This window comes from Anabaena azotica FACHB-119 (assembly GCF_014697625.1).
GTDB lineage: Bacteria > Cyanobacteriota > Cyanobacteriia > Cyanobacteriales > Nostocaceae > Trichormus > Trichormus azoticus_A.
In genome coordinates this window covers 57,672-173,014 of sequence record NZ_JACJSG010000005.1, presented here as the reverse complement: position 1 = coordinate 173,014, position 115,343 = coordinate 57,672, and the positions used below count along the sequence as shown (strand labels likewise).

Below are 115,343 nucleotides of genomic sequence, written 5' to 3'. Positions count from 1 at the left end.
TCATCTAGGAAAACAAAACGTGTAGGCACCATGTAATCTGGTAGTTGTTCTGCGGCAAAGCGTTGCAGATGCTTTTCTGTCACAAACTTTCCGGCCTTGGGAACGATATATGCAACAAGCATCGATACGCCATAATTTTCCGGCAGATTACTAGTTTCTATTCTTTTAGTTCTAATTGCCTTGACTGCGTTTGTCTGTACGCTAGGATGCTGGGCAAGTATCATTTCAATTGCTTCTATTTCTATACGCTTGCCCCGAATTTTGATCTGATTATCATATCTACCAACATAGTGTAACAGTCCAGGTTCATGCGGATCTTCGTAAACAATATCACCCGTTTTGTATATTTTGCCCTCACCAAAAGGGTTGTCTACAAAACGAGTATTTGTAAGCTCAGGTTTATCTAAATAGCCTTGGCTTACCCCCATACCACCTACATACAACTCGCCTTTTTCACCAGGATGGCAAAGCTGAAGTTCTTCATCTAGAACGTACAGTTCTACATTTGGCAGCGCATAACCAATAGGGAGACTGATATCCTGTGGCTGAAATTCGTATATTGTGCAACAAACTGTTACTTCTGTTGGCCCATAGGCATTGAAAAAGCGGGTTTGGGGTGATACCCAGGCTTTGGCAAGGGATATGGGACAAGCTTCACCACCTACAACTACCGTTTGTAAATCAGCTAACTGATGGCGAAAAGATGTTAACGTTGCTAGTACAGAAGGGGGTAAAGTTACCCAATTAACTCTGTGTTTAGTGAGAAAGTTTGCTAAAACTTGCCCTGGAAGCATCTGTTCTCTTGCACCCAGTATCAATGTTCCGCCACCACATAATGCTGTGAATATTTCCCACACTGCTGCATCAAAACTAATGGAGGCAAACTGAAGTAAACGTAAGCCCGGTTTGATATTAAAAGTATGACAACTAGTCTGAGCCAGATTTCGTAAACCTCGATGGGTAAGCATTACACCCTTTGGTACACCTGTAGAGCCAGAGGTATAGATAATGTAAGCCAGTTGCTCAGGCTCTACTACTGGAGGTAATGCAGAGTCTGTAGTTACACTTTGCCAGACAGTGGGGCTGTCTACAAAACACATATGTCCATCACAACCACTCTGTCGCATCGCTGGCTCAATATCAAAAGCAAACTTTTGTTGTGTCAGAATTGTGGTTAATTTAGCATCAGTAATCATGTAACTGAGTCGCTGGCTGGGTAAGTCTGGATCAAGTGGCACAAAAGCTGCTCCTGCTTTTAAAATGGCATAGATAGCAATAATCATTTCAAAAGAAGGTTCTATACATAGTCCCACTAAACTGTTAGATTTGAGCCAACCCTGTGCGGTTAAGTACTGAAATAACTGTTCTGCACGCTGCTGTAATTCACCGTAAGTAAACTGCTGGTCTTCTATAACTACTGCTAGCTCATTATGATATTTTTGACAAACAATATCGATTAAAGAAACAACTGTTTGAGGCTTTTGTAAATCTTGAACGTTCATGTAATGACAGATGGGAATTTGATTACTAAAATGTGAAGTTACAGGTAGAAAAGTAGCAATGAGAACAATCAAATTTCTGGCAGAAGCTACAGAATACTGCACAGCAATGCAAAGCCATCTCTTTTTCACCAAAGGCATTTACCCAATGCAGAGTAGGTTCAAAAGAGAATAAAAAGAGGATTGACAAATTAGTTATTTCCTAATTTGCATAGAAAATTAATTACATAAGTCATTAAGTTTTTTTATGAAACTAGTTAATGATTTTTGCAGATTTTTTTTAACTATCTAGATATCAATCAAAATCTTTAACTTTTTTAAACAACTATCATAAACACTTATGTAGAAATGTTTAAGTATTGTTCAAAAGAAACTTCCCTGTTATTTCTCACTCAACAAATGTTTGAGTTAAGGCTTCATAATCTGTTTAATTTAACGAAATATTTTTTAATAAAAAAAATATTTTAATTCTTAAATTCACAGTAATATTACTTAATTAGTCTAATAATAGTAAACATCATTCAATAATGATGTTAATTGCTGTACTTTAAATTATAGCGTTTTTCAATCTAGTGAGGTGAATTTTTAAAACTACTTGTTTTGATATAAAAGGTTTGGCGTTGCAGAATAGAAATATGAATTAGCCGGGCTACGTCCCACTTCTCTAAGAGACGCTACGCGAACGCTAACATACAAAGACGCAAAGGTGCGAAGAATTAAGAAGGATATTTTTGGCTTTTCATACTCTGATTGAGCAACGCCAACAAACTAACTGTAGGGTGCGTCAGCCCCCATAATTTCGTATACATTCTGTGGATGTTCCACATCTGACGCACCCTACCCCAACTGCCAGTTGCGTAAGTCCTGACCAATTAAAGCAACCATATGGTGAATAATTAGCCGGACTTGATCTAACTACGTTTCCAACAACCTTTTAGAGCAACTTGTCAGGGGTAATAGGTAAATCACGGATGCGTTTACCTGTAGCATGATAAATAGCGTTAGCGATCGCAGATGAAACTCCTGTAATTCCCACTTCACCTACACCACGCGCCCCGCCTGGGTTGAAGTTAATATCGGGTTCACCGACGAAGGTTACTTGAATGCGGGGGATGTCTGCATGGGCAGGATAGTGATAGGTAGCTAAGTCGTAAACTACAGGGTAGCCGATATTGGGATCAAAATGGCATTCTTCCATGAGAGCTTGACCAATTCCCATAATTACGCCACCACGTACCTGAGAAGCGGCTGTTTTGGCATTGATGACTTTGCCAATGTCCATTACCGATACCCAGCGTGTTACCTGTAGTCGTCCAATTTCTTCATCTATGCTGACTTCACAAAAATGTGCGCCCCAAGATTGAAAAGCCCACTTCTTGGCTTCATCACCAGGTGCAGAGGAAGCTGTAGCTTCAAATGCTGCTCTCCCAGACTGACGCAGATTAGCCAAAGCTTCTGTTGCTGTCTTCGCTTGAGCATTGTTGAGGACTTGGGTACAGGCTGACATCACAGCCGGGACAAGGGATGCTGTCATTTGGGAACCACCAGCTAAACCACCATCAGGTAATAAGGAGTCGCCCAGTTCTACCTTTACCCGTTCCACTGGTAAACCGAGAACTTCGGCGGCTGTAGCAGCCACCACAGTGTAAGCACCAGTCCCCATGTCATTCCCAGAGGTGAGGATGTGGGCTGTACCGTCTGGTAATAGTCGGGCTTTAACTGTGGCTCTACCTCTCATTCCAGGGAAGGTAGCCGCCGCCATCCCCCAACCTATGAGTTTACCGTCACGGGTGAGCGATCGCACTTGTTTTGGTCTATCTTGCCAACCAAATTGTTCAGCACCTACTCGCAAACAGTCAGCAAAATGCTTGGCTGAAAATGGCAAGTTTTTGCGTTGATGTTCCTTTGTTTCATTTTTGAGCCGCAATTCCACAGGATCAAGCTTCAGTTGCCAAGCTAATTCATCCATTGCCGACTCTAACGCCCACATACCGGGATTTTCCCCAGGCGCACGCATAAAGGTGGGTGTACCGACATTCAGCACTGCCAGTTCTTGCTGGAGTCGCATATTTGGTACAGCATACATAACTGGGGTGATACCAGTACAAGGTTCGGTAAACTCATCTACAGGGGAAGTAGCGGATTTCGCTTCATGGTCAATCACTATTAGTTTGCCATCAGCAGTTGCGCCTAAACGCAGAATTTGTTCAGTTTCCGAGCGATGTCCACTGTTGGCTGTCATTTGCCGCCGACTCAGGACAACTTTTAGTGGACGTTTGATTTGCCGCGCTACCGCTACTGCTAAAATACCGTGAGGCCAGGGGAAAGCTTTGCAACCAAAGGCTCCACCAAGGAAGGGCGTAACTACCCTTACTCGCTCTGAGGGTAGGCCAAACAGTTCTGCATAGGTGCGCCCAGTCCCCATTACCCATTGACTAGGCTCATATATTGTGACTGAGTCGTTATCTGGCCAATGGGCAATAATAGCGTGGGGTTCCATCGGCGTGTGCAGTTCCGTGGAAGTCTTGTAGCTAGCTTCAATTTTGGCTGAAGCACTAGCGAAGCCTGCGATATTGCCTTGCTCAAACTTAAATTCTTCGCCAAATGCTGGTGGTGCTTCTTGATAGGTGGCTTTTTTAGCATCTACCAATGGTTTTTGGACTGTATATTCCACCTTCACCAAATGGGCGGCATCACGGGCTTGCTCGAAGGTATCTGCTACTACCAAGCCAATAATTTGTCCGCCATAGTGAACTTTGTTATCTGACAACGGCAACCGCGCCTCATAGATTTTTGAGGTGACAAAGTTGTTGCTGGGCTTAAATATCTTGGGCGAGTTTTTGTGAGTAAATACGGCAATTACCCCTGATGTCTTTTCTGCGGCACTGGTATCTATACTTTTAATTTGACCATTGGCAATAGTGGCAGTAATTAGATAACCATGAACCAAACCGGGAATTTGATGTTCTGCGGCGTAGGTGGCTGTGCCTGTCACCTTGGCTAGACCATCTTTGCGGTTAACACCAGTTCCAATGACTTTATTCATACTACCCCGCCTCCTTTGGCAGAAACCGTGAGTGCGCGACGAATTGCCCGTTTGGCTAATTCTACTTTGTATCCGTTGTGGCTTTGAGGTTTGGCTGGCTGCAAAGCGATTTCTGCCGCCTGTTGGAAGGTGTTAGCGTTAGCTGGTTTGCCAATTAAAAATTTTTCGGCTTCTGTTGGTCGCCAAGGCTTGTGGGCAACGCCACCCATCGCTAAACGGACATTTTCAATCCGTTCACCTGCCAACTCCAGCGCCGCCGCTACGGAAACTAATGCAAAGGCATAAGAAGTGCGATCGCGTAACTTCAAATAAACTCCCGATTTGGCAAAGGGTACTGGCGGTAAAATCACAGAGGTAATTAACTCCCCTGGCTCTAAATTGGTATCTCGTTGCGGTGTGTTTCCAGGTAGCCGATGAAACTCTGTAAATGGAATTTGCCTTTGTCCTTTGGAACCTGCAACTTCAACCACTGCATCCAAAGCAGCCAGAGCAACATTCATATCAGAAGGGTTAACTGCTATACACTGGTCGCTAGCTCCCAAGATGGCGTGCATCCGATTGATGCCCGTGGCGGCTGGGCAACCTTGCCCTGGTTGTCGTTTATTACAAGCAAAGGCAGTATCGTAATAGTAGGGGCAACGGGTACGTTGTAATAAATTACCGCCGACAGTGGCAACATTACGAATTTGTTGTGATGCGCCCGCAAGGATGGCACGGGCTAATATGGGGTAATCTCGGCGGATATCGACATTATCTGCCACTGCTGTATTGCTGACTAATGCTCCTATACGTAAACCACCGTTAGACAGCCGCTCAATGCGCTTCATCTCTAGGCGAGAAATATCGATCAGTTGCGATGGCTCATCTAAAAAAACTTTCAAGCGGTCTACCAGATTTGTGCCACCTGCGATAAATATGGCATCGTCATCTGCTGTAGCCTTCTGTATAGCTTCTTTGACGGAGGTGGCGCGGGTGTAGGTAAAGTTTCTCATGCCCTTGTCTCCTCTGGTTCGCTGAATATCAAATTGGCAAGCGGCGAGGGTGGGTTTTGTCCTGCTACCTGCTGCACTGCGGCAACAATACCGTTGTATGCACTGCATCGGCAAAGATTGCCACTCAGTCGTTCTTTGATTTCCGCTTCTGAGAGTTCAGCCAGTTGTGGCGGACGAGTTAAATCTGGGGTGACAACACTAGCGCAGCCGCGTTTGATTTCATCAAGTAAGGCCACTGAGGCACAAATTTGTCCAGGTGTACAATAACCACATTGAAAACCATCGTTTTCGATAAAGGCCGCCTGTACTGGATGCAGAGTATCGCCCTTTGCTAACCCTTCTATGGTGACAATTTCTTTTCCTTCCTGCATCACAGCTAAGGCTAGGCAAGAATAAACACGCTCACCATCAATTAATACTGTACAAGCTCCACATTGTCCATGATCGCATCCTTTTTTGCTGCCTACCAATCCCAGGCGATCGCGCAACGCATCTAGGAGTGTCACACGCGGCTCAATTGTCAGACTTTGCTGTTTACCATTTACATTCAATGTGACTTGCATATTGTCTTTAGCCATCTGAGAGCTGTCTTGTGCATTGCTGGTCTGATTGAGTAATGAAGGCGCTGCTATGGCTGTACCTGCTGCGGTTAGTGCTTGTCCTAAAAACCCCCGCCGCGATGTTTTTCCCCTGCCTTTTCTATCATGTTCCATATGTTATCCCCCTGGAGTAACAGGGCTTTAATTGTAGAAATGCGAAAATTTGATTCCTTTTTATCTTGCGGATTAGGTTACACAATAGATTTTAACTAAATAAATTTTTATTTCTTGGTAAGAATTTTAATTTTTATTACTTACATAAAAAGTCCGATAAAAATATTTATTTTATTACTAAAGCAGCTTGTTATTTTCTAATAAATGTGCATATTATAATATTGACTATGATAAACAAAATCAATATTGTTTGATCTGGAGAAAATATTTTTAACTGTCCCAATAATTTCGTACACATTCAATGATTTTCCACATCTGACGCACCCTACCCAACTGCCAGTTGTGTAAGTCCTGACCTAGTTAAAAGCTGCTGAATTGAAAAATCTGGCGATAAAATATTTCGGGAATTGTGCAATAACTATATGAACGAGTTACAGCAGATTTTACAAGCATTTACATATAGCCAAAAGTCGGGACAGCGTACTGCTTTAGCAACTGTAGTACAAACAAGTGGCTCAGTCTATCGCCGAAGAGGGGCGCGGATGCTACTGCTGGAAGATGGACAGATGATTAGTGCCATTAGCGGTGGCTGTTTAGAAGGCGATGTGTTTGAACGGGCGCAGTCGCTCATGTTTGATGGCGGTGAACCGATGGTAGTAAGATATGACACTACATCGGGTGAAGACATTGTGTTTGGTTTTGGTTTGGGATGTAATGGAGTGGTCGATGTTTTGATTGAATCGCTCAACAATGAAGCGCCTGCGGGTCAGATGTCTTTCATTGAGGATTGTTTGCAGTCTGGGCAAGTAGGAGCGATCGCCACTGTTTTTCGAGTAGAGGGAGTGTCAGATGTGACAATTGGCTCTCGATTGATGTTGAAATGGGATGGCAAGGTAATTAATGGGATTACCAACGCTGGCATTGCTCAAAAGCTAGAAAAAGACACTCGTGATATACTCCAAGAAAAACAAACTCGCGTACAAACTTATACCTTAAATAAAGGTCGAGTTGATGTATTGATTGAAGTAATTCAGCCATTAGTACCACTGCTAGTATTTGGCTCAGGGTATGACGTGATTCCTGTGGTGCAGTTGGCGAAACATCTGGGTTGGCACATTACCGTCATTGACGACCGACCAGGGTATCTCACGAGCGATCGCTTCCCCCAAGCTGACCAAATCCTCTGGTGTGAATCCGACCATCCCCAATCATACCAACATTTGCTGACACCGCAAACTGTAGCAGTTGTCATGACACATCGTTATCTGAGCGACCTAGCATTTCTCAAAACTCTGATTCCTTCGCCAGTGCGTTACCTGGGAGTATTAGGCCCAAAACGGCGGATGCAGAAATTATGGGATGATCTGTCCGCAGAAAATATCATTCCCACATCTGCACAAGCACAACGAATTTATAACCCTGTAGGACTAGATATCGCTGCGGAAACACCTCCAGAAATTGCCCTATCCATCGTGGCAGAAATTCAAGCTGTGATTGGCGGACGTAGAGGTAACTTTTTACGCGATCGCCCAGGCTCAATCCATTCTCCCCAAGAGCAACCATGTCTAACATTGGCATTATAATTCTCGCAGCAGGCGCATCCAAACGCCTTGGACAACCCAAACAGCTCTTAACTTACCAAGGTAAATCACTAATTCAACAGATCACCAAGGTAGCAATTGATTCACAGTGCCGACCCATCGTCGTCGTCTTAGGTGCTGGGGCGGAAATGATTGAGCCTCATCTGATAAATTTAGATATCCACATCGTTTACAACCAACATTGGTCAACAGGTATGGCTAGTTCCATTCGGTGTGGACTAAATGCGATTGGGGCGATCGCACCTGACATAGAAGCAATCATACTCATGTTGTGTGACCAACCTTTTGTGTCTCTCAACCTGATCAATCAACTGATTGGAGAATATCAAACCACACAATCTCCTATAGTCGCCTCAGAATACGGTGGTATCCAGGGAGTTCCCGCCCTATTTCACAAAACGTTATTTTCAGAACTAGCAACCCTCCAGGGTGATATCGGTGCGAGAAAAACCATTCGTCAGCATTCTTCCAGATGTTCCAGCATTCCATTTTCTCAAGGAGTTATTGATATAGATACCCTTGAGGATTATGAACAACTTCCAGAACATGGGAATGCGATCGCTAAGTGCAAATAATGTCCCCAATGACTCAAGGTTTTTGTGTGATGAATTATTCATTAAATATTTAAATAACTTAATAATAGTAAAAATACTGATGTAAGTAAAAAAATTCCGTATTTAAATTAACTTGAATGTTCCCTCGTCTGAAACCACACCATTGGAGCCATACCACACACACTTTGTGCTAGTTCCTGGCTCAGATTGGGGTGATGAGTCACCTTGGTTGGCTCAAATCGCTAGTGTACTGGCAAGTGAAGCGCCATCGGTAGCAGTGCTAGTCAATGGTGGGGAGATTGCTAAAAAGAATGTATCAGAGAACTTCAAAGCTAAACGGCCAGTACTGGCTATGGCTGGCAGTGGGCGATTAGCTGATACATTAGCCACCGCATTGCGTGGGGAAAAATTTGATGATCTGGCTAGAGAATTAGTAGCTATTGGGCTATTGCAGGCAATTGACCTCAAAGAGAGTTTTGAGGGACTGACTCAATTGATTAATGAAATGTTTTCTGCCCAAAACTGAACTTATCGGAATTTATCTAAAAATCACAAGGAGTTTGATATGTCTTATATTGACAAAGCGAACAAGAAAACTGGGCCTTATAAACTTCTAGCTCTTGATGGGGGTGGTATCCGTGGGCTGATTACTCTTCAAGTGTTAGCGAAAATTGAAGAGACATTGCGCCAACAGTTGGGACGTGATGAGAACTTTGTTTTAGCAGATTACTTTGATTACATCGCAGGTACAAGTACAGGTGCAATCATTGCCACTGCCCTTTCCAAGGGAATGTCTGTAGCCGAGATTCAAGAATTCTATGACAAGACTGGTAAGGATATGTTTGACACTCGTTTTGATATCCTCACCTTTCTAAATTTCCTCTCTTATAGGTACAATGATACAAACCTTGCAACACAACTCAAGGAAGTATTTGGAGAAAACACAAGATTCGGTAGCCAAGAGCTGAAAACTCTCTTGATGCTTGTCATGCGTAATGCGAACACAGACTCGCCCTGGCCCCTCTCCAATAACCCTAAAGCTAAATTCAACCAAGGGAAAGACTCTAACTTAGACCTTCCCCTGTGGCAGCTTGTTCGAGCCAGTACTGCCGCGCCAACATTCTTTCCCCCAGAGACAATTAAAATAGGTAAGAAAGAGTTTGTCTTCGTCGATGGCGGTGTGACCCCCTACAATAACCCAGCCTTCCAACTCTTCCTCATGGCCACTCTTGAACCCTACCAATTGATGTGGCCCGCAGGTGAGGACAATATGCTTTTAGTGTCTGTCGGTACTGGCATAACTCCTAACATCAATGAAGTAAAAGCCAAGGAGATGTGGACATTGTATAACGCTCAAAATCTTCCGCTTGCACTGATGCTTGCTAGTCAGTACCAACAGGATTTTCTGTGTCGTATTTTCGGCAAGTGTTTGTTAGGCGATATCATTGACACGGAAGTAGGCGATCTACTACAAACAAAAGGGCCTCTAGAATCAAAGCTGTTCACCTACTTGCGCTATGACGTGGAATTGACTCGTAAAGGATTGAATAAGTTAGGCTTGGATGATATCAAAGTAGAAAATGTCCAAAAAATGGATTCAGTGGAACATACAAAAGATTTAAAACGGATAGGACAAGCGATCGCCAAAACAGTACAACCAGAGCATTTTAGTAATTTCCTAGACTCACCAACTCCTGTGGCCACAGTAAGTTAAGGAGTTCCATAAAAATAAATCCCCAAGTTCCTGCTTGTGCATGGGCGTAGCCTTTACATCGTTCCCTTGTGAATTTGTTGGCGTAGTCGAATACTCGTTTTCATCAGTCAGCCCAATTTTTGTGTGTAAGACCTCGGCGGTGATTCAGTTTAATCAGACGGGGATTTATTTACTAATCAGTGCTTAACCGAGCTTGTAATATTTCTGCACTCACAAAACTTACGTAACTGCAAATTCATTTTCTGGAGAATACATCCTACTGTATGTGGCAGTTGCGTAAGTCCTAACTAATTAACCAGGGCTAGCAACTAATGACTGAATTTTTCGATGCTTTCATATCTTACGGACGAGCTGATAGTAAAGCCTTAGCCACAAAACTTCAATCTCGCTTAGATGAACATGGATTAAAAGTTTGGTTTGACTTTAATGATATTCCCCTTGGTGTAGATTTCCAGAATCAAATTGATGATGGAATTGAAAAAGCAAATCACTTTGTGTTTATCATTGCGCCACATTCGGTAAATTCAGAATACTGTCGTAAAGAAATTGAGTTAGCCATTAAGCGCAATAAGCGCATTATCCCAGTGCTACACGTGATGCAAATTAGTCGGGAAACTTGGCAGCAAAGAAACCCGAATGGCACAGAAGATGATTGGCAAGCTTATAAAGCCAAAGGGTTGCATGAAAGCTACCAGAATATGCACCCGAAAATTCGCGCTTTAAACTGGGTGTATTTTGAAGAAGATAAAAATGATTTTGAAAAATCCTTAGCAGATTTAATTAAATTACTCGAATCTCACGCTGATTATGTCCAGCCGCATACAAAATTTTTAGCCAAAGCGTTGGAGTGGGAGAGAAATCAAAAGCAAACAAGCTACCTGTTAGTTGGGGAAGAAATACAGCAGTCTCAAACTTGGCTGCAAAGACGTTTTAAAGATGAACAACCGCCTTGTATTCCCACCGATTTACATTGCGAATACATCACTGAAAGTATTAAGAATGCAAATAACTTGATGACTCAGGTGTTCTTATCCTATTCGGATAAGGATAGAGAGATAATGGAGAAAATTCGCAATAGTTTGCGGCGAGAGAACATTACGGTTTGGACGAATACGACAGATATTAAAACCGGGGAAGAATTTAAGGAAGCGATTAACCGTGGGATTGAACAAGCGGATAATGTAGTTTATCTGCTTTCCCCTGATGCAGTCAACTCTACTTACTGTCAGCAAGAATTAGACTATGCTTTGTCGTTGAACAAGCGAATTATCCCCTTACTAGTGCGAGAAACTGGGCCAGCGCAGGTTCCGCCAGCACTGCGAGATTTGCAATATATAGACCTCACAGACAACGTAAAAGAAGAAGATTACCACCTCGACCAAAGTCAACTTTTAAGGATTTTGCATGAGGATGCAGCTTATTACAACGAGCATAAAATTCTCTTAACTAAAGCCTTGAACTGGCAGCGACAGCAAAATAATCCTAGCATTTTGTTGCGGGGGTATAACTTGCGGAGTGCGGAAACTTGGTTAAAGGTAGCGCAGAAAAGAACAGAGCATCCACCCACAGCTTTACAAGAAGAATATATTAATGAAAGTTTACAGCAACCGCCATTAGAATCGCTGGATGTATTTATTTCCTATTCCCGTGCTGACGCAGACTTGGCGAGAAAGCTGAATGATGCTTTACAGACACAAGGGAAAACGACATGGTTTGACCAGGAAAGTATTGCATCGGGGAGTGATTTTCAAGAAGAGATTTGTCGGGGGATTAAAACCTGTGATAATTTTTTGTTTATTATCTCACCGCGATCGGTTAATTCGCCTTACTGTAAAGATGAAGTAGCTTATGCTAGTTCCTTAAATAAACGCTTTGTCACTTTGTTGCATCAGCAGGTAGATACAGCAGTTTTACATCCAGATTTAGCTAAGGTGCAGTGGATTGATTTTAATCAGAATGACAGAGATTTTAATGCTAACTTTAATCAATTAATTAGAACCCTGGATACTGACAGAGAACACGTCCACAGTCATAGCAAATGGTTGCAGAGGGCGTTGGAGTGGGAGCAAAATAATAGAAATGATGACTTATTGTTACGAGGTAGTGAATTTTTAATTGCTCAAAGTTGGTTGGAGAAAACTGAACAACAAAACAAAAAGCCAGCCGCGACTTCCTTGCACAAGGAGTTTATCGAGGTAAGTAAAAAGGCGATCGCAGCAGCAAAGGAAGAAGAACAAAAGCGACAAGCCGAAATGCTGCGTTTGCAGTCAGAGAGAGCGCAGGAAGCTGAAGCAAGACTAGCAGAACAGAAAAAAAGTGCTAAACGGCAAAAGTTCTTTCTTGTTAGTATTAGTATGGCATTGGTAGCTGCTGTTGCCTTTTGGTTGTCAGATCAAAGAGCAAAGACAGAGGCAGAAAATGCTCAAAAAGAGCAACTTAATTCTGTAAGTAAATTTTCCTTGTCACTGTCGAATCAAAAGTTCAAGTTTGATGCCATGCTTGAAGCTATTAAAGCAGGGAGCAAACTACAATATTTTGGAAAAAATACAATCTCCTCCGAAACTCAAAGCCTAATTTTAACAGCGTTGCAGGCGGCAGTTTACGGAAATGCCTTCAGAGAGCAAAATCGCTTAACAAAACATAATGGTACAGTTTTTAGTGTTAGTTTTAGCCCTGATAATCAGATGATTGCTACAGCAAGTGGAGATGGGAAGATCAAACTTTGGAGTCTTCATGGTAAGAACATCCTTACTATAAATTTGGGCGAAAATAGCAATGTCTACAGCGTCAGTTTTAGTCCTGATGGGAATACTATTGCCTCTGGTGACGGGGACAATAACGTTAAACTGTGGAACAAGGAAGGAAAGTTTCTCAAAACCCTCCCAGGTCATAATGCTGTAGTCAGGAGCGTAGTTTGGAGTCCCGATGGCAATATAATTGCCTCTGCCAGTGATGATAGCACTGTGAAACTGTGGAACAAACAAGGGCAGCCCATCCGAACACTCAAAGGTCATACAAACGCAGTTACGAGTGTCAGCTTCAGCCCCGACAGTCAGACAATAGCCACGGCTAGCAGGGATGGGAAAATTATTCTCTGGACGCTTGATGGTAAACAATCTAATATTTTTCAATCATTGAACTGTTGCCAAAAAAGTCACTCTCCTGTTAACAGTGTCAGTTTTAGTCCTGATGGGAATATGATTGTTTCGGGTCATGAGGACAGTACTGTTAAACTGTGGAGCAAGGAGAGTAAGTCTCCCCAAACCCTGATAGGTCATAATTCTAGAGTCAGGAGCGTAGTTTGGAGTCCCGACGGCAATATGATTGCCTCTGGCAGTGATGACAGTACTGTTAAACTGTGGAATAAGAATGGTCAGCTTATTAACACCCTTAGTGGTCATCAGGCTTCAATTAGGAGTGTCAACTTTAGCCATGACGGTGAGACTATTGCCACTACCAGTGAGGACAATACCGTTAGACTGTGGAGAAAAGCAGGTAAGAAACTGCAAATTATTCCAGGGAATGAAGCGGTGTGGAGTATGGCTTGGAGTCCCGATGGAAAAACGATCGCCTTTGGTGGTCAAGATAACACTGTCAAACTCTGTGATCAATCGAGGAAATGTACTGTTATCCTCAAGCATAATAATGCAGTCTCTAGCATCAGTTTTAGTCCTGATGGCAATACCATTGCTTCTGCCAGTAGAGACAGTACCATCCAACTCTGGTACAAAGATGGTAAACCACCCAAGACCCTTGAGGGACATAAAGGTACAGTGTGGAGTGTAGCTTGGAGTCCTGATGGCAATATCCTGGCTTCTGGTGGTCAAGATCAGACTGTCAAACTCTGGTACAAGGATGGTAAACCACCCAAGACCCTTGAGGGACATAAAGGTACAGTGTGGAGTGTAGCTTGGAGTGCCGATGGCAATATCCTGGCCTCTGGTAGTCAAGATCAGACTGTCAAACTCTGGAACAAGGATGGTCAACTACTCAATAACCTTACGGGACATAGTGGTGATGTTGCTAGCGTTAGTTTCAGCGCAGACGGTAAAATGCTTGCTTCTGGTAGTAATGATAATACTGTTAAGCTATGGAGTAAAGAGGACAACTTCCAAAAACCCAAAACCCTCAATGGACATAAAAGTGAGGTTTTCAGCATCTCTTTTAGCCCTGACGGAAATATTATTGCTTCTGCTAGTAAAGACAATACCATCCAACTCTGGAACAAAGATGGGCAGCAACTCCAAACCTTGTTTGCACATAATAACTGGGTGAGTAGCGTTGGGTTCAGTCCTGACGGCAGTACTTTGGCATCTGCTAGTTATGACACAAAAGTGATTCTGTGGAATTTAGCAGATTTACAGCTAGAAAAGCTCATGCAGGATGCTTGCAATCAATTGGGGGATTATTTGGAGTATAACGCCCCAGAAAAGGAAAAAGACCTCTGTAAGCCCCAAGACAAAAACACGTCTAAGTAGCACATATGGAGATTTTGAGTATTTTGACTGATTGACAAACAGTAAATTATTCTTATCGCACTTCTATGACAAATTACAACAGATAAATCCTGTAGAGACGTTGCAGGCAACGTCTCTACAACAACCAATAAATTGCATCTATAATATCAAGCTCGGCTAATTACTTATAAGATGGTTGTTTTGGTGGGTAATAGGTAATAGCTAATAGGTAATTGTTTTGAGCCATTACCGATTACCGATTACCGATTACCGATTACCAGCCCCCAAGATATGATAAGTATTTAAGCGAACTTGATATAACTAGCCATTTGTCTAGGTGACATTCTCCCCATTTTTCTGATGCTAGCTCTGCTGTGAAAACGGCAAGATATGAACATCAAAGAAAATTGGTGGAGAAAATTTATGTCTTCATTGTTAGCGTTGTCTAATAGTTTAGCCGACACAGTAGAACAGGCTGGTGGTGCTGTGGTGGCGATAAATGCTGGTACAAGGGTTTCCCCTAGTGGGATTCATTGGCGAAATGGCATTATTGTTACCTCTGACGAGTCGCTTGGGCGTTACGAGGAAATTTCTATCACTGTATCCCCAGGGCAAAGCTTACCTGTTACTTTCCTTGGTCATGATGCTAGTACAGATATAGCTGTCTTCCAGTTACAAGATGCCCAAATTCCCGTAGCCAAGATTGGCGATGCAGCTACGCTGAAAGTTGGTCATTTAGTCTTGGGTGTGGCTAGGAGTGGCGAAGGCGATATCCGGGCGGCGCTGGGGGCTGTGAGTGTGGTGAGTGGGGCTTGGCGGAGTATGAGCGGTGGTAATATCGACCAATTCATCCGTCCAGATATGACACTTTACCCTGGTTTTGCTGGTGGGGCGCTGGTAGATGCGGCTGGTTATGTGGTGGGGATGAACACTTCAGGACGGCGGGGGACGGCTTTGACTATTCCCGCAGCTACAGTAAATCGTGTGATTGACCAATTGCTGGCGAAAGGGAGAATTTCCCGTGGCTACTTGGGGGTGGGAATGCAGCCTGTGCGTTTACCTGAGAATCTCAAATCTGACTTGAATTTAACTGCAAATACTGGGGTAATTATTGTCAATATTGAAGCGGCTAGCCCGGCTGATCAGGCTGGTTTGCTACTAGGGGATGTGTTGGTGAAATTTGACGGTGTGGCGGTGACTGATACGGGTGATGTACTGGCATTACTTAATAATAGCGATCGCATCAACAAACCAGTCACCTTACAAGTTATCCGGGGTGGGGCGTTGCAGGAGTTAGATGTTGTTGTTGGTGAAAGCCAGGTGGTGGAAGAAGGCAGGAGGCAGGAGGCTAGAGGCAGAAGGCATGAGGGAGGTGGTAGAAGGCACAGGAGATAAGGGAGTGGGGGAGTGGGGGAGTGCTCTTAAGGGCAGGTTTTTCATAAAGTAATCAGTGAGGACTATAAGATTCAGGAAATTATCAGACTTTCATCTACCCCTACACCCCTACACCCTTATACCCTTACACCCTAAAATCAGTGTTTTTGGGTCGAAGTGTAAAAAACCTGCCCTTGAAAGCTTCCCCTTTCCCCTTTCCCCAGTCCCCTATCCCATTCCCCCAACAACTGGGTGAAAGTAAAAGGCACATCCTAGCACTGCGTAGGCGGCTAAGAGTAATGTTCCTTCTAACCAATTGGATTTACCATCAGAACTAATACTATTGGCAATTAGCACTGATACTACTACCGCCACTAATTCAAAGGGCTGGAAGTCTAAGTCCATTGGCTGACCAAGTATCCAGCCTGCAATGACTAGCACTGGGGCGACAAATAGGGCAATTTGCAGACTCGAACCCACGGCTACGGAAACGGAGAGATCCATTTTATCTTTCATGGCGACGGTGACGGCTGTGGCGTGTTCGGCGGCGTTACCGATGATGGGAACTAGTATCACCCCGGTAAATAGTGCTGTTAAACCTAGCTGTGAGGTGGCGACTTCCAGCGCATCGACTAATAATTCTGACTCTACCGCTACCAACAGAGTAGAAACTAACAACACAATAGACCAGAACATTACATTTGGTTTTTCATGAGACTCATTTTCTTCTGTTTCTGCTATGCCTACATCATATAAGTAGGCATGGGTTTTCATGGAAAATAGCAGTGTGAGGGCATAAACTAAAATTAAGATGATCGCCACTGCTAGAGATAGGTATTGTAGGGTTGATTCCCCGATGCCTTGGGCGGTGTAGTTCATCGCTGTGGGTAATAAAATGGCTATGACTGCTAAATTCATGGCCGAAGCGTTGACTCTAGCCACAATGGGCTGAAAGGTCTGTTCTTTATGGCGTAGTCCACCCAACAGCATGGCTAGACCCATCACCAGCAATAAGTTACCAATAATCGAGCCGGTGATACTGGCTTTGACAACATTCACTAGTCCAGCGTTGAGGGCGACTAAGGCGATAATTAATTCTGTGGCGTTACCAAAGGTTGCATTTAACAACCCTCCCAAGGTCGGGCCGACGACTACAGCAATTTCTTCTGTGGCTGTACCCATCCAAGCCGCTAAGGGCAGAATTGCCAAGCCTGCGGTGATGAAAACAGTCAAATCTCCCCATTCTAAATAGTGTGCGGCAATGGAAACGGGGATAAATAGCAATAGGATGAGAAAAACAATATTTTTGCCTGACATTTGTGATTTTATTTGAGCGATCGCTTACAGTTTTACTTGATCAATTCAGAATATACACATAGTAGATATTCAGAACTTTAGGATACTCTCAACTGTGTACAAACTTTCCCCGGAATTATACTGTTCGTGCTTGGGGATGATATTTGTAAACTATGGTTGCTATCTATTAAGCTTTGGCAATTTTTTGTTACGAAACTATAATATTGTTGTGCAATCTTACACCCAAAAATAGGTTTAATATATTAAAAGACAATTAAGTTTTTGGCATTGCCGAATTAAGGGATAATTCTTAGGGCGTGGCATCCTACCTGTTGGGGAAATACAACAAGCAAGATGCCTATTCCATCAAGCCAAGACAATCATCCTGCACTTTGGCAACGTCAAGCAAAAAACCCTTAGCTGAGGCGTGGTTCTATGGCAAATAATTTCCTGGCCTATAAGGGACTGATAAAACGTAAGTTATCTCGCTTTTAGTTGTTAACTGACAACTGTTAACTGTCAACTGTTAACTGACAACTGACAACTGACAACTGATAACGCAGATTTATTACCATAGTGAGACAGTTTTCTCAAAGTTTGAGCTGTATGCTATATCTATAGTTCTCCTCTATACCGGATTTTGCCCACAAACTATTGTAGTAGGGTTTGAATCGAGTATTTCCGGGATACGTATAAGTTTTTTGAGTTGGAATAAATATACATGACACCCGCACAACAACCAGTCAGCTCTGGTTCAATATCTACATCATCTATAACTACCCAAGATACTCACCACAGCGATCCCAATAATCAAGCTACTGGTGTGTATGTGACGGTGCATGGTCACTTTTACCAGCCACCAAGAGAAAACCCTTATCTAGACGCAATTGAACGCCAAAAGAGCGCCACACCTTTTCATGATTGGAATGAGCGCATTCATTGGGAATGTTACCGTCCCAATGCTTTCGCCAGAGTACTAAATGACCAGGGCGAAGTGGTGGGGATCGTCAATAATTACGAATATATGAGCTTTAACATCGGCCCAACGCTGATGTCCTGGCTAGAGCGCTACGATGTGGAGGTTTATCAACGGATTTTGGAGGCGGACGCAAAAAGCTGTCAACGTCTGCAAGGTCATGGGAATGCGATCGCGCAAGTATATAACCATATCATCATGCCCTTGGCAAATGAAAGGGATAAACGCACGCAAATTCACTGGGGTAAAGAAGACTTCAAAAGCCGCTTTGGCCGTGATCCCCAGGGGATGTGGTTGGCAGAAACTGCTGTGGACTATGCAACTTTAGAAGCGTTAGTTGCAGAAGGTATTCGCTTCATTATCTTAGCGCCATCCCAAGCGCAGAGATGTCGTCCTTTCCCCACAGCAAATGATCCCCGACCAGAATGGCTTGAGGTTGGTGGGAGTCAGATTGATCCCACTCGTCCCTATCGTTGCTATCTGCGTCGAGGTATGGGGAATAGTGATATTCCCTGTCCATATATTGATATCTTCTTTTATGACGGCCCCATTTCACGGGATATGGGTTTTAGTGATGTGGTTTATAATTCTCATCATTTTGCCGGACGCATTGGTGCAGCTGTGCGCGGGGATCATCGTCCCGCACAACTGATATCTGTAGCTACCGATGGGGAAACCTTTGGACACCACAAAAAAGGCACAGAAAAAACTCTCGCCTATGCTTTTACTCAAGAGTTTCCTCACCAAGGTTGGACGGTAACAAACTTTGCCCATTATCTCAGCTTGAATCCTCCCACTTGGGAAGTAGAATTAAAACCTGTGACAGCTTGGAGTTGCGCCCACGGTGTAGATAGATGGCAAGATGACTGTGGTTGTGGTGGCGAAGGTGGTGTTTGGCATCAAAAATGGCGGCGACCTTTGCGGAATGCTTTAAACTGGCTGCGGGATCAGTTAGTTGAGGTGTTCGAGGAATATGGAAATCAGTTATTCCGTGATCCCTGGCAAGCAAGGGACGAGTATATTCAAGTAATGCGCGATCGCTCCCCTGATAATATTAGCCGTTTCCTTGAGCGCCATCAAACCCACAAACTCACAGCCGCCGAACAAGTAGATGCTTTGCGTTTGTTAGAAATGCAGCGTCACGCTTTATTTATGTACACCAGTTGCGGTTGGTTTTTTGAAGAACTATCTCGCCCCGAAGGGACGCAAATTTTACGCTACGCCGCCCGTGCTTTGGAACTGGCGGGAGATGTCGCGGGTGTGCAGCTAGAAAAAGGCTTTCTCAAACGTCTAGGTTCAGCCCCCAGTAATGTAGACTTGTTTAAACATGGTGGCGAAGTTTATCGCCAACTGGTACAAACTGCTCAGATTAGTTTTAAACAAGTAGCCGCCCATTATGCTATTACCTCCCTGTTTAATCATCACAAACAGGTAGAAACAAGGCACACAACCCTTCTAGAACAGAAAAAACTTTCTCATCCCCATCAAAAACGGGTATATTGTTACACTGTCAATGAGATAGATTACCAAATGCAACGCATGGGGGCTTTAACCTTAGCGGTAGGTAATTTACAACTGGTGTCGGATATTACCTGGGAAAGCGAAAATTTAGTATTTGCTGTCCTGCATCTAGGCGGTTGGGATTTTCACTGCTGCATTCAACTATTTACCGGACGACGTGACTACAGTCAATTGAAAGAGAAGCTGTTTACCTCACTGCAACAAGCTAGCGCCGCCCAAACTATTTTGGCGATGACTCAAGTGTTTGGGACTGAAGCTTTCAATTTGCAAAATATGTTCGCGGAAGAACGTCATCGGATCATGCGGTTATTAAGTCAAGAAACTCTGACAAGACTAGACCAACTATATACTCAGGCATACCGCGATAATTATGGTGTGTTAATGGCGTTTCACCGTGATGAACTCGCCGCGCCCCAAGAATTGCAAGTGGCGGCGGAAATTGCTTTGGGGTATCGTTGTATGACAACATTGCGATCGCTAGAGCAAGATATTACAGAACCTCAAACCTGTTGGAATCACATAGTAGAATTAGAAGCGATCGCCACTGAAGCTAAACATCTGCGTTGTCGATTAAATATTCCTGAAGGCAAGCAGATACTAGAACAGTTAATTCTCCGCTTACTTTGGAGATTACTCCACGATGCCAACGGCAGTTTTAGCACAGATATACAATGTTTAGAACGGCTAATTAATGTTAGTTATCAGTTAAATATTGGTATTTCTCTACACCAATCTCAAGAACTGTACTTTAGTTGTTTACAAACACAAATAGTACCTCTGTGCTTGACTACCATTGCTAATCAAGAAGATGCTAGTCAATGTGTACAATTGCTCAAATTAGGGCAGAAATTAGCAGTTGATGTCAGTGCGATTTTGAGTCAGTTGAAGTAGGTATTAGGGGATGGGTGCTGAATACAAATTTTACCACCCAGCCCTAATAGTAATGCAAAAAATATTTGCAACACATAGATTAGGAAAAAATTGAACGCAGATAAACGCAGATAAACGCAGATGTGTAGGGGCGCACAGCTGTGCGCCCCCACAGAGAATGGATGTGTTGCCAAAATTTTTTTGAATTGGTATGAGATATTAGATTGTTAGTTAATGCCACATTTTAACCTTGCCACGCCACTAGTTAATGTGGCAAATATTTCGCCAATTGTTCTAGTAAAAGAGATTGGGCAGAGTGCAGAAAAAAGTGATCACCTGGTAAAATATGTAAATTAAAATCAGCATTTGTATGTTCTTGCCATGCTTGTAGTAAATCACAATCGACTCTTGCATCTTGTAAGCCACCAAAAACAGTGATGGGACAATCTAGCAGTGGTTCAGGATGATAAATATAAGTTTCTAAAACTGCAAAATCTGCCCTTAATACTGGTACAAATAATTCCATGAGTTCGGCATTTTCTAATACTGCGGGTGGTGTACCGTTAAAATGGCGTATCTCTTCGATAAAATTAGGTTCTGGTAGGTTGTGAATTGGTGGTTTTGGGTCAGAAATATGAGGGGGGCGACGACCTGATATAAATAGATGAACTGGGCTAATATCATACTTTTTGCGGAGTAGACGCGCTAACTCAAAGCTGACTAAGCCGCCCATACTGTGACCGAAGAATGCGAATGGCTGATCTAAATATGGATGGATAACTGTGGCGATAAGCGAGCTTAAGCCTTCGGCTATCGCATCCACAAGCTGCTCCATTCTACTATATGGCGGTAACATTATTTGCTTTCCTCTCCCTGGAAGTTCGACAGCACAAACTTCTACAGATGTGGGTAGAGAGTCAGGCCAAGTGCGGTAAATGAAAGAACTACCACCCGCATAAGGAAAGCAAAACAAACGCAAATGTGCTTGTGGGTTAGGACGGGGGCGAATTACCCAATTATAGCTTGATATATTTGTCTTCATCACCGTAAGTTATATCATGTTCGCTTAAACACTTATCATATCGTGAGGGTTGGTAATTGGTAATTGGTAATTGGTAATGGTAGAAAACAATTACCTATTCGCTATTACCCATTACCGACTAAACCAACCATATTATAAGTATTCATCCGAACTTGATATTAGCGCTGCTGTTCCCTAAATACAATTATTGTAGAGAAGTTTAACCTCTCTACAATATTAATTGAGAACTTAAGTAGAACGGACTAAATAAATCAAGTTTGTAGTAAGGACTTTAGTCCTTTTTTGAGGACTAAAGTCCTTACTACGAACCAAATTGTGATAACTTTACATTACTCAACATAGTTTGATTTGTTTTCGACCGCTTATTTATAATTAATTTTTACTAGATAATTCCTCCATTCTCTTTCTCAAACTTAGGGGTCTCATATCAGTCCAAACTTCTTTGATGTATTCTAGACATTCTGATTTGAGTCCGCTTTTACCTGCATCTCTCCAACCAAGGGCATTTTCCTTATCAACAGGCCAAAGAGAATATTGTTCCTCATGATTAACTACAACTTTATACATTGTTGTATCTTCTGAAGTTGTTTGCATCTTTTTTATCTCCTATTAGTGAACTAAAATTTCAAACAGAAGCACGGGGTGGTAAAAATTCTCCCATCCTTAGTTCGACTAAACTATCTTTAACAGCCTGAATGATGTAATTAATATCTTCATCTGTGTGCGCTGTGGATAAAAAACCTGTTACCCCTAAAAGGTGAACGCCTTTATCAAGCAGATGATATTTTAATAAGCTCATAACTACAGAAGCAGTAGAATTGTCTTCAGCAGATTCTAAAGATGCAGAACCAAAGATTGAGCCAAAGTTCGCCATTCTTAATGGTAGCCCTTCTACTGTAAAATAATCATTCAACTTACTAATAAATTGTGTTGTACGTTCATTCAATTTTTGATGCAGTGATGGGCCTTCACTTTGCAAATATTGCAACACTGATTTTGCCGCAGTCATTGCTAATGGATGCTTACAAAAAGTACCAGCAAAAAATGTTTTTTGTGTTTGAGGATAAGAATCATCGCCATAATTCCACATCCCCCCATCAATGGCATCCATATATTTACTTTTACCAGCAATTACACCAATAGGCATTCCACCACCAACAATTTTTCCATAGGTGGCTATATCTGCTTGCACACCAAAATAGGCTTGTGCGCCACCAGAATGAATGCGAAAGCCTGTCACCATTTCATCAAAAATTAAAGCAATTTCATTTGCTTGTGTTAATTCGCGTAACTGGTGCAGAAATTCCTTTGGCTGTAAAGCAGGTCTACTGGTTTGTACAGGAACTACTAAAACGGCTGCTAATTCTTGCTGATGAGTTTTGATGATTTCTAAAGATTCAGGATTGCCATAATCTAACACCAAAACATCTTTAACAAAATCTGGCAATACTCCAGGTGCTAAGGGTAGAGCATAGTGATTATCTTCTGCCTTATTTGCTTTAACTAAAGTGCCGTCAAAATGTCCATGATAAGAACGTGAAAATATCACAATTTTGTTACGTCCTGTAATTGCTCTAGCAATACGAAGAGCCGTCATTACAGCTTCTGTACCTGTATTGCTAAAGCAAACTCGCTCCATTCCTGTCAGTTGAGAAAATAACTCAGCTACTTCACCAACCAAATCTGATTGCAGACCAAGTTGAATTCCTTTATCAAGTTGACTAATTAAAGCTTCTTTAATAAAAGATGGGTTATGTCCAAAAAGATTGATACCCAAGCCCATGACCACATCTACATATTCATTATCATCTACATCCCATATTTTAGAACCTGATGAGCGATTAGCAACAATAGGATAATACATTTCTTTCAAGAGTAAATCAAACTCTCCTAAGTTTTTATCATCAGCTAAAAAGGGGCGAGAAGTTTGAGAAATCTGCTTTGATGTTTTTGTATGATAGCTGTAGCGGTTGATAAAATCGTGTAAATACTTTTGTTGGTTGGTAGTAAGTCCTGCCGTAGCTAGCAGTTTAGTTAAATTATCTGAATGTTGAGGTAATGTAACTTGTTGTGTGTTCATGTAATTCCTACTTTTGATTTAATAATTGTTGATTGCCAAGGTTTTAATGTTCTTCAATTTGCCACCTGATTATCCAAAAATCCCAGGTTCATTAAATGGGAAAAATAAACATTGAGTAACTGACTGTCTACAGGAGGACAAGTAATCGAAGTACCTACTAAGCCATTGATGACATTTTGGTTATCAAACTGTAAAAATCCTGAATGAGAATTTTCTTCTTGAGTTTGTTTTACTGGGAAAAATGGTACTAATGAAGATAAAGGATGCTCTAATGAGCCTTGAGTAATTTTGAGTAATTTCTCTCGCCACAGGTCATAAGAAACTTGCTCAATTGCATAATTTAAGGAGCGAATATGCTCAATAAGTGTATTTGAGTGGAGAGTTTGAGAATGTACTAAGTGGAAAGTTTGACCAAGAGATTTTTCTTGCTGGGATAGATGAACTATGGCTTTGCTGACATAATCTACAGGAACTATATTATTCCTAATGTTTATATCTGGCGCAGTTCCTAATTGCACACAACCTATGATCAATTTGTACAGAAAGTCATGGCGATTAAAAACACCAGTTTGGCTATGTCCAGATATGCGAGAGGGTCTGTAAATAGAGATAGGAATGCCTCTTTGTGCCGCAGTTTGGACTAATTTTTCAGCTATCCATTTAGTTTGACTATATCCATTGCTGGGAAAGTCATTTTCGTTCAGACTATCCTGTTCTCTAACTAACTTAACTCCAGATTCAACTTTGGAAGCTACAACACCAGAGCTAGAAATAAAATGTACTGGTTTGGTTTTGATTTTACTAGCTAGTCTCAGGATTTCTTGTGTACCCAGTACGTTTGCAGGTTTCAAAATTGAGTAAGGATAAATATGATTTACCCAAGCACCATTATGGTAAATAATATCAATAGTAATGGCTAATTTTTCAAACTCTGCTTCATTCAGTCCCAGTAATGGTTGAGATAAATCTCCAATTATCGGGGTAATTCTCTGACTAAAACTCTCATCCCAGATTAAATAAGATTCTAGCGTTTTTTGCAGTTTTTCCTTAGCTACTTTTAAATTAGTAGCCCGGACTAAACAATAAATATGTGTTTGATGTTGCAACAGTTCAAACAGTAAAAAAGCGCCTAAGAAGCCAGTTGATCCTGTTAATAAGATAGAAGTTGATGCAGTTTCATGTTTTCGCCAAAAAGTTGAAGGGTAAATTGTCGAATCAAGAATAGTTTCTTGAGCCAAGTTGATAATATTTGTTTGATTTAAATCATTGAATTCGGTGAGCGATCGCGCTAAAATTTCATCATCGACTTGTTCGGCTAGTTTTTGGGTAACAATGACACACAACTCAGCTACTGTAGGATTTACAAAAACCTCTTGTATGAGTAACTCCACACCCAAAGCATCCCGCATCCGCGATATTAATTGAGTCACCAGCAAGGAATGTCCACCCAAGGTAAAAAAGTTATGATGTATCCCAACTTTTTCCACCCTCAGCACTTGTGACCAAATTTCTGCTATTTGTGCTTCTAGGGAATTACGAGGTGCAACATAGAATTGCTCTATTTCTGCGTTAATTTTCTCTGGTGCAGGTAAGGCTTTACGGTCTACTTTTCCATTGGCGGTTAACGGGAAGTTTTGCAAGGGTATAAAAGCAGAAGGTATCATGTAATCTGGGAGTTTTTGTTGCAAGAAATGCCGTAAATCTTCTACTGATAAAGACTCTGGTTGTACTACCAAATAAGCTATTAAACGTTGGTCGCCAGCAACATCTTCCCTTACTGTTACTACTACATCTTTCACCTTTGGGTGTAGACAAAGTAAAGATTCAATTTCGCCTAATTCGATGCGGAAACCCCGCAGTTTTACTTGGTCATCTAAGCGTCCTAAAAATTCTAAAGTTCCATCTACACGAAAGCGCACTTGGTCGCCTGTTCTATAAAGACGCGCTCCAGGTTCATCATTAAAGGGGTGAGGAATAAACTTTTGAGCAGTTAATTCTGGTTGCTTGAGGTAGCCTCTTGCTAATCCCGCACCGCCAATATATAACTCACCTATCACACCTTTTGGTACTGGTTGTAAGTATTGGTCTAAAACATAAAGTTGGGTGTTAGCAATGGGATGACCGATAGGAATTGAGCTTGAATAATTATGGTTTTGCGGTACTTGATAAATGCAGCAACCTACCACAGTTTCCGTAGGGCCATATTCATTTATGAGTACAGTATCAGGGGCGTATTTTTGCCAGAAGTTAATATGTTGTGTAGTGAGGTTTTCCCCACCGATAATAAAAGCGTTTGTTCTACCTGCGGCTTCTTGGGGTGTTAATTGTTGACTGAGTAATTCTAAATGAGCCGGGGTGATTTTTACGAGGCTAAGATTACTTCTAGCTTTGATAGTTGGCGCTAGAGTTTCTATACCCTGATGTTCTGGAAGCAGTTCTACTTGGCTACCTACAAGTAAAGGGGAAAATAAACTAGTAATGGTTAGGTCAAAGCTTAAAGAAGAATGAACTAATGTACCTGAACCTTGCTCAACTTTATATGCTTGTGTACACCAGTTGAGATAATTAACTAACCCAGAATGCTCAATTAAAGTTCCCTTGGGTTTACCAGTAGAACCAGAGGTGTAAATTACATAGGCTAAATTATCAGCATTAGTTGGGCTAATGAGATTTACTTGTGGTTGTTGGTTGATAACTTCACTATCAGTATCTAGGCAAATAGTTGTGATATTATCTGCTGGGAAACTTGCGGCTAAACTGGCTTGAGTTAGCAACAATGACATTTGTGTATCTGCTAATATATATGCTTTGCGTTCTGTTGGGTAATTAGGGTCAATGGGTACATAGGCTGCACCAGCTTTGAGAATACCTAATATGCCAATGACCATTAATAAGGAACGCTCTACACAAATACCTATTAATTGTTCTGAACCTACGCCTAAATTTTGCAAGTAATGTGCTAGTTGATTCGCACGTTTATTTAACTCTTGATATGTGAGTTTTTGTTCTGCAAAAACAACAGCAATATTATCTGGTGTTTGCTGACATTGGGCTTCAAACCAATGATGAATACATTGATAGGGTAATGCTGAAGTTTGAGTATTGTTGAAGTCTATTAAAAGTTGTTTTCTCTGTGCGGTTGGGAAAATGTTTAACTGGGAAATGTTGGCTTGGGGGTTTTCAATAGCACTTTCTAACAAGCAGACAAATTGATTAGCTAGATTTTCAATATCTGCTATGGCAAATAAGTTACTATCATAGTGAAATTCTGCCTTTAACTCACCATCAACAGTCTGTACTGCTGCGAGTTTCACTTTAAAGCGATCGCTACAGACGTAATGCTGGTAAAGTGTGAATGTAACTTCCCCAGCTTTGTGGGGTTGAGGCGCGGCTGTAAACTCGAAGCAGAAAGGGAAGAAGGCTGTTGAACCATCTTGTTGACTCGCGTCCCAACTAAAGCTTTCTTGCCAATCAGACATTTCTGTGGTAATATGATTGACTTTTGCTATTATATCAGTGAAGCGATCGCCATCTTTTAAAGAGCAAGCCAAAGATAGATATTTAGCAAATAATCCTAAACTAGTTTTTAATTCTTCATAGTTGCGTCCATCGAAACCAGTCCCAATAATTAAATCGGCATTTCCTGTTAGCCGCCACAGTAAAATTAGCCAGCAAGTTAAGAGAAAGTTTGCAGTAGAGGTTTGATACTTTTGACTAAGTTCGTTAACTTTATTTGCTAATTGCTGATTTATTAAGGTGTAAAAAATCTTTGGGTGAAATTTATCTAGTTGTTCTTTTGGCTGTTCATTAATTAGTTTGTAACTTCCACACCTGGATATGTCTATTTGTCGCCAATATCTTCTTCCTATATCACTTTCTTCATCTGCTAATAATTCATTTAGCCAAGCAGCAATATCAGCATATTGTAAAGGTTCGTCTAAGATATCTTTATTTTGCGAACAGGCAAGATAACAATTACTAATTTCTGCGACTAAATTATTTAAAGATAGCGTATCTGCACAAAGCGCTGGAATCTTAATAAATAAAACGTTAACATTGTTATTAATAGTGAATAGTTTTGTGGAAAATAAATCTTCTTCAGCTTGATGATGTTGTGTCTCTACAATGAATAGTTCATCTATTAATTGAGATAACCTATTATTACTAATGATGGTTTCTTCTAAAAACAAAAACTTACTAGCCTCTATAATTTGCACAGGAATTTTAATTCCTTGGGGGCGATAAAACTTGGTACGGAGAATTTCGTTTCTATCAACAACCTTCTGCAACGCATCTTTGAGTACGTTAACTTGCAAATTTCCTGTAATTAAAACTGCACAACAAGCAAGATAAACAGAATTCTCTTGTTGTAATAACCAAAGACGCTTTTGTTGCGGTGAAAGTTGAAAACCTTGGACTTGAGCTAACATCTGATTAATTATCCTATTTCTGTATAACTTGTAATTTCGCCCATAGCTACAAATAGCTTTCTCTCACCCACAAATGGGTTTCTGGCGTGGGCGGCTAAAATATTATCTAGTAGTAAGAAGTCTCCTTTTTGCCAAGGAAAGACGACCTCTAATTCTTGGTAGACTCCGCAAATTTCTTCCATGACAGAATCTTCAATAGGAGTACCATCACCGTAATAACAGTTTCTTGGTAAATCTTCTGATTTGAAAGATGTAAATAGTGATTCTCTTGTAATGGTATCTAAGCAGGCTGGATGCCAATGTTGGGCTTGATTAAACCAGGATAATTCCCCTGTTTGCGGATGTTTGATAACGGCTGGGCGGATAGAAAAAGTCCGCAGACGATTTCCTGATTTCCAGGCAAATTTTATCCCATTTTGTTGACATTTATGTTCAACTTCTGTTTGATTTTCAGTTTGAAATACTGTTTGCCAATCAAGTCCTAAACCATCGCCATAGTTGCGAACATACATTACTTGCTTTTCAATAAAGATATCACGAATTTTAGGGTTTATTAATTGAAAAACTTTCCGACTATCCACAATTGGTGTTTCTCCTCCCTGCTGTGCTGGCTGACGACAACCAAACATAATTTTTAAGGGAAAGCGATGATTAAAAGAGTTTTCGTTATGCCATAATAACTTGCGATCGCCTGGATAAAAAACCGGAGTGTAAACATTCCCACTCACACTCTCACGGGGATGTTCTCCATTTTCATTGAAAAGTTCCCCGCAAACAGCTAGACCAAATTTTTCAAATTCTGGTGCTGTAATAATATTGAATCCTCGAAATAGAATAGCTCCATGTTGGTGTAGCTTATCTTGGATAAATTCTCTTTTATTATTAGCCCACTCGGCAATATCAATACTATCTATAGATGGCTTAATTACCAGAGGTAAAGTTTCGCCATTGATTAAACTAGTTAATTCTATTAATTCATTTACTGGAAAATCTACTGCTTTGCGTCTGGCTTTAATTTCTAACTTTTTCATTTTGCTTCCTCTGTCACAATTGGCGTATCAACTAATTGCCGTTTAACGGTTTTTAATTTACTTTTAAATTCTGCTTTGCGGGTTTGCTTTTGGATGATTTCTTGTGCATTATCACTTTTAATAAGAATTTCAATTATTTGGCTTAATTTTGCTGTTGGCTCTACTGCAACATGATTTAACAGAATTTCAAAATGTCTAACCATTCGCGCTATGGTACTAGGATAAAATAAATTCGTGTTATACTCTAACGCTGCAACTATTCCCTGTTCTGTTTCCACTATTTCCCAAAGTATATCAAGTTGAGTATTCTTTTTTTCAAACTGCAAAGGTTTAATAGTCAGTCCTGAAAGATGTAAATAGGAACTTGGTGTATTTTCGAGAATTAACTTTACCTGAAATAAAGGCGGACGAGCCATATCTCGGACTGGGTTTAAAACATCTACAAGCTTATCAAAAGGTAAATCTTGGTGAGCATAGGCATCTAAAGTTACTTCACGGACTCGTTCAAGTAACTCATAAAAAGAAGGGTTTCCTGAAAAATTATTGCGGATAACAAGTTGATTAACAAAAAAACCAATTAATCCTCTAATTTCTGGTTGATTACGGTTAGCAATATCAGTACCTATAACTATATCTTCTTGCCCTGTATACCAGTAAAGTAACGTCCCAAATGCTGCAAGTAAAATCATGAATAGCGTTATACCTCCGCCTTGGTAGGAAGCTTTCAGTTGTTCAGATAAAGATTTAGGTAGAACCAAACATTGCCTAGCCCCACTGTAAGTTTGTCTTGTTGGGCGAGGCATATCTGTAGGCAATTCAAGTATTGGTAATTGACCGCCGAGTTGTTGTTGCCAATAACTCAGCAAATTGTCTAATTTTTTTCCTTGCAAGCATTGACGTTGCCAAACGGCAAAGTCTGCATACTGAATTGGTAATTGCGGCAGTTGTGAGGCATAGTTGTGAGAAAAGCTGTCATAAAGGGTGGTAATCTCGTTAATTAACACACCTATAGACCAAGCATCAGCAGCAATATGGTGTATTGATAACAATAAAATATGCTCTGTTGCGCTCAGTTGTAATAAAGTAACTCGTAGCAAGTAATCTTTAGTTAAATCAAATGATTTTTGAGCTTCTTCATTTGCTAAACGCAAAACTTCGCTTTCTCTGTTGTCTTCAGAAAGGGCTTGTAAATTAACTATGGGTATTTTAAATACTGGAGGCGGTGCAATTACCTGAAATGGTTGTCCATCGACTACAGTAAAATTAGTTCGCAAAACTTCGTGCCGTTTCACAACTTCTTGAAAACTTTGTTCTAGTGCTGCTACATTTAGCTTACCTGTCAAACGCATAAATTGACAGATGTTAAATGATGGGTTTCCAGGCTGTAACTGATCGAGAAACCATATCCTTTGTTGTGCAAAAGAAACAGGAAATGTATTAGATTCTCGACCTTGATGAATTATTGGTATATAGGAATTAACTTCATTGTTTTTGTTGCTTAGTTTTTGCAATAGAAGCTGCCGTTTTTCGGGAGAAAGAGCAGCGATACGTTTAGCCAGGTCAGTCATTTTTACAAATTAAAATATTTTGATTAAAGTAGGGTGGGCATTGCCCACCAAAACCATAATACGGTGGGCAATGCCCACCCTACATTAATAATCATGCCAAGTATTTTTTGCCCTGTATTTCGTATAGTTTGAGCATCAGATAACCTCATTGCCAAGCCATCATTGCTTGCACTTCTTCTTCGGAAAGTTGTTCAATTTCAGCTAAGGCTTTTGCTAACTCCTCTTGTTCTGCTTGTGCGGCAAGTTTGTGTGCAATAAACTCAGCTAACTGAGCAATAGTAGGTGAGTTAAAAAATTGTTTGTATGGCAATTCAATCTGAAAGTTTTTACATAATTGAGCAACAAGCTGAGTGGCAAATAAAGAATCTCCCCCTAATTCAAAAAAGTTATCATGAATGCCTACGCGCTCAATAGCTAGAAGTTGTTGCCAAATTTCTGCTAGAGTAATTTCTAATTCGTTGGTTGGGGCAACATAAGCATTACCTAAATTAGGGCGGGGATGAGTTGTTCTAACTTGGTTAAGTTGGGCTAATTTTGCTTCTATTGATGCAGATTTATGAGATTTATTAGGCTGAAGCAGAGTTTGTAAATCTTGGGTAGATACAATTATTTGCGGAAAGTTACTACTAGATAATATTCGGTTAAATGCTTCGATACCTTCCTCCCAATTCATCCCTGCTGTTAATTCTTCCCCTGTGATATCTTTGTGCCTTTGCTCAACGGCAACTGCCATTCCTAAGCTGTTCCATCTATCCCAGTTAATAGATGTGATTAAATTACGATTTTGGGCAGATTGATAGTGAGCAAAGGCATCTAAAAAGGCATTTTCGGCAGTATAATCTACCATTCCTGATGTACCGATAAAGGAAGAAAGTGAAGAACAAAGTACAAAGAAATCAAGGTTTGTATCTTGGAAAATAGTATTTAATACTCTTGTTCCTTGGACTTTTGCTGCTAAAGCAGCAGAGGCTATTTCTGTTGTTTTGAGTTGCATCATACCTCCACCTAAAACTGCGGCGGCGTGAATTACTCCATTAATTTGACCAAATTGCAAATCTGCTTTTTTTATTACTGCTAACATTTGTTGATAATTAGCAACGTCAGCACTAACTATCATAATTTCTGCGCCAAATGCTTGGAGATTTTGCAATTTTTGGATTTTTTGGCTGATGACATCTTGTGCATCATGGGTTGATAGCCATTGCGTCCATTCCTCTGGTTGAGGAAAAGGCGATCGCCCTAGTAAAATAAGTCTAGCTTGTACAGTTTTCGCTAGATATTCGGCTAAAGCTAAACCAACACCACCCAATCCCCCGGTAATTAAATATACTCCTTTTGTTCTTAAACGCTGATTTCCCTGAATTGGGGTATCTATTTTCACAGCCTCAAAATCCTGTACCCAGCGTTGATTTCCTCGGTAAGCTATTAGTTGTTCGGGTGATAAACTAGAAGTTTCTGTTAGTAATTGCTTAATTAGTTGCTGTTCTTGCCAACTATTGGCTGTGGGAAGAACTACATCAATGCTGCTACAGGTGAGGTTGGGGTACTCTTGGGGAATGACTTTACAAGGGCCAATTACTAGTGCTTTTTCTGGACATAGTTTTTCCGAACCTGTGACTATTTGCAGATGGTTGGAGATGATGTGAATATGCAGCGCATCTTTTTGATAAAATTCAGCGATCGCTTGAGTGAGAAATAGTAAGCTGTAAAAGCCCAAGGACTCATACTGTTGTGGCGCTAACTCCTCTGCATACTCTGGTGTGACAGTCCATAAATGGATAATATTGGTGGGAGTTTTACCCAATGTACGGAGTTGTTGACACAAAAGCTTGTAGTCTTGTGGTTGTTCGGGGTTAATTGTATAGAGGCGATCGCTTTGACATTTGTATGCTTCCCCAACTTTGACAGCAATTACATCTCCACCTTCTAATATCAATTGCTTAACTATTTTGTCACCCAAACCGCAATCATCCATAAATACTAAGCAGCATTTTGCTTGAGTTTTATTGCTCTGGTTTGGTACATATTGAGGTAAGGAAACACGCTGCCAAGTAGGAAGATAAAACCAGTCAGTAATGTGAGGCTTTTTAGCTAATGAAACTGTATCTGCTTCAGTTTGTTTGCTATCAATATAGTTACTAAATGCTGGAGGTGCTGCATCAGTGGTACTAGCTTGTGCAATGAAAATTTCTTCTTTGAATACTTCAGTTTCAGAAACTACCTCAACTTCTACAAATCCTTGAGATTTTAATGCTTCCCGCCACTGATTTTGAGATAAGAATGGGTTGCCATAACTGCGTGATACATCCTCTAAAGGATTCATCAATAAACCATCTGTAATATCAAAATTTAGTTGAGGTTCCGTGATTTCCCATAGCAGTAATAAACCACCGGGAGCTAACAGCGATCGCACATGATTAAGGGTTTGGTTAATGTTACCAGTAACGTGCAAAACATTCACAGCAATTACCACATCAAAGCTGTGGAGAGTATACCCTTGTTCAGTTACAGGTTTTTCGATATCCAGAAACCGATATTCTACAAATGGGTAAGCACTAAACTTTTCTTTGGCTCGATTGAGTAATAAACCACCAACATCAGTAAAAGTGTAACTTGTTCTTTCTCCAGGTAAAACAGGTAATAAAGCTGTTGTGGCAATTCCTTGTCCACCGCCAATTTCTAAAATTCTCAGGTTGACATTTGCTGGTAATAACTTGACTATCTGTGCCACACTTGCCCGCATAATACCTTTTAAATATGTATCCAAAGGCAATTCTGTTTTTGTGGTTTCTGCTCTTTTTTTGCCTGCGGCGAAATACAATTCTAAAGGTTCTATTTGCCCTCGCAGTACAGATAGCAAATTGGCTCCACATTCCTCAACAATATCTATTACTTGTGGTGTGTTTGCCCACTTTAATCTGGCTATTTCTAAAAGATGATTGAGCGCATCAGTAGACAATGGTTGCAAGTTGCTATACAGTCCTTGCTCTTGCTGTAAATAACCATGTTCTACTAATACATCTAACCAGCGATGCAATAACTGTTGATAGCGCGGAATGATTCGACTTTGCTCATACAATTGCTCAAAAGAATACTTGTTTGAAGCATCTTGAAAAATATCTAAATTTCTCAACGCCAAGTTGATATAAGCAAGGCATAAATTATCTAAACAATCTTTATTAGTGAGATAAGTTTCCTGATTAAGTGGTTGTATTTGAGCGCAAGCCGGGATTTGTCCAGGTGCAACTAGAGATTGCCAAATTTCAGCAGTGGTGATTGATGAAAATTGTTTTTCTAATTGTGCTTTAAATCTCTGTTGTTGCGGTTCTACCCAATAACGCTGACGCTCAAAAGGATAGGTAGGTAAAGGGATATGATAGGGTTTTTCATAGGCATAAAAACTCGCCCAATCAACTTTTATTCCTTGCAACCACAGACGACCCAAACTATTAAATATAAATGCTACATCTGATTTTTGTTCTTGGGGATGGCGCAGCGAGGTGACTGTGACTACCTCTGGTAGTTGATGTTTAACAAATGTACTTAAAGTTCTACCCGGCCCTACTTCCAAAAATATGCGTTCTGGTTGCTGAATTAACTCAGCTATTCCTGCACTAAAGCGCACTGTTTGAGTGATATGTTTTGCCCAATAGTTGGGGTCTGTGGCTGCTGCTACACTCATCCATGTACCGCTAACATTGGAGATAAAAGGAATTTGGGGAGGATGCAGGGGAATTTGTCGTAACAACTGATTAAATGGCTCAACAACTGTATCCATCATCGGGGAATGGAAAGCGTGAGAATTGTGCAACCTGCGATAATTTATACCTTGCTGTTGTAACTGCTGTTCTAATTTGGCGATCGCATTTATCGTACCCGAAACTACACAACTTGATGGTGCATTACTCGCAGCTAGAGCCAATTCTGCCCCCAACAAGGGTAAAATCTCTGACTCCGCCATTTGTACGGAAAGCATCGCACCTGGGGGTAATTGCTGCATCAAACGTCCGCGAATTGCAACTAACTTTAAAGCATCTTCTAAACTAAAAACTCCTGCCAAAGTTGCCGCTACATATTCCCCAATACTATGACCAATCATAGCTTCTGGATGCACTCCCCAACTCATCCATAATTTGGCTAAAGCGTAGGCAATTACAAATAGTGCAGGCTGGGTAATATATGTCTGACTTAAATATTTGTTTGCTGTTTCTATCTGCGCGGTATCGGGGTAAATTACATCACGCAAATCAATATTTAAATGCGGTTTGAGCAGTTCCGCACAGTAGTCAAATTGTTCTCTAAAGTATGGTTCATTTTCATAAAGTCCTTGACCCATATTCACATATTGAGAACCTTGTCCAGGGAACATAAATACCACTAGATGATGGCAGGGTTTTTGATAATGGGTAAACAATTCTGGACTATTTGGAGATGTTAAAATGGTGATGGCGTGATTGTTATTTTGACATACAAAAATCCGCCGATGGTCAAAAGCTTTGCGACCAACTGCCAAAGTATAAGCCACATCAGCCAAATTTAAATCCTGGTTTTGTTGAAGATATTTTGTTAAATTAGCTGTAACATTTTCTAAGGCTGTAGCAGTTTTAGCAGAAAGTACCAACAACTGATACCCTCTCCCCTGCTCCTTGTTCCCCTCCCTGGAGGGGCTAGGGGTGGGTTGCTCCCTCTGCTCTAGAACAGGAGCTTCTTCTAAAATTACATGGGCATTTGTGCCGCCAATGCCAAAGGAACTCACCCCAGCACGGCGAGGAGTGCCGTTAGTTTGCCAGTCAGTCAGTTGAGTATTGACGTAAAAGGGGCTATTGGCAAAGTCTATCTGCGGGTTTGCTGTTTGATAGTGGAGGCTGGGAGGAATCTTTTTATACTTGAGTGCCAGGACAGTTTTAATTAAACCTGCTACGCCAGCCGCCGCATCCAAATGTCCGGTGTTGGTTTTTAAAGAACCTATGGCGCAAAAGCCAGTTTTCTCCGTATTTTGGCGAAAAGCTTGGGTTAAAGCCGCAATTTCTATCGGGTCGCCTAAAGATGTGCCTGTACCGTGGGCTTCAATATAGGTGATAGTTTCCGGTGCAACTTCAGCCACAGCTTGAGCCGTACTAATGACTTTTGCTTGACTATCAATACTGGGTGCGGTGTAACTAACTTTTTGTGAGCCATCGTTATTGATAGCGGAACCTTTAATTACTGCATAGATGGTATCTTGATCTGCGATCGCATCTTCTAATCTTTTTAACAATACAATGCCCAAGCCTTCACCACCAACGGTTCCCTGTGCTTGAACATCAAAGGCGCGGCAATGTCCATCAGGAGAGCCGATGCTGCCCTCTTTATAAAGATAGCCATTTTTTCGCCAAGCGCTAATAGAAACGCCACCAGCTAAAGCCATATCACATTCTCCATTGAGGAGACTTTGACAAGCTAAATGAACTGCAACTAATGAAGTTGAGCAAGCAGTTTGAATGGTATAACTTGGGCCTTGTAAATTTAGTTTGTAAGAAACACGAGTGCTTAAATAATCTTTATCGCCACCAATTGCTATTTGATGACCATCAACAGAATTGCGAATACTTTCATTTGTATAAACATTAAATAAATAACCACTCAAGCCACTACCAGCATAAACACCAATTGCACCAGCATAATTTTCACAGTTATAACCAGCATTTTCTAATGCTTCCCAAGCACATTCTAAAAATAGTCGATGTTGTGGGTCTGTAATTTCTGCTTCTTTGGGAGTGAAACCAAAAAATGAGGCATCAAATAATTCTGCATCTGCCAATACACCCCTAGCTTTAACATAGTTAGGGTGATTAACTAAAGCTGGGTCTACCCCTGAAGCTAAAAGTTCTTCGTTTGTAAAAAAAGTAATTGACTCAACACCTGTTTGTAAATTGTGCCAAAATTCTTCTATATTTTTAGCACCTGGAAACCGTCCTGATAAACCAATAATTGCTATTTCTGAACCAGTTTGCTGAAATTCGGCTGTAGGATACATTTTTATATATTTCCTTAAATACTTCTAATAGATTTCATTTTTTGGAGACGATTTCTTTGTTGTTGTTTAGCGGTTGTAATTTTTTCAACTTGCTTGTTTGTATTTTGAGTAGATGTAATTTTGTTTTGTAATTGATGAAGATAACCAGCTAAGGAATTGATGGTGGGATATCTAAACAAATCAAGCATTGATAAGTCAACTGCAAATATTTCCCGCAATTCACTATGAACCCTAAGCAGCAGTAAAGAATGACCACCGAGTTCAAAAAAGTTATCGTGAATGCCAACTTTGTCTATTTTTAAAGCTTTTTGCCAAATATTAGCAATCTTCTGTTCTACTTGAGTTTGAGGAATTACATAATTAGCTGCTAATTCTGGACGCAATTTTTCTGGTTTAGGTAACGCAAGCCTATCTATTTTGCCGTTGGGTGTGAGAGGTAAAGCTTCCAAAAAGACAAATGCAGAGGGTATCATGTATTCTGGCAATTGTTCTTGTAAAAAGCTTCGCAGTTGAGTAACTGTTAATGCTGAGTTTGACTGACAACTGACATATCCTACTAATCTTTTATCACCTTCATCTTCCCACACTTTTACAACTGCTTCATTGATGTGGGGATGTTGGTTTAATTTTGCTTCTATTTCGCCTAATTCAATCCGAAAACCGCGAATTTTGACTTGATAATCAACCCGTCCTATAATTTCAATTTCGCCATTAGGTAAATAACGAGCTAAGTCACCTGTTTTATAAAGACGTGTTTCTGGTTGTTGGCTAAAAGGATGAGGAATGAATTTTTCTGCTGTTAATTGCGGTTGGTTGAGATATCCTCTAGCAACACCTAAACCACCTATATATAGTTCCCCAGGGATACCAATAGGAGTAGGTTGGAGATAAGAATCTAATATATAAACTTGGGTGTTATGAATTGCTTTCCCAATGGGAACGGATGATAATTCGGCTTTGTTTTGGTGATGAGATAAATTGCTAATGGTTGCTACTATAGTTGTTTCAGTGGGGCCATAGGAATTGATTAATTCAACTTTTTTACTAACATATTTATTCCAAATTGCTAGATATTTTGGTAATGCCTTTTCCCCACCAATAATTACTAAACGTATAGTTTCCGGTAGTTGTAAACCCTGCTCTAATAATTCACCCATAATTTGATGCCAAAAGGCTGTGGGTAAATCCAACACAGTTATTTCCCATTTTTGACATTGTTGAAAAAAAGCTGGTATGGAACTCAACATTGTATCATTACGCAGCAATAAAGTAGCCCCTTGAACTAAACATGGGAAGATTTCTTCTGCGGCTGCATCAAAGCAAATAGAGGCAAATTGCAGAATGCGATCGCCCGAATTTATTTGATAGTTTTGACAAGCTGAAATAGTATAATTAACTAAAGAAATATGCTGTATTAAAACGCCTTTAGGTTTACCTGTAGAACCGGAAGTATAAATCACATAAGCCAAGTTTGTATCTGTAGCTTTCGTATTTAAATTCTTCTGACTTTCTTGAGCAATTAACTGCCAATCTGCATCTAAGCAAATAGTTTGAGCTTGATTTGCAGGTAGCCATTCTTTTAATCGCTGTTGAGTTAATAAAAGTGCTAATTTAGCATCTTCTAACATGAAAGCTAGACGCTCTTGGGGATAAGCAGGATCAAGTGGTACATAAGCACCACCAGCTTTCAAAATAGCTAATATGCCCACAATCATTTCTAAAGAACGCTCTACACAAATCCCCACTAAAACCTCTGGTTCTACACCCATTTTTTGCAGGTAATGTGCGAGTTGATTGGCTTTTTGATTGAGTTGTTGATAGGTTAAATATTCATTCTCAAATACCACAGCAACAGCATCAGGTGTTTTCTCTACCTGCGCTGCAAATAACTGATGAATACATAAGTTTTGAGTATAATCAAATTGAGTATTATTCCATTCTAATAATTGATTTTTTTCTGCTACTGTTAATAGTGGTAATTCTGCAATTTCTTGGTCTGGGTTAGCAACAATACCCGCTAATAAAGTTTGCCAATGACCCTGCATTCGGGTAATAGTTTCAGCTTCAAAAAGGTCTGTATTATACTCAAAGTGACCTATTAATCCTGCTTCGCTTTCTACCATTGTGAGGCTGAGGTCAAACTTGGAGGTATCGTTGTGAAACTGCAAAGTTTCCCAAGTCAAACCCGGTAATTCTAAAGTTTGGTTTGGTGTATTCTGAAGCTGAAACATTACCTGAAACAAGGGAGTATGGCTGAGGCTGCGTTGCGGTTGCAACTTTTCCACTAATTGTTCAAAGGGTAAATCTTGATGAGCGTAAGCGTCTAAAGCAACCTGACGCACTCGCCTTAATAATTCGCGGAAAGTTGGTCTATCATCTAGGTGAGTACGTAACACTATGGTATTGACAAAAAAGCCAATTAATTTTTCTATTTCTTCCTGGTTACGACCTGCTATAGTTGTGCCAATTAAGATATCTGTTTGTTGGGTATAACGATAAAGTAAAACTTTAAAAGCAGTCAATAAAGTAATAAATAAAGTAGCTTCTTCTTGTTGGGAAATTTCTTTCAACGCCTGGGTTAATGGCGATATTTTAAAAGATAACTTGGAACCGCGATTACTCATTATAGGCGATCGCGGATGGTCTAGAGGTAATTCTAATAAAGCGGGAGCATTGGCTAATTGTTCTTTCCAGTAAGATATCTGCTTTTCTAAAACTTCTCCTGTGAGGTATTGTTTTTGCCAGATAGCGAAGTCTGCATACTGAATTTGTAGTTCTGTCAGGGGAGAGGGTTGATTTTGAGAAAAGGCTTGGTAGAGGGGGATGAGTTCTTGCAGGAGGATGGCAAATGACCAGCGATCGCAGATAATATGGTGCATGGTCAGCAGCAATACATATTCTGTTTCCTCCAGTTGCAGCAGTTTCACTCGTATCAGTGGCGCTTTACCTAAATCAAATGGTTGGGAGGCTTCTTCAATGGCTAGGCTGTATACTGAATTTTCTCGTTCGCTAGAATTGAGAGATTGAAGGTTGATTATTGGTAGATTTAAGTTTAAGTTTGGGGTGATAATTTGGACGGGTTGTTCATTAACTGTAGTAAAACTTGTTCTGAGAGATTCGTGTCTGCTGATAATTTCATTTAAACTTTTCTGTAATGCAGGGATATCAAGCATACCCCGCAAGCGTAATGCTATTGGCTCATTATATAAGGGCTGATTTGGATCTAATTGTTCTAAAAACCATAGTCTTTCTTGGGCGAAAGATAAGGGTATTAAATCTGACTGTTGACGGCGAGGTATAGTATTGATTTGTAATTTACCTTGCATCAATTTGGCTAATAAGGCTTTTTTTGCTGCTGATAAATTAGTTTTTCTTTGTAGTAGTGAATCAGATTCAAGCATATTGCTACTCTCAGCAAGTTAAAGTAAGTAGGGTGGGCATTGCCCACCACCTGTCTTGTTAATAGAATATGAGGATGAGTTATGAAACTCCCAAAAGGCGTTGTGCTTCTTCTTCGGATAAATTTTCTATTTTTTCTAAAATTAGTTGTTCGACTTTCTCCGCTAGGTTGATAATTGTGGAAGAATCAGAAAATAAGCTATTTAAAGGTATTTCTACTGAAAATGTTTTTCGCAACTGGGAAATGATTTGAGTCGCTAATAGGGAATGTCCACCTAAATCGAAGAAGTTATCATCGATTCCTACCTGTTCTAAACCTAAAATTTGTTGCCATACTTCAGCAATAGTTTTTTCTATGTTACTGCAAGGGGCTATGTAAGGATTGCTGAGGTTAGGGCGGGGATGGAATTGTTGAGATAAATTGCTTTTGCTTAATTGTTTTTCTAATTTATCTAATTGCGTGGCTAAGTTTAGTTTAGCATGACTTTGTTTAATCTGTTCATCAATATTTTGTTTGCTAACTACTACTTGAGGTAGGCGACTATGCAAAATTCTGCTAAATATTTCTACACCCTCTTGTGGTGATATGGCTTGATTTAGATGCTCTTGACGGTGGTTTTTTAGTTCTTTGGGAATGGTTGTATTAACTAACATTCCTACTTCTTGCCAACCACACCAATTTATCGCTATGGTTAAAGGTTTTTGTTGACAAGCTTTACTTTGGGCAAACCCATCTAAGAAAGCGTTGGCTGCACAATAATCTACTTGTCCTAACCCCCCAAGAATTGATGTTAATGATGAGCAAAGTACAAACAAATCTAATCCTTCATCACAGAAAACTTTGTCAATTATTAAAGTACCTTGAACTTTAGGTGCTAATACCCTTGCGGCTATTTCCGGTGTTTTGAGTTGAATAATTCCACCACCAGGAACACCTGCGGCGTGAATTACACCGTTAATTTCTCCAAATTTTGCTAATACTTGTTGCTTCACAGACTGCATTTGTTCTAGGTTGATGACATCAGCAGTTAACACTAGAACTTCAGCGCCAATTTTTTCTAAATGATGCAATTTTTTAATGCTTTGACTAATAGTATTTTGGTCATCATGGGTGATTAACCATTGTTCCCATTCATCACGGCTGGGGAATTGCGATCGCCCAATTAAAACCAGTTTCGCCTGCACTGTCTCGGCTAAGTATTCTGCTATTGTTAAACCGATACCTCCCAACCCGCCAGTAATTAGATAGACTCCCCCTTGGCGTAGTGGTGAGTTCGCTAAATCGGCTGTCTCTAACTGAGTTTTTTCAAAAGTTTGTATCCAGCGATGCTGACCGCGATAAGCTACAGTTAAATCCTGAGAATTATTGGTCATCTCAGCTAAAAGTTTCTCTATCAGTTGTTTATTTACCTGTTGAGAAATTACAATATCAATGTGACGGCAGGTAATATTAGAAAACTCCTGACTAATTACTTTACAAGCACCTAATAAAGTTGATTTTTCTGGAACTAAATTCTCTTCTCCAGTCACATTGTGCAGATTATTAGTAATAACCATAATTTGCACTTCATCATTTATCGGCTCTTGTCCTAATGCTTGGGCGAGGAAAATTAAACTCCAAAAACTATCAACATTTGTCGAGATGCCCCAACAATGTACAATCATTTTTGGAACTTTATTCAGCAAGCATAGCTCTTGCATTAAAGCATCATAATCAGCCTTGTTTTGAGGATGAATACTATAAACCCCATCCCGCAACTGAGAAAACTTATCTCCTGCTTGTACAATAATCACATCTTGCCCTTGTTGTAATTCTTGAACAAGTGCTTCTCCTACCCCCAAGCTATCAACAAATACTAAGCATGGCTGCATTATCTGTTGGTTAATAGATGCTTTGATAGGGATTGTTTGTTTCCATACAGGAACATAAAACCAATCATTAATATCTTGAGAAATTAGATTAACTTTTGTTTGTGGTTCTATCCAAAATCTTTGGCGTTCAAATGGATATGTAGGTAGAGGAATACGGTAACGAAGCTGAGATTGATAAAACTCTGACCAGTTGATTTCAACTCCAGCTTGCCAAAGTTTACCAAGGGTGTTGAGTAAAACGGCTATATCTGATAGTTGCTCTTGGGGATGACGCAGAGAAGTTAATATAGTTTGTGATACTTCTAGCTGTTTTACTAAGTTACTTAATACCTTTCCTGTCCCAACTTCTAAGAAAATTTGCTCTGATTTTTTCCCTAACTCAGCAATACCCTCAGCAAAATAAACTGTTTGTCGCAAATGCTTTCCCCAATAGTCAGAATCAGTTGCTTGGGCGGTAGTAATCCATGTACCTGTAACATTAGAAATAAAGGGAATTTGGGGAGCTTTTAAACTAATTTTGCTGACATATTCTTGAAATTCCTCAATGATGGGGTTCATCATTTGGGAATGGAAAGCGTGGGATGTGTGCAAATTACGACACTCTACACCTTTAGCTAAAAGTTGTTGCTGTATTGCATTTATGGCTGCATGAGTTCCCGAAACCACGCATAAATTAGGGGCATTATTGGCAGCTAAAGCTAAATTTTCGGTTAATAATGGTTTAATTTCTGCTGCTGGCAAAAAAACAGCTAACATTGCTCCTGATGGTAGTTGCTGCATCAATTTTCCCCGCATTGCTATCACTGCTAAAGCATCTTCGAGGCTGAAAACACCAGCAAGACAAGCTGCTACATATTCCCCAATACTATGACCAATCATTGCTTGTGGGTTAACTCCCCAAGCCATCCACAATTTAGCTAGTGCATATTCAATGACAAATAATGCAGGTTGGGTAATAGCAGTTTGAGTTATTTGTTCTGTTGTGGTGGAATAGATTATTTCGCGTAAATCTAACTCTAAATAGGCTTTGAGTAGTTCACAACAATTATCAATTTGTTCCCGGAAAATAGCTTCTGTTTCATATAATTCCCGACCCATGTTGACATATTGAGAACCTTGACCAGGAAACATGAAAACTACAGCAGGCTGTTCGCTTACGAGAGATGATGTCAATTTTTCTGTGTCTAAAACTTTAACTGCATCTTCAATATTTTGACATACTACTACATGACGATGCTCAAAACTCCGGCGACCGATGCTGAGGGTATATGCAACATCAGCCAAGTTAGTATCGGGATGCTGCTGTAAATAATTAGCTAAATTTTTGGTGGCAATTTCTAGGGCAGAATTTGTTTTAGCTGAAAGTGGTAACAACTGATATTTTCTACCCTGCTCCTTGTTCCCCTCCAGGGAGGGGTTAGGGGTGGGTTGCTCCCCCTGTTCAATAACTGGCGCTTCTTCAAGAATGACATGAGCATTTGTTCCGCCAATACCAAAAGAACTGACTCCGGCGCGGCGTGGTTGTTGTGGTGAATGCCATTCCTTTAGTTGATTATTGACATAAAAAGGACTATTGGCGAAGTCAATTTGGGTGTTAGGTGAAAGGAAATTTAAACTAGGGGGAATTTGCTGATGTTTTAATGCCAAAACTGTTTTAATTAAACCTGCAACACCAGCCGCCGCGTCTAAATGTCCAATATTAGTTTTAACTGAACCTATGGCACAGAAATTCTTTTTTTGTGTATTGAATGAGAAAGATTTGTTTAAGGCGGAAATTTCAATTGGGTCGCCTAAAATAGTGCCTGTACCGTGAGTTTCTACATAGCTAATTGTTTGAGGATGCAGTCCTGATACTGCTAATGCTTCGGCGATGACTTTGGCTTGTCCATCAATACTTGGTGCGGTATAACCTACTTTGAGAGAACCATCGTTATTGACAGCCGTACCTTTAATGACAGCATGAATGCGATCGCCATCTGTGATAGCATCTTGTAAACGCTTACATACTACAATACCCACACCATTACCGTTGACAGTACCTCTAGCTTGAGCATCAAAGGCGCGACAATGACCATCGGGTGATAAAATTCCCCCTTCTTGATAAAGGTAGCCTGTTTTTTGATTTGCAGAGATAGAAACGCCACCAGCTAAGGCGATATCACATTCATGGTTGAGTAAACTTTGACAAGCTAAATGAATACCAACTAAGGAACTAGAACAGCCTGTTTGGACATTAATAGCTGAACCTTTCAAGTTTAATTTATAAGCTACTCTTGTGGCTAAGTTATCTCCACGATTGTTATGCCGAACTTGATCAATTCCGATTAAATTTATTAGTTCAGAGTTGCTAAGAATATTATATAAAAAATATGTATTGACGCTACAACTAGCGTAGATACTAATTTGTCCGGGATATTGTTCTGTATCATAGCCTGCGTTTTCTAGCGCTTCCCAAGCAACTTCTAAAAAGATACGTTGCTGGATATCCATAATTTCTGCTTCTCTGGGGGAGTAGTCAAAGAAGGAAGCAGCGAATAATTCTACATCTTCTAATACAAATCCTGCTTTGATATAGTTGGGATTATTGAGTAATTTTGTATCTACACCTTGGGCTTGTAATTCAACATCTGTAAACTGGGTTAAAGCTTCTACTCCATTGCGGAGATTTTGCCAATAAGTATCGAGGTTGTTGGCTTGGGGAAATCTCCCAGACATACCAATAATAGCGATATCAGTTTCACAGATTTGATGATTATTCATGGGCTTGGGGAGGTTTTTTTTAAACGCAGAGGGAGGAGGGGTTTTATATTTTGTTTTTACGGTTTGGGCGGGCGTTGCGGCGGTTTGCGGCTCTTTGTTGTGTTTCTAATAATGTGGATGTTTGTGGTTGGGCTTTGGTTAAATATTGGGCTAGGGAAGCGATGGTTGGATATTCAAATAAATGAGTAATGGCAATATCAACTGGGAAGATATCTCGCAGTTTGGCATGGAGTTGGACTAGGAGTAAGGAATGTCCACCGATGTCGAAAAAGTTATCATTGATGCCGACTTTTTCTAGTTGGAGGAGTTGTTGCCAAATTTTGGCGATCGCTTGTTCTATTTCTGTCTTTGCTGGTTCATAGTTGGCTGTTAATTCGCTAGATAAACTTTCGATTTCTGGTAATGCTTGACGGTCTATTTTACCGTTGGTTGTTAAGGGTAATTTTTTCAGGATGCCAAACGCTGAGGGCAGCATATAATCTGGAAGGTTTTGTTTCAAGAAACTCCGCAGTTCGTTAATATTTATTGCTGCTTTTGGTTGAGGAACAATATAAGCTAATAGGCGTTGGTTATATTCTGATTGTTGCAGGGTAACTACAGCTTGTTGTATGGCTGGATATTGAGTTAGGGTGAGTTCAATTTCTTCTAATTCAATACGGAATCCCCGAACTTTTACTTGGTTGTCAACTCTACCCAGAAATTCTATATTACCATCTTCTAAATAACGCACGCGATCGCCTGTTTTATACAGACGCAATTCTTCTCCGAGTAAGGAGTAAGAAATAAACCGTTGTGCTGTTAATTCTGGTTGGTTTAAATAACCGCGAGTTAACCCTGCACCACTTATATAAAGTTCACCTGCTACACCTAAAGGTACTAGTTGTAATTGCTCATCTAAAATATAAACTTGATTATTCGCAAGTGGACGACCTAAAGGAACTGTCTCAGAAATTAAATCATCTGCTTGATTTTGCACTGCATAAGTTAAAACGCCAACGGTGGTTTCTGTAGGGCCATAATGATTAAATATTTGACAGTTTGGTGCTTGTTGTTGAATTTGGGAAATTAATTTCCAACTAGCAGCTTCACCACCCAAAATTAAGCATTGGTGGGGGAGAATAGATGCTGCGGCTGGAGTTGCTGCTAGGAGTGCGGCGAGGTGAGAAGGGACAATTTTTAAACAGTCGATGGGGTGTTGGCGACAATATTCAGCCAACTCTAGCGCATTCCCTACCCGCGCCGAGGAGATGATATGTAAACAGCCGCCTCGACAGAGGGAAGGGAAAATCATTGTGTTTCCCAAGTCTGCACTTAAGCTAGAGACGGTGGCGTAGTTGGCAGTTGTAGGTAAGTCGAGTTGATGAGCGATCGCACTGATATAATTGCACAGTTGGCGGTGTTCTGTCGCCACCCCTTTAGGTTTACCTGTAGAACCGGAAGTAAAGATGACATAAACCAGATTTTCTGGTGTTACTTCGGTGTGAGGATTTTCATCACTTTCATTGGCGATAGTTTCCCAATCTTGATCAATAGTAATTACTTTGGTTTTTGCAAAACGGTTAACTAATGATTGTTGAGTAATTATTAATGATATTTGCGCTGCTTGTAAACGTAAATTGAGAGCTGCTGTTGGTATAGGCTCAAGTGGTAAATATGCTCCACCTGCTTTGAGTATACCTAATAAGCCAATAATCATTTCTAAGGAACGCTCTACACACAACCCAACTACAAAGTCTGGTTGTACTCCTTGCTTTTGGAGATAGTTTGCTAGTTGGTTGGCTTTACGGTTTAATTCGCCATAGGTAATTTGTTGATTTTCACAGACAAGAGCAATTTTATGGGGATTTTTTTCTGCTTGCTCTGCGAATAATTCATGAACACATTTATAGTATGAATCATCAATTTTACTTTGATTAAACTCAACTAATAGTTGTTGACGTTCGTCAGCACTGATGATTTCTAACTGACTAATAAGTGTTTCAGGATTATCAATAATATTTATCAATAACGTTTGAAAATTTTTTGCCAGTCTTTGGATTGTTTCTTTAGAGAAATAATTAAGATCATAGTAAAACTCGGCGACTAAACTATCATGACGTTGTAAACAAGTGAGTTTTACCTTAAAAGGTTCAATAATACTGTAGATGTTCTGTACAGTGAATGTTACTCCTGTGTTGTCAGATGCAGTTTCCGAGATATTTGTAAATTCAAAACCAATAGGGAAAGCGAGAAAACCATCCTGTTCTACCGCTTCAGGAATAAAATAATCTTGCCATTCAGCAGCATTTTCTAACGTTTGTGCTACTGCTGCTAATACTTCTAGAAAATTTAGGTTAGGTGTAAATTTAGTTTTAATTGGTAGCCAAGTTGCTAATAAGCCAAGTACATTATATAGCTCGTCATAGTCGCGGCGATCGCTTGCTGTACCAATGACAATTTCTGCTTCCCATGTGAGTCGCCAAATTAGTATTTTCCAACAGGCTAATAAGATAACATCAGGCGTTTTATCGTATTTTTGAGCCAAGTAGCAAATCTGAGCAAATAATTCTTGATTAATCACCAATTGACAACTATCAGTTATAAATTGCTCACTCTTGCTTTGTCGTTCATTAGGTAATCTTAATGCTGATAATGAGTTGATTTTTTGTTGCTGCCAATATTTTTGAGCTTCTTCTACATCTTCATCCTCAAGTAATTGATTCTGCCATTCAGAAAATTGTACAAACTGTACATATTCACCCCTAAATTCCTTACCTTGACAGCATTGAGAGTAAGCTTGAATAATTTGATTAACTAAGTTTTTGATAGTGATATTATCTGCACATAATGCAGGCAGAGAAATAATTAAAATATGCTGATTATCTAACAGCTTGATTAAATATAAACGCAGTGGTAATGTTTGAGATTCCTGTCTTATTTGCCAAAATAATTCTTGAATTTTTGTAGAGATATCTTCCTGAGAAGAATCACTTAAATTTAGATATTCCCAATTTAAGTAACCCTTATCTGCAACTACCATAATCGGAGTTTTTACTCCAGGTGGGCGATAAAAACTCGTTCTGAGGATGTCGTGATAATTGACAATTTGCTCAATAGCTTTTTGTAGTATCTCTGGTTGGAGATTTCCTGTAATTAAAATACTAGCTTGCGTGTAGAAAGTGGAACTATTTTGTTGTAAACTCCACAGTCTTTTTTGTTGAGGTGCAAGTTGAAAGCCGCTAATAGTTTTAGTTTGCATATGGAGGTTTTTAAACGCAGAGAAGACACAGAGGGTTAGTTTTTAACAGTGAACAGTGAACAATTATCATTTAAATACTTTGGTGAAACACCATACCAATTGGTGGAAGGCGTATTTAGGCGCTTCTTTATTCCCCACCATACCCCGTCAAGGCTGATAACTGATAACTGATAACTGATTTAAGGGGTTTTGATATCTTTACTATTAATCATTTCTGCCATTGCAACTACGATTTTACGCTGTCCAATGTATGGATTTCTGCCGTGAGCAGCTAGCATATTATCTAACATGATGATATCGCCTTTTTGCCAAGGTAAGCTAATTTGCGATCGCTGATATACTGCATTAATTTCGGCAATTTCTGCTTCGGTAATGGGTGTACCGTCACCAAAATAAACATTACGAGGTAATTTTGATTCACCAAATATTGATAGCAGTGATTCTCTAACGTCTGTATCTAGGTAAGATACATGATGTAATTGGATTTGGTTAAAAAATACAGGTTCGCCAGTTTTGGGATGTACTGCTAAAGCTGGGCGAATTTGTCGAGTTACTAAACCATTATCATCATACCATTCAAAGTCCATTCCTGCTTGACGACAGTAATTTTCTACCTCCTTTTTATCTGTGGTTTGAAAAAAGTTTTGCCAACTCACATCTAAACCTTCAGCAAAATTTCTCACATACATTAATTGTTTCGTAGCTAGTTTTTCTCGTAATTGAGGACTGAGCAATTGATAAGCTTTACGACAGTCAACAATTGGGGTTTCTCCACCTTCCACCGCAGGTTGAACGCAGTAAAACCAAATCTTTAAGGGGAAACAATGTAAATGAGAGCTTTCATTATGAAAAAGAATAGCTTTATCTGCTGGGTAAGGAGTGGAACCGTAAACTTTTCCACCTTCACCTGTGCGGGGTAAGTCGCCATATTCAGCAAATAAATTAGGACTAATTGTTTGAGCAAAGTTCTCAAACTCTGAAACTGATTTTACCTGAAAACCTCTAAATAAAATCGCTCCATGTTTGAATAACTCAGTCTCTAAATAATCTCGATTATTCTCAGCCCAAGATATTAAATCAACTTCCTTACTATTAGGCTGAATTACAAGAGGAAATTTTTGTCCCGCTTGCAAATAATCTGTTTTAATTAATTGCTCTACTGACAAACTCACTGCTTTTGGTGCAACGCTCATAAACTTTTGTCTTTTGGCTGCTTTCCGCTCCTGTTGCTGCATAGTTTGTTGTACCTTTTCTGCTTCTGTAAGCATTTCCAATGTATTGATACGGCTTTGAGGTTGGCTAACAATGCTCTTGATTAATGTTTGCCAGTGTTTTGTTAAGCCAGTGATAGTATCTGGGGTAAATAAATCGGCATTATATTGCCATTTACCTGCTATACCTTCCTCGGTTTCTGTGAGGAATAGGGCTAAATCGAATCTAGCTGTTTTGTTCTCTACTTCTAGTAATTTTAAGGAAAGTCCTGGTAATTCTAAAGCAGAATTTGGTGTATTTTGCAGGACAAATAATACCTGAAATAATGGAACATTGTTAGTTACCTGACGCTCAGGTTGTAACTCTCTCACTAACTCATCAAAAGGTAAATCTTGATGAGCATAAGCTGCTAATGTTTGAGTACGAACACGTTGCAATAACTCTAAGAAAGTGGGATTTCTACTTAAATCATTGCGGAGAACTAATAAGTTAACAAAAAATCCTATTAATTGTTCAATTTCTGCTTGATTGCGGTTAGCAACATCAGTACCAACAACAATATCATCTTGATGGCTGTAGCGTTGCAGTAAGATGTTGAAACTCGCCAGCAGTGTCATAAATAAGGTAACACCAGCTTGCCGTGATAACTGTTGTAATTGCTGTGATATTGTGGCAGGTATCACAAAACTATAACTAGCACCCCGGTTAGTTTTCACCTCTGCACGGGGACGAGTTGTAGGTAGTTGCAGAACAGGTAAATTGGCTAATTGCTGCTTCCAATATGTGAGTAAAACTTCTCTTCTTTCACCTTGTAATTGTTGACGTTGCCAAACTGCAAAATCTGCATACTGAATAGGTAAGGCTGCTAAGGGAGAAGGTCTTCCAGCAGAAAATGCTGTGTAAAGTGCTGCTATCTCCTTAATTAATATACCTTGTGACCAACCATCAAAAACGATATGGTGAATAGTAAATAGTAAGATATGTTCTTGTTCGCCTAGTTGCAAAAGTGTACATCTGAGCAAAGGTGCTTGGGTAAAATCAAAGGCAAGTTGAAACTCTTTAATACAAAAATGTTGTATTTCTGTTTCTTGTTCAGCTTTTGCTAATTCTTGCAAGTTAACTACAGGTATTTTTATCTGCACATCGGGACTAATTACCTGTAAAGGTTGCCCATCTATAGAAGTAAAGCTAGTACGTAATACTTCATGACGGCGGATAATTTCGTTTATGCTTTGCTCTAACAATCCTACATTTAACTCACCCAAAAGGCGAACTTTTGCAGGCATATTATAAATACAACTGTCAGGGTTTAGCTGTTCTAATAACCATAATCTTGCTTGGGCAAAAGATAAAGGTAAATTCCCATAACGGGGAACGGATGTAATTGCATAAACACCCTGAAGATTGGCTTTTTGAATATCCTTAGCTAGTTCTGCAATAGTCGGAAATTCAAATAAACGCTGAAGTGATGTATCCACACCAAAAGTTTTACGAATACGAGAAATAACTTGGGTTGCTAATAAAGAATGTCCACCTAATTCAAAGAAATTGTCATAAATACCAACTTGGGAAACACCCAAAACTTGAGTCCAAATTCCTGCTAAAACTTCTTCGACTGGATGACGGGGAGCAACAAAAGTAATTGCTAATTCCGAGTTATTATTTTCTGGTGCAGGTAAGGCGCGGCGGTTTACCTTACCGTTAGGAGTTAAAGGTAAAGAATCTAAGATGACAAATGCACTGGGTATCATATACTCAGGTAGCTTGCGCCGTAAATACTGACGTAGTTCATCACTAGCAACATTTTCAGCAACTAAATAAGCAACTAAACGTTGTCCTGATACATCTTCTCGCGCCATCACTACACATTGACGGACGAGGGGATGTTGTTCTAACACCGCTTCAATTTCGCCCAATTCAATGCGAAAACCTCGCAGTTTAATTTGATAATCAATGCGTCCTAAATATTCAATTTCTCCATTAGGAAGATAACGGGCTAAGTCACCAGTTTTGTAGAATAATGTGGTTGAATTAAATGGGTTAGGAATGAATTTTTCTTTAGTTAATTCTGGCTGATTAAAATAACCCCTAGCTAAACCTACGCCGCCAATATAAATTTCTCCAGCAACGCCTACAGGGAGAGGTTGTAAATTTTTATCTAAGATATAAATTTGCGTATTAGCTATAGGTCTGCCAATAGAAACTTTAGTTTCATGCTGATCTACTTGATGAATAGTAGACCAAATAGTGGTTTCTGTAGGGCCGTATAAATTCCAGACAATACCCGCCCTTTGATTTAACTGTGAAGCTAAATTTTCGGGTAAGACTTCACCACCACAGAGAATTTTTAATTGGGAATTTCCTTCCCAGCCTGCATCTAATAACATTCGCCAAGTTGCAGGGGTTGCTTGCATAACTGTGACAGCAGAATTGTTTAGTTGTTGTAATAATTCTGTGCCGTTTGTCGCAACTTCCCGACTGACTAAAATTAATTTAGCTCCGGTTGTTAATGGCAGGAAGATTTCTAAAACCGCAATATCAAAAGATAAAGTAGTTACTGATAGCAGTTTGTCTGTATTTTTTAACTGCAATTTTTGCTGCATGGCAGTGAGGAAATTTACTACACTGCCATGAGTAATTTGTACACCTTTAGGTTTGCCTGTAGAACCAGAAGTATAAATTATGTAACTTAAATTGCTTGAGTTAATATTAATTTCAACTGAATTTTGTTGATGCGTGGTGATGTTTTGCCAATCACTATCTAAACAAATAGCTTGAGCATGATATCGAAGAGTTTTTAATAAATTTTGTTGAGTTAATAATATTGAGATTTGGGAGTCTTCCAGCATCAACGCCAAACGTTCTGAAGGGAAACTAGGATTTAATGGGATGTATGCGCCACCAGCTTTAAGAGTTGCTAACAGAGCGATAATCATTTCTAAGCTTCGCTCAACACATATCCCTACTAATACCTCTGGTTTTACTCCCAGTTTTTGCAAATAATGGGCTAGTTGATTTGCTTTGGTGTTCAGTTCCCGATAGGTTAATTGCTGATGCTCAAATATCACAGCAACAGCATCAGGTGTTTTCTCAACCTGCGCTTCAAATAGCTGATGAATACATTTGTCTTGTGGATAATCAACTTGTGTATTATTCCATTCTTCTAATAACTGATAACGCTCGGTAGCTGTTAGTAATGGCAATTCAGCTAAACGTTGTTGAGGATTTGCCACCATACCTAATAGTAAGGTTTGCAAATGCCCTAACATCCGAGCGATCGCATCTTTGTTAAAGCGGCGGCGATCGTAAAAAATTTCCACCGATAATTCTGTATCTACCTGTATTGAAACATTAAGTGGATAATGAGGATGAATAAAACTATTAATATTATAAATCTGGAAATTATCTATGGGTTGTAAGGATGAATTAATCGGGTAATTCTGAAAGTTCAATATAGTTTCAAATAAAGCCTGTCCAGCCTTTATTTCACTCCATTTTTGAATCTCAATTAATGGAGTATATTCATATTTACGCACCTCATTTTGTTGTATTTGTAATTGCTTGAGCCAAGGTATAAGCAATTCTTGAGGATTAATTTTAACTCTTACTGGCAAAGTGTTGATAAACACTCCGACCATTGATTCTACACCTGCTAATGTGGCGGGACGACCAGATACAACGCCCCCAAACACAATATCATCCTCACCACTATAACGGCTCAGAAGCATCGCCCATGCTCCCTGAACTATGGTATTTATTGTTAATTGTTGTTGCCGAGCTAAAGACTGCAACGCGGCTGTTTCTGTATTTGATAAGCGCAGTATTTGTGTAGTATAATTTTTGCTTTCACCAACTTGGTTGCTAAAATTTTGGTCTATCCCCAAAGAAGTGACTGTGTTAAACCCTTGGAGATATTTTTTCCAAAAACTCTCTGATTTTGATAAATCTTGCTTTTGTAGCCAAGCTATATAGTTTCGATAAGGATGAGGTTTTTGTAACCGTATATTTTTACCTTGGTTTAATGCTTGATAACAAGCAAATAATTCCTGAAGTAGTAAGGAAGAAGACCAACCATCTAAGATTAAGTGATGATGCGTCCAAATAAATTTATATTGTTCTTCCGCTAACTGGAGTAACGTTAAACGCATCAGTGGCGCTTGAGAAATTTCAAAACCTTTTTCTCTTTCTCCCAATAAATAAGTTTCTATATGCTCTTGCTGTTCAATAAATTCTAATTGAGATAAATCTTGTTGCTGCCAAGGGAGTTGCACTTGTTTATGCACTACCTGCACAGGTTCTTTAATCCCTTCCCAAATAAAGGATGTTCGTAAAATTGAATATCTAGCAATTAATTGTTGCCATGCTTGTTGAAATAAGGCAATATTTAATCCCTGTATATCACAACTTAACTGTTCAACATACACACCTGACTTTGGGGCATAAAGTGTGTGGAAAAGTATGCCCTGCTGCATCGGTGATAGTGGATAAAATTCTTCGATACTTTTCATGCTTTTACAAATCTGTACCTTTTGTTGATGCTTGTCAGAGAATTGTTGAACTTATTTTTTATAATTTTGTTGGGTCATCAATAACCGGAAATTCTAGTTTTAAATCCGCCATTGACTTTATACCTATTTCTTGCAGAAATTCAGGTCTTAAAATATTATTTTCCACCACGTTACCTTGGGCTGTATTATCGCCTTTATAGATAAACACTTGGTTGCGGTAAAAATGTATTCCCACAATATGTTTATCAAAATAATTAGGAGTGTAACCCGGATGAATAAATTCTTGGTGGCTCAAGCAATCAACTAACCTTTTAAAGAAATTCATCATAGTTCTTTGGTCATATAAATCTAGGCTTCCACCATATTCAGCCCAGTGAGGAGCAACGTCATCGCTGCAAAATTTTGACCAATTCTCGTAACTCGGTATATAAGATGTGTGAGTATCTTCCACGACATAAATACCACCATCATTCAATTCGGGAAACAATATTTTAAAGGTTTTAATTACATGGTCATTACGATGGCTACCATCATCAATAATAATGTCAAATTTACCAGTTTCAGCCACAACTTTTTTCAGGAAAGCTGCGTCATCTTGGCTACCTTGAAAAATTTTAATGCGGTCTTCTGCCAAAGCACTTTTATCTACAATATCTATCCCATAAATCATACTATGAGGGAAATATTGCTTCCACATTTTCAAGGAATCGCCACCGGAGTAGGGGTCATCATAGCCCCCTATACCAATTTCTAAAATCTTTAATTTTTTATGTTTTAGTGGGGCAAAATGCTCTTGGTAACACTGACCGAATAAATGAGAATTCCATTTACTGCCATAAAGAGGCAGTAATTTTTTTAAATCATTCCTGTAGAGAAAGGACAGGACTTGATGCTGCAATTTTTGCAAAAAATGGGTTGAATCTTTCGTGAGTAACATGATGACCGTTTCTCAATTATAGGGTTTGTAAGTCCTGAATTATTTAACTCGTCACTTGATTAATAGCTGCCAAAATATTGTCAATATCGTCTTGGTTCCATTGACTAGATTGAAATTCGGCAAAGTCTGAAGGTGTGTAGTTTGGTACTGTAAAAGATTGAGTGCCAGTAAGTAGAGAAAGTAAAGCAGTTTTAAAGTCTTGAGCTAAATTGGCAATTGTTTCTTGACGATGGATATTTTGGCTATAAATCCAATCAATTTGGAGTTGTCCTTGAACTATCAAGGCATTAATTTCTATGAGATGGCTGCGCTGTGCGCGTAAACTACGAGACAAACCACTAGATTTTGGTGCTTTGAATAAAGAAGACGGAGGTAAAGTTTGCTCGTAATTGCCAAGGTAGAGGAAAAGTACCTCTGCTTGTTGTAGCGATCGCAATTTTTCCGTAATAATTTCATCACCACTCAAGTAACGTAAAACCCCATACCCCAAACCCTGATTTGGGAAACTGCGGAGTTGTTCTTTCACCTGCTTTAAAATTTCCCCAGTTTCTTCAGTCTCCCTAATCTCTAAAAGCATAGGAGCAATATTAGTAAACCAGCCTACTGTACGGGATAAATCAATATCATCAAAAATTACATCTCTGCCATTTCCCTCTAAGTCAACCAGTAGCGAACTTGTTCCCGTCCACTTACTAAATGCTTGTGCTAAGGCTGCAAGTAACATATCATCTGTTTGCACTCGATAAGTTGCAGCAATTTCTTCCTGTAATGCTTGCGTTTCTTCACCACTCAAAGTAATAGAAATAGTCTCAGCAGAGGCTACAGTATTAACACCATCTGCATAATCTACTGGCAAAGGTGATACCCAGTCACGTTGATCTGCTAACCAATAAACCTGTTCTCTTTGTAACTCAATTGATTGAGCGTATTGAGTTAACCGCAAAGCCCACTGTTTGAATGAAGTTGTCTTTGGCGGTAACTTAATAACTTTTTCTTGGCTAAGTTGTTGGTATGCAGTCTCCAAATCTTCCAGCAAAATTCGCCAAGAACCAACATCAATCACCAAATGGTGAACTGCTAACAGTATGCGGCTAGGTTTATGCGCTCCCAAATCAAAGAATACAACCCGCACAATGGGGCCAGAAATCAGATTTAGACTAGCTTGTATCTCTGTAGCAGATGTTGCAAACGCCTGTTCTTGCTCTTGTGGTGATAGTCCTGATAAATCTACCTGCTCAAATGGTACAACTTCATCAGGAATACTATTTATCTGCTGCCAAACTGATGCTTCTGCGCGAAAACGTAGACGCAAAGCATCATGATGAATCAGTAAATGTTTAACCGTCTCTTGCAATAAAATTGGGTCAAGAGATTGTTGCACCTCAAGCACTACTGTTTGATTCCAATGGTGTGAATCAACTAAATTCTGCTCAAAAAACCAGTGTTGAATCGGTGTTAATGGCACTTCTCCTGTTACTAATCCCTGTTCGCTGAAAACTGTTTGCGTTCTGCTGGCTATTTCTGCTAATTGGGCAATAGTTGGGTATTCAAACAAATGCTGATTAGTAAATCGCAGTCCTGCTTTGTTGGCTCTAGCAGTAATCTGAATACTTAGGAGAGAATCACCGCCTAATTCTAAGAAGTTATCTTCAATTCCTACTTGTTCAATTCCTAATATTTCTTGCCAGATGTGAGCAATAGTTTCCTCTATTTCGTTTCGAGGAGCAACATAACTATTTTGCAAGTATGGTCTAGAGTGTAGTGCTGGTGAATCTGTTTGAGCAACAACTGCTGAAGGCTTGATCCACTGTTCAATTCTGGCTTGTAAGTCAGTCGTGGAAACAACTATTTGGTTGACTTTATTTAAGGATAATACTCGTTTAAATACCTCAATTCCTTCATGATTGCTCATAAAAAATTGGGTAGAAATTTCTGGTTTTGTTGCCAATTCTGTCACCAATTGACTAGTTAACCAGTTATCCCAATTTACACTTATCCAAGGTGTAGAACTTGTTTGATTATGTTGATAAACAAAGGCATCAGTGAAGTGATGGGCTGCTGGATAGGCTGCCATTCCTAATGCTCCTAAAACAGATGATAAGGAAGATATCAAAATACAGAAATCAAGCTCTATTCCTTGTAATGCTGCTTCTAAAATATACAGTCCATAACCGTTAGCTCTGAGTTGTTGTTCACATTCGCTTCTAGTGATTTCTTGAACTGTTTTAAACAGTTTAATTCCAGCAGCATGAATCACGCCATGTATCTGACCAAAACGGTCTACAGCCTGAGTAATCGCTGCTTGCATTTGACCTGCGTTAGCTACATCAGCACTGAGAGTTAAAATCTCTGCACCTAGTTGTTCTAATTCCTGTAATTTTCGGATTTTACTGCTGAATTTATCTTCTGCATCTTGTGTTGCTAACCAATCTTTCCATTCATCTTTCCTGGGGAAAGCTGAAGAACTAATTAGTATTAGTTTTGCTTTCATTGTTTGCGCTAAATATTCAGCAATTTCTAAACCAATACCACCCAAGCCACCAGTAATTAGATACACTCCTTCATGCCGCAACTTGGGGGCGTTGTTATCTAGCCGTAGTGGTTGATAAGATAGTACCCAACGATGATGTCCACGATAGGCGATCGCATTCTCACCACCGTAGGCGATCGCACTCCGCCCAGCGTAGCTGATCGCACTTTCAAATTCATGAGTATTTAACTCTGCTAGAAGTTGGTCTAACAGTTGGCTTTCTGCAACAGTCCCAGCCGCAGGAAGCACAATATCAATACTGCGACAGGTAATATTTCCATACTCTTGGGGAATGGTTTTACACATTCCTAAAATAGTTGCTTTCTCTGGACTTAACTTTTCTAAACCTGTCACATCGTAGATATCGTTTGTCACAACTAAGATATCTACAGGTTGAGTAATATTGTATTTACTCAAAGACTGCGCCAAAAATAACAAACTATAAAAACCTGTGTTTTGGCAATTGTCAAAATACTCAATTTTTGATGTTGTTTGTTCAGTCGGTGTGATACTCCAAAGGTGGAGAATTGCATCAGGAATTTGCCCGAAAAATTGCAACTCTTCAATTAAATCATCATAATCATCAGGCTGGCGAGGATTAATACTATATTCCTGCTCACTCAGTTTGCTAAACTGCTTTTCCTGCCAAACTGTAACAACCTTGTTACCTTCACCAGCTAAACGTTTTGCGATTTTTGCACCTACTTCACAACTATCTGCAAATACCAACACCTGTTTTTCAGATTTCACAGCTTGGGGTGCAATTGCTTGTTGCCAAACTGGTAGATAAAACCATTCTGCTATATCAGGCTTTTTCTGTTTGATAGCAGAAGATTCACTAGGCTTTTTCTGAGGTTCTAGCCAATAACGTTGACGTTCAAAAGGATATGTCGGTAGGGGAAGGCGATAGCGACGCTCAGAATTGTATAAGCTAGACCAATCTATTCCTACTCCCAACAACCAGAGACGACTAAGTGTATTTAGCAAGAATAAAACATCTGCTTGTTCTTCTTGGGGATGTCGTAATGAAGATAGTATCGGCTGCTGGTTGGCTCCAGTTTGTTGTTTGACAAAAGTACACAAAGTTCGCCCCGGCCCTACTTCCAGAAAAATCCGGTTTGGCTGTTGCAATAACAAGCACACACCATCTGCAAATTTCACAGTTTGGCGTAAATGATTTGCCCAGTAATTTGCATCAGTCGCTGCTTGTGCTGATATCCATGTGCCGGTGAGATTGGAGATAAAGGGAATTTGCGGAGAATTTAAAGTAATTTTCTTAACTTCGGCGATAAATGTCTGCAAAATCGGTTCCATCATCTGCGAATGGAAAGCATGGGAGGTATGCAGGCGACGACATTCTACGCCTTGGGCTAATAGTTGCTCACACAAAGCATCTATCGCTGCATGAGTTCCTGAGACTACACAGGAAGACGGTGCATTACTTGCTGCTAAAGATAAGTTTTCGTTTAATAAGGGTTTCACCTCTGTTTCTGAGAGGGGAATCGATAGCATACTCCCGCTTGGCAATTGCTGCATTAATCGTCCACGCACCACAACAAGTGTTAATGCGTCTTTCAGGGACATCACACCAGCAAGGCAAGCCGCCACATATTCCCCAATGCTATGACCAATCATGGCACTGGGAACAATGCCCCAAGACATCCACAACTGAGCTAAAGCATACTCAATGATAAATAATGCAGGCTGGGCTAGAGATGTTTGCGTAAGTTTTTCTTGGGCAGTTTCTGTATCAGATTGGGGATAGATAACTGTACGTAAATCTACATCCAACAAAGGTTGAAGTATCAAACAACAACGGTCTACAACTTCACGAAAGATTGACTCTGTTTGATAGAGTTCCTTGCCCATGTTGACATACTGACTACCTTGCCCTGGAAACATGAAAGTAATAGGGCGATCGCACGGTTCTTGGTATTGGGTGAAAACTCGTTGGCTAGCTCTATTTTGCAAAGTAGCGATCGCATCTTGAACATCCTCACATACCAAAATGCGACGATGATTAAACTCTCTGCGTCCTATTTGCAGCGTATAAGCAACATCCGCCAAATTTAGGTCAGGATGCTGCATGAGATGTTGAGCTAGATTATCGGTAGCCGTTTCTAATGCAGATTCCGTCTTGGCAGAAAGTACCAGTAACTGATATTTTCTCCCCTGCACCCCTACACTCTGCTGATCTACAACTGGGGCTTCTTCTAGAACAACATGAGCATTAGTTCCCCCCATCCCCAAAGAACTAACACCCGCACGACGTGGAGATAGCCCTGGTTTCCATTCGGTCAACTTTGTATTGACATAAAAAGGACTATTGGCAAAATCAATTTGGGGGTTGGGCTGCTCAAAATTTAGGCTGGGTGGTATTTGTTGATGTTTGAGGGCTAAAGCCGTCTTAATTAATCCGGTGACTCCGGCGGCTGCATCCAGATGACCGATATTTGTTTTCACAGAACCGATCGCACAAAAGCCTTTTTTGTCTGTACTGGAGCGAAAAACTTTGGTTAAAGCCGCTATTTCAATCGGATCGCCTAAAGTTGTCCCAGTACCATGCGCCTCAACATAGCTGATAGTTTCCGGTTCAATTCCTGCTAACATGATAGCTTCGGCGATCGCTTCTGCTTGTCCATCAACGCTAGGTGCTGTGTAACCAACTTTGTGTGAACCATCGTTGTTAATTGCCCAACCTTTAATGACTGCATAGATGTGATCTCCATCGGCGATCGCATCCTCTAGCCGCTTTAACAGAACCACTCCCACACCATTACCGACAGTTGTACCTTGAGCTTGGGCATCAAAAGCACGACAATGGCCATCAGGAGATAAAGTGCCTCCAGGTTGATATAAATAACCTGTTTTATGCGGAACTCGAATTGAAACTCCTCCCGCCAAAGCCATATCACATTGATAATTAATTAAACTTTGGCAAGCCAGGGTGATTGCTACTAGTGAAGTAGAACAAGCTGTTTGAACAGTCAGACTTGGCCCAGTTAAATTTAATTTATAAGATACACGAGTAGATAGAAAATCTTTATCATTACCGATTAACTTTTGATAAGACTGTGACGAGCCAAATTTGTCATCATTTACATCAAAAAATAAATAATTATTTAAACTAGCACCAGCATAAACTCCTATCCGATTTTCGCATCTATTGGAGTCATAACCAGCAATTTCTAAAGCTTCCCAAGCACATTCTAAAAATAAACGATGTTGCGGATCTGTAATTTCCGCTTCTTTAGGATTAACGTCAAAAAAAGCAGCATCAAATAAGTCAATATCTTCTAAAATACCGCTTGCTTTCACATAGTTACTATCATCTAAACAACTAGGAGCAATTCCTGCTGCTAATAACTCTTCATCTGTAAGCTGAGAAATTGATTCAATCCCAGCTTGTAAATTATGCCAAAATTCTGTAACATTTTTGGCTCCCGGAAAACGCCCCGATATACCAATAATTGCTATTCCTTCCATTGATGTCTCAGATGCTGTAATACCCATTTTCTCTTACTTGGGTTGGATTAAAATTAGCGTTTTGTTACTTTCAATAAACACAAGGGTGTAGGGGTGTAGGGGAAGAAACACAACTATTCCCTATTTTCTTGTTCCTGTCACCTGTCACCTGTCACCTATCTTGAGAGTTAATTCTAGTTATTTCATGTAACTGAGAAGAGAATAAATTCGTCTTCTTCTATCAGTAAATGAACGACGACCATGCAAAAATCTAGAGTTATCAATCATGACCAAATCGCCAGATTGCCAGGGTATCACCTCAGTTAAATTATTCATCAATTGCTGAATTGTATTGATAACCGTTGATGGAATTGGTGAACCATCCTCAAAAGTAACGACTCCTCTAGGATTTTTGTACTCAGCAATTAGACTATTAGCAAATGCGTCTTGATGACCATACTTTGTTTTCACTACAGCCGAACAAACATATTCTAGAGAAATAGATTGGTCTTGATTAATTTCGTAACTTAATCCCAAAATACCATTGAGAGTGCGCTTGACATCAGCGAGAGTAGCACCAACTCCTAGAAAACGCTTCCAGTCAGCAGCCGGGAATTTTTGGGAGAATTTGATTTTTTGGGTAATAAACAATTGTCGTAATTCTTCATCTAATTCTTGCCACACTCGCACACCATCCCAATATAAAGTTTCACCACCTTGAGCAGCAGGTACACCACAGCAAAACCAGATCACGTCAGGACGAAATGGAGAATTAGCATTCTCGCAATGAGGACTCACGTAGTGCATTCCTGGATCTACTAAAGTGACATATTTATTGCGTGGGTCAACTATTGGTCTGTCTTTGTCTAAGACAAATCTGGAACTGAATTTTTCGGCAAAGGCTTTCATTTGTTCATAGTCAACACCAAAACCTCGAAATAGTAAAATACCAGATGATTTAAAGTAGTCTAAAGTCTTTTGCACAGGCAGTTGCAAAATTGTCTGAGAACTATTGTTGTGAATGATTTTTGCACTGCTAGTTAATAACGAATCAGTTTCCATCATTATAATCTAAGTTCCCTTAAATGATTAGTAGTTTATGGTTTATCCAAAATATTTAGTTATTGATATTTCTGTCACGCTTCATCAATGATTTCTGTTTATTTGCGGCTGCTTTTTGCTTTAGAATGCGCTCATTTAAAGATGCAAAAGCAACTGTTTTTCTGGAAGCTAAATTTAGATATTTAGCCAAAGATTTAATAGTTGGGTTCTGAAACATTTCTACTATGGAAATGTCCTTGTGTAGCATTTCTCGCAATTTATGATTAACCTTAACCATTAATAACGAATTACCACCCAAGTCAAAGAAGTTATCATTTACGCTTATTTTTTGTATTTGCAATGTATCTAACCAGATTTTGGCGATCGCTCTTTCTAATTCAGAGTTTGGTGCTTCAAAAGCCTCTTTTAAATCAGAGCCTTGAACATCTGGTACAGGTAAGGCTCTACGGTCTATTTTACCATTAGGTGAAAGTGGTAATCTCTTTAACTCCACAAAGACAGAAGGAACCATATAATCAGGTAGTTTCTCTTTGAGATAATCGCGTAATTCCTGGGCAGAAAATGGCATTTCTGGATGCGGAATTACATAAGCAACCAAGCGATGATTTTTGGGTATATCTTCTCTGGCTACTACTACAGTTTCTCTAACATTTGGGTGTTGTGCTAATACTGTTTCAATCTCTCCTAATTCAATACGGAAACCACGAATTTTCACTTGATGGTCAATTCTGCCTAAATATTCAATATTGCCATCAGCAAGATAGCGTGCTAAATCACCTGTTTTATATAAAATTTGTCCTGATGCAAATGGGCTAGAAATAAACTTTTCTTCAGTCAATTCGGGTTTATTCCAATAACCACGCCCTACCCCTACACCACCAATATGTAACTCACCACTTACACCAATGGGAACAGGCTGTAAATGTTTATCTAATATATATATCTGTGTATTAGCAATTGGGCGACCAATAGGAACTATTTTTACATTACTATTAGGTTGACAAGCCCAATAAGTTACGTCAATTGAGGCTTCCGTAGGCCCATAGAGGTTGTGTAACTCAGCGTCTAATCTCTCATAAAAGCGTTGTTGCAGGTCAAAAGATAGTGCTTCACCACTACAAATTACTCGTTTGATACTACTACATTTGTCTAATTCTGGTTCTTCAATAAATACCTGTAACATTGAAGGTACAAAGTGAAGTGTAGTAATTTGCTCTTGAACAATTAATTGAACTAAATACCGACTATCTTGATGTCCGCCTGGTTTAGCTACAACTAAACTTGCACCTGTCAACAAAGGCCAGAAAAATTCCCAAACCGAGACATCAAAACTAAATGGTGTTTTTTGTAAAACTTTGTCGCTGGCTGTGAGTTGATATGTTTCCTGCATCCACAACAGACGGTTACACAAGCCTTTGTGAGTGTTCATTGCACCTTTGGGCTTTCCTGTGGAACCGGAGGTGTAAATTACATAAGCTAGGTTTTCTGCTGTAACTTCACTATTGGGGTTTTCAGGACTGTAAGCAGCAAATTCTTGAAAGTCGTCTATACATACTACTTGCGCTTGATGTGGCGGTAGTTCTGGGACTAGATGTGGTTGCACTAACAGCACCGACACTTGAGCATCTGCCAACATGAATGCTAAACGCTCTTTTGGATAAGTGGGGTCTAAAGGTACATAAGCACCACCTGCTTTGATAATTGCCAATATCACAATTACCATCTCTAAAGAGCGTTCCATACAAATGCCTACCAATACATCTGATTTCACACCCAGAGTTTTGAGATAATGGGCAATTTTATTAGCGCGTTGGTTTAATTCTCGGTAACTAAGTTTTTGATTTTCAAAAATCACAGCAGTAGCATCTGGCGTGCGTTCTACTTGCTGCTCAAATAGTTGATGTATGCACTGATTTTGCGGATAGTTCCTTTGAGTATCATTCCATTCAAATAGTAATTTTTGCCTTTCAATTTCTGTTAACAACGGCAAATTAGCAATATTAGTATCAGGAACATTAACAATAGCTTCTAGTAGGGTCTGGAAATGCTTTAGCATCCGATGGATAGTATCGGCGTTGAATAAGTCTGTGTTGTACTCTAAAGTTGCAACTAAACCCTGTTCTCTGTCTTCCATGAACAGAGTTAAATCAAACTTAGCCGAGCCGTTATCAACTTCTGTGAAAGTTAGGGAGATATCTGATAACTGTGGCGTGGGAATTGGCACATTCTGAAGCACAAACATCACCTGAAATAGCGGGTTGTGGCTGAGATCACGTTCAGGCTGGAGTTCTCCTACTAACTTATCAAAAGGTAAGTCTTGATGGATATAAGCTTCTAAAGCTGTTGATTTTACTCTTGTGAGTAATTCTCTAAAACTAGGCTGTTCAGATAAATCTGTACGTAAGACTAAAACATTGACAAATAAACCTATCAATGGTTCAACTTCAACAGAGTTGCGACTAGCAACTGGCGAACCCAACAAGATATCTGTTTGTCCTGTGTAGCGGTACAACAAGGTTTTGAACGCCGCCAACAGAGTCATAAATAAAGTTACGCCTTCTTGATGGCTCAGTTGCTTTAATGAGTCTGTAAGACTTTTGGGTAAAGATAGTTGGACTTTAGCACCGTTGAAACTTTGTATAGGCGATGTCTTGCGACAAGCCGCTCCGCGTCTACGCGGATGGTCGCAAGGTAAATCCAATATAGGCAGTTTACCACTTAATCGCTGCTTCCAGTATGTAAGTAGCGTTTCCCTGCGCTCTGGATGTAAATATTTTTGTTGCCAATAGGCAAAATCTACATATTGAATAGGTAACTCAGTCAGTGGAGAGGGTTTTCCATCAGCAAAAGCTTCATATATTGCTGCTAATTCTCGAATGAACACCCCAACAGACCAACCATCTGCAACTATATGATGGAAAGTTACAAGCAATTTAGATTCATTATCTGTTAAGCGTAGTAACAAGACACGCAATAAAGATTGACCAGCTAAATCAAACTGATGTTGAGCTAATTCTGCTATCAAGCGTTGTCTTGTAACTGTCGCCTCATCCTCTGATAATCCTCGCAAATCTTCAATTGGTAAGCTAAAGTTAACAGTCGGATTAATTACCTGAACTGGTTGTCCATCAACTAAGACAAAATTTGTTCGCAAAACCTCATGACGTTGAATAATTTCCTTTAAGCTTTGTGTTAGTGCAGCTACCTTTAAATGTCCCGTTAAATTAATCACAATGGGAATGTTATAAGCATAGGTATCAGGCGTTAACTGATGAATAAACCAAAGTCCCTGCTGCGAAAAAGATAAAGGATGGAAGTCAGTGCTTTTCTCAACTTTAGCCATGACTAAAGACGCGCTACCCGCACTAATTTCAGCGATTATTTTTGTTGCTAATCCTTGAATACTCAAACCTTCAAAAAAGTCTGCTACCGATACAGCGACATCTATATGGTTTTCAATCCTATTTTTTAATTCAAATACTCTTAAAGAATCCAGCCCTAAACTACTTACAGGCTGCTGAATATTTATTTGTGAAGGTTTTATTTTCAACACTCTCACTACTTGCTCAACTAGATAAGACTCTAATAATGGTTGAGCCTCACGCGGAGTAAGCGACAAGAGAATTGCGCGATTTAGCTGAAGATTATTTTCAGTTTCTATATAATTACTAATTTCATTAATACTACTATTTACTATCTGTAATTCACCAGCCAAAAATTCTGCTTTCGTAGCACGGCGTTGAATTTTTCCGCTAGAAGTCTTGGGAAGAGTCCCCGGTTTAATTAAAACCACTCCATAAACTTGGACTTCCTGTTCTTCTGCAACTGCTTGACGAATTGCTTCTGTGACTTCTGCTAAATTTGGTTTGGCGCGAAATTCTAATTCTTGCACCAATACCAATTGTTCTTGGTTGTCAACCTCTATACAAAAAGCTGCATTGCTACCAGCACGTAATGATGGATGAGAACGTTCTGCGGTGATTTCAATATCTTGTGGGTAAAGGTTACGACCCCGAATAATAATTAAATCTTTGGCTCTACCAGTAATATAGACTTCTCCCCTATCCAAAAAGCCTAAATCACCTGTGCGTAAAAAAGGCCCTTCTCCAGTATCTTGCAAAAAGGCCTGGAAAGTTTGCTCTGTTTCTACTTGACGATGCCAATAGCCTTGACCAATACTAGGCCCAGATACCCAAATTTCCCCTACTTCCCTATCCTGACAGCGCGTTAACGTTTCTGGATTAGCAATTACAACCCTCTGTTGTGGTACGCTGCGACCACAACCAACTAATTTAATAGAGTTCTTTGCATCACCAACCGCATCTATTACATAGTTACGCTCTAAAGCGCTTTTCTGCACAGATAGTTTATTTACTAACGCAGATTTGATGCCCCCAGATATCATCAAAGTCGCCTCTGCCATGCCGTAGCAAGGATAAAAAGCTTCAGGACGAAAACCGCATTCGGCAAAGGTGGCAGCAAACTTCTCTAGAGTATCACCACGAATTGGTTCAGCACCGTTAAAAGCCACAGTCCAACTGCTTAAATCTAAGGTTGAACGTTGCTCAGGAGTAATTTTTTCAATACAAAGTTCGTAGGCGAAGTTAGGAGCGCCGCTAGTAGTGCCTTTGTAACGAGAAATTGCCTGTAACCAACGGTAAGGACGTTGGAGAAAAGACACTGGCGGCATCATAATACAAGGAAAACTAGCATACAAAGGTTGTAGTACGCCACCAATCAGTCCCATATCATGATAGACAGGTAGCCAAGTGACAAACTTACTACTAGGGGAATGTTCCATATACTGGCGCGTCACCTCAGCATTGTGTAGCAAGTTGCCATGAGTGAGCATAACACCTTTGGGTGTGCCAGTAGAGCCGGAAGTGTATTGCAAAAAGGCTAGAGTATCTGTATTGATGAGAGGTTTTTGCCAAGCTTGTTCTATACCTGGGGTGAGGTTGTCGGTAGTTAGCCAAAGGATATTATTGACATTAAATTTATCAGCAAGCAAAGACTTCAATTGATCTAAAATTGCCGTCGTTGTCAGAACTACTGCGGCTTGTGCATCTTTTAAAATTGCCAAGATTCTGGGTGTGTTGCGGGCGTTGCGTGGGGGATAAGCTGGGACTGCTACCACGCCAGCATATAGACATCCAAAGAATGCTGGTAAGTAATCAACAGCAGGTGGATAAAGTAACAAAGCACGCTCACCGCTTAAACCTAAAGCTTGTAGTTGAGATGCGATCGCTCTACTTTGCCGATCTAACTCTTGATAAGTTAGAGTTATTGTTGGCGCTTCGCCATCATGTAAAAAGGTAAAAGCTTCATCTTTTGCTTGTTCTACCGACCTATAACGCAGTAGTTCTACCACTGTCGAACAATTACAAACCATTTGTTCTAAATGATTGACAAATCGAGTCATTGCACCTTCAAAGCCCTGACGTACAGAACGAATTGTTAAAATTGGCTACCAATAGCGCCCTTGTTTAAAGTGATTAAACGTGTCTACTCCGTCCCATCAATAGCACGTTAACCTGAGTTCGACGGCTGGAAAAAACCCCACTTCCATTCCTCTCACGCCAGTTGCTACAAGTCGGCAGAGCCTTTCACCAGTTGCCTGGGTCGGGCTAACCCTCCCGCAGCACTGGTTCACCAACGCACTGGCTCCCCTAAAAGGAGAGAGGCTTTAAAAGCCTAATTTATCGTTGATATCTCATACCTGACATCTTGCACCTTCTCAATAAGCACATGGCTCCCTGCACTCCCCACCCTACGAAATCATAAGGGTTTTGGGCTTTGATTTTCGAGTGGAAGATAATGGTGCAAGATATAAGATACTCCATACTCCCCTCTCCTGCGAGGAGAGGGGTTGGGGGTGAGGTCAAAACCGCACTGGTCGAACTCGCGTCACGTTCATCTTTGGCTTTGAACAAGACCACTAAGTTATTGCCATTAATTTTCAATTATTTGTAGCATAAAGCAACTTAACACAGATAGCAAGTAACTCTTAGTCTTCATCAACAAGACTTATCAATGTTTCAACACAATATACCTGTAAGTATCCAGCAAATATCAGCCTGTAGGGGTATGACAAAATTTATTTTTCTCATAAACAAGACAAAAAGTTTTTTTAAGCAAATATGCTAAATGCCTACCATACAAGGCTTTGCTTAAACAAAGGTAACGGAGAAACTCAGTAAGGCAAGCCTCAAGCAATACTTGCCTGCATAAAAAGTTTATGATAATGTTTCCTAATAGTTTTTCAAGAACTAGTGCAAATAATTCGCAGCTAACTCTTGAGAAACTCTATAGACTAATGTCAAAAATTAATTATCGATAACTATCGCGTCATTAATTTAGACGTAAAGTTTTCCATTGGGTGTGAGGATGAGTATCAAGATGCAAGATCCATTAGCTGCAAGGCTGTTATTTAAAGGTTTATTGTCAGGAGCATTACGAATGAAGTCTGGATTGATGAGTGATATACGTTCGGTAGGATTGGCATTAGCAGTCATTAGCAGCTTGGTACAACCAGCAGATGCACAAACACAAGCAGTAAAGCTATCTACTATTAACACTCAGAAATCTCACTCCACCAATTCGGCACAATTATTCGTACAAAGCAATGATAGTTCAGTTATTAAAGTTACAGGCGTTAAAGTAACTTCTACAGATAAAGGTATCGAAGTTATTTTAGAAAGTGCCAACCCAGAAGCACTTAAACCACTAAATAACAATCAAGGCAACAGTTTTATAGCGGATATACCCAATGCAGTTTTAGCACTCCCCAATGGTGGCAACTTTACTCAAGATAATCCAGCACCAGGCATTGTATCTGTAACTGTCATTCAAGCTGATGCTAATACTGTACGAGTAACAGTCACAGGTGAAGGAGGTTTACCAACAGCAGAGTTATTTGATGAAGATAAAAGTCTAATTTTTGCAGTCGCACCCGTCGCTTCAGCAACACAGCCAACACAGCCAACACAGCCAACTACTGAAACACCACCATCACAACCAACAGCAGAAGGTGATGAACCAATAGAATTGCGGGTAACTGGTGAACAAGATAGATATCTTATACCTACAGCCAGCACCGCAACTAAAACAGACACACCACTACGTGATGTACCCCAAGCAATTCAAGTAATACCTCGACAAGTACTAAAAGACCAACAAGCAAGGCGTTTAAACGATGTCTTACGAAATGCACCAGGCGTTATAGCTAATAATTCAGAACGTTCTGCTTTTGAAGGATTTACCATTCGTGGTTTTAGTAGTCGTAATATCATCCGCAATGGACTTAGAGACGATACCAACATCACAACTAATGTCAATGTCGATAATATCGAGCAGATAGAAGTTTTGCGAGGGCCTGCTTCGGTGCTATTTGGACAAGGAGGTGCTGGCGGTACGATTAATATCGTTACGCCAAAACCTCAAAGCACTCCTTTTTATTCTATTGAGGGAACTATTGGCAGCTTTAACACCTATAGCGGTTCTATAGACATTACAGGGCCATTAAATGATGAAAAAACTGTGTTATATCGGTTAAACGCATCTGTATCCACAACAGACACATTCGTTGATTTTTTTGAGAGGGAGCGTTATTTGATTGCGCCTAGCTTGACTTGGTTAATAAGTGAGAATACCGAATTAACTTTAGAAGCTGAGTATTCAGACCAAAAACAACCTAATGACCGGGGTTTACCTGCTCGCGGGACAGTCTTACCTAACCGGAACGGTCAATTACCAAGGAATCGTTTTATCGGCGAGCCTTTTTCGGAAATTGACAAAAACGATCGCCAATCTCTACGAATTGGTTACAATTTTGAGCATCGTTTTAGTGAAAATTGGCAGTTTCGTAACAATTTTAATTTTTCCTATCTGAGTGTACAGCAAAATTCTTTGTTCCCTACAAGGCTTTTAGATGATGATCGCACGCTTGAACGAGGTTTATTTGTTGCTAAGTTTGCTCAACAAACATACAACTTAGATACAAATATTGTCGGTAATTTCAAAACAGGTAGCATTGAACACAAGCTGTTATTTGGGATAGACTTGTCGAGAGATATTTCTTATGACGAAGGTAGAAATTACTTGCAAGAGCTTGGCTCTATAGATATTTTTAATCCCGTTTATCGGCGTGACAGTGCTGGGGCAATTCTTGAAGAATTTACTGATGAACCTACAATATCTGAAGGTTTAGGATTTTATTTACAAGACCAAATTTCCTTAACAGAAAACTTGAAATTAGTTCTAGGTGGCAGATTTGATATTGTCACGCAGGAAATAGAAAATTCTTTCGGAGAGACAACTGCTTTTCAACAGGATGAAGCATTCAGTCCTCGTATTGGTATTGTCTATCAACCGAGTCAAGCAGTTTCTCTATATGCTAACTATAGCCGTTCATTTCAACAGGTTACGGGAACAAATTTCGACAATAGGCTATTTGAACCAGAACGGGGAACTCAGTATGAAGTAGGGGTGAAAGTAGATTGGACAAATCAACTTTCTTCAACTCTAGCTTTATACCAAATCACAAGGTCAAATGTTCTCACTACTGATCCCAGAGATCCCAGTGAAAATACTTCTATCCAAACAGGCGAACAAAGAAGCCGAGGTATTGAATTAGATATAACTGGTGAAATTTTACCAGGATGGAAAATTATTGGTGGCTATGCCTACACTGATGCACAAGTAACCAAGGACAATGAGATTCCAGTAGGAAACCGTATTAACAATGTGCCAGAACACGCTTTTAGCTTGTGGAGTACCTATGAAATTCAAAGAGGTAATTTGCAAGGTTTAGGATTTGGCTTAGGGCTTTTTTATGTAGGAGAAAGAGAGGGGGATTTAGAAAATAACTTTAGTTTACCAAGTTATGTACGTACTGATGCCTCCTTATATTACCGCAGGAACAATTTCAGAGCGTCTTTGAATGTGCAGAACTTGTTGGATACTGAATATTTTGAAACGGCTGAAAGTGATCTGCGTGTTTTTTATGGCGCACCACGCACTGTAAAATTTACATTAGGATGGGAGATTTAACAGTTAACTGTTCACTGTTGTAGGGGCGGGTTGATTGAGAAATTCATGGGGAAAACAGATATGTCCGCTAAACTCGCCCGTACTTAAACACATTGGTGAAACACCACATCAATTGGTGGAAGGCATGTTTTGGCGCTTCTTTATCCCCCACCATACGCCGTCAAGACTGATAACTGATAACTGATAACTGATTTAACTGGTATACTCTACATCATGGTCTGGCACAATAGTTTCTACATTCCGCAGTATGGGTACAGAAAAGCCAAGCAAACCAACTATTAACATCCACACTGCACAAATTACATAGAAAAGGGATATTCCTGCACCAGTACCAGTGCCAAATAATTCTCCGAATATGGGAACCAAAACACCCCCTGACTGCAATGCAGGGGTAAAAATTTGATCTGCAAAAGGCCCTGCTATTAAGTAGCCTAACGCAGAAGCTATTTGCAAAACTAGCGATCGCACTGCAAAAACTCTTCCTTGCATATTAGGAGGTACTTTCGCTAACCAAATAGCATTATCTGAACTTCCATTTAAAGGAAAATTGAGCGATGAGCAAAATTGTGCAGGAATCCAAATCCAAGGTGTTCTACCCAAACCAAAGATAATTTTACTAAAACCTGCAAATGTCATCCCTAATAAAACGCCTTTAATTTTACGTCTAAAACCGCCCCAAGTGCTAAGAAATATAGCTCCCATGACACCGCCAAAACCAGCAGCAGAAGCCAAACTACCTAGCACTACAGTATTATTATTTGTTCTTGATAGAATCATTGGTGTATATAGAGCATTACCAATGTCATGGGGAAGCCAAAATAATAAATTAACTACTAACAGCGCCAGTAGACTTTTTTGCTTATGAATATACCGCCAACCAAATGCAACATCGCGCCAAATATTGGCGACATTTTCCTTTTCTATGGTTATTGGTGGTTGAGGAATATTTACTAACAGTAAGCTACTAATGGCAATGGTAAAAGTAAATATATCAATCAACCAAATTCCTAAAAAACCAATAATTGTGTAAAGATATCCAGCCAAAGCTGGTGCAATAATATTGCTTCCATAACTAGATAAAAATTCTAGACTACTAGCGCGGGTATAGTGTTTTTTAGGAATCATCAGCGATACAGATGAAGAGTATGCTAAAGATTGAAACTGATTGAAAGTCCCGACAATAGCGCCTGTTAGATAAAAATGCCAAATTTGTAAATTATTAGTCAGGTAAAGTAACAAAAGAATAATAGTAGTAAAAACTGCTACTGTGTCCCCTACCATCATTAATAATTTTCTATTAAAGCGGTCTACAATCGCACCACTGATGGGGGTAATGATTATACTGGGAAGCAAACTGAAAAAACCCACTAAAGCAATTGTAGTTGCTTGACCTGTAATTTGCCATGCCCAAATTTCAATGGCAAAATTCGTCATGCTGCTACCAATAGTAGACACTAGCTGACCAAGCCAGACGATCATAAAATTACGCATACTGGCAGGGTTTGGTTGTTGTGGCATTTGTAATATTGTTGAGTAGTTAGATTTAGTTAGGACTTACGCAAGTGTCATAATCAAACTAACTGTAGTGGTGTGACACGACTAAAGTAGTGCATAAATAAACTCTTGTGGTGTGGGCATCCTGCCCGCACCGGACGGGCTAGAAGCCCATCCCACAAGAAATTTATAATGCAACATTTTAGCTGTGTCAGTCCAGTAGGGTGCGTCAGCTCCAATAATTTCGTACAAATTTAAGGATTTTCCACATCTGACGCACCCTGATATTGTACCAGTTGCGTAAGTCCTATTAGTTTCAATTCAGCTATCTTCAGCCAAATCTTCTTGAATAAGAGCAAGTCGTTCCTGCATTTCTATCAAAGGACAGTTAGCACACTTTCCATCATCAGGAGGAATTAAAATATATAAGCAGCAAGTAAGTCTAACTGTGAATTTATTGGGTAAACCTGGTTCATTGAGTTTTTCCGTGCGTACCAAGTTGTAAAGAGGATTACGCCCTGGCATGACTGAACTGTAAGGTTGTTCATATAAGACCGAATAATCTGTTTGTATTGCTTCTAGGCTAGTGCATTTGCTCAGTTCGGCAAACTGTCCTTCAGAGGCGTTAACTGCATTCCCCCACATAGTTTTTTTGGAGAGTTTGGTTAAACGATGAACGCACTCAATCATTGGTGCTAAATTGCGTAAGAATAAGCCAGTGAATACAGCTTCGTGTAAAGCATCCACGCTATTTACTATTTTGCCTGGATAGTCTTCGGGGATGGGAATAGACAAGCGCTGAGGATAAATTACAGTACGGCTGAGATCGTGAACCCATAGCGCTTTGGGTTGACCGTTTTCCAAAACAAAACTGACATTTTCATGAGAAGCATCTAGCCCTACACCAGCCCAAGTCATCAAAGCTAAAACACCCGGTAATGTTTTCCAGCTATAAACTTTGTTCCAAATAGATGCAGCAATGCGAATATCTTGGGTTTTGGCGTATTCAGGTCTGGCTTTGATAGCAGCTAAAAGTTTGTCTGGTTGTAAGTAATCACAAAGTGAGATAATTTCAGCACCATCAGGAGGCTGAGTCAAAATAATGCAGTCAGTATAAAAACTATCTAAAGTATTTTGAGCTTGTGTAAATATTTCTTTGATAAAGTTACACAATTGGGGAGAAATTAATTGTTGTGCCATTTATAAGCTACCTGGATTAAATTAAATTCTCTAGTTTTAGAGATGATTTATAAAGTAAACCTTAAATTGTCGGGTGCGTTAAAGCAGCGCTTAACACATCATATTTGCTGGTGCGTTACGGCTAATTCCTCATTTCGCCAACGCTCAAATCCTGACATAGCCGTAACACAACGGCAATAAAGCAGGAGGAATATCCACACTGCTTTTTGCCTCCCCTACTTAATATTTACTTTATAAATGGACTCTTACGAAGCTGACAATAAATATTTAACAATGTCATCTAAAACGGCGTTTGCGGACAGTACAGTGCCAAAAATCCAGTAACTAGAATCAACAGTATATACTTGATTTTTTTGAACTACATTTAATGTTTGCCATAAAGGACTATTTTTATATTTTAGAAAATTTTCTTCTGCACCTGGATCTAGGGCTATAAACATTGCATCTGCTTCTAGCAAGTCTACACGCTCTAAACTAACATTTTCATAACCTACATTTGAACTATTAATTTGACGTTGTGCAAGAGGAATAGATAGTTCTAATTCTTCTAAGATACTTACAGGGAATGATTTTTGATTGAGATACTGAGTAAATTTCAGGTCTGTATAAAACCGCATCACAGAAATCTCTGGTTTTTCTGATTTTTGAGCAAAAGCTAGTTTTAACTTTTCAATTCTTTGTTGATATTGCTCCAGGGCTTTTGCTGCTTCTTGCTTTTTATCTACTGCTTCAGCAATTTGTTTAAAAGTTGTTTTCCAACCTGTTTGTGTAAAACCTATGGAAACTGTTGGAGCTATTTGAGAAAATAAATTATATTCTTGAGGGCTAATCCACAAACCTAAAATTAAATCAGGATTTAATTTGACAATTTTTTCAATATTTATCTGGCTTTCCTTTCCTAAATAAGTAATTCCATCAATTTTACCCTCTAATATACTTGCTTTACTACCGACTCGATTTGCGATTGTTGTCGCTATTGGTTTTAAACCCAAAGCTACTAAAGATTCTAAACTTTCTTGATCAGTAACTATAATTCGTTGTGGATTGAGAGGAATACAGGTTTCTCCCAATTCATGCTTAATTTTTCGACATTCTGATACTATTGAATTGAGATTATTAGAGTATATTTGTTGAGGTAACAAACTATAGCAACCTTTTAAAAAAGTTACACTTAAGGTGACTATCAAAAATAATTTGATATATTGATACCAGCGTTTATTTATCATTATTAACTTTAGCAATAACTGTGTAAATAAAAAGCTAAATCCTCTAGTTTCTTTAATTTTTTCTGGCTTTTCGCCCTATCGGTACACACATAGGTGTTCCTACAAGTGGGTCAGCAACAATACGACATTCTAACCCAAAAACCTCTTGTACCATCTCCTCAGTCATTACCTGTTTAGGTTCGCCAGCCGTAAAAATTCGACCTTGTTTCACCGCCACCAAATAATCTGCATAACGACAAGCTTGATTCAAATCATGCAGTACCATGACAATAGTTCTTTCCTGATTTTGGTTCAACTCATACAACAAATCTAGAACTTCTATTTGATGTGCTAAATCTAAAAAAGTAGTCGGCTCATCCAATAGTAAAATATCTGTATCTTGTGCAAGTGTCATTGCAATCCAAGCGCGTTGTCGTTGTCCACCAGACAAGGTATCTAACGCTCTATCTGCTAAATTTAACAAGTCTGTAGTCTCAAGTGCCTGTTGGACAATTTTTTCATCTTTTGCTGACCACTGCTGCAACCAATTTTGATAGGGATATCGTCCTTGTGCTACCAAATCTCTTACTGTTAACCCTTCTGGGGCGGTGGGACTCTGGGGTAAAATACCTAACTGCTGTGCGACTTTTTTGGTGGAAAGCTTTAAAATAGACTCTCCATCTAGATATACTGTACCGCCACAAGGTTTCAGCAATCTGGCTAATCCTCTTAAGAGGGTTGATTTACCGCAACCATTAGCACCAACCAAGGCGGTAATTTTTCCAGATGGGATTGCCAAATCCAAGTCACGGATAATTGTCACACCATCGTAAGCTAAAGACAAAATTTTGGTTGATAGTCCTTTCATACGTGATATTTTCCTGGTTTATTTTTTGCGGTTAGTAATGAGCAAATACAGGAAATAGGGAGCGCCAACAGCAGCAGTCACTACTCCACAGGGAATTTCGATTGGTGCAAACAAAGTTCGTCCTAAAAAGTCTGCCATCACAACAAACATTCCACCCAAAAGTGCGGCGGTAGGAATCAATCCTTGATGGTTTGGGCCTACTAACTGTCTGCCTATATGAGGAGCAATTAAACCCACAAAACCAATCATCCCCGCAGTGGCGACTGATGTACCTGCTAAGGCTACACCCACCAGCAAGAGTAAACCACGTTGCCATTCCACATGAGTACCTAAACCTTTAGCAACATCATCTCCCAAATTTAAGGCGTTCAAATGCCTTGCTAATATCAACGCCATCGGGATCAAAACTAGCAACCAAGGCAATAAAGAAAAAACTTGCTCCCAGGTGCGTGCGTGGACACTCCCAGCCAACCACACCAGAGCCTCACTAACGTGATAAATTTCGCCAAAGGTAATCAACAAACTAGTAAAAGCAGTGGCGATCGCAGACAATCCCACGCCCATTAAAATAAACAGCAGAGGGGAGCTTCCATTGTTCCAAGCTAGTGAGTAAATTAAAGTAGCCATCAGCAAAGCCCCAAAAAAGGCTGATAAAGGCAAAAAATAGGTTGGTGTCCCCGGAAATAAGATAATTACTGTCACTGCTGCCAAGCTGGCTCCGGCATTAATACCAATAATACCTGGATCAGCTAATGGATTACGCACAATTGCTTGAAAGATAGTGCCAGAAATAGCCAGTCCCGCTCCCACCATCACAGCTACAAGGGTACGGGGTAGACGGAGATTGTAAATCACGAAGGCATGGTCTGGGTTGCCTGTATCTAACCCTAATACAGTTTTGACAATATCCCAGGGCGAGATCGGATATTCACCTCTTCCTATATTCATCACCATTGCTACCATAATCAAGCCTGCCAAACAAAGCAGCACTAATGGTACAAGTCGGTCTATCTGGAAGGATATCTTCTGGGAACGAATGACTAGCCGATCAACCTTCATTTTTTTACCTTTGATTTAGCCAAGTAGACAAAAAAAGGAGCGCCAACTATTGCTGTCATCACACCAACAGGCAATTCATGGGGTTTGAATGAGACACGGGCAACAATATCTGCAATTAGCAATAAAATTGCCCCTAAAATTGCCGAATAAGGCAAAATCAAACGATAATCGGTTTTAACAAAAAATCTCACCATGTGAGGCACTACTAAACCAACAAAACCAATTGGCCCGGCTAGGGCTACTGAACCTCCCGCCAGTAAAACTACGCTGATAGCAGTGATAATTTTGACCCAAGCTGTTTGTTGACCTAAGCTTTGTGCCACATCTTCACCGAGACTCATGGTGGTAATTTGCTTACCCAGGGTAAAAGCAACTACTAATCCCATCACAATGAAAGGCAATACTTGTAAGAGGATATTGATATCGCGGCCAGACAATGAACCAGCTAACCAAAATCTAATTTCATCTAATGTTCTTTGACTGACAATGAGGATAGCCGTCGTGAGGGAAGAAACCATAGCTGTGAGCGCTGCACCAGCCACTGTCAGATTTAGTGGGGTAGCTCCTCCTCTTCCCAAACAACCAAGACCATAGACTAAAATTGCTGTGGCTGTGGCTCCCAACAAGGCGACAATGGTTAAAACACTCACACTAGAACTGCCAAAGACAAAAATTGTGGCAACTACAGCCAGCGCTGCTCCTGACTCAATGCCTAAAATACCTGGATCTGCTAGGGGGTTGCGTGTCAAACCTTGCATTAAAGCCCCAGCAACTGCCAAGGCTGCCCCTACAATAACAGCAATGAGCGATCGCGGTAATCTCACCGTCTGAATTACTAAGTGATTATAGGAACCGTCAAAGGTGACAAACGATGCCAGAATCTCTTCCAGAGGTATTTGCGCTGCACCCAGAGTAACACTATACACTAAGCAGATTAGCAGGATAAATAGTCCCAGAATAATACCTAATAAATGTGGTATTTGTGTTTTTTTTATACCTTTAGGTAAGGTTGTAGTTGCCATTGTCTTTGTGCTGCATCAAAAAAATATTTTCTGCCTTCTAATTGAGACTGTCCGCAGTGCTGAATTATCAATTTTCTCCTGTGCGTACTCTTTTATCAGTGAACAGTTATCAGTGAACAGTTATCAGTGAACAGTTATTGGGACTTAGACAAAAAATAGGCTGAAAAAAACATCAAACGTATACACCAAAAGACTTTGACATCGTTTTAACCTGTTTCTTAATATATCTGGGTTTGAGGCATTTTTGAGCCTTCGGTGTATTTCCCTTGCCCTGTATAGGTTTGAGCCTTGTTTATGCCTCAAGAATGTTTAAGTCCCGTTATCAGTTAAATCCTTGGGGAAACACCACATCAATTGGTGGAAAGCGTAGGGTGGCGCTTCTTTATCCCCCACCATACGCCGTTAGGACTGATAACTGATAACTGATAACTGATTTAAAGGACTGTGCGTTCCTCCAAATGGGCTGTAATCTCCTGTCTGGTTCGCCAAACTGGACGTAACTGTTGACGCACAAAAAGTTGCAGTTGGTCGCCAACATGGGATGAATTAGGTTGAGTAGCATTACCATAGCTGGTGAGAGCCTTTGCTTTTACTGGCTGGGAAAACTCCACAGCAGCAACGTAAGAGTCACCATGAACTGCTTGAAAGCGTCCATTATCTGTCGGGGCAAAAGTTACGACGCGGAAAATACCTTTATCTCCTTCGCCACCATTGGCTGGCAAATCTAAACCGCCATACCGGAGTCGGAACACATCACCCCAAGCTACATCTAAGGCTCCATAGGTCTTCTCTACTTTTGCTGCGACATCTGATAAGGTTTTGACTGCACTTTGAGGCTCGGCTAAACCGTCGGGTGTGGTGATTGGTGATTTTTCTTGCCAAGGAGTGCTAAACACTTTATCTAAATCTATATTGTTAACCCAGAAGCTAAACAGTACAGCACCTCTGCTATTTGCATTTGCCTGTCGATCCCATGCGGCTAGAACATCGGCGGCGCGACGTGCTAATTCATCTCCTTGTTTTTGTGCAGCAGGAATCAAATCATCTAGAATTCTTTGTGCTAACTCCATCTGGGTAGAATGCTTGTAGGCAATCATTTCCTCAAAGGAAATACTGTCATCCCCGGCTAACATTTTGGCAGAATTCTGCGCCCGGAAATCTATTGGCCCCCGTGGAGCCATATAGGGGGGGTAATTTTCAGCTTTGATGGCGGTGGGAAATGTTGTAGTCCAAGGTGGGTCATTAGCATTTTGCAACCAACCACTAGCAGGATCAATTACTTTGGGTAAATCTTGATAGGGGTGAATTTTTGTCCATAAAGTTTTGGATGTATCACCAGGGACAATACTTTGCCAGTATGCAAAGTCTCCTTGTTGATGCACGGGAACCTGGCCGTTGAACAGGTGCATAATATGCCCCTCACGGTCAGCATACATGACAGTAAACATAGGCAGTTGCAGAGTTTGCAAAGCCCTCTGAAATTGGTTGAGATTTTTGGCTCTGGCCATATCCCACCATTGTTGTAAAATACCAGAACTGTCTTGACCAACGACACGCACTGCTAAGGCTTTACCATCTTTCTGGCTGACTACAGGCCCATGAACAGAACTTTTAACTGTGAATATTTGTTCGCGTAAAGAGCCATTTTTCTGTTTTACCTTTAAGAGGAAGCTTGCTGTTTCAAAGGGGCGAACTTTGCCATCAAAAAGATAGCCGTCTTTTTGTAATTTGAGTTCGTAAGCATCCCAGCCATCATGAGTGTTGACAGTGTGAGACCAACCTAAGTTATCGTTGAAGGCGATCGCTAATACGGGAATACCTACCAATGTCGCCCCATAAGCATCAATTCCCGGTGCGGTAATTTGCGCTTCGTACCATAAGAATAAATCTCCCCAAGGTAGATGAGGGTTAGCTAACAGCATTGCTTTACCACTGGCCGACCTTTTTGGTGCGATCGCCCAAGCATTAGAACCTGGAGCAGAATTTGTCTGGCTCATCTGTGCCACTCTTGCAGAATCAACTACAAAGGTAAACAGCAGTACCCTTTGCAAATGGCTCAACACATCTTCCGGCGTGACAGGTAATACTACTTTGACTTCAGGATCAATTAAATCAGGATGCTGTTTGGCATAGGTATTAATTCCATCGGTAAAAGCATTGATATAGTTGCGAAATGCACCACTTTGTGCTTTATACCAAGCGATCGCTCTTTTGGGTACACCCATTGACAGTACCCATTTGTCTGAATCTAGATATTCTTCTCCCCAGTATTCGGCTGCTCTTCCTCTTGCTTGTCCGTAGAGGCGCAAAAGTAAGTTACCATGACTTTGCATTTGTGTCCAACCAAATGCTTGAAAAGCACCTTGGACGTTATTACCATAAATATGAGGTATACCGTAGGTGTCCCAAAGAATTTCTGTATTTTTGGGTGCAGAGCTGATACTTTGGCTACTTACTACCAACGTAAATATGATACTGAGTAGAAACGGAATCAATCTTTTTAATTGTTTCTGCCAGTCTAAAGGAATTCCAAGCTGAGTTTTAGCCGTAAAAAACATTTTATGTAATCTTTTCTAACGGTATTTTTGCTGACCGTAGTTATATTTTCAGAGTCTTTCTGTTTCTAGGTAATGCTGTGCTTGTCACCTGTAACCTGTCACCTGTAACCTGCTATTTAGCAATAGCCAAGACTTTTAACTCTGTCACCCTCCGGGTTCGCCAGTTCCCTATGGCGGGAAACCCACCTACAGGACTGGACTCACCTGTAACCTGTAACCTGTCCCCTATCTTTACTATTTGCGCGTAGCTATACCTAACTTTGCTCCCTCAACCCGCCGAACTTTATCCATCACCGCCACAACTTTACCGTGATTAACTCCCTCATCAGCATTGAGTACCACCAGTAACTGTTGTTGGGGTTCTATCTTTTGTCTGACTCCGGCTTCCAATTGTTCTAAACTAATCGCTTCCTTGTTCAGAAATATTTCTCCAGTCTTATTAATCGTCACTGTTACCTGTGCTGGACGGTCTGTTTTCCCCGTTGCGGCTTTGGGTAAGTTAACTGGTAAACCCTCGGAACGAGTTAAAAACAAAGTTGACATGATAAAAAATGTCAAAATCGCAAATATCACATCAATCATCGGCACAATGTTAATTTGTGCTGGGATATCTGGCTCATCTTGTAGACGCATACGCTTTTTCTCCCTGTTCGTAGCGGCGACGGTACAACAGTTCTAACTGTCCGCCGTATTCCTGAATCAAAGCCATTTGTCGTTGGTAAAGTCCTCGGAACGTATTGGAGAACAAGAGCGTGAAAATTGCCACAATTAAACCTGCGGCTGTGGAAACTAAAGCTTCACTAATACCGCTAGTTACTCCTGCCGTTTTTGTTCCCCCAACATCACCAAGATTCAAAGAGGCAAAAGAAGTGATTAAACCTAACACTGTTCCCAGCAACCCCAGCAAAGGAGCAAGAGAAATAATTGTGTCGAAAATGGTGGTAAACCTTTTAAGTAGGGGAATTTCCGCCTGTGCTTCACTCTCCAACGCCAAACGAAATTCTTCTGGGTTTGGTTCTTCTAATTCCAAGGCTGTTAAAAAAATCCTGGCAATTGGTAAATCTGCATTCTTTCGCAAGGCATCAATTGTACTAACTACATTCCCCTGGCGATATAGCTTTAATACATCCCTGACCACTATTTGCTGACGGCTACTCACTTTCAACCAAAATCTGATGCGTTCAGCAATTAACGCGATCGCAACTACTGATGCAGCCAGCAGTGGCCACATCACTACACCACCAGCTATGAACAAATTTTTGATGTCCATGTACCACTTCTCAAGCTTTTAGATGAAATTAACTTACTCAAAACTGACAATACAAAGCAGAATGATCCATGTTTGGAGTCAGGAATACGGTTATGGAAATGCCAGCTAGACTTCCTTTGCCCTCTACCTAGCCTCAATGAATCATTTGGTTAAGTCATTTTGGTTTGTGTCTTATTCAGTTACAAGACTTACGCAACTGGCACTGGGTAGGGTGCGTCAGATGTGAAAAATCCTCTAATTTGTACGAAATTATTGGGGCTGATGCACCCCACATTTAGTTTGAATATGACACTTGCGTAAGTCCCAAGTTAAATGAGATAAGATATCAAAACACTCTAGAATAAATGAAAATCTTTGTCAATCAATTCCTAATCTTAGCTCAAAAGTCATCTTTTGATGAGGTGACGATTAGGGTAAAAGCCTGGGAAATTGGTAGTCTTTTAACGTGAGTTCGATGAACCTCTCCCTCCCAACCTCCCTCTCCTAAAAGGCCTTCGCGTAGCGTCTCCGTCAGGAGAAGGAGGCGAAAAAACACCGTCTTACTCCCCTCTCCTCGTAGGAGAGGGGTTGGGGGTGAGGTCAAAACAACGCTTGTCGAACTCACGTTATTTTAGATGCGATCGCTATTGACTTAAGCAAATACATATCAAATAGATGATTGACAATTGCATATACTTCTTGATATCCTCTCAAAGTTACTGAGAATACATAGCAATAAATATGAGCTTTTCCGGCACTGCTGTAGGGCAGCGAGAACAAGAATTAAAGACTATCAAAACTTTTTTAGTTTATAGCTTGCTAGGCTCGTTAGCTCTGCATATAGGTTTGCTAGTCTCTGGCGTTGGTAATCTACTGTTCAAAGTGCCGGAATTTGCAGAAGAACCCCTAGAAGTAACTCTTGTAGAAACTCCCTCAGAACCGGAACCTACACAAGAAGTAGAACCACCAAAACCTGAGATTCCTGAAAAATCTCAGATTTTAACGACTTCAAATAGCTCCTCTGGTGGCGGCGGTGGTGGTGGGTCGAGTATCAAAAGCCCTGCTGCTGTATCTCAAATTCCAGCACCATCACCACAAAATCCACCAGTTGCTACTCAACCATCTAGCGTTGTCGAAAAACCACCATCAAAAATAGAGCCACTTCAACCTTTACCCTCACAAAGAACATCAGAACCTCAGCCCCAAGCTAAAGCGCCTGAACCCCAAAATATACTAACTCAAACATCACCTACAAACAGCACAACGATACAAGCTAATCCACAAGCAAGTACCAATGTTGATAAATTGCTAGCAGGAATTAGAAATAATCGAACAAATCAAGGGGTTTCACAACCTTCTCAAGGTACGACGAATAGAAATAATGGTGGAGTAACATCGAACTCAACAGGAATATCTGGTAATGGTGGCGGTGGTAGCGGTACTGGTAGCGGTAGCGGTACTGGTAGCGGTACTGGTAGCGGTACTGGTAGTGGTAACGGTAGTGGTAACGGTAGTGGTAGTGGTTCACGAATCGCAACAGCACCAACAACTCCTAACTTAAGATTTAATAGTGACAAACTTGAGGGTCGTGCTGCTTGTCGTCAGTGTGATAGTAGTTATCCAGAATGGGCGAGAAAGAGAGGGGTTAAAGGGAGAATAGTAGTAAAAGTTGATACAGATGCACAGGGAAACGTTATTGATGTTAGATTGGTGAGTTCTAGCGGTAATGGTAGATTAGACGCAGAACATTTGGCACAAGCGCGAAAATGGAAACTAAAGGAAAGTGCAGCTGGTAGGCGGGGAGTTACTATTGCGGCTGATTATGTATTAATCAGGGATTCGCAACGTTCTCGTCAAGTGGAACAAGCAGAGAAAAAAAGACAAGAAGAGCAAAGAAATGCTGAATCTAGCAATACTTCGACTCAAGTAACTAACCGCAGAAGAAGGTCACTCACCGGAACTAACGAAAACATCCCTACTCCATCAACCACAGAATCAACTTCATCATCGACTGAGAATTCCTCCTCGCCTCCAACAAACAATAGAAGACGCAGAAGGGAATTTAACTCAGCCCCTTCAGTCACTAACAATGGCGAAACCTCTCAACCTACTAGAGAACAACCTACATCATCAGACCAAAACCCGCAAGAAGTGCAATCACCTGAATCTTCTGCAAATTAAATAAGTTGCTAACAATTCTCCTCTCTACCCCCCCCAAGGTTGCACAAGCCGACGAATTAAGCATTGAGTTGTGTGGAGTTAGATTAGGTGTGTGTGCAACAAGAACCAAGTTACCATTGCGGTCTACTTGCCAGCCTTGGGCTTCGATAATTTTACCAGAGCGATCGCCTACGGTGGGACGAATTGGCTGTAGGGAAGCTGTGCTGTGCGCCCCTACTCATGTATCTGTATCAGGCATTCCGTAAAATGGTATTAGCCAGAAATTACCTGAATTTAACTAATTTATTTTTTTTTGATACTCCTGAATTGGACTCAACTATTGAATTGAGTTATCAGACATACTGACATTATGAGCGGTCAAGGAAAAGCTTAAACCCAAGCCGAACAGCGATCGCATCTAAGTTTAGCACTAATTGCAGACAGGCGATCGCCATTCTTAAGTCTCGCTACCGTATTTCGGCAAGCAAGCTAAGTTTTTGCTGCAACAGACTAAATCTTAACAATATTTTCTCAAACAACCATTAAACAAAGGAATATTACAGACAATGGTAATTGCTAACACGATAGAGCGCCAATCCGTTGATAGTTTTAGCGATAGCGAATTACAAAAAATCGCTGAAGATGTGTTGCAAGGGCTGCAATACTCCTTCTTGGCAGCTGCAAACAGACAAGATAAGCCATTTGCACAGGATAGTGTCGAAGAAAGTTTCCGATTGGCAATTGCGACACTCAAACCAGAAAAAAGACTGGGGTATCAATCAATAGCCAGAGCTATTGCTGCCCAGCCAACTGCCGAGCGACAATTATCTTTTGGGCGTTACGCTTCTCTTAGTCTTGACGACTACGCTCAACAAGGTTTTACTGCTACCCGTCTACCTGCATTACAGCTCAATTCCGCCAAGCTTCTTGATGCAGTCATACAGATTGAGACGCTGCCTCTAACTCAAAATATTGTTTCCGCAGTTGCAGAACCTATCGCCATACAAGCACTTAGTGGCGGGACATCTCAGGCGAAAGTCAAATCAGTTGGATTTCACATTACCGAAGTTAAGTGCGTTGACGAAACCGACGGCTTATTTGGATCAGAAGCAGGGGATGACGAAATCCAAATCGGAGGCATGGTAATAGACGAAACTGGGAATGTCTTTAAAATCAAACCTTTTGATGTAAAAGACAAAGAAGGGGATTTTGATGAAAAGGATAATCCGGTCGTCAGTTATCCCCTCCCAGGTAAGACGTTCTACCAATTTGACACCACTAAGACCTCTTTTTGGCCTAAAAACTATGCAGCTATCCTCTATCTTGCCGAAATTGATTGGGGAGGGTTTGCCGATTTTCTCACAGATGCTTGGGAAAAAGCTGGCCCTGAAATCAAACGCAGGATTGAAGATGCTCTGACTGCTGCTGGCGGGGGCATAGGTGGTGCAATAGGGGCTATCATTGGCAAAGTTTTAGGAAAATTCCTTGGCTGGGTTCTGGACAAGTTTGTACAGTGGCTCACCGATTTAGCTAAAGATGATATCTTTGCGCCCAGAGCTGCCCTCATTAATCTACCAACGGCAGAAGGGACAGCTTACCTTAACAGATCAGGGTGGAACAGCCTTTCATCTCCTGGTACATTAACCTTCACAGGACACGGAGGGATATACACCGTTAAATATCAATGGGTGGTAGACGCTCCTGGTCTGATCCCCACCGCACCTGTCAGTCCCAGAAATTATGTTGGTGTTTTCCGTGCTGGAAATGACCCCCACGCTTTTTGGGTAGGAGATTGGGATAGCTTCTTGGTTAAGTGGAAAGAACTATCTAATGCTGGACTCCGGCTTGTGGATCTAGAAACTTTTGTTGATGGAAATAAACGGCTATACTCTGGAGTTTTCCGCGCCGGCACAGATGCTCACGCTCTCTGGGTTGGCGTAGAGTGGGACAATTTCAAGGCTAAGTGGGAAGAACTGAGCAAAAAGGGACTCCGCTTGATTAACTTGCAAACCTACTTTGAGGGAGGCAAACAACTCTATGCTGGTGTATTCCGTGCTGGAACCTACCCTTATGCTCTGTGGGTTGGTATGGACTGGCAAGCATTCACTGCTAAGTGGGAGGCAGAAAGCAAGAAGGGACTGCGATTGATTGACGTATCGACCTATTCTCAGGGTGGTAAGCAGTTATTTAATGGGGTGTTTGGTTCTGGCACTGATGCTTATGCTCTATATTCCTATGAATGGGCTGCTTTCATCGCTAAGTGGGAGGAATTGAGTAAGCAAGGCTTACGTCTAATTAGCCTAGATTCCTATGTACAGAACGGTAAACGGTTCTTTATTGGAGCGTTCCGAGCTGGTAAAGATGGATATTATTTGTGGAATAGCGACTGGAAGGGCTTCTCTGCCAAATGGAAGGAAGTCAGCCAGCAAGGCTTACGTTTGGTTGACATAACTAGCTATCCAGTGTAGGCGATCGCTTATCTTTTAGCATACATGGTGCGTTACCATCGTAACGCACCATGATAGTTATATGGAAACATTATTAGGCGATCGCACAAATCAAAAATTAGCTTTTGACAGTCTCAAGCCTATTCCCCAAGCGCTCAGAGAAATATTGGCGATACAAATAACACCGAGGCTCTACCTCATTGCCAGTAAGTTTAACTAACCCCATACTCTGTAACTGGTAAGCCTGCATAGGTTCTAGCTGTACAGGACTATTAGAAGTAACTACTTTTTTAAAAGCCAAAGCCAAATCTGGATGCTCTTGCAGATTTAACCAGAAATCCCGCAGATGGTGAGCATAAATTCCCGCTTCTGTCGTCGCCGTTGCCAAAATTTCCTTAAGGGTAATGCCTGGATAACTTTTAAGATGAGCTAAAGTCAATTCTAAAAGATAAGGATGTCCCCCCACTAAGTTCATTAATATTTCAACTTCATCTGTATCAACCTCTACGCCATGTTGTAGAGCCAAGTCTTGTAGCTGAGAGTGGGTGAAATCTGGTAACTCAATGGGCAATCCCACGTTAAAGGGAGATTGATTAATATTCAGTTCGATGTAAACATCTGTCCCGTAGACAAGTACCAGCCGCAATTTTTTCCAAGTTTGGCGGCTTCTTGCTTTCTCATACCACGATCGCAGTAGCCCAAAAAAGTCTTCGTAAATTTCTGGATAGGGAAAAAGCAAATCTACATCATCTAAGCATAAAACCAAAGGACTGTCTGCTTGCGCCAGCAGATATTCTTCCAAGTAGGTTGTACAACTGACCTTAGCTCCTATCCCTTCCTCATCCCAGTATTCATCCAACTCACTCGGCAATTTTAGCTCTCGACTGAGATTCAAGCAAAACCAACGCAGGAATTTATTGAGGTTGGTGAAGTGGGTTCTTCTATCTGCCAGCCCAAAGCTTAAACTTGCAGTCCGGTAGCCATCTTCAGCCACCTGCGCCAGCACCCTAGTCATTAAAGATGTTTTACCCATCAACCTGGGAGCTTTCAGGCGAATCAGCGATCCCGGTTGCAACAGGGTTTTATAGCAAATAGATTCAATGGGTGGGCGCTCTACATAGATATCAGGAGTTAGAAGTGATGGCTTTTGTTGAATAGCCAAACTTTGTTCATAAGCTGTGACATTGTAAATTATTTCAGGACTTTCAAAGTTAATTGGGGCTTGTTCTAGTAAAATATTCCCTAATTGTTGTTGTTCCCAATAGCGCTTTAAGGCTTCTTTAAAGTTGCTTTTTTTGACTTTCTCTCCTAAAGAGTCTGTCAAAAGCTTCCAAAGTTTAGGAGCAACATCTTGACTTATGTAACTTGTTGTGTATTGATTCTGGGCAGCAATCTGATCGTACTCTTGTCTATGCCAAGCTCCTTTGAAAACTAAAATTTCTACATCTGTTAACTTTCTCTTTTCTTTGATAAACACTACTTGATTTACAGTTTTTATTGCTTCATCCAAGTTGAAGTTCATAAGAAGTACATTTTAAATTAATTTAAAAATCTTAAAGGTTGAGCAAGAAGTATGAATCTAAATTATCCTTATTTTACCTGAATTTACCTGAATTTTGAAAGTCCTGAATTTAACTCAACTATTCAGTTGAACTATCCAACATACTGTAAACAGCAAGTAAAGCCAAGTACCAAGGAGGATTAAATCTACATATTACGATAATGCTTAAAACCAAAAATGAGATATTTCCTAGTATCTAGAAATTAATCTCAAAGAAGAAAAAATACGACTGTTTGAAACCACGGAAGTGTCAATTTTATAGAATTTTTGCCTTTTGCAGTATCAACCCAATTATCTATAACGAGCAAATAAACAATGAAACGTACACTTGCTTTTGTAATCTCCTTCACCTTTTCATTTATGTTCTTCTTTAGCTCTATGGCTATGGCTGAAGAAGTTCAAACACCAATGCCACAGGTTACGTCAAAATTGACTGACTCAGAAATCCTCCTTCCAGCCTCATCTATAAAGGCAAGTAGTGAAAATTTATTCAATATAGGAAAAGAACTTAACGCTAAACTTTTAATGGATGTTAATAGGGAAGAACCAGTATCCAGTTTCTCAGAGATATGCCCCAAGGGTCAGCTAAAATGCCCCTTAAGTAATGGTGAAATTGGATATTGCCTGAGTGGAACCTGTTCGCCAGGAGCAACTCTAACAAACAAATATGAAAGATTTCTCACAAGAATTTATAGTTTCTTATCTACTTTATGGCGGTTTTTCGGTTTTTCCCAGTAGTCAAAAATCTGGTAGTCTCAAACTATTTAAGCAAAAGCTAGATTACCTCTATTTTTGACAAAGCTATTGCTCCTAAAACTAGGAGCAATTAGGAATTAATAGGCAAAATAGATTTTTAAGTGGTTTTGCCTAACCATATCAGGACTTACGCAACTGGAACAATAGTAGGGTGCGTCAGATGTGGAATATTTCTTAATTTGTACGAGATTATTGGGTCTGACGCACCCTACAGTTAGTGTGATGATGACACTTGCGTAAGTCCTATATATATAGGAATCCGATTTGATTTATGAAAACATCTCAGTATATGTAGTATCCGTAGGGTGGGCATTGCCCACCAAAACCATGATATGGTGGACAATGCCCAACGCCACTTGCGAAACAAATATTTGATATGCTTTAATATTCTTATGAGATTTCTGACTAAATTATAATTACATTACTATATAAAGTCATGCTTGGAGCGAAGTGAGGTTAATTTATTGATTAACCTTACTTATTGTTTTATATAAGTAGTGTGTACGCACTTTTCTAAAAGTATGACTATATAAATTTAAATTTTTATGGAAAAGCAAATTTTGCATCTTTCGGCATTAAGTTTGATATTTATATGCTTTGTAAAAACCAATGATATAACCTACGCACAAATTACTGCCGACAATACTTTAGGCACTAAGGTTGAAAGTCCTGATAAACTAAACTTCACTATTACTGATGGTAAACAAGTAGGAAGTAACCTGTTTCATAGTTTTCAAGAATTTTCTGTACCTGAAAAAGGAACAGCTTCCTTTGAAAACAATTCAAATATTAAGAATATTATTAGCCGTGTCACAGGTAATTTAAGCTCTCACATAAATGGTTCACTTCAAACAACAGGTTCTGCCAACCTGTTTTTGATTAATCCCAACGGCATTATTTTCGGTGTAAATGCTTCATTAAATATTAATGGTTCTTTTATAGCCAGCACAGCTAGTAAAATGCTTTTTGCTGATGGAACTGAATTTAGTGCTACTGATACCCAGAAACCACCTCTACTGACTGAAAAGGTTCCTGTGGGATTGCAATTTGGGCAAACTGCTAAACCAATTCAAATTAATGAGTCTACACTCAGTGTTTCACCTCGTGAAACCTTAGCTTTTTTAGGTGGTGATATATTCATAAATGCTAGTGAAATAGAAGCACCAGCAGGTCGAATCGAGCTAGGAAGTGTTACTAACAATAGTTTAGTTACACTAACTCCACTGACCCAAGGCTGGGCATTAGGGTATGCTAGCTCACAGAACTTCCAAGATATTGAAATAAAAAACAGCTATATTTTTACAGAGGGTGAAGGCAGTGGAGCTATTCAGTTTTATGGCAGGAATATTGTAATCAAAAATGTTTCACAAGTAGGAGGGACAACCAATGGAAATAACTCAGGTCAACCTTTAATAATCAAAGGATCTGAATCTGTAGAAGTCAATGGTGACTCTAGACTATTTACCTTAACTAATAGCAGTAAAGTAGGAGGGAACATAATAATTGAAACGAAGCGGTTGTTAGTTTATGAAGGTGGAATGATAGAAGCTTCTACTGAAGGCGTTGGACAGGGAGGGAGTTTAACTGTTGATGCCGATGAATTTGTAGAGATAGTAGGAGGCGGAAATTTATATTCTAGCTTAAGGGTTCGCAGTTTTAGTACACAAAAGGATGCTGGTGATGCTGGAGAAATGCACATTGATACTAAGAAAGTAATTCTCCGTGACGGAGGGCAAATGACAACTTCTACTCTTAGTGCTGGCGATGGGGGAAGATTGAGCGTAAATGCCGATGAATCTATAGAAGCAATTGGTTTCACAGTCAAAGATAATCTTGATTTTCCCAGTGGACTGATTTCTCAGAGTAGAGGACAAGATGGCGTTTCTGTGACAGGCCGGGGAGGAGACATAATCATCAAAACTCAGCGTCTAGTTGTTAAAGATGGTGCCAGGATGTCAGTTGCAGCAATAGCTGGTAGCCTGGGTGAGGCGGGGACTTTATATATAGATGCCCCTGATTCTGTAGTTGTGAGTGGCACTGGTATAGATAAGAAAGGTCAAATTGCTCCTAGTAGTTTGTTCGCTGCTAGCGAAGGTTCTGGTAGTGCTGGTGACTTGACGATTATTACAGGAAGATTAACTGTTCAAGATGGTGCGGAAATTAGCGTCAGTAATCAAGGCTTTGGCAGAGCAGGTAACTTGACAGTAGATGCTGGCTCTATCAATCTGAACAACAGAGGCAAAATCACTGCTGACACTACAGGTGGTGGTGGGTATATTTTTGTGAAGACACCCTTGTTAATCTTACGCAATCAAAGCGCTATTACCACTAACGCAACTGGCAATAATGTTACTGGTGGTGACATTAGTATTAATGCCAGAAATGGTTTTATTATTGCTGTTCCTGGGGAAAATAGTGATATTAGTGCTAATTCAGAAGATTTCCGTGGTGGTAATGTAGAAATTGACGCTCTCAACGTTTTTGGTATTGAGTATCGTAATGAGCCTACCTCAGAAAGCGATATCACTGCTACTGGTAGAGATTCCGCATTTAATGGCTTAGTGCAAATTAACACACCGGATGTAGATGTGAGAAACGGGTTAGTCGAACAGCCGATTAATGTATTAGATGCTTCGCAAAAAATTTCCACCGCTTGCACCCCTGGTAGTCGGCAAAGCCAAAGTTCTTTTATCGCTACTGGGCGTGGTGGTTTGCCACCTAATCCTTATGAACCCCTTGATAGCAATGAAGTTTGGAGAGATGTGCAACTGCCAAGACAATTAGCTGAAAACTCAGTTTCCACAACTCCTGAGCGCATTGTGGAAGCTCAAGGTTGGATTATTAATAAACAGGGGAATGTAGAATTAATTGCTTACCCATCCCCAGTTGATTGTGGCTGGCGTTAAAGCAGGGGAAAGGGAATAGGGTGGAAGGCTTTTAAAGTATAGGTTTGATGATTGTAAGCGGATATGATATCAGCAGGTGGCGATGCACTCCCCACCCTACGAAATAGTTACAGCAGTTTCGCTATTCGTGACATACTGTAGAGACGTTACATGTAACGTCTCTACATGGTTTTGGGTTTTACGCTTGTACCTCATTTACCCACAATATGCTGTAGGTTTTGGGGCTGTTATTTTGGCAACAAGAGAGTGGGGCAAAATATAAGAAATACTGGAGTTAAGAGTTAAGTAGTGTCAAAGTTTTTCCGAGCCGCTTTTCGACGAATGCAAGGACTAATGCTGCTAACACTTTTGATGTTTAGCATTGGCGTTACTGTTGTGTTCCCTCAACAGGTAAAAGGTGCTTCGCCAACGATCGCTCAATCTGCAAATGCCCAATTATTACTACAACAGGGTATACAATCTTACCAAGCTCAACAGTTGGCTGATGCAGTGAAAGTCTGGTTGCAAGCAGCTGCTATATTTGCCCAACAAGGCGATAACCTGAAATTAGCATTGGTCTGGAGCAATCTTTCCTCAGTGTATCAGGACTTGGGGCAGTGGTCGGCGGCTGAGGTGGCGATCGCTAAAAGTCTCAACTTCCTACAAAATCCTCCTGCATCATCTGACTTGCAGACTTACCGAGAAATTCAAGCAAAAGCCCTCAATACTCAAGGCAGTTTACAATTGGCTCAGGGAAAATTAGCACAAGCCCTAGCCACCTGGAAGCAGACATCAGCTACTTACGCCCAAGCTGGCGATAAATTAGGGATGATTGGTAGTTTTCTTAACCAAGCAAAAGCCTTACAAGCTCTAGGGTTGAGCCGCCAAGCTGAAACAACTTTACAGCAGATTAACCATCTCCTCCAGTTAGAATCTGACCCTCAACTCCAGGCTACAGGTTTACTTCGCCTCGGTAATGCTCTCAGGCGAATTAGCAAGCTAACTCAGTCTCGGCAAGTTTTAACTGCAAGTCTGCAAGTAGCTGAACAATCTTCAACCAAAGCTTCAGTGCTTTTGGAATTGGGCAATACTGAACGAGCCTTAAGTAATCAAGCCTTTACGTTCGGTAAACAAGAACAAGCAATTCAGCACGCTCAACAAGCAAGCCAATTTTATCAACAAGCTTCAGAATTGGGGCTGCAAATTCAACCCCAACTGAATCTATTAAGTCTGTGGGTAGAAACTGGACAGTCGGTAGCAGCAGCCAAACTGTGGACGCAAATTCAGCAGTCCATTACTAACCTACCTCCTAGCCGTACAGCCATCTACGCCCGACTTAATTTAGCCCAAAGCTTAACTTGTCTGCGCCCTGATATTGACAAAGAAACAACTTTTTGCATAAAAAGACCTCAACAACAGCTACCGACTCAGAACCAAGTTGCACAAACCCCTACATGGCGAGATATAGCGCAGATATTAGCCGTTGCAGTCCAACAGGCGGAAAGCTTGCAAGACCGCAGAGCTAAATCCTATGCCCTGGGTCAATTAGGAGGGTTGTATGAATTGACCAAACAGTGGTCAGAGGCTCAACACCTGACCGAACAAGCGCTATTAATTGCCCAAGAGATTCAAGCTGGAGAAATTGAGTATCGCTGGGAATGGCAGTTAGGACGCTTGCTGAAAAAACAGGGGGATAACAAAAGAGCGATCGCTAGCTACATCGCGGCTGTAGATACGCTAAAATCTGTGCGTCGCGACTTATTCACCATTAATCCAGATGTGCAGTTATCTTTTAGAGATCAGGTAGAGCCAGTTTACCGGGAATTAGTAGATTTGCTCTTAAGCAACCAAGAAAATGGTCAAGCGAATCAAGAAAATTTGCGAAAAGCGATCGCATATACAGACTCTTTACAACTGGCAGAACTAGAAAATTACCTTGGTTGTAACCTTGGTCAAATAGTATCGCTCAACCAGAACCCAAATCAAGCCTCGCGCCAAGCAGCATTTATTTACCCGATAATTCTCAAAGATAGATTAGAAGTAATTTTTCAATTGCCAGGGCAACCAATAGGAAATTATAGCTCTTTAATTCCCCAGACGGTGGTGGAAAAAACCCTCGAACAATTGAAAACAGCCTTATTAGGGCGCAATGCGGGAAAAATCCGCGAAAATTCTCAACAAATTTATCGATGGTTGCTCGAACCACTAGAGCCACATTTGCAAAAGAGTAAGGAAGTTCAAACCTTAGTGTTTGTACTTGATGGGAACTTGCGTAATATTCCCATGTCCGTCCTTTATGATAGTAAAGCCAACGAATATCTGATTGAAAAAAAGTACGCTCTTGCCGTTCTACCCAACGCTCAACTGTTTGACCTACGACCCAGGTCTCAGCAATTAAAAGTTTTAGGTGCTGGCATTAATACTGCTTTAGAAGTAGAAAATCGCTATTTTGCGGCAATTAATGCTACAGAAGAGTTGCAACAAATTCAGCAGATAACATCAAGTAAAATCTTGATGAACGCCCAATTTACTAAAGCCAACCTCCAAGAAAATTTTAACTCTGGTGGATTTTCCGCAGTCCATTTGGCGACTCACGGTAATTTCAGTTCTGACCCCGAACAGACTTTTATTCTCGCCTATGGCGAACTCCTCAGAGCCAATGATTTAGAGAACTTATTGACAAGTAGCCAAAAAAGAACATCTAGCCCTATAGAGTTGTTTGTCCTGAGTGCTTGTCAGACAGCAGCAGGAGACAACCGGGCAACTTTAGGTTTAGCTGGGTTAGCTGTTCGTTCTGGCGCTCGCAGTACCTTAGCTACTTTGTGGCAAGTTAGCGATGATTCTACTGTCAAGCTGATGCAGCAATTCTACAAAGAGTTAAGTCAGCCAGGAATGAGCAAGGCTATGGCACTCCATCGCGCAGGGCAAGTTTTGATGAAAGAACGAAAGTATCAAAATCCTTATTATTGGGCAGGTTATGTTTTAGTTGGTAATTGGCTTTAATCGACGGGTGCTATTAACACCGCATCTACCAATGGTTCTTGAACGACCCAGGAATAGCCCAGCAATTTCACAAGATTAGCCCAATCCTGATTTAATTGCTGATTTGCTGGATTAGCAAAATACTGTTGAGCAAGATTAGCGATCGCATCATACCAAAGATTATTTTGTTTATAAATAAAGTATTCTTGAGACTTCGCCATCTCTATCTGATTTTTCAGCTTGGAGTTGAGAGGTTGTCGTTGCACCCAACCGTTTAAAACTAGCTCAGGCTGATTGTTTTGTTCTAGTTTACAGTTAACTTTAAAATACCAACGATAAGTTTCGTTGACTTTAAAAGAATACTCCGACTTGGCGGGGATTGTAATTTTGATAATACCTGATTTTTCTACCAACTTTACCGCAGTTCGGTAAATAGTCTGACGCTCATCACCATCAAGCAGCAAAAACTCCATATAATTTATTTGCTCAGGAGCATAGGGAATATAAAACCAAAAAGTTGGATGCTCCAAAAGCGTATAGTCATTACCATTATTAGCTACTAAGGCAGTTAAAGGTTTACTCGTCTTTGGACAAGTGGCGCTGGGACGGGTTGTTCCTGGTGTAGAATCACCTTTGGGTGTACCTGTATCTGGCGGCGGCGGCGGCGCAGAACTGCTGTGTAGGCTGCCTAATGTAGAGTTACTGACAAATATCGTCAATGCCAGAGCAATAGTCAAACCAACTTTCATAGGTTTCCATGCCATATTGTGCGTTACCTAGTCAACTACAACAGAACAATGGGATTTTCATGTAAATCTTATACCAATTCTCTATGAAATTGCACCGAAAAATAATGTAGTAGCTTGTCTAGACTAAAATGTGGCAGTAGATTTAGAAAAAAATTGAACGCAGATAAACGCAGATAAACGCAGATGATTAATATCATATCCGCTTAAATACTTATCATATATTGGGGGCTGGTAATAGGTAATCGGTAATCGGTAATGGCTCACAACAATTACCTATTAGCTATTACCAATTACCGACCAAAACAACCATATTATAAGTAATTAGCCGAACTTGATATAAGATGAGTTAGTAGAGACGTTGCAGGCAACGTCTCTACAGTGGTTTCCAAACATCCTCTAACGATTTCAGCCTGATGATACTATTTCTGCAACTGAGAAAACCTTTCTTTAGCTACTATGCTTCCCCCCGTAGCAAATAAAGCTAAGGCTGATGGGACAAACGGTAGCCACCCACCTTTGGAGAAGCTAAACCAGCAAAGCCCATATAGCACCAAGGTGCAGATGCTAATACCCAGCCCTCGGTATAGCGACACCTTGCACTGCCAAACAATTATCCCTCCTGCGGTTGACCAAAATACAACCCACAACCCATCTCCCCATAAGGGCAACCACCACAACAAAGGTCGATTATCCTCTACAGCACTTAAAATTTGGCTGACTAAATGTGCATGGACGTATAGCCCCCGCATTCTCCCCAAAGGTGTATCGTGAAAATCTTGGATGCTTGTCGCCGTCATGCCAATGAGAACAACTCGTCCCTGAACCCAATTTGGGTTAAATTTATGGCTGAGTACATCTCTAAAAGAAACTTGTTGACTTATCTTTTTGGGATCGACAGTGTTGCGGTAATAAAGTAGTAATTGGTTGCCTCGCGCATCCAAGTTTTGATACCCACCAGTGCGGGACTCCAAGCGTTTACTGATAATAGATCCAAATATCCAGTTGTCTGCTTGAGCCTTGACAACAATACCTTTAGCGCGTAAGTAGCGGTATGCCACCTGAAAACCGAAAGAATAGTTGGTAGCACAAGGGGAAGCCGCCGAGTTAGGGTTGGGAGTGCGGGATAAAAGATAGCGACGAATGGTATAGTCCTGATTCTTTCCCAGGTTATCAGCATATAAGTCTGCAAAGCCGACTTGTGCGGCGGGAATTTGTGGCGGAGGTGCAATACTTTGGTTGGAGTCTTGATGAGTTGCACATACGGCAATTAAGTTTTGATTGTGTTGTTGATGCTTGATGAATGCTGCCTGCCCTGGTGGTATGGGGCGATCGCGCACTATGTCCAAGCCGATAACTTTTGGATTATACTGATTGAGCTTGTCTAATACCTGGGCAAGAATGGCATCAGGGATGGGATAGCCATATTGCCTAATATCAGCTTCATCTCCTCCAACTACTAACAAACGCCGTTCTGGTAACTCCGGCGGCTGACGGCGCATCAGATGGTCGAAAGCTTGTAGCTCAAGTGATTGCCAAATTCCTAGCACTCGCAGTCCCATCACGAAAGCGGCAACAGCTACACTCGCTACTAATACTGTCCAAATTGAGGTTGTTGGGGAAGAGACACCCAAAACTTTTAACTGTGTTTCTACCCAATCCAAATTAAAGATTAATTGGTAAATCCGGTTTTTGATGGTTAAATTTCCCTGCTGCTTGACTACCAAACCAGACAGTCGCAACTCTAATTCAACAGGAGAATCTTGAGCGACAACTTTACCTCGCTGCAAAATTTGCTGCGACAGCAACAGCAACTCTACACTAGATCTTTCGCTTCTCAAAAGGCGATTACGTATTGTCCGCAAATGTTCTGGCTCATCTTGAGATTCCCAATTTTCAATGATTTGCTTCTGTACTAATTGCTCAACAGTCTTAGCCTCGTCTCCTGCTGGGATAAAAATTTCAGAATTGGCAATTAACCAACAGAGTTTCTGAGTGAGAAATGGCTGTCCCCCTGTCCAATACAATATTTCTTTCAACACTGCTTGAGAATTACTCGCTTTGTGGGCTAGTCCTTGGGCTAAAATATAGCTCTCATGCAGTTGAAAACCTTTCAATTCAATTGCCTGACCAATATTAAAGGGGGTAGAATTGGGGTCGGCGATCAAATTTGCTGGTGTTGCCACTCCTAAGAAAACAAAGGTGATACGCCTATATTCAGGTATAGTCGCCCGCTTATCATAGCAATTACGCAATAAAGCGAAAAAATCATCTGTGGGAAACTTTAAATTGAGAACGCTATCGATTTCATCTATAAAGACTACCAAGGGTTGATGAATCTGAGCCAATAGCACAGTTTCAATGAACTCGCCCAAGCACTGCACCGGGGAAAGATCCTCACGTTCGCGCAACCAGTTACGCCTATTGACTTGAAGTTGTAATCCACTGATCAATTCTTGAATGATACCTCCATACCACTGCTGGGCTGTAATCTGCTGACTACCAATTCCTGATAGCTCGATTTCAGTACAGACAATTCCTTGTGCTTGTAACTTACTCATCGTCTGTACCCTGAGTGAAGATTTGCCCATCTGTCGAGAGTTGAGGACGTAGCAATACTCGCCTCTGTACAAAGCTTGATAAAGCTCAGAGTCTGCCTGTCGCGTCACATAAGTTGGAGCATTAACTGGGAGGCTTCCTCCTGGTTGATATTGGTAGGCAAAGTTGCGTTCTGCACTCATTCACTATTCCGTTAGTAGATCACTCAAGGACTTCCAGAAATTAAATTGTTTCATATTTAGGACTTATGCACCAAAGTAGTCTGTTAAGACAGGGTGTAATATCATGTCCGCTTAAATACTTATCATATATTGGGGGCTGGTAATAGGTAATCGGTAATCGGTAATGGCTCACAACAATTACCTATTAGCTATTACCAATTACCGACCAAAACAACCATATTATAAGTAATTAGCCGAACTTGATATAAGGGAAGAATTTAGCTTTTAGTCTTTCCCCTATACCCCTATACCCTTTAAAGGACTTGCAAATAAAAAACATCCCAAATTTTTGTGTAAAAAGGGCATCTTGTCCGCCCAGAATTTAGGACGAGCAAGATGCCCGTAAGAGCGGTAATGAGGTACGGCGTTAATTTATTTAAGCCTAACCTTGCCATACCACTAAATTACATCTGTTTTTGTATTGTATGCTTGAGGTAATTTCCACCAGGGAAGATGAGGATATTCGTGATGTTCTTCGTGGTAGCCGAAATGATAGCAGGTAATAAAAGACCAAAATACAGGAAATCCAATACTACGCGCACAATGGCGGTTAGTATATCCACCTTCTAGCCTTCTATGAGGTAAAAATGTGCCGAAATAAAATAACTGTATTGAACTTAAGGTAGAAGGAATCATCCAAAATAAGATTAAATTTTCTTGGGGCATTTTAAACAAATTTATTAGTCCCTGAAAAATTAAAACTAATCCAAAAAATTGTGTCCAACTCCAATAGGACTTCATAAAATGGCAATACCAGAGAAAGAAGTTTTGAGGATAAACATTGTGATAATCAGGATCTAATTCACTACCTGGATAGCGATGATGTTGCCAATGCTTTTTTAATAAATCTTTATAAGATAAAAGCCCATACAATGTTAGAGAGAATTTACCTATGAAATTGTTTATATTAGCATTTTTAGGATAAACTACACCGTGCATGGCATCATGAGCATTAATAAATAACCCTGTATATAGGAATGTTTGCCAAAGTATAGCTATTCCTATTGATACTGCATTCATTTTGGTCGTATCTAATGAGATTAAGAAAATTAGACTAATCGCCCATACACATATAATAAGCCCTGCAACAAATATACCTTTATTCAGGTCTTTATCCTCTTTTATTATTGATGCCATCAGAACTGATTTTTCTGAATGCAGAGTTGATGTTTGACATTGAACCATGCTTTTCTACCGTGACTATTTGTTGATGATTTACAAGTTAAATTATGTAGTTATTCCAGATACACTCCTGCTTGCTATTTTTTTAGCTTTAAGTTAGCTTTAAGATATCAATCTAGTTATTACCTAATTTTCGGTAAAATTGGCAGTCACTAAAAATCTATTTAGATAGCTGGCATTTTCCAGTATTACACAATCTTAACATTTTGTTACACTTTTAGTGTAGAAAAATTTTTCCTGAGAATTATCTGTCTAGAGTTCTAACTATGTCTTCTACTCAAGCAAGATATCTCAACAGCAATTAACAAGTCTGAAGTTAGCAATAACACAAAATTATGCAGATTGAAGAACAATATCTGCATATATAAAGAAAAACCTAAAATTATTTTATAATGTTTATTCTGAAATTCTTGATTGAACAGTGGATGTTACATTATGGTAACTTCATCGCCTTACCAATATACCAGACAGAAGTATATTCATTTATTTGAATATCAAGTAAAACATTTGGGAAAATCCACACCTGCAATTATTCGGTTTTACTCACCAAGCCTTGAGTTGGGTTGTTAGCTTAGAGAAGCGATTAGTTACAAACTTAAAATTTCACATTTGTAGTTAGTTGACAAAACCACAGTCTCTGGGGTTTTTGGGAAAGATTAATGCAAAAAAAGAATCTGTTTTCTGTAATAGTAATTTCATTCCTAGTTTTTATCATGGTTGTATCTGCCAAATTTATCGATAACACTCACCCCATCAGCGAAATGTATGTGTTTGGGGATAGCCTGTCAGATGCAGGTATGGTATTTCGGGCGACTGGGGGAATTTATCCACCCCAGCCAGCGTACTATCAGGGACGTTACTCCAATGGTCGGGTGTGGGTTGAGTATTTGAGCGATCGCTTACATCTTACCGCCAAGCAAACTAACAATTTTGCCTATGGAGGATCAACTACAGGCAATCTTGCTAACGCTTATGTACCCAGTTTATTGCCTCAGGTGCAATCATTTACACAAACACAGCAAGAAACTAACCCAAACAGCTTATATGTACTGTGGGCGGGAGCAAATGATTATTTGCAAGGTGTAACTAATGCAAGTATCCCTGTGCAAAATGTAACTGGCGCGATCGCATCCCTAAGCAAAGTCGGTGCAAAAAAATTCCTCGTGGGAAATCTACCAGACTTAGGACAGCTACCAGCAACGCGAACAGGCGCAAATTCCCCCAGTTTAAGTACATTAACACAGGAACACAACCAAGGGCTGAGGCGATCGCTCAAGCTACTCTCTCAACAAAACTCTGAGCTTCAGATTGTCACTTTCAACGCCAATGCGTTATATCGAGATGCTATCACCAATCCAGCGACATTTGGCTTTACTAATGTGAGTAGTTCTTGTCTATCTGGTTCTAACGCCTGTGGGAACCCCAACCAATTTCTGTTTTGGGATGGGATTCATCCCACAACTGAGGCTCATCGTATTATTGCAGACACCGCTTTTTCAGCAATTCAAGAAGCTGGATTAACAATTCAAAATTAATTACAGCCAAATTTATAGCGGTTTTTAAGTCAGTAAGGTACAGAAAAAATGATTGAACGCAGATGTTGGCGCAGCCTTCCCGCAGGGTACGCAGATGGACGCAGATGAATCTGTATTCTATCCGATTGCAATCCGCTATATATCAATAGGACTTACGCAACTGGCATATTTTTTCTGTAGGGTGTGTGAGGAGCGATAATATTTGAACGTAGTCATGAGACTTGTAGCGTCACGCACCAACCACCAATTGTGACACTTGCGTAAGTCCTGATCAAGTTTGGTGAAGTAAGTAATTTTGGTACAAAAAAAGGCAGGAAGTCCTACCTTTGAACCCAAAAAAAGCATTTTGTAACCAAATACAATAATCAATATGCCATGCTGTTGTGGCAGCCATATTGCAAAAGGACGACAATGGTGTGAAATGTTTAGTTAACAGTTGACAGGTGACAGGTGACAGGTGACAGGTGACAGGTGACAGGTGACAGTTGACAGTTGACAGGTGACAGTTGACAGTTGACAGGTGACAGTTGACAGTTGTTCTCTTCTGCTCCTTTCCCCTCCTGGGAGGGGTTAGGGGTGGGTTGCTCCTCTGCTCCTCTGCTCCCTCATCTCCCCAGCCCCCAATCCCCTGCTAAACTGCTGCTAAATTAGAATTAACTAACTTCCCATCCTCCATCTGTACAATCCGATCAGCAATATCCAAAATGCGATAATCATGAGTTACCATTAGGATTGTACAGTCTTGTTCGTTAGCGAGTTTCTGCATCAAGTTAACCACATCTCGCCCGGATTGGCTATCTAAAGCGGCTGTGGGTTCATCCGCTAATACAACTTGCGGATAGCTAACTAAAGCACGTGCGATCGCCACTCTTTGTTTTTGACCTCCTGAAAGTTGATCAGGGTAGTAATGTAAACGGTTTCCTAATCCCACCTGCTCTAAGATTTGCACTGCACGAGTTTGTATTTCCTCTAACTCAATGTATTGATGTAGTTCTATCCCCATTTTTACATTTTGCAGTGCGGTTAAACTCCCATGCAAATTATGCCCTTGAAAGATATAACCATTACGCCGTCGCGCCTGTACCAATCTTTCCGCACCAGCACCACAAAGTTCTTGTCCCAACACTCGTAAACTACCAGACTGGGGCGATCGCAATCCCCCCACCAAGTTTAGTAAAGTGGTTTTACCAGAACCAGAAGGCCCCGTCAAAATCACAATTTCACCAGCACGAATCTCTAGATTAATATTAAATAAAACCTGCTTACGCAGCGAACCATCACCGAAGTAGTGGTCAAGATTCCAAATGGAAATGACTTTTAGCATAATTGAGGACAGTTGACAGTTATCAGTTATCAGTTATCAGTTATCAGTTGACAGTTGTTCCTTTTCCCCCTTCCCCCTTCCCCTTTCCCCACTAAAACATATCTGCTGGGTCAGCACTTTGAAGCTTGTGAGTAGCGATCGCTCCCGAAATTGCACACATAACTATAGTTAAGATTAATACTTGCAATGCCCTGATAGCAGTCATGTAAATGGGTAAGTTTGTGGCAGTGCGAGTTAAATGATAAAGTCCTAAAGAGACTGTTAAGCCAGGGAAAAAGCCTAGCAATGCTAAAATTACTGCTTCTTCAAAGATTACACCTAATAAGTAGTAATGACGATAACCAATGGCTTTAAAGGTTGCGTACTCTCGCAGATGAGCATGAACATCTGTAGATAACACCTGATAAACAATAATTACACCAACTACAAACCCCATTGATACCCCGATACTGAAAATAAATCCTATGGGGGAGTTAGTACGCCAAAAATTATTTTCAAATTCAATAAATTCGTCATGAGTTAGCACCTTGACATCCTCTGATAGACGTGCTTTTAATGCTGCTACTACTTGTTGACGATTCACATTGGGTTCCAACTGAATTAAACCAACGCTGACACTAGAAGATTGTTGTCTGGGAAACAAACGTAAGAAGTTTTGATCGCTGGTAATGAGAGTACCATCAGCACTAAAAGAAGCCCCTAGTTTAAATAGACCGCTAATCCTCACTGTACGCCGTTCTAGTTCGGTTTTGACAGTTTCACCTTGTTCTAGTTTAGCGATCGTTTCTTGATAGTCTCCTCTAGATGCACGGTCAAATATAACTGTATCTGGTAGCTTAATTTCTGATAGTTTTTGATTAACTTCGGGAAAATCTACAGCTGGTCTATCTGGATTAATCCCGATGACCAAAATTTCTGTATCACGGCGTGTTTGGGGATTCTTCCAGATCATATTACTCACATACATCGCCTCCGCCGATTTCACCCCAGGGACATCCATTGCTTGATAAAGTCGCCGACGGGAAAAGGTAGAAAGGCGTTGTAAGTTGCGAGTTTGAGAACCGATGACAATAATATCTGCCTGTAAACTGCGATGTAATGTAGTGTTACTGTCATAAAGCGCTGCTTGAAACCCAAGCTGCATAAACATTAACAAGTCAGCAAAAGCAATACCTGACAATGCTACTAACAGCCGACTGCGTTCATGGCTCAGTTGTAGCCATCCTAAAGGCGTTCTTCGCCGGAGTTGGTGGAACATAGGAGGGGGAAAGGGGAAGGGGGAACGGGGAAAGGGGAAGGGTGAAGGGGGAAAGGGGAAGGGGGAACGGGGAAAGGGGAAGGGTGAATGGGAAAAGGAGCAACTGTCACCTGTCAACTGACAACTGATAACTGATAACTGATAACTGATAACTGATAACTGATAACTGATAACTGATAACTGATAACTGACAACTGACAACTGATAACTGATAACTGATAACTGATAACTGATAACTGACAACTGACAACTGATAACTGATAACTGATAACTGATAACTGATAACTGATAACTGATAACTGATAACTGACAACTGATAACTGATAACTGATAACTGATAACTGATAACTGATAACTGTCACAGTTCAATAACTGCTTTAACCTGCATATTTGTTAGGTCAGCAGCTGTTTTACTAGATACAGGATTTAGGCGGATATAGACTTCAACTACTCTGTTATCAACATTGCTAGTAGGGTCGGTGTTGACTACGTTTTGCCGAAGTACTTGTAAGCCTTTGCGTTCGACTTTTCCCTGCATTTCTAGGGGTAAATAATCACCAATAATTCGCACTTTTTGCCCTGGTTTGACTTTGCTGATATCACTTTCGTATACTTCGGCTACTACGTACATTTGGTTAGTTTGTCCAATATCGGCAATCCCATCAGTTGAGACTAATTCCCCTGGACGGGTGTGAATCTCAAATACTTGAGCATCTTCACTAGAGGAGTCTCCTGATTTTTTCGGCCATCGCACGTAGGCTTGTTGTAAATCTACTTTTGCTTCATTGACGGCGGCGATCGCACGATTAACTTCGGCTTTGGCAGCTTCTACATCTACTCCCCGAACTTCGGTGATTTGTGCTAATGTGGCTTTGGCTTGTTGGATTTGTTGCTGGCTGCTGGTTTGGATGCGCTGCAAGTCGGCTTGAGCTGCGATTAGGGTTTTTTGGGCAGTTTCTAAGTCTAACCGCTTGCGATCGCCTTCTTGTGCTGACACAGCCCCTTGTTGATACAGGGTTTGATAGCGTTGATTTTCCGCTTGGGCGTTTTTGACTTCGGCTTCTAGTCGTGCTACTGTAGCTAGTTGCGCGGCAATATTACCTCTTGCTTCCGCCTCTAATCTGGCAATTGTGGCTAGTTGGGCTGCAATTTCTCCTCCTTTGGCTCCTGCTTGGGTACGGTTGAGGTTGGCTTGGGCTACCTTCACCTGTTCTTGGGCTTCCTTTAGCGCCGCCTCCAAGCGATCGCGGCTATCCAAAATTGCAATCAATTGTCCCGGTTTTACCCTATCTCCCTCCTTGACTAACAATTGTTCTACCCGACTACCCTCACTAGATGTAGTCGCCGAGAGTTTAATTACTTTTCCCTTTGGCTCAATCCGTCCTAAAGCCGTAACCGTTTTTAGCTCTGGTAATAATGCTCCTGATGCTTGTACCTTTGGATTAGATGCTTGGCGAAAATTTAAACCTATATAAAAACTGATTGCTATAGCAGCAAAAGATGCAAAACAAGCTAAAAAAAACGCTGGACGTAAAATCGATTGAGGAGAAATTGAACGGTCTAGCTTTGAATTTTGCACAATCGCATACCTTTGTAGCAATTTCAACTTCGCTAACTCAAATCGAATTTTATTAACTTAGTTATTAGTCATTAGTCTAGGACTTACGCATAAAAACGAAAAATCAAGCGTTTGGGCAAGGGTGTGGGGGTATAGGGGTATAGGGGTGTAAATCTTTAAAACCCTTACACCCTTACACCCTGCCTCAACAGAAAACTTCGATGCGTAAGTCCTGTAGTCGTTGGTCATCTCTTACAAAGTTCTGTTCCGAGGAAACCTCTCTACGAGACGCTACGCGAACCGCTCAGACTTTGCGCTTAGTTAATAGTCAACCGTTAACAGTGAACATTTATCAGTTTTCTAACTACTACAACTTCTCTTATATGCTCAAATCTACTCGATATCTGATCTGAGATATACAAAACTAAACTGTATAGTTATATGATATTATTATACTAAACCGACTAGTTTAGTCAATAGTTACTTTATTTGTAGCAGTTAGCAGATAAATTAGCCCATCAACCAATCATAAAACCTTGACTTGAAAGGGGGAGTAGATGAGGGGAAAGGGCAAAGCCTTTTCCTTTAACTTTTCTATGGACTATGGACTGTTGACTATGAACTAATGACTAATGACTCTAAGGATTATTTAAAAATGGCACGCCCAAAAGTTGGAGACACAAATCGTTCAAATACTACTGATAAAGTAGAAAAAATTCTGCATGGAGCGATGCAGGAATTTTTAGCTCACGGCTATGCTGCTACTAGTATGGACAAGGTCGCGGAAGCGGCTGGAGTTTCTAAAGCAACGGTATATAGCCACTTTCAAGATAAAGAAGGTTTATTTAAAGCATTAATAGAGAAGTTAGCCAGAAAACGGTTTCAATTAATTTTGGGAACCCAACCCTTACAAGGTGAACCTTACATAGTCTTGAGGCGGTTGGCTAAAACAGCTTTAAATCAGATGGGAGGTGATCCCGAATATCAATCATTTGAGCGGTTGTTGATTGGCGAGTCTGCACGTTTTCCAGAGTTAGCACAGATTTTCATCGCTAGTATTGCCAAACCAGCGATAGAAACTATTGGTAAATACTTAGCTTCCCGTCCTGAACTCAAAATACCAGACCCAGAAGCCACAGCCAGAATTTTGATTGGTTCATTGGTGCATTTTGTGATGACGCAGGAGATTATGCACGGTAAAGATATTATGCCAATGGAGAGCGATCGCTTAATCGATGCCTTAACATATCTAATTGTTAACTGTGCTGAGTAATATTTTTGGGTTAACTTTTCCCCGCCAGGGGACGCAAAGTATATTATATCTTCAATCAAGATATAGTTTGAACGATTGTCCTCACTAAAATTTTACAAAAACTTAAGTATGTTTACGGACACTACCGAGAGGAATTCAGAGGTAGAAAGATAAGAGGTTGTCCCAATCAAAGTTGGCTAAAACTTTATTCTATGAACACAAAAATCTTCAACGGTATAGCGGCTGCTACCACTTTGGCAGGCGTTATTGCGACAGCTGGAACTGCAAGTGCTGCTTCTCTAACCCAAACTGCTACCTTTACAGCTTCTACAGGTAGTTTTCAAGTCACAGATTTTGACCAAAATTTTAGCATCCAACAGTTTAGTCCGTCCCTGGGAAAACTCCAGAAAGTCACTGTTGATTTTTTTGGGGAAATCCAGGGAGATGGAAAATTTGAGAACAGAAGCTCTAGATCAGCTACCGTGGACGTGATTTTGGGTGGTCGCCTCTCTCTAGACCAAGCAGAATTAACTCCAAGACCCCTTTTGGAACTAAAGCCTACAACAGTTAAAAGATATAACGTTGCTAGATATGACGGCACAACTGATTATGCTGGGGCTTCAGGAAGAACCTTCACAGGTTTATCTACTTCAGGATCAGGAAGTACAACTTTTACTGACTTAGCATCTTTAAAAGTATTTACTGGTAAAGGGGATGTAGACTTTTTGTTCTCAGCTATAGCTAACTCGCAAGTAGTAGGATCAGGCAACATTAGTTCCGAAATCAATACATTGGCTAGGGGAAGTGTTACAGTCACTTATGAATACAAAGAAAGAGTTCCTGAACCTTCTGTAGTCATTGGTATGGGTCTTTTTGCAGGTCTTGGTATGCTGTCGAACCGCAAAAAACAATTGCTGAAATCGGCAAAATCATAAGCTCTCTCAAAGAGGTTGTTTTTCTATCCAAAGTATCGCTTAGTGCTTAAGAGAGACTATTCATCGAAATAGACGTATAAACAACCAGATTTTATATTCTGGTTTTTTATTTTTTATAATCCATAGCCAAAATTTAGCCATAATATTTGATTTATGAAAAAAATACATTTCTATCTGGCTTCTTTTCTATTCTTTTTGTACTTAGGTATATTTACTACTAGGTTTTTTAAAGAAAGTTAAAATGAACTCAACAAATGTTGACCACGTTGATAAATATCACGGGCGTAATCAGTCCAAGTACCTTGTCCCCAATAGCGGAAACAGCTTGTTTGTAGGAGGATATTATATAACAATGCTTGGCGATAGTCAACTTGTTTAGTAATAGATGAATCTCCCTCAAGTAATAAATTATCAAACTTTTGATGAAATAAATTACTCAATTCATACATGGGAGATAAAACATTTTCATAGCCCTTCACCCAACTGATATGATTTGTCCAAGAAGCTCCTTCTACATGAAAATTAGGGTTAACTTGCTTGATTTCTTGAATAGCATTCTCCACAGCTTCCGGTTGATAGTTATCTGAAGAAACACGCTGCCATATTTGATGTTGTCCTATGGGCTGACAAGCAGGAAAGTCTGCCACTTGACAACCAGCAGCCTCTATTAATTCTAAATATTCTGTGCCACACACCCCAACCACACCAGACTTTCCGCCGCCGTTATTGACCATATCCCACCAAGCTTGTTTGAAGGCGCTGGGAAATTCATTCATCATCACGCCGCCATTTTCGCCATCACCAATTTGACTAACTATTGGGGGAATCTCGACATTTCCTAAACGAAGTTTTGATAAAGTTTTGGCTTCATAGTAGGGCTGCATCTGACCGACTAATTTAGTGTCAGAACCTTGAGTTTTAATTAACGCGATAATACTCATAGTTTCGCCTTGGGAATTACGGGCAATTAGGCGATGGGGTAGATGTTTATCAATTAGAGGTTGTCCATTAATTGTTTCTACTGAATGTTCTTGCACTAGTAGCCAGCGATAACCACATTCTTTTAAAGCTTTAACAAATTCAAATAATATATCAGGGTGATTTGGTAGGTGCATTTCCGGTGGGGAAAAACCTTTAACTCTGGCTAATGCTTCCCAGCCAAAAATTGCGGCAAAATGCTGTTGCCATGCCAAGATATGTAATTTAATATCTTGAATTGGTGTGGAGGGAACGACAGCATGACCCCACATTGTACCCAGCCATTCTACATAAGGTTGATAGGTACTGTCGCAAGTAATTTGCTGGAGATGATCTAAAACATCATCGCGTCCCATTTGTCGCAGTCCCCATAAAAGATTCCCAGAATAGTCCAACATGACGCGGGGATTGCAACCTTGGCTGACGAGTTCGGGAATAAACTCTCCCATACGGCTGTAACACCAAGCAAAAGCCCCGGCGTTGTGGTTGTCTCCTGTGTGGGGATGAGCAAACATATATTGCAGATTGCTGATCAATTCGCCACTACTAAGCGCTGGTATAGTAGGTTGGTGCATATGTAGAGCGATCGCAAATACTGCTTTGACATTTTCTAACTTAATATTGGTTGTGGGTAAGAAAACAGGCGCATCATTGTTCACCACAGAGAGAACCTCAGCTTCCCAACCAGATATATTTGGCAAACCATCAATAATCTCTGGTAAGGCAGTATTTTCTAAGGCAAGCATTTTGGTTGCTCCAAAACAATGAATATTGATTATAATAATGGGTTAATTGGTAATAGGTAATTGGTAGTTCGTAATTCGTATTAACTTTGAAGTAGTGTGATGTCGCTAAGAAATTCCATCAGCTTTTGACTGAGGAATTTCAAATCTAATTTACAGATTTACGTCAAGTTTTGCGGGCGAAGGCAAAGGGACGCTTGTTTCTTGAGAATAATGAATCTGCAAAACGCTGGGTTTTTGTCCACATTAAGGTTGCGTCTGATTGTTGTCTGATTACTGGTGGTGTGGCTACTTGTAAAACCAATTCTAACAACCAAGGTGCTAAACGTTGACACCACACTGCTAAATGACTTTGCCAACCTACTAAGATTTCTGATGAATCTTTTTCTAGTCCAGCAATTAAGGCTTTGGCTACTTGCTGGGGTGTCATGGGAATTACCCAGCGAAATAGTTTTAAGTCACGTACCATATCTGTGTCTGTGAGGGATGGTAATAAGGCTTTGACTTGGATGTTGTACTCAGCCAGTTCACGCCGCAAGGCTTGGGTAAAACCTAAGATGGCAAACTTTGTGGCTGAATAGGTCGCCATCGTCGGTGCTGCCACTTTTCCCATTAAACTGGAAACATTGACGATGGTTCCTTGTCTTTGGCTAGCCATGCGTTTGGCGATAAGACTGGTGAGAGTATACATTCCCAATAAGTTCACCGAGAGTTCTTCTTGTACTTGCGGAAGTTTGGAACGCAAAAATGAACTTTGGTATGCAACACCTGCACAGTTAACTAGTAAGTGAATAGGGCCGTAACTCCGCCAAAGTTGGGCAATGGCGATGTTTACCTCCCTCACTTGGGTTAAATCAATTGCCAATGTTGTGGCTTGGACTCCCATCGCTGCGATTTCCTGAGCTACTTCTGTTAACTTTTGGCGATCGCGTGCCACTAAAATTAATCTGTGGATACCTTGTTGTGCTAATTCTATAGCGATCGCTCGTCCAATACCGCGAGAAGCCCCAGTAACTAAGGCAACTTTACCTTGAATATTCATGGATTTTATCCTCCAAAGTCTCGGTTTTACCCCGGTCATTCATCAATCAACACAAGGTAAAACAATCTTCGTTGTATTCAATCAGATCAGGGCAATTAGCCTTTAGCAACGATAGATTTCTTAGGCTAATCTGCGTCAATTGTGCAAATTACAATCAATTTCTTTCACTATTGATTAAATTGACATGGCTCATAGATTTTACCTCTTTTGAATCAGAGCGTTTATCATTACCGTTGCTTTACACACGTTAGCAATTAAATCAAGTACCTGCAACAATCAGTAATAAGAATTTCTTAATACTTATTAACAAACAGATATATAGACGATTGATTTTTATATAAGTTTTTATGAATACTTGAGTACAAATATTATGATCCCCTGACAATTGGCGCAAATATTTTTATCTAACAGAAAATTGTCATATATATGACACAAAAAAGACATATTTGTGGGGAACAAATGAAGTTGACAGTTGACAGTTGACAGTTGACAGTTATCAGTTATCAGTTGTCAGTTGTTATTCTCCCCTGCTTCCCTGCTCCTTTCCCCTCCTCTTAGGGGTTAGGGGTGGGTTGCTCCTCATCTCCCTCATCTCCCCACACTCCCTCATCTCCCCCCAGTCCCCACTACCTACTGCCTACAATTTTCGTCAATTGTTCGCTACTCAAGGATTGCAAAATACTGAGGTTTAAAGGAGGTTGACTGATAGATTGAGTGTAAGAAGGTTGCAAATAAGCACGATATTCAGGACGATTGAGTAGATTGGCGCTGAGAAAAGCCACGCTTAAAGCGTTGAGATAGGAGTAAGCCGGAGTCCGTTCAGGGCCAAGTAAACCGCTTGGTACTGGTAAGACATTATTCCCACGGGGTGAGTCACCGATGAGAGTGAAGTGGGTGGCGTTTTCTATTAAAACTAAATCTTTGTTGGGGTTAGGAAGCCAACTAAAGGGGCGAATTTGTTCGGGTACTGGTGGGGCAAAAATATCTTGGCTACCAGCTACTATCATTACAGGTAGTTTCACTTGATTAATACCATTTTCACCAAAAACAGCACTGCTAATAGGATTAATGGCAATGACTGCTTTAATTCGACTATCTTGTAACTGATAATTTTGTGGAGGTAACTGATTCGCCTCACATTGTAACAATATCGATACATTCAAACCAGAATTCTCTGGGTTACAGTCTTGGTTGAGTTGGGCAAAATTAATCTTTGCGCCTCCTAAAGACAATACTGTATAACCACCAAAGGATTGACCGATCGCACCAACTTGCTGAAAATTAAGTTTACCCCCAAGCCGGGAATCAGATTGTGCCAAACGTTGGAGTTCATCTAACAGAAGCTTAATATCTAAAGGTCGGTCAATAAATTCTCTGGGTTGCGGTGGGCCTGCCAACCCGGCAAAATATTGTTCAAAGCGTTTAGCGTTACTACCAGGATGTTCTAATACAGCAACGGCGAAACCGTAGGATGCTAAATGTTCGGCTAGGTAAATAAAACTATAGCGGTCAGAGGCGATGCCGTGAGAAATGACAATTAAGGGGAAAGGCGGCTGTCCTTGAGTATCTTGAGTTGTTTGGGGTATATATAAATCTACTGGTAAACGGCGATCGCGTTGCCTATCGTTGAGATTAAAGCTGGCTATTTGCCAACGGAATTTTCCTGGCGATCGTAAATCCGGCAATTGAGATACATTCTGATCAGTAACAATAACCTCGGCTAAACTCTGTTGTTGTAGAGAAGCAAAAACTTTATCCCTAATTCTAGTAAATTGTGCTAAGTCATTAAATATTCGCACGCCTTCTGAGAAATTCAGCCTAACATTAGTGCTAGGAAAATTACGCAGTACATTAATCACTGATACACCCTGTGGTTGGGAAGCCGATACAAGTAGCGCACCACGTAAAGCATAAAAGCCATTCTGACGAGAATCAGTTTGTACTATATCCCCCAGACGCTGCAAAACTTGTTCCCCGATAGGTGAGTAAGTAACTTGAGATATTAAAGTAGGAGTTACATTAAAACGTTGTTGAAGAAATTCTCGCAGTTGAGTTAGTTGTTCAGGAGTTAAACGTTGAGCATAAAATTGGAAATCATTGTCGATTTTACCTTCTTTAGCGAAAGTTTCTAACGAATTAACAGGTAGAGAAAATTCACCAAAAGGAGGGTAAAACAGACTGATACGTTCAGCACTTAAACCTGGTTTAGCGGTCAAAAGAGTGGACAGTAAACCCAGACTCAGATACTTCAAAAACCTTTTCATGAGAATAATCCGCTTGTCTACTTCGTCCAAACAAACTGCAAGTGTCAATGGTCAGTTGTTTTTGTTTAATACGCAGTTCCCCAGCTTGTAACAAGTGGTGCGGCTGTATTAAATCAGTTATCAGTTATCAGTTATCAGTCCTGACTGGGTATGGTGGGGGATAAAGAAGCGCCTCCCTACGCCTTCCACCAATTGGTGTTTCACCAAGAATTTAACTGATAACTGTTCACTGTTCACTGTTAAAGCAAATGACAACCATTGACTACTGAAAAATCGCCAACCCAAGATTAGATGAAAACTTTGATGGGTTGAGGAGTCACGAATATGCTGTTTGCAGTATAATGCAAACGCATACTTTCGTATGCTCTCATTTGCGCCATCTATCGTGCTGAATAGTCAGGTTAGCCATTTTGGCAGCAAATTGCATCTATCCTTGGGAGGCTTATTTTAAGTGCTGATTGTGGGAGAGATGGATTTAATTGCACAATGTCCCAAAAACAGAAGTCCCAAACTATTAGGAGTTGGGACTTGCTGGACTTTTTAGCTGCAATAGGTTCGTTTTGGCAGAGTGGGATCTAACACAAATGGATTTTCATTGCCTTGGGGTGTTTGAGCGATCGCACGACTGCGTGCAACTTCACCTGCATCAATGGGATCGTCTGCTTGCCACTTACAGAGGGTATCCTGTTGTTGTTCAAAGAAGCTGGCATTTGCCAATTCTGGATAGACTGTGCGAAAATAGAATATTACCCTAGCAATATCTCCTTTCTTAGCCTCCCGTGGTTCAAAGAATCCCCGTCTGAATTCACTGTACTTGTCAATATCTTGACGATTTGGTGGGAAACTCAGTTCTTCATCTTCGATATACCAGGAAGTAGTTTGATTATCAGGAATATCTGCAAATGGGAAGTTTGAGCGATCGCTGTTAATTTCCATCCGTGAAGCAAAGAGATTATGCAAGTCGCTTTTTGCTGGGCCATCAGCTCCCAGACTCTGCGGCCAGATATGTTCAGCGTTAATTCTGTGTATCGCCGCTTCCTCTCTGGGTTTATTGGAATTTTGACTGAGCGGCACAGTGTAACCAGCATAGATATCTGTGAGTATACCACCTTGATTATCTATTTTGGTGTAAAGCAAATCGCGAGCGCTACCATATCCCAGGCTAGTACGAGGAGAGTAAAGGCTATCTAGTTGTGAGAGTAAACCGTCTCCTGTAATACCAGATAAAATCGTGCTTGCTGTAACTGCTGTTTCCGAATTGGTAACTGGGACTGATGTAATTGGGGTAGTCTCACCAGCAGCTGATAGAATAAACCGAGCAATCACAGGGTCGTGATCGCTAGCTGATTCAGAAATACCTGCGTTAACATGAACAGCATTGATCTGTGGATTTCCCTTGTTGAATAAGTTTGGGGTAATCAGAATCTGGTCAATTTGTTCTTTTCTGCCTTGAAATATATAAGAATAACGGTCTTCTAGGGGAATATTGTTGACTAAATTTTTTAGCTCATTTCCTGCCAAAGCTTTTATCGGTCGCGAATCTGGAGTATCATTCAAATCACCAAGCACGACAATATTGGCATTTGGGTTAGTAGTTAAGCGATCTCCCACAAATTTGTTAACAATTGTTGCCTGTCTGATCCGTTTTGGGTTAGAAGCCGCTCCTCCACTTTTAGAAGCAAAATGATTGTTGATCAGGGTGACGGGAATATTATTGAAAGTAAATTCACCCACTAAAGGTTTGCGACTTTCTAAAAAGGCTGGATCGTCAGCAAAGCGTTCTAGCTTTTGTAGTTTAACTCGTTGAGGATTGAATAAAAAGCCTACGCGGATATTGCCACCTGGTTGACCTCCGTCCAAGCCGTTCACAGGAGGTATTTCTTGATACTTATAGTCCGGGCCTCCTACAGATTGGATAGAACTAATTAAAGTCTCAGCAGTCAGAGCAGCATCAACCACTGAACTCAACTCGGCTCCATCATTGTCTTGTACTTCTTGCAAAGCAATAATGTCTGGTGCTTGAAGATTAGTAACAATCTGGTTTGCCAAAGCTGTAAACTTACCGCTTCTGATATCATCATCAATATTTCTCCGGGAATTACCTTCCACCTTAGAGATATTTTCCCTTTTAGGATCAAGGTTTTCGACATTGAAGGTAGCAACCGTCAGTTGCGTAGGACTCCCTACCAAAGATGTAACTTCTACACCATGAGCGATACCTGAAGGAAGGCAAAATGCCAGAAAAACAATCAAGCATAGTATCTGCAAGACTTTGCGGATAGAACTCATGAACATTGTCCTTAATTGCAAACAGAGACTAAATTCAATTGGAGCGCCATCTCAAATATATGGGTAGTGGTAAATACATAGGAATCCGAATTGATTGTTGAAAAAATCTAAGTATCTGTAGGGTGGGCATTGCCCACCAAAACCATGATACGGTGGGCAATGCCCACCCTACTTATATTTCAGAAATCAAATATGAGTCCTATATAATGATGATAAATTTAGCCACTACATATTTACCACTACCATAAAATTAACAATCTTAATGAATATGACACAGAAATTAATGAGGTATTGAAAATAGTATTTTTTAGCGATCGCCAAACTTTTTGGTCTACTGACTATCAACTTATTATCGCCAGTAATTTATAATCACAAAATTAATTCTATGTCGAAAGCTAATTCAGCCATAATTGAATTTCATGATGTGACACTTAGCCGCAACCATCGTCCTTTAGTATCCCATCTCAATTTCACCATCTACCAAGGAGAAGCATTAGTATTACTGGGACGAAGTGGTAGTGGCAAAACTACTACCATGAAGTTAATTAATCGCCTGTTTACTCCTACTCAAGGCGAGGTTTTATTTGCCGGAAAACCTACATCACAATGGGATGAAATTCAACTGCGGCGTAAGATTGGTTATGTAATTCAAGAAACTGGCTTATTTCCCCATTTCACAGTTGAACGCAATGTAGGTTTAGTTCCTAGTTTAGAAGGTTGGCTACCTAAACAAATTAAAACGCGAGTTTATGAATTGTTGCATCTGGTAGGCTTAGATCCTGCACAATTTGCTCAACGTTACCCGCATGAATTATCTGGAGGACAAAGACAAAGAGTTGGTGTAGCTAGGGCTTTAGCCGCAGATCCCCCAGTTTTACTCATGGATGAACCCTTTGGCGCACTTGATCCCATCACCAGACTAGAACTGCAACAAGAGTTTCGGCGGTTGCAACGAGAGTTAGGTAAGACGGTGGTATTTGTTACCCACGATATTCAAGAAGCCTTTGTTTTAGCCTCAAGAATTGGTTTAATGTATGGGGGAGAATTAGTTGTATTAGGAACAAAGGATGAATTTATGGCTTCCCAACATCCCGAAAGTATTGCCTTTTTGCAATGTCTGCATTCCCAACAACTTAGTTAATTACAAGAAGAAAACAAGGGAAATCTCAATTTAAATCTTCCCAGTCCCCAGTACCC

58 protein-coding genes (1 of these 58 only partly in view) are annotated in these 115,343 nt (G+C 40.4%); 18 read left to right on the top strand and 40 right to left on the bottom strand.

What is annotated here, in order from left to right:
* The 4 genes from H6G83_RS05255 to H6G83_RS05240 all read right to left on the bottom strand — a co-directional run.
* Positions 1-1,631, bottom strand: the 5' portion of a protein-coding gene (locus tag H6G83_RS05255; RefSeq protein WP_313935184.1) for a non-ribosomal peptide synthetase. Its footprint begins 1,606 nt before the window's first position; only the first 1,631 of its 3,237 coding nucleotides appear in the window; it begins with the start codon at positions 1,629-1,631; its stop codon lies off the left edge, out of view.
* 802 nt (positions 1,632-2,433) lie between these two features.
* Positions 2,434-4,545, bottom strand: a complete 2,112-nt coding sequence (locus H6G83_RS05250) for a xanthine dehydrogenase family protein molybdopterin-binding subunit (protein ID WP_190468016.1) — start codon at positions 4,543-4,545, stop codon at positions 2,434-2,436.
* Positions 4,542-5,537 carry an FAD binding domain-containing protein gene (locus tag H6G83_RS05245; RefSeq protein ID WP_190468013.1) on the bottom strand — a complete coding sequence of 332 codons (996 nt, stop codon included), beginning with the start codon at positions 5,535-5,537 and terminating at the stop codon, positions 4,542-4,544. The genes H6G83_RS05250 and H6G83_RS05245 overlap by 4 nt, the downstream gene beginning before the upstream one ends.
* A complete protein-coding gene (locus tag H6G83_RS05240) occupies positions 5,534-6,250 on the bottom strand; it encodes a 2Fe-2S iron-sulfur cluster-binding protein (protein ID WP_190468010.1) in 717 nt (238 codons plus the stop codon). Before H6G83_RS05240 ends, H6G83_RS05245 begins: the two co-directional genes overlap by 4 nt.
* Before the next feature lie 422 nt (positions 6,251-6,672).
* On the opposite strand from H6G83_RS05240, the gene H6G83_RS05235 reads away from it, so the two are divergent.
* From H6G83_RS05235 to H6G83_RS05210, 6 genes are all read left to right on the top strand, one after another.
* Positions 6,673-7,833, top strand: a complete 1,161-nt coding sequence (locus H6G83_RS05235; protein ID WP_190468008.1) for an XdhC family protein — start codon at positions 6,673-6,675, stop codon at positions 7,831-7,833.
* Positions 7,812-8,426, top strand: a complete 615-nt coding sequence (locus tag H6G83_RS05230; protein ID WP_190468006.1) for a nucleotidyltransferase family protein — start codon at positions 7,812-7,814, stop codon at positions 8,424-8,426. Before H6G83_RS05235 ends, H6G83_RS05230 begins: the two co-directional genes overlap by 22 nt.
* Positions 8,427-8,538: 112 nt before the next feature.
* On the top strand, positions 8,539-8,931 hold the full coding sequence (locus H6G83_RS05225; protein ID WP_190468002.1) for a hypothetical protein: 393 nt from the start codon (positions 8,539-8,541) through the stop codon (positions 8,929-8,931).
* Positions 8,932-8,970: 39 nt separating this feature from the next.
* Complete coding sequence (locus tag H6G83_RS05220; RefSeq protein ID WP_190467989.1) at positions 8,971-10,119, top strand: patatin-like phospholipase family protein; 1,149 nt, start codon at positions 8,971-8,973, stop codon at positions 10,117-10,119.
* Positions 10,120-10,430: 311 nt separating this feature from the next.
* On the top strand, positions 10,431-14,597 hold the full coding sequence (locus H6G83_RS05215; RefSeq protein ID WP_190467986.1) for a TIR domain-containing protein: 4,167 nt from the start codon (positions 10,431-10,433) through the stop codon (positions 14,595-14,597).
* Between the two features lie 402 nt (positions 14,598-14,999).
* Positions 15,000-15,971 carry a S1C family serine protease gene (locus H6G83_RS05210; protein WP_190467983.1) on the top strand — a complete coding sequence of 324 codons (972 nt, stop codon included), beginning with the start codon at positions 15,000-15,002 and terminating at the stop codon, positions 15,969-15,971.
* Between the two features lie 207 nt (positions 15,972-16,178).
* Here the strand turns inward: H6G83_RS05210 and cax are convergent, their stop codons facing one another.
* Positions 16,179-17,267 (bottom strand): calcium/proton exchanger, encoded by a 1,089-nt coding sequence (gene cax, locus H6G83_RS05205; protein WP_190467981.1) that lies wholly within the window; start codon positions 17,265-17,267, stop codon positions 16,179-16,181.
* A gap of 700 nt (positions 17,268-17,967) precedes the next feature.
* Here cax and H6G83_RS05200 point away from each other — a divergent pair.
* Positions 17,968-20,634 (top strand): DUF3536 domain-containing protein, encoded by a 2,667-nt coding sequence (locus H6G83_RS05200; RefSeq protein WP_190467979.1) that lies wholly within the window; start codon positions 17,968-17,970, stop codon positions 20,632-20,634.
* A gap of 244 nt (positions 20,635-20,878) precedes the next feature.
* Here the strand turns inward: H6G83_RS05200 and H6G83_RS05195 are convergent, their stop codons facing one another.
* The 15 genes from H6G83_RS05195 to H6G83_RS05125 all read right to left on the bottom strand — a co-directional run bounded on the left by H6G83_RS05195 (position 20,879) and on the right by H6G83_RS05125 (position 67,185).
* Positions 20,879-21,655 carry a thioesterase II family protein gene (locus tag H6G83_RS05195; protein WP_190467976.1) on the bottom strand — a complete coding sequence of 259 codons (777 nt, stop codon included), beginning with the start codon at positions 21,653-21,655 and terminating at the stop codon, positions 20,879-20,881.
* Positions 21,656-22,027: 372 nt separating this feature from the next.
* Positions 22,028-22,249: an MbtH family protein gene (locus tag H6G83_RS05190; protein WP_190467973.1), complete on the bottom strand. Its 222-nt coding sequence runs from the start codon at positions 22,247-22,249 to the stop codon at positions 22,028-22,030.
* 31 nt (positions 22,250-22,280) lie between these two features.
* On the bottom strand, positions 22,281-23,735 hold the full coding sequence (locus H6G83_RS05185; protein ID WP_190467970.1) for an aspartate aminotransferase family protein: 1,455 nt from the start codon (positions 23,733-23,735) through the stop codon (positions 22,281-22,283).
* A 53-nt stretch (positions 23,736-23,788) separates the two neighbouring features.
* A complete protein-coding gene (locus H6G83_RS05180; protein ID WP_190467967.1) occupies positions 23,789-28,165 on the bottom strand; it encodes a non-ribosomal peptide synthetase in 4,377 nt (1,458 codons plus the stop codon).
* A gap of 8 nt (positions 28,166-28,173) precedes the next feature.
* Positions 28,174-29,196 carry a TauD/TfdA family dioxygenase gene (locus tag H6G83_RS05175; RefSeq protein ID WP_190467964.1) on the bottom strand — a complete coding sequence of 341 codons (1,023 nt, stop codon included), beginning with the start codon at positions 29,194-29,196 and terminating at the stop codon, positions 28,174-28,176.
* Complete coding sequence (locus tag H6G83_RS05170; protein ID WP_190467961.1) at positions 29,193-30,764, bottom strand: condensation domain-containing protein; 1,572 nt, start codon at positions 30,762-30,764, stop codon at positions 29,193-29,195. Before H6G83_RS05170 ends, H6G83_RS05175 begins: the two co-directional genes overlap by 4 nt.
* 145 nt (positions 30,765-30,909) lie before the next feature.
* Positions 30,910-36,780 carry a type I polyketide synthase gene (locus H6G83_RS05165; RefSeq protein ID WP_190467957.1) on the bottom strand — a complete coding sequence of 1,957 codons (5,871 nt, stop codon included), beginning with the start codon at positions 36,778-36,780 and terminating at the stop codon, positions 30,910-30,912.
* A 14-nt stretch (positions 36,781-36,794) separates the two neighbouring features.
* Positions 36,795-40,181 carry a non-ribosomal peptide synthetase gene (locus tag H6G83_RS05160; protein ID WP_190467954.1) on the bottom strand — a complete coding sequence of 1,129 codons (3,387 nt, stop codon included), beginning with the start codon at positions 40,179-40,181 and terminating at the stop codon, positions 36,795-36,797.
* 79 nt (positions 40,182-40,260) lie between these two features.
* Complete coding sequence (locus tag H6G83_RS05155; RefSeq protein ID WP_190467952.1) at positions 40,261-44,811, bottom strand: type I polyketide synthase; 4,551 nt, start codon at positions 44,809-44,811, stop codon at positions 40,261-40,263.
* Between the two features lie 43 nt (positions 44,812-44,854).
* Positions 44,855-48,049 carry a non-ribosomal peptide synthetase gene (locus H6G83_RS05150; RefSeq protein WP_190467949.1) on the bottom strand — a complete coding sequence of 1,065 codons (3,195 nt, stop codon included), beginning with the start codon at positions 48,047-48,049 and terminating at the stop codon, positions 44,855-44,857.
* A 179-nt stretch (positions 48,050-48,228) separates the two neighbouring features.
* Positions 48,229-53,769 carry a non-ribosomal peptide synthetase gene (locus H6G83_RS05145; protein ID WP_190467945.1) on the bottom strand — a complete coding sequence of 1,847 codons (5,541 nt, stop codon included), beginning with the start codon at positions 53,767-53,769 and terminating at the stop codon, positions 48,229-48,231.
* A gap of 58 nt (positions 53,770-53,827) precedes the next feature.
* On the bottom strand, positions 53,828-54,706 hold the full coding sequence (locus H6G83_RS05140; RefSeq protein WP_190467942.1) for a class I SAM-dependent methyltransferase: 879 nt from the start codon (positions 54,704-54,706) through the stop codon (positions 53,828-53,830).
* A gap of 43 nt (positions 54,707-54,749) precedes the next feature.
* The gene (locus tag H6G83_RS05135; RefSeq protein WP_190467940.1) at positions 54,750-60,749 is read right to left on the bottom strand and encodes a type I polyketide synthase; all 6,000 of its coding nucleotides are present in this window, start codon (positions 60,747-60,749) and stop codon (positions 54,750-54,752) included.
* A gap of 150 nt (positions 60,750-60,899) precedes the next feature.
* Positions 60,900-61,763 (bottom strand): TauD/TfdA family dioxygenase, encoded by an 864-nt coding sequence (locus H6G83_RS05130; RefSeq protein WP_242044428.1) that lies wholly within the window; start codon positions 61,761-61,763, stop codon positions 60,900-60,902.
* Between the two features lie 55 nt (positions 61,764-61,818).
* On the bottom strand, positions 61,819-67,185 hold the full coding sequence (locus H6G83_RS05125) for a non-ribosomal peptide synthetase (protein WP_190467934.1): 5,367 nt from the start codon (positions 67,183-67,185) through the stop codon (positions 61,819-61,821).
* A 1,037-nt stretch (positions 67,186-68,222) separates the two neighbouring features.
* On the opposite strand from H6G83_RS05125, the gene H6G83_RS05120 reads away from it, so the two are divergent.
* Positions 68,223-70,814: a TonB-dependent siderophore receptor gene (locus H6G83_RS05120; RefSeq protein ID WP_190468167.1), complete on the top strand. Its 2,592-nt coding sequence runs from the start codon at positions 68,223-68,225 to the stop codon at positions 70,812-70,814.
* 192 nt (positions 70,815-71,006) lie between these two features.
* Here H6G83_RS05120 and H6G83_RS05115 read toward each other — a convergent pair whose 3' ends face one another.
* The 9 genes from H6G83_RS05115 to H6G83_RS05075 form a co-directional block, all read right to left on the bottom strand.
* On the bottom strand, positions 71,007-72,332 hold the full coding sequence (locus H6G83_RS05115) for an MFS transporter (protein ID WP_190467931.1): 1,326 nt from the start codon (positions 72,330-72,332) through the stop codon (positions 71,007-71,009).
* A 297-nt stretch (positions 72,333-72,629) separates the two neighbouring features.
* Positions 72,630-73,508, bottom strand: a complete 879-nt coding sequence (locus H6G83_RS05110; protein WP_190467928.1) for a ferric iron reductase — start codon at positions 73,506-73,508, stop codon at positions 72,630-72,632.
* 245 nt (positions 73,509-73,753) lie between these two features.
* The gene (locus tag H6G83_RS05105) at positions 73,754-74,734 is read right to left on the bottom strand and encodes an iron-siderophore ABC transporter substrate-binding protein (protein ID WP_190467924.1); all 981 of its coding nucleotides are present in this window, start codon (positions 74,732-74,734) and stop codon (positions 73,754-73,756) included.
* Positions 74,735-74,786: 52 nt separating this feature from the next.
* The gene (locus H6G83_RS05100; RefSeq protein WP_190467921.1) at positions 74,787-75,581 is read right to left on the bottom strand and encodes an ABC transporter ATP-binding protein; all 795 of its coding nucleotides are present in this window, start codon (positions 75,579-75,581) and stop codon (positions 74,787-74,789) included.
* An 18-nt stretch (positions 75,582-75,599) separates the two neighbouring features.
* Positions 75,600-76,640, bottom strand: coding sequence for a FecCD family ABC transporter permease (locus tag H6G83_RS05095; protein WP_190467918.1), 1,041 nt, complete (start codon positions 76,638-76,640; stop codon positions 75,600-75,602).
* Positions 76,637-77,662, bottom strand: a complete 1,026-nt coding sequence (locus H6G83_RS05090) for a FecCD family ABC transporter permease (RefSeq protein WP_190467915.1) — start codon at positions 77,660-77,662, stop codon at positions 76,637-76,639. Before H6G83_RS05090 ends, H6G83_RS05095 begins: the two co-directional genes overlap by 4 nt.
* A gap of 434 nt (positions 77,663-78,096) precedes the next feature.
* Positions 78,097-80,220, bottom strand: coding sequence for an acylase (locus H6G83_RS05085; RefSeq protein WP_190467912.1), 2,124 nt, complete (start codon positions 80,218-80,220; stop codon positions 78,097-78,099).
* A gap of 234 nt (positions 80,221-80,454) precedes the next feature.
* Positions 80,455-80,853: an ExbD/TolR family protein gene (locus H6G83_RS05080; RefSeq protein WP_190467909.1), complete on the bottom strand. Its 399-nt coding sequence runs from the start codon at positions 80,851-80,853 to the stop codon at positions 80,455-80,457.
* The gene (locus H6G83_RS05075; RefSeq protein ID WP_190467907.1) at positions 80,837-81,490 is read right to left on the bottom strand and encodes a MotA/TolQ/ExbB proton channel family protein; all 654 of its coding nucleotides are present in this window, start codon (positions 81,488-81,490) and stop codon (positions 80,837-80,839) included. The genes H6G83_RS05080 and H6G83_RS05075 overlap by 17 nt, the downstream gene beginning before the upstream one ends.
* Positions 81,491-82,210: 720 nt before the next feature.
* On the opposite strand from H6G83_RS05075, the gene H6G83_RS05070 reads away from it, so the two are divergent.
* The 3 genes from H6G83_RS05070 (at position 82,211) to H6G83_RS05060 (ending at position 86,097) form a co-directional block, all read left to right on the top strand.
* The gene (locus H6G83_RS05070) at positions 82,211-83,650 is read left to right on the top strand and encodes an energy transducer TonB (protein ID WP_190467904.1); all 1,440 of its coding nucleotides are present in this window, start codon (positions 82,211-82,213) and stop codon (positions 83,648-83,650) included.
* 5 nt (positions 83,651-83,655) lie between these two features.
* Complete coding sequence (locus tag H6G83_RS05065; RefSeq protein ID WP_190467900.1) at positions 83,656-83,895, top strand: hypothetical protein; 240 nt, start codon at positions 83,656-83,658, stop codon at positions 83,893-83,895.
* Between the two features lie 300 nt (positions 83,896-84,195).
* Positions 84,196-86,097, top strand: coding sequence for a hypothetical protein (locus tag H6G83_RS05060; RefSeq protein WP_190467897.1), 1,902 nt, complete (start codon positions 84,196-84,198; stop codon positions 86,095-86,097).
* A gap of 97 nt (positions 86,098-86,194) precedes the next feature.
* Here the strand turns inward: H6G83_RS05060 and H6G83_RS05055 are convergent, their stop codons facing one another.
* Positions 86,195-87,598, bottom strand: coding sequence for an AAA-like domain-containing protein (locus H6G83_RS05055; protein ID WP_190467895.1), 1,404 nt, complete (start codon positions 87,596-87,598; stop codon positions 86,195-86,197).
* A gap of 354 nt (positions 87,599-87,952) precedes the next feature.
* On the opposite strand from H6G83_RS05055, the gene H6G83_RS05050 reads away from it, so the two are divergent.
* The 3 genes from H6G83_RS05050 to H6G83_RS05040 all read left to right on the top strand — a co-directional run bounded on the left by H6G83_RS05050 (position 87,953) and on the right by H6G83_RS05040 (position 94,281).
* The gene (locus H6G83_RS05050) at positions 87,953-88,375 is read left to right on the top strand and encodes a hypothetical protein (protein ID WP_190467892.1); all 423 of its coding nucleotides are present in this window, start codon (positions 87,953-87,955) and stop codon (positions 88,373-88,375) included.
* A gap of 563 nt (positions 88,376-88,938) precedes the next feature.
* Positions 88,939-91,299, top strand: a complete 2,361-nt coding sequence (locus tag H6G83_RS05045; protein ID WP_190467889.1) for a filamentous hemagglutinin N-terminal domain-containing protein — start codon at positions 88,939-88,941, stop codon at positions 91,297-91,299.
* Positions 91,300-91,587: 288 nt separating this feature from the next.
* Complete coding sequence (locus H6G83_RS05040; RefSeq protein ID WP_313935125.1) at positions 91,588-94,281, top strand: CHAT domain-containing protein; 2,694 nt, start codon at positions 91,588-91,590, stop codon at positions 94,279-94,281.
* Here H6G83_RS05040 and H6G83_RS05035 read toward each other — a convergent pair.
* From H6G83_RS05035 to crtW, 3 genes are all read right to left on the bottom strand, one after another.
* Entirely contained in the window at positions 94,278-95,024 is a 747-nt protein-coding gene (locus H6G83_RS05035; protein WP_190467884.1) for a DUF928 domain-containing protein, read from the bottom strand. The two genes, H6G83_RS05040 and H6G83_RS05035, sit on opposite strands and share 4 nt — an antisense overlap.
* A 404-nt stretch (positions 95,025-95,428) precedes the next feature.
* Positions 95,429-97,747, bottom strand: coding sequence for a CHASE2 domain-containing protein (locus tag H6G83_RS05030; protein WP_190467881.1), 2,319 nt, complete (start codon positions 97,745-97,747; stop codon positions 95,429-95,431).
* A gap of 438 nt (positions 97,748-98,185) precedes the next feature.
* On the bottom strand, positions 98,186-98,971 hold the full coding sequence (gene crtW / locus H6G83_RS05025) for a beta-carotene ketolase CrtW (RefSeq protein ID WP_190467878.1): 786 nt from the start codon (positions 98,969-98,971) through the stop codon (positions 98,186-98,188).
* A gap of 710 nt (positions 98,972-99,681) precedes the next feature.
* On the opposite strand from crtW, the gene H6G83_RS05020 reads away from it, so the two are divergent.
* A complete protein-coding gene (locus H6G83_RS05020; protein WP_242044426.1) occupies positions 99,682-100,503 on the top strand; it encodes an SGNH/GDSL hydrolase family protein in 822 nt (273 codons plus the stop codon).
* Positions 100,504-101,134: 631 nt separating this feature from the next.
* Here H6G83_RS05020 and H6G83_RS05015 read toward each other — a convergent pair.
* The 3 genes from H6G83_RS05015 to H6G83_RS05000 form a co-directional block, all read right to left on the bottom strand.
* Positions 101,135-101,827: a DevA family ABC transporter ATP-binding protein gene (locus H6G83_RS05015; protein WP_190467872.1), complete on the bottom strand. Its 693-nt coding sequence runs from the start codon at positions 101,825-101,827 to the stop codon at positions 101,135-101,137.
* A gap of 91 nt (positions 101,828-101,918) precedes the next feature.
* Positions 101,919-103,085 carry an ABC transporter permease DevC gene (devC, locus tag H6G83_RS05010; protein WP_190467869.1) on the bottom strand — a complete coding sequence of 389 codons (1,167 nt, stop codon included), beginning with the start codon at positions 103,083-103,085 and terminating at the stop codon, positions 101,919-101,921.
* Between the two features lie 358 nt (positions 103,086-103,443).
* Positions 103,444-104,664, bottom strand: coding sequence for an ABC exporter membrane fusion protein (locus H6G83_RS05000; protein WP_190467863.1), 1,221 nt, complete (start codon positions 104,662-104,664; stop codon positions 103,444-103,446).
* A gap of 634 nt (positions 104,665-105,298) precedes the next feature.
* On the opposite strand from H6G83_RS05000, the gene H6G83_RS04995 reads away from it, so the two are divergent.
* Positions 105,299-105,916 (top strand): TetR/AcrR family transcriptional regulator, encoded by a 618-nt coding sequence (locus H6G83_RS04995; protein ID WP_190468161.1) that lies wholly within the window; start codon positions 105,299-105,301, stop codon positions 105,914-105,916.
* A 191-nt stretch (positions 105,917-106,107) separates the two neighbouring features.
* Entirely contained in the window at positions 106,108-106,830 is a 723-nt protein-coding gene (locus H6G83_RS04990) for a choice-of-anchor E domain-containing protein (protein WP_190467860.1), read from the top strand.
* Positions 106,831-107,066: 236 nt separating this feature from the next.
* Here H6G83_RS04990 and H6G83_RS04985 read toward each other — a convergent pair whose 3' ends face one another.
* The 4 genes from H6G83_RS04985 to H6G83_RS04970 all read right to left on the bottom strand — a co-directional run bounded on the left by H6G83_RS04985 (position 107,067) and on the right by H6G83_RS04970 (position 114,146).
* Positions 107,067-108,554, bottom strand: a complete 1,488-nt coding sequence (locus tag H6G83_RS04985) for a glycosyl hydrolase family 57 (protein ID WP_190467857.1) — start codon at positions 108,552-108,554, stop codon at positions 107,067-107,069.
* Between the two features lie 163 nt (positions 108,555-108,717).
* Positions 108,718-109,593, bottom strand: coding sequence for an SDR family NAD(P)-dependent oxidoreductase (locus H6G83_RS04980; RefSeq protein WP_190467855.1), 876 nt, complete (start codon positions 109,591-109,593; stop codon positions 108,718-108,720).
* Positions 109,594-110,219: 626 nt separating this feature from the next.
* Positions 110,220-111,857, bottom strand: a complete 1,638-nt coding sequence (locus H6G83_RS04975; RefSeq protein ID WP_190468158.1) for an alpha/beta hydrolase — start codon at positions 111,855-111,857, stop codon at positions 110,220-110,222.
* A 540-nt stretch (positions 111,858-112,397) separates the two neighbouring features.
* The gene (locus H6G83_RS04970) at positions 112,398-114,146 is read right to left on the bottom strand and encodes an endonuclease (RefSeq protein WP_190467853.1); all 1,749 of its coding nucleotides are present in this window, start codon (positions 114,144-114,146) and stop codon (positions 112,398-112,400) included.
* 385 nt (positions 114,147-114,531) lie between these two features.
* On the opposite strand from H6G83_RS04970, the gene H6G83_RS04965 reads away from it, so the two are divergent.
* Positions 114,532-115,287: an ATP-binding cassette domain-containing protein gene (locus H6G83_RS04965; protein WP_190467850.1), complete on the top strand. Its 756-nt coding sequence runs from the start codon at positions 114,532-114,534 to the stop codon at positions 115,285-115,287.
* Positions 115,288-115,343: the final 56 nt, after the last annotated feature.

Excerpts from the sequence above, each read along its gene's own strand:
- H6G83_RS05250 (WP_190468016.1), bottom strand. The coding sequence starts at position 4,545 with ATGAATAAAGTCATTGGAACTGGTGTTAACCGCAAAGATGGTCTAGCC.
- H6G83_RS05245 (WP_190468013.1), bottom strand. The coding sequence starts at position 5,537 with ATGAGAAACTTTACCTACACCCGCGCCACCTCCGTCAAAGAAGCTATA.
- H6G83_RS05240 (WP_190468010.1), bottom strand. The coding sequence starts at position 6,250 with ATGGAACATGATAGAAAAGGCAGGGGAAAAACATCGCGGCGGGGGTTT.
- H6G83_RS05235 (WP_190468008.1), top strand. The coding sequence starts at position 6,673 with ATGAACGAGTTACAGCAGATTTTACAAGCATTTACATATAGCCAAAAG.
- H6G83_RS05230 (WP_190468006.1), top strand. The coding sequence starts at position 7,812 with ATGTCTAACATTGGCATTATAATTCTCGCAGCAGGCGCATCCAAACGC.
- H6G83_RS05220 (WP_190467989.1), top strand. The coding sequence starts at position 8,971 with ATGTCTTATATTGACAAAGCGAACAAGAAAACTGGGCCTTATAAACTT.
- H6G83_RS05215 (WP_190467986.1), top strand. The coding sequence starts at position 10,431 with ATGACTGAATTTTTCGATGCTTTCATATCTTACGGACGAGCTGATAGT.
- H6G83_RS05210 (WP_190467983.1), top strand. The coding sequence starts at position 15,000 with ATGTCTTCATTGTTAGCGTTGTCTAATAGTTTAGCCGACACAGTAGAA.
- cax (WP_190467981.1), bottom strand. The coding sequence starts at position 17,267 with ATGTCAGGCAAAAATATTGTTTTTCTCATCCTATTGCTATTTATCCCC.
- H6G83_RS05200 (WP_190467979.1), top strand. The coding sequence starts at position 17,968 with ATGACACCCGCACAACAACCAGTCAGCTCTGGTTCAATATCTACATCA.
- H6G83_RS05195 (WP_190467976.1), bottom strand. The coding sequence starts at position 21,655 with ATGAAGACAAATATATCAAGCTATAATTGGGTAATTCGCCCCCGTCCT.
- H6G83_RS05190 (WP_190467973.1), bottom strand. The coding sequence starts at position 22,249 with ATGCAAACAACTTCAGAAGATACAACAATGTATAAAGTTGTAGTTAAT.
- H6G83_RS05185 (WP_190467970.1), bottom strand. The coding sequence starts at position 23,735 with ATGAACACACAACAAGTTACATTACCTCAACATTCAGATAATTTAACT.
- H6G83_RS05180 (WP_190467967.1), bottom strand. The coding sequence starts at position 28,165 with ATGTTAGCTCAAGTCCAAGGTTTTCAACTTTCACCGCAACAAAAGCGT.
- H6G83_RS05175 (WP_190467964.1), bottom strand. The coding sequence starts at position 29,196 with ATGAAAAAGTTAGAAATTAAAGCCAGACGCAAAGCAGTAGATTTTCCA.
- H6G83_RS05170 (WP_190467961.1), bottom strand. The coding sequence starts at position 30,764 with ATGACTGACCTGGCTAAACGTATCGCTGCTCTTTCTCCCGAAAAACGG.
- H6G83_RS05165 (WP_190467957.1), bottom strand. The coding sequence starts at position 36,780 with ATGTATCCTACAGCCGAATTTCAGCAAACTGGTTCAGAAATAGCAATT.
- H6G83_RS05160 (WP_190467954.1), bottom strand. The coding sequence starts at position 40,181 with ATGCTTGAATCTGATTCACTACTACAAAGAAAAACTAATTTATCAGCA.
- H6G83_RS05155 (WP_190467952.1), bottom strand. The coding sequence starts at position 44,811 with ATGAATAATCATCAAATCTGTGAAACTGATATCGCTATTATTGGTATG.
- H6G83_RS05150 (WP_190467949.1), bottom strand. The coding sequence starts at position 48,049 with ATGCAAACTAAAACTATTAGCGGCTTTCAACTTGCACCTCAACAAAAA.
- H6G83_RS05145 (WP_190467945.1), bottom strand. The coding sequence starts at position 53,769 with ATGAAAAGTATCGAAGAATTTTATCCACTATCACCGATGCAGCAGGGC.
- H6G83_RS05140 (WP_190467942.1), bottom strand. The coding sequence starts at position 54,706 with ATGTTACTCACGAAAGATTCAACCCATTTTTTGCAAAAATTGCAGCAT.
- H6G83_RS05135 (WP_190467940.1), bottom strand. The coding sequence starts at position 60,749 with ATGGGTATTACAGCATCTGAGACATCAATGGAAGGAATAGCAATTATT.
- H6G83_RS05130 (WP_242044428.1), bottom strand. The coding sequence starts at position 61,763 with ATGGAAACTGATTCGTTATTAACTAGCAGTGCAAAAATCATTCACAAC.
- H6G83_RS05125 (WP_190467934.1), bottom strand. The coding sequence starts at position 67,185 with ATGACTCGATTTGTCAATCATTTAGAACAAATGGTTTGTAATTGTTCG.
- H6G83_RS05120 (WP_190468167.1), top strand. The coding sequence starts at position 68,223 with ATGAAGTCTGGATTGATGAGTGATATACGTTCGGTAGGATTGGCATTA.
- H6G83_RS05115 (WP_190467931.1), bottom strand. The coding sequence starts at position 72,332 with ATGCCACAACAACCAAACCCTGCCAGTATGCGTAATTTTATGATCGTC.
- H6G83_RS05110 (WP_190467928.1), bottom strand. The coding sequence starts at position 73,508 with ATGGCACAACAATTAATTTCTCCCCAATTGTGTAACTTTATCAAAGAA.
- H6G83_RS05105 (WP_190467924.1), bottom strand. The coding sequence starts at position 74,734 with ATGATAAATAAACGCTGGTATCAATATATCAAATTATTTTTGATAGTC.
- H6G83_RS05100 (WP_190467921.1), bottom strand. The coding sequence starts at position 75,581 with ATGAAAGGACTATCAACCAAAATTTTGTCTTTAGCTTACGATGGTGTG.
- H6G83_RS05095 (WP_190467918.1), bottom strand. The coding sequence starts at position 76,640 with ATGAAGGTTGATCGGCTAGTCATTCGTTCCCAGAAGATATCCTTCCAG.
- H6G83_RS05090 (WP_190467915.1), bottom strand. The coding sequence starts at position 77,662 with ATGGCAACTACAACCTTACCTAAAGGTATAAAAAAAACACAAATACCA.
- H6G83_RS05085 (WP_190467912.1), bottom strand. The coding sequence starts at position 80,220 with ATGTTTTTTACGGCTAAAACTCAGCTTGGAATTCCTTTAGACTGGCAG.
- H6G83_RS05080 (WP_190467909.1), bottom strand. The coding sequence starts at position 80,853 with ATGCGTCTACAAGATGAGCCAGATATCCCAGCACAAATTAACATTGTG.
- H6G83_RS05075 (WP_190467907.1), bottom strand. The coding sequence starts at position 81,490 with ATGGACATCAAAAATTTGTTCATAGCTGGTGGTGTAGTGATGTGGCCA.
- H6G83_RS05070 (WP_190467904.1), top strand. The coding sequence starts at position 82,211 with ATGAGCTTTTCCGGCACTGCTGTAGGGCAGCGAGAACAAGAATTAAAG.
- H6G83_RS05060 (WP_190467897.1), top strand. The coding sequence starts at position 84,196 with ATGGTAATTGCTAACACGATAGAGCGCCAATCCGTTGATAGTTTTAGC.
- H6G83_RS05055 (WP_190467895.1), bottom strand. The coding sequence starts at position 87,598 with ATGAACTTCAACTTGGATGAAGCAATAAAAACTGTAAATCAAGTAGTG.
- H6G83_RS05050 (WP_190467892.1), top strand. The coding sequence starts at position 87,953 with ATGAAACGTACACTTGCTTTTGTAATCTCCTTCACCTTTTCATTTATG.
- H6G83_RS05045 (WP_190467889.1), top strand. The coding sequence starts at position 88,939 with ATGGAAAAGCAAATTTTGCATCTTTCGGCATTAAGTTTGATATTTATA.
- H6G83_RS05035 (WP_190467884.1), bottom strand. The coding sequence starts at position 95,024 with ATGGCATGGAAACCTATGAAAGTTGGTTTGACTATTGCTCTGGCATTG.
- H6G83_RS05030 (WP_190467881.1), bottom strand. The coding sequence starts at position 97,747 with ATGAGTGCAGAACGCAACTTTGCCTACCAATATCAACCAGGAGGAAGC.
- crtW (WP_190467878.1), bottom strand. The coding sequence starts at position 98,971 with ATGGTTCAATGTCAAACATCAACTCTGCATTCAGAAAAATCAGTTCTG.
- H6G83_RS05020 (WP_242044426.1), top strand. The coding sequence starts at position 99,682 with ATGGTTGTATCTGCCAAATTTATCGATAACACTCACCCCATCAGCGAA.
- H6G83_RS05015 (WP_190467872.1), bottom strand. The coding sequence starts at position 101,827 with ATGCTAAAAGTCATTTCCATTTGGAATCTTGACCACTACTTCGGTGAT.
- devC (WP_190467869.1), bottom strand. The coding sequence starts at position 103,085 with ATGTTCCACCAACTCCGGCGAAGAACGCCTTTAGGATGGCTACAACTG.
- H6G83_RS04995 (WP_190468161.1), top strand. The coding sequence starts at position 105,299 with ATGGCACGCCCAAAAGTTGGAGACACAAATCGTTCAAATACTACTGAT.
- H6G83_RS04990 (WP_190467860.1), top strand. The coding sequence starts at position 106,108 with ATGAACACAAAAATCTTCAACGGTATAGCGGCTGCTACCACTTTGGCA.
- H6G83_RS04985 (WP_190467857.1), bottom strand. The coding sequence starts at position 108,554 with ATGCTTGCCTTAGAAAATACTGCCTTACCAGAGATTATTGATGGTTTG.
- H6G83_RS04980 (WP_190467855.1), bottom strand. The coding sequence starts at position 109,593 with ATGAATATTCAAGGTAAAGTTGCCTTAGTTACTGGGGCTTCTCGCGGT.
- H6G83_RS04975 (WP_190468158.1), bottom strand. The coding sequence starts at position 111,857 with ATGAAAAGGTTTTTGAAGTATCTGAGTCTGGGTTTACTGTCCACTCTT.
- H6G83_RS04970 (WP_190467853.1), bottom strand. The coding sequence starts at position 114,146 with ATGAGTTCTATCCGCAAAGTCTTGCAGATACTATGCTTGATTGTTTTT.
- H6G83_RS04965 (WP_190467850.1), top strand. The coding sequence starts at position 114,532 with ATGTCGAAAGCTAATTCAGCCATAATTGAATTTCATGATGTGACACTT.